This window comes from Nonomuraea sp. JJY05 (genome assembly GCF_043496855.1).
GTDB lineage: Bacteria > Actinomycetota > Actinomycetes > Streptosporangiales > Streptosporangiaceae > Nonomuraea.
The window spans coordinates 56819-169562 of record NZ_JBIEIS010000014.1; the positions used below are offsets into that span (position 1 = coordinate 56819).

107 protein-coding genes and 1 pseudogene (2 of these 108 cut by a window edge) are annotated in these 112744 nt (G+C 71.0%); 60 read left to right on the plus strand and 48 right to left on the minus strand.

Features of this window, described 5'->3' with window-relative positions; translation table 11 throughout:
* The 3 genes from ACFKCF_RS23155 to dop form a co-directional block, all read left to right on the plus strand.
* Positions 1-33: the end of a pyridoxal-phosphate dependent enzyme gene (locus tag ACFKCF_RS23155; RefSeq protein WP_394496550.1), read on the plus strand. 1143 nt of this gene lie to the left of the window's left edge; only the last 33 of its 1176 coding nucleotides appear in the window; the start codon falls outside the window, past its left edge; its stop codon occupies positions 31-33.
* A gap of 67 nt (positions 34-100) precedes the next feature.
* Positions 101-1180, plus strand: coding sequence for an acyltransferase family protein (locus ACFKCF_RS23160; RefSeq protein ID WP_394496552.1), 1080 nt, complete (start codon positions 101-103; stop codon positions 1178-1180).
* Positions 1181-1266: 86 nt separating this feature from the next.
* Positions 1267-2781, plus strand: coding sequence for a depupylase/deamidase Dop (gene dop, locus ACFKCF_RS23165; RefSeq protein ID WP_394496553.1), 1515 nt, complete (start codon positions 1267-1269; stop codon positions 2779-2781).
* A 45-nt stretch (positions 2782-2826) separates the two neighbouring features.
* Here the strand turns inward: dop and ACFKCF_RS23170 are convergent, their stop codons facing one another.
* On the minus strand, positions 2827-3231 hold the full coding sequence (locus tag ACFKCF_RS23170) for a hypothetical protein (protein ID WP_350735389.1): 405 nt from the start codon (positions 3229-3231) through the stop codon (positions 2827-2829).
* A gap of 146 nt (positions 3232-3377) precedes the next feature.
* Here ACFKCF_RS23170 and ACFKCF_RS23175 point away from each other — a divergent pair, with 146 nt between their 5' ends.
* Both ACFKCF_RS23175 and ACFKCF_RS23180 read left to right on the plus strand, forming a co-directional pair.
* Entirely contained in the window at positions 3378-3587 is a 210-nt protein-coding gene (locus ACFKCF_RS23175) for a ubiquitin-like protein Pup (protein WP_185076845.1), read from the plus strand.
* 422 nt (positions 3588-4009) lie between these two features.
* Positions 4010-4618 (plus strand): endonuclease domain-containing protein, encoded by a 609-nt coding sequence (locus ACFKCF_RS23180; protein WP_394496555.1) that lies wholly within the window; start codon positions 4010-4012, stop codon positions 4616-4618.
* Here the strand turns inward: ACFKCF_RS23180 and ACFKCF_RS23185 are convergent.
* From ACFKCF_RS23185 to ACFKCF_RS23195, 3 genes are all read right to left on the minus strand, one after another.
* Entirely contained in the window at positions 4591-5652 is a 1062-nt protein-coding gene (locus tag ACFKCF_RS23185) for a DNA polymerase IV (protein WP_394496557.1), read from the minus strand. The genes ACFKCF_RS23180 and ACFKCF_RS23185 overlap by 28 nt on opposite strands.
* Before the next feature lie 273 nt (positions 5653-5925).
* A complete protein-coding gene (locus ACFKCF_RS23190) occupies positions 5926-6795 on the minus strand; it encodes a carbohydrate ABC transporter permease (protein ID WP_394496558.1) in 870 nt (289 codons plus the stop codon).
* The gene (locus tag ACFKCF_RS23195) at positions 6759-7145 is read right to left on the minus strand and encodes an extracellular solute-binding protein (protein ID WP_394496560.1); all 387 of its coding nucleotides are present in this window, start codon (positions 7143-7145) and stop codon (positions 6759-6761) included. The genes ACFKCF_RS23190 and ACFKCF_RS23195 overlap by 37 nt, the downstream gene beginning before the upstream one ends.
* A gap of 195 nt (positions 7146-7340) precedes the next feature.
* Here ACFKCF_RS23195 and prcB point away from each other — a divergent pair, with 195 nt between their 5' ends.
* The 9 genes from prcB (at position 7341) to ACFKCF_RS23240 (ending at position 14890) form a co-directional block, all read left to right on the plus strand.
* On the plus strand, positions 7341-8189 hold the full coding sequence (prcB, locus tag ACFKCF_RS23200) for a proteasome subunit beta (protein ID WP_394496562.1): 849 nt from the start codon (positions 7341-7343) through the stop codon (positions 8187-8189).
* Positions 8190-8210: 21 nt separating this feature from the next.
* Complete coding sequence (gene prcA, locus ACFKCF_RS23205; protein ID WP_394496564.1) at positions 8211-9005, plus strand: proteasome subunit alpha; 795 nt, start codon at positions 8211-8213, stop codon at positions 9003-9005.
* Between the two features lie 297 nt (positions 9006-9302).
* Positions 9303-9839 (plus strand): hypothetical protein, encoded by a 537-nt coding sequence (locus ACFKCF_RS23210; RefSeq protein ID WP_394496566.1) that lies wholly within the window; start codon positions 9303-9305, stop codon positions 9837-9839.
* A 154-nt stretch (positions 9840-9993) separates the two neighbouring features.
* Positions 9994-11352: a Pup--protein ligase gene (pafA, locus tag ACFKCF_RS23215; protein ID WP_357812676.1), complete on the plus strand. Its 1359-nt coding sequence runs from the start codon at positions 9994-9996 to the stop codon at positions 11350-11352.
* A 74-nt stretch (positions 11353-11426) separates the two neighbouring features.
* On the plus strand, positions 11427-12362 hold the full coding sequence (locus tag ACFKCF_RS23220; protein WP_394496568.1) for an FKBP-type peptidyl-prolyl cis-trans isomerase: 936 nt from the start codon (positions 11427-11429) through the stop codon (positions 12360-12362).
* 89 nt (positions 12363-12451) lie between these two features.
* A complete protein-coding gene (locus ACFKCF_RS23225) occupies positions 12452-13351 on the plus strand; it encodes an FKBP-type peptidyl-prolyl cis-trans isomerase (RefSeq protein WP_394496570.1) in 900 nt (299 codons plus the stop codon).
* A 15-nt stretch (positions 13352-13366) separates the two neighbouring features.
* A complete protein-coding gene (locus tag ACFKCF_RS23230; protein ID WP_394496572.1) occupies positions 13367-13723 on the plus strand; it encodes a hypothetical protein in 357 nt (118 codons plus the stop codon).
* 9 nt (positions 13724-13732) lie between these two features.
* Positions 13733-14377 (plus strand): helix-turn-helix transcriptional regulator, encoded by a 645-nt coding sequence (locus ACFKCF_RS23235; protein ID WP_394496574.1) that lies wholly within the window; start codon positions 13733-13735, stop codon positions 14375-14377.
* Positions 14378-14410: 33 nt separating this feature from the next.
* A complete protein-coding gene (locus ACFKCF_RS23240; RefSeq protein WP_394496576.1) occupies positions 14411-14890 on the plus strand; it encodes a DUF3291 domain-containing protein in 480 nt (159 codons plus the stop codon).
* Here ACFKCF_RS23240 and ACFKCF_RS23245 read toward each other — a convergent pair.
* Complete coding sequence (locus ACFKCF_RS23245) at positions 14836-15903, minus strand: DUF3866 family protein (protein ID WP_394496578.1); 1068 nt, start codon at positions 15901-15903, stop codon at positions 14836-14838. The genes ACFKCF_RS23240 and ACFKCF_RS23245 overlap by 55 nt on opposite strands.
* Positions 15904-15941: 38 nt before the next feature.
* On the opposite strand from ACFKCF_RS23245, the gene ACFKCF_RS23250 reads away from it, so the two are divergent.
* The 7 genes from ACFKCF_RS23250 (at position 15942) to ACFKCF_RS23280 (ending at position 23151) form a co-directional block, all read left to right on the plus strand.
* Positions 15942-16916 (plus strand): helix-turn-helix transcriptional regulator, encoded by a 975-nt coding sequence (locus ACFKCF_RS23250; RefSeq protein WP_394496580.1) that lies wholly within the window; start codon positions 15942-15944, stop codon positions 16914-16916.
* Between the two features lie 13 nt (positions 16917-16929).
* Positions 16930-17907 carry a helix-turn-helix transcriptional regulator gene (locus tag ACFKCF_RS23255; protein WP_394496582.1) on the plus strand — a complete coding sequence of 326 codons (978 nt, stop codon included), beginning with the start codon at positions 16930-16932 and terminating at the stop codon, positions 17905-17907.
* The gene (locus ACFKCF_RS23260; protein WP_394496583.1) at positions 17904-18104 is read left to right on the plus strand and encodes a hypothetical protein; all 201 of its coding nucleotides are present in this window, start codon (positions 17904-17906) and stop codon (positions 18102-18104) included. Before ACFKCF_RS23255 ends, ACFKCF_RS23260 begins: the two co-directional genes overlap by 4 nt.
* 29 nt (positions 18105-18133) lie before the next feature.
* Positions 18134-18463, plus strand: coding sequence for a Sec-independent protein translocase subunit TatA (gene tatA / locus ACFKCF_RS23265; protein WP_394496585.1), 330 nt, complete (start codon positions 18134-18136; stop codon positions 18461-18463).
* Between the two features lie 31 nt (positions 18464-18494).
* A complete protein-coding gene (gene tatC / locus ACFKCF_RS23270) occupies positions 18495-19379 on the plus strand; it encodes a twin-arginine translocase subunit TatC (RefSeq protein ID WP_394496586.1) in 885 nt (294 codons plus the stop codon).
* 16 nt (positions 19380-19395) lie between these two features.
* Positions 19396-20295, plus strand: a complete 900-nt coding sequence (locus ACFKCF_RS23275) for a diacylglycerol/lipid kinase family protein (protein WP_394496588.1) — start codon at positions 19396-19398, stop codon at positions 20293-20295.
* A gap of 132 nt (positions 20296-20427) precedes the next feature.
* On the plus strand, positions 20428-23151 hold the full coding sequence (locus tag ACFKCF_RS23280) for a DEAD/DEAH box helicase (RefSeq protein ID WP_394496589.1): 2724 nt from the start codon (positions 20428-20430) through the stop codon (positions 23149-23151).
* A gap of 43 nt (positions 23152-23194) precedes the next feature.
* On the opposite strand, the gene ACFKCF_RS23285 is transcribed toward ACFKCF_RS23280, so the two are convergent.
* Positions 23195-23380 carry a hypothetical protein gene (locus ACFKCF_RS23285; RefSeq protein ID WP_394496591.1) on the minus strand — a complete coding sequence of 62 codons (186 nt, stop codon included), beginning with the start codon at positions 23378-23380 and terminating at the stop codon, positions 23195-23197.
* A gap of 519 nt (positions 23381-23899) precedes the next feature.
* On the opposite strand from ACFKCF_RS23285, the gene ACFKCF_RS23290 reads away from it, so the two are divergent.
* The 3 genes from ACFKCF_RS23290 to ACFKCF_RS23300 all read left to right on the plus strand — a co-directional run bounded on the left by ACFKCF_RS23290 (position 23900) and on the right by ACFKCF_RS23300 (position 26812).
* The gene (locus ACFKCF_RS23290; protein ID WP_394496592.1) at positions 23900-25603 is read left to right on the plus strand and encodes an ABC transporter ATP-binding protein; all 1704 of its coding nucleotides are present in this window, start codon (positions 23900-23902) and stop codon (positions 25601-25603) included.
* Positions 25604-25885: 282 nt separating this feature from the next.
* A complete protein-coding gene (locus tag ACFKCF_RS23295) occupies positions 25886-26455 on the plus strand; it encodes a TetR/AcrR family transcriptional regulator (RefSeq protein WP_394496594.1) in 570 nt (189 codons plus the stop codon).
* Positions 26456-26641: 186 nt separating this feature from the next.
* Complete coding sequence (locus ACFKCF_RS23300; protein ID WP_192785540.1) at positions 26642-26812, plus strand: hypothetical protein; 171 nt, start codon at positions 26642-26644, stop codon at positions 26810-26812.
* A 140-nt stretch (positions 26813-26952) separates the two neighbouring features.
* Here the strand turns inward: ACFKCF_RS23300 and ACFKCF_RS23305 are convergent, their stop codons facing one another.
* The 3 genes from ACFKCF_RS23305 to ACFKCF_RS23315 all read right to left on the minus strand — a co-directional run bounded on the left by ACFKCF_RS23305 (position 26953) and on the right by ACFKCF_RS23315 (position 29520).
* Positions 26953-28371 carry an RNB domain-containing ribonuclease gene (locus tag ACFKCF_RS23305; protein ID WP_394496595.1) on the minus strand — a complete coding sequence of 473 codons (1419 nt, stop codon included), beginning with the start codon at positions 28369-28371 and terminating at the stop codon, positions 26953-26955.
* A gap of 27 nt (positions 28372-28398) precedes the next feature.
* Positions 28399-28722, minus strand: coding sequence for an STAS domain-containing protein (locus tag ACFKCF_RS23310; protein WP_394496597.1), 324 nt, complete (start codon positions 28720-28722; stop codon positions 28399-28401).
* A gap of 213 nt (positions 28723-28935) precedes the next feature.
* Entirely contained in the window at positions 28936-29520 is a 585-nt protein-coding gene (locus ACFKCF_RS23315) for a TetR family transcriptional regulator (protein WP_394496599.1), read from the minus strand.
* A gap of 140 nt (positions 29521-29660) precedes the next feature.
* Here ACFKCF_RS23315 and ACFKCF_RS23320 point away from each other — a divergent pair, with 140 nt between their 5' ends.
* The 4 genes from ACFKCF_RS23320 to ACFKCF_RS23335 all read left to right on the plus strand — a co-directional run bounded on the left by ACFKCF_RS23320 (position 29661) and on the right by ACFKCF_RS23335 (position 35124).
* Positions 29661-30368: a hypothetical protein gene (locus tag ACFKCF_RS23320; protein ID WP_394496600.1), complete on the plus strand. Its 708-nt coding sequence runs from the start codon at positions 29661-29663 to the stop codon at positions 30366-30368.
* 215 nt (positions 30369-30583) lie between these two features.
* Positions 30584-32014 (plus strand): RICIN domain-containing protein, encoded by a 1431-nt coding sequence (locus tag ACFKCF_RS23325; RefSeq protein WP_394496601.1) that lies wholly within the window; start codon positions 30584-30586, stop codon positions 32012-32014.
* 119 nt (positions 32015-32133) lie between these two features.
* A complete protein-coding gene (locus ACFKCF_RS23330) occupies positions 32134-34206 on the plus strand; it encodes an alpha-galactosidase (RefSeq protein WP_394496603.1) in 2073 nt (690 codons plus the stop codon).
* Between the two features lie 99 nt (positions 34207-34305).
* Entirely contained in the window at positions 34306-35124 is an 819-nt protein-coding gene (locus ACFKCF_RS23335) for an ACT domain-containing protein (RefSeq protein WP_394496604.1), read from the plus strand.
* Positions 35125-35372: 248 nt separating this feature from the next.
* Here the strand turns inward: ACFKCF_RS23335 and ACFKCF_RS23340 are convergent, their stop codons facing one another.
* From ACFKCF_RS23340 to ACFKCF_RS23380, 9 genes are all read right to left on the minus strand, one after another.
* Positions 35373-36698 (minus strand): aminopeptidase P family protein, encoded by a 1326-nt coding sequence (locus tag ACFKCF_RS23340; RefSeq protein WP_394496606.1) that lies wholly within the window; start codon positions 36696-36698, stop codon positions 35373-35375.
* The gene (locus ACFKCF_RS23345; protein WP_394496607.1) at positions 36691-37965 is read right to left on the minus strand and encodes an alpha/beta fold hydrolase; all 1275 of its coding nucleotides are present in this window, start codon (positions 37963-37965) and stop codon (positions 36691-36693) included. Before ACFKCF_RS23345 ends, ACFKCF_RS23340 begins: the two co-directional genes overlap by 8 nt.
* The gene (locus ACFKCF_RS23350) at positions 37962-38774 is read right to left on the minus strand and encodes an ATP-binding cassette domain-containing protein (protein ID WP_394496609.1); all 813 of its coding nucleotides are present in this window, start codon (positions 38772-38774) and stop codon (positions 37962-37964) included. Before ACFKCF_RS23350 ends, ACFKCF_RS23345 begins: the two co-directional genes overlap by 4 nt.
* Positions 38771-39583, minus strand: a complete 813-nt coding sequence (locus ACFKCF_RS23355; RefSeq protein WP_394496610.1) for an ABC transporter ATP-binding protein — start codon at positions 39581-39583, stop codon at positions 38771-38773. The genes ACFKCF_RS23350 and ACFKCF_RS23355 overlap by 4 nt, the downstream gene beginning before the upstream one ends.
* On the minus strand, positions 39580-40575 hold the full coding sequence (locus ACFKCF_RS23360) for an ABC transporter permease (RefSeq protein ID WP_394496612.1): 996 nt from the start codon (positions 40573-40575) through the stop codon (positions 39580-39582). The genes ACFKCF_RS23355 and ACFKCF_RS23360 overlap by 4 nt, the downstream gene beginning before the upstream one ends.
* A complete protein-coding gene (locus tag ACFKCF_RS23365) occupies positions 40575-41489 on the minus strand; it encodes an ABC transporter permease (protein WP_394496614.1) in 915 nt (304 codons plus the stop codon). Before ACFKCF_RS23365 ends, ACFKCF_RS23360 begins: the two co-directional genes overlap by 1 nt.
* Positions 41490-43190, minus strand: a complete 1701-nt coding sequence (locus ACFKCF_RS23370; RefSeq protein ID WP_394496616.1) for an ABC transporter substrate-binding protein — start codon at positions 43188-43190, stop codon at positions 41490-41492.
* A complete protein-coding gene (locus ACFKCF_RS23375) occupies positions 43187-45112 on the minus strand; it encodes a glycoside hydrolase family 127 protein (RefSeq protein WP_394496617.1) in 1926 nt (641 codons plus the stop codon). The genes ACFKCF_RS23370 and ACFKCF_RS23375 overlap by 4 nt, the downstream gene beginning before the upstream one ends.
* 137 nt (positions 45113-45249) lie before the next feature.
* Positions 45250-45627 carry a hypothetical protein gene (locus tag ACFKCF_RS23380; protein WP_394496618.1) on the minus strand — a complete coding sequence of 126 codons (378 nt, stop codon included), beginning with the start codon at positions 45625-45627 and terminating at the stop codon, positions 45250-45252.
* Between the two features lie 188 nt (positions 45628-45815).
* Between ACFKCF_RS23380 and ACFKCF_RS23385 the strand changes: the two genes are divergently transcribed.
* The 4 genes from ACFKCF_RS23385 to ACFKCF_RS23400 all read left to right on the plus strand — a co-directional run bounded on the left by ACFKCF_RS23385 (position 45816) and on the right by ACFKCF_RS23400 (position 48960).
* Complete coding sequence (locus ACFKCF_RS23385) at positions 45816-46553, plus strand: hypothetical protein (RefSeq protein ID WP_394496620.1); 738 nt, start codon at positions 45816-45818, stop codon at positions 46551-46553.
* Positions 46554-46694: 141 nt separating this feature from the next.
* Positions 46695-47222, plus strand: coding sequence for a hypothetical protein (locus ACFKCF_RS23390; RefSeq protein WP_394496622.1), 528 nt, complete (start codon positions 46695-46697; stop codon positions 47220-47222).
* A gap of 31 nt (positions 47223-47253) precedes the next feature.
* Entirely contained in the window at positions 47254-48243 is a 990-nt protein-coding gene (locus ACFKCF_RS23395) for an aldo/keto reductase (protein WP_394496624.1), read from the plus strand.
* Positions 48244-48312: 69 nt separating this feature from the next.
* On the plus strand, positions 48313-48960 hold the full coding sequence (locus ACFKCF_RS23400; RefSeq protein WP_394496626.1) for a DedA family protein: 648 nt from the start codon (positions 48313-48315) through the stop codon (positions 48958-48960).
* Here the strand turns inward: ACFKCF_RS23400 and ACFKCF_RS23405 are convergent.
* On the minus strand, positions 48904-49644 hold the full coding sequence (locus ACFKCF_RS23405) for a GntR family transcriptional regulator (protein WP_394496627.1): 741 nt from the start codon (positions 49642-49644) through the stop codon (positions 48904-48906). The genes ACFKCF_RS23400 and ACFKCF_RS23405 overlap by 57 nt on opposite strands.
* A gap of 105 nt (positions 49645-49749) precedes the next feature.
* Here ACFKCF_RS23405 and ACFKCF_RS23410 point away from each other — a divergent pair, with 105 nt between their 5' ends.
* Entirely contained in the window at positions 49750-50523 is a 774-nt protein-coding gene (locus ACFKCF_RS23410) for an inositol monophosphatase family protein (RefSeq protein ID WP_394496629.1), read from the plus strand.
* 5 nt (positions 50524-50528) lie between these two features.
* Here ACFKCF_RS23410 and ACFKCF_RS23415 read toward each other — a convergent pair whose 3' ends face one another.
* From ACFKCF_RS23415 to ACFKCF_RS23425, 3 genes are all read right to left on the minus strand, one after another.
* A complete protein-coding gene (locus tag ACFKCF_RS23415) occupies positions 50529-51236 on the minus strand; it encodes an HAD family hydrolase (RefSeq protein WP_394496630.1) in 708 nt (235 codons plus the stop codon).
* A gap of 25 nt (positions 51237-51261) precedes the next feature.
* Positions 51262-51882 (minus strand): hypothetical protein, encoded by a 621-nt coding sequence (locus ACFKCF_RS23420; RefSeq protein WP_394496632.1) that lies wholly within the window; start codon positions 51880-51882, stop codon positions 51262-51264.
* Positions 51883-52111: 229 nt separating this feature from the next.
* Positions 52112-52765, minus strand: a complete 654-nt coding sequence (locus ACFKCF_RS23425) for a GntR family transcriptional regulator (RefSeq protein WP_394496634.1) — start codon at positions 52763-52765, stop codon at positions 52112-52114.
* A 55-nt stretch (positions 52766-52820) separates the two neighbouring features.
* Here ACFKCF_RS23425 and ACFKCF_RS23430 point away from each other — a divergent pair, with 55 nt between their 5' ends.
* Both ACFKCF_RS23430 and ACFKCF_RS23435 read left to right on the plus strand, forming a co-directional pair.
* Positions 52821-54041 carry a CaiB/BaiF CoA transferase family protein gene (locus tag ACFKCF_RS23430; protein ID WP_394496636.1) on the plus strand — a complete coding sequence of 407 codons (1221 nt, stop codon included), beginning with the start codon at positions 52821-52823 and terminating at the stop codon, positions 54039-54041.
* On the plus strand, positions 54038-54862 hold the full coding sequence (locus ACFKCF_RS23435; protein ID WP_394496638.1) for an HpcH/HpaI aldolase/citrate lyase family protein: 825 nt from the start codon (positions 54038-54040) through the stop codon (positions 54860-54862). Before ACFKCF_RS23430 ends, ACFKCF_RS23435 begins: the two co-directional genes overlap by 4 nt.
* Here ACFKCF_RS23435 and ACFKCF_RS23440 read toward each other — a convergent pair.
* The gene (locus tag ACFKCF_RS23440; RefSeq protein WP_394496639.1) at positions 54859-55494 is read right to left on the minus strand and encodes a TetR/AcrR family transcriptional regulator; all 636 of its coding nucleotides are present in this window, start codon (positions 55492-55494) and stop codon (positions 54859-54861) included. The genes ACFKCF_RS23435 and ACFKCF_RS23440 overlap by 4 nt on opposite strands.
* A gap of 119 nt (positions 55495-55613) precedes the next feature.
* On the opposite strand from ACFKCF_RS23440, the gene ACFKCF_RS23445 reads away from it, so the two are divergent.
* From ACFKCF_RS23445 to ACFKCF_RS23495, 11 genes are all read left to right on the plus strand, one after another.
* Positions 55614-56594 carry a sugar ABC transporter substrate-binding protein gene (locus tag ACFKCF_RS23445; RefSeq protein ID WP_394496641.1) on the plus strand — a complete coding sequence of 327 codons (981 nt, stop codon included), beginning with the start codon at positions 55614-55616 and terminating at the stop codon, positions 56592-56594.
* On the plus strand, positions 56591-57622 hold the full coding sequence (locus ACFKCF_RS23450) for an ABC transporter permease (RefSeq protein ID WP_394496643.1): 1032 nt from the start codon (positions 56591-56593) through the stop codon (positions 57620-57622). The genes ACFKCF_RS23445 and ACFKCF_RS23450 overlap by 4 nt, the downstream gene beginning before the upstream one ends.
* Positions 57619-58374 carry an ATP-binding cassette domain-containing protein gene (locus ACFKCF_RS23455; protein WP_394496644.1) on the plus strand — a complete coding sequence of 252 codons (756 nt, stop codon included), beginning with the start codon at positions 57619-57621 and terminating at the stop codon, positions 58372-58374. Before ACFKCF_RS23450 ends, ACFKCF_RS23455 begins: the two co-directional genes overlap by 4 nt.
* A 102-nt stretch (positions 58375-58476) precedes the next feature.
* Positions 58477-59433, plus strand: coding sequence for an alpha/beta hydrolase (locus ACFKCF_RS23460; RefSeq protein WP_394496646.1), 957 nt, complete (start codon positions 58477-58479; stop codon positions 59431-59433).
* 168 nt (positions 59434-59601) lie between these two features.
* Positions 59602-60909 (plus strand): MFS transporter, encoded by a 1308-nt coding sequence (locus ACFKCF_RS23465; RefSeq protein ID WP_394496648.1) that lies wholly within the window; start codon positions 59602-59604, stop codon positions 60907-60909.
* Positions 60906-61826 (plus strand): hypothetical protein, encoded by a 921-nt coding sequence (locus ACFKCF_RS23470; RefSeq protein ID WP_394496650.1) that lies wholly within the window; start codon positions 60906-60908, stop codon positions 61824-61826. Before ACFKCF_RS23465 ends, ACFKCF_RS23470 begins: the two co-directional genes overlap by 4 nt.
* Positions 61827-61845: 19 nt before the next feature.
* Positions 61846-62874: a DUF917 domain-containing protein gene (locus tag ACFKCF_RS23475; RefSeq protein ID WP_394496652.1), complete on the plus strand. Its 1029-nt coding sequence runs from the start codon at positions 61846-61848 to the stop codon at positions 62872-62874.
* Positions 62871-64358: a PucR family transcriptional regulator gene (locus tag ACFKCF_RS23480; RefSeq protein WP_394496653.1), complete on the plus strand. Its 1488-nt coding sequence runs from the start codon at positions 62871-62873 to the stop codon at positions 64356-64358. The genes ACFKCF_RS23475 and ACFKCF_RS23480 overlap by 4 nt, the downstream gene beginning before the upstream one ends.
* A 103-nt stretch (positions 64359-64461) precedes the next feature.
* Positions 64462-66486, plus strand: coding sequence for a hydantoinase/oxoprolinase family protein (locus ACFKCF_RS23485; protein ID WP_394496655.1), 2025 nt, complete (start codon positions 64462-64464; stop codon positions 66484-66486).
* A complete protein-coding gene (locus tag ACFKCF_RS23490) occupies positions 66483-68111 on the plus strand; it encodes a hydantoinase B/oxoprolinase family protein (protein ID WP_394496657.1) in 1629 nt (542 codons plus the stop codon). Before ACFKCF_RS23485 ends, ACFKCF_RS23490 begins: the two co-directional genes overlap by 4 nt.
* Positions 68112-68262: 151 nt before the next feature.
* Entirely contained in the window at positions 68263-69489 is a 1227-nt protein-coding gene (locus ACFKCF_RS23495; protein ID WP_394496659.1) for a hypothetical protein, read from the plus strand.
* Between the two features lie 33 nt (positions 69490-69522).
* Here the strand turns inward: ACFKCF_RS23495 and ACFKCF_RS23500 are convergent, their stop codons facing one another.
* Positions 69523-70359: a metallophosphoesterase family protein gene (locus ACFKCF_RS23500; protein WP_394496661.1), complete on the minus strand. Its 837-nt coding sequence runs from the start codon at positions 70357-70359 to the stop codon at positions 69523-69525.
* Positions 70360-70378: 19 nt separating this feature from the next.
* Complete coding sequence (locus ACFKCF_RS23505) at positions 70379-70720, minus strand: hypothetical protein (protein ID WP_394496662.1); 342 nt, start codon at positions 70718-70720, stop codon at positions 70379-70381.
* Between the two features lie 80 nt (positions 70721-70800).
* On the opposite strand from ACFKCF_RS23505, the gene ACFKCF_RS23510 reads away from it, so the two are divergent.
* Positions 70801-71421 carry a YigZ family protein gene (locus tag ACFKCF_RS23510; protein WP_394496663.1) on the plus strand — a complete coding sequence of 207 codons (621 nt, stop codon included), beginning with the start codon at positions 70801-70803 and terminating at the stop codon, positions 71419-71421.
* Positions 71422-71434: 13 nt separating this feature from the next.
* Here ACFKCF_RS23510 and ACFKCF_RS23515 read toward each other — a convergent pair whose 3' ends face one another.
* Positions 71435-72664: an isochorismate synthase MenF gene (locus ACFKCF_RS23515; protein ID WP_394496665.1), complete on the minus strand. Its 1230-nt coding sequence runs from the start codon at positions 72662-72664 to the stop codon at positions 71435-71437.
* A gap of 217 nt (positions 72665-72881) precedes the next feature.
* On the opposite strand from ACFKCF_RS23515, the gene ACFKCF_RS23520 reads away from it, so the two are divergent.
* Positions 72882-73715 carry a GDSL-type esterase/lipase family protein gene (locus ACFKCF_RS23520; RefSeq protein WP_394496667.1) on the plus strand — a complete coding sequence of 278 codons (834 nt, stop codon included), beginning with the start codon at positions 72882-72884 and terminating at the stop codon, positions 73713-73715.
* A gap of 45 nt (positions 73716-73760) precedes the next feature.
* On the opposite strand, the gene ACFKCF_RS23525 is transcribed toward ACFKCF_RS23520, so the two are convergent.
* The gene (locus ACFKCF_RS23525) at positions 73761-74474 is read right to left on the minus strand and encodes an HNH endonuclease family protein (protein ID WP_394496668.1); all 714 of its coding nucleotides are present in this window, start codon (positions 74472-74474) and stop codon (positions 73761-73763) included.
* A 72-nt stretch (positions 74475-74546) separates the two neighbouring features.
* On the opposite strand from ACFKCF_RS23525, the gene crcB (ACFKCF_RS23530) reads away from it, so the two are divergent.
* From crcB (ACFKCF_RS23530) to ACFKCF_RS23555, 6 genes are all read left to right on the plus strand, one after another.
* Positions 74547-75008 (plus strand): fluoride efflux transporter CrcB, encoded by a 462-nt coding sequence (gene crcB / locus ACFKCF_RS23530; RefSeq protein WP_394496670.1) that lies wholly within the window; start codon positions 74547-74549, stop codon positions 75006-75008.
* On the plus strand, positions 75005-75361 hold the full coding sequence (gene crcB, locus ACFKCF_RS23535) for a fluoride efflux transporter CrcB (RefSeq protein ID WP_394496672.1): 357 nt from the start codon (positions 75005-75007) through the stop codon (positions 75359-75361). The genes crcB (ACFKCF_RS23530) and crcB (ACFKCF_RS23535) overlap by 4 nt, the downstream gene beginning before the upstream one ends.
* Positions 75362-75497: 136 nt before the next feature.
* Positions 75498-77348: a GTP-binding protein gene (locus ACFKCF_RS23540; RefSeq protein WP_394496674.1), complete on the plus strand. Its 1851-nt coding sequence runs from the start codon at positions 75498-75500 to the stop codon at positions 77346-77348.
* Positions 77349-77434: 86 nt separating this feature from the next.
* Positions 77435-77560: a hypothetical protein gene (locus tag ACFKCF_RS23545; protein WP_394496676.1), complete on the plus strand. Its 126-nt coding sequence runs from the start codon at positions 77435-77437 to the stop codon at positions 77558-77560.
* Between the two features lie 180 nt (positions 77561-77740).
* On the plus strand, positions 77741-80845 hold the full coding sequence (locus tag ACFKCF_RS23550; RefSeq protein WP_394496677.1) for a PDZ domain-containing protein: 3105 nt from the start codon (positions 77741-77743) through the stop codon (positions 80843-80845).
* Between the two features lie 157 nt (positions 80846-81002).
* Positions 81003-82361 (plus strand): glycosyltransferase family 4 protein, encoded by a 1359-nt coding sequence (locus ACFKCF_RS23555; RefSeq protein ID WP_394496679.1) that lies wholly within the window; start codon positions 81003-81005, stop codon positions 82359-82361.
* Between the two features lie 113 nt (positions 82362-82474).
* On the opposite strand, the gene ACFKCF_RS23560 is transcribed toward ACFKCF_RS23555, so the two are convergent.
* The 3 genes from ACFKCF_RS23560 to wrbA form a co-directional block, all read right to left on the minus strand.
* Positions 82475-83395, minus strand: coding sequence for a S1C family serine protease (locus ACFKCF_RS23560; protein WP_394496680.1), 921 nt, complete (start codon positions 83393-83395; stop codon positions 82475-82477).
* Positions 83396-83564: 169 nt separating this feature from the next.
* Positions 83565-84980 (minus strand): MFS transporter, encoded by a 1416-nt coding sequence (locus tag ACFKCF_RS23565; protein WP_394496682.1) that lies wholly within the window; start codon positions 84978-84980, stop codon positions 83565-83567.
* A 9-nt stretch (positions 84981-84989) separates the two neighbouring features.
* On the minus strand, positions 84990-85655 hold the full coding sequence (wrbA, locus tag ACFKCF_RS23570; RefSeq protein WP_394496684.1) for an NAD(P)H:quinone oxidoreductase: 666 nt from the start codon (positions 85653-85655) through the stop codon (positions 84990-84992).
* 78 nt (positions 85656-85733) lie between these two features.
* Here wrbA and ACFKCF_RS23575 point away from each other — a divergent pair, with 78 nt between their 5' ends.
* On the plus strand, positions 85734-86201 hold the full coding sequence (locus ACFKCF_RS23575) for a MarR family winged helix-turn-helix transcriptional regulator (protein ID WP_394496686.1): 468 nt from the start codon (positions 85734-85736) through the stop codon (positions 86199-86201).
* Positions 86202-86272: 71 nt separating this feature from the next.
* On the opposite strand, the gene ACFKCF_RS23580 is transcribed toward ACFKCF_RS23575, so the two are convergent.
* Positions 86273-89197 carry an AAA family ATPase gene (locus tag ACFKCF_RS23580; RefSeq protein ID WP_394496688.1) on the minus strand — a complete coding sequence of 975 codons (2925 nt, stop codon included), beginning with the start codon at positions 89195-89197 and terminating at the stop codon, positions 86273-86275.
* 176 nt (positions 89198-89373) lie between these two features.
* Here ACFKCF_RS23580 and ACFKCF_RS23585 point away from each other — a divergent pair, with 176 nt between their 5' ends.
* Complete coding sequence (locus tag ACFKCF_RS23585; protein WP_394496690.1) at positions 89374-89820, plus strand: hypothetical protein; 447 nt, start codon at positions 89374-89376, stop codon at positions 89818-89820.
* Between the two features lie 246 nt (positions 89821-90066).
* On the opposite strand, the pseudogene ACFKCF_RS23590 reads toward ACFKCF_RS23585, so the two are convergent.
* The 9 genes and pseudogenes from ACFKCF_RS23590 to ACFKCF_RS23630 all read right to left on the minus strand — a co-directional run.
* Positions 90067-90923, minus strand: a pseudogene (locus ACFKCF_RS23590) (IS3 family transposase); the annotation flags it as partial.
* Positions 90924-91183: 260 nt separating this feature from the next.
* Positions 91184-92116 carry a DUF4190 domain-containing protein gene (locus ACFKCF_RS23595; RefSeq protein WP_394496691.1) on the minus strand — a complete coding sequence of 311 codons (933 nt, stop codon included), beginning with the start codon at positions 92114-92116 and terminating at the stop codon, positions 91184-91186.
* Between the two features lie 3 nt (positions 92117-92119).
* Positions 92120-92554: a hypothetical protein gene (locus ACFKCF_RS23600; RefSeq protein ID WP_394496693.1), complete on the minus strand. Its 435-nt coding sequence runs from the start codon at positions 92552-92554 to the stop codon at positions 92120-92122.
* A gap of 1445 nt (positions 92555-93999) precedes the next feature.
* On the minus strand, positions 94000-94602 hold the full coding sequence (locus ACFKCF_RS23605) for a DUF4240 domain-containing protein (RefSeq protein WP_394496694.1): 603 nt from the start codon (positions 94600-94602) through the stop codon (positions 94000-94002).
* A 22-nt stretch (positions 94603-94624) separates the two neighbouring features.
* A complete protein-coding gene (locus tag ACFKCF_RS23610; RefSeq protein ID WP_394496695.1) occupies positions 94625-95464 on the minus strand; it encodes a methyltransferase domain-containing protein in 840 nt (279 codons plus the stop codon).
* Positions 95465-95622: 158 nt separating this feature from the next.
* Entirely contained in the window at positions 95623-96279 is a 657-nt protein-coding gene (locus tag ACFKCF_RS23615) for a response regulator (protein WP_394496696.1), read from the minus strand.
* Positions 96276-97349, minus strand: a complete 1074-nt coding sequence (locus ACFKCF_RS23620) for a sensor histidine kinase (protein WP_394496698.1) — start codon at positions 97347-97349, stop codon at positions 96276-96278. Before ACFKCF_RS23620 ends, ACFKCF_RS23615 begins: the two co-directional genes overlap by 4 nt.
* Position 97350: 1 nt before the next feature.
* Complete coding sequence (locus tag ACFKCF_RS23625; RefSeq protein ID WP_394496700.1) at positions 97351-98766, minus strand: alpha/beta hydrolase; 1416 nt, start codon at positions 98764-98766, stop codon at positions 97351-97353.
* 700 nt (positions 98767-99466) lie between these two features.
* Entirely contained in the window at positions 99467-100498 is a 1032-nt protein-coding gene (locus ACFKCF_RS23630; protein WP_394496701.1) for an Rv2578c family radical SAM protein, read from the minus strand.
* A 134-nt stretch (positions 100499-100632) separates the two neighbouring features.
* Between ACFKCF_RS23630 and ACFKCF_RS23635 the strand changes: the two genes are divergently transcribed.
* Positions 100633-100917: a DUF3040 domain-containing protein gene (locus ACFKCF_RS23635; protein ID WP_364842184.1), complete on the plus strand. Its 285-nt coding sequence runs from the start codon at positions 100633-100635 to the stop codon at positions 100915-100917.
* An 857-nt stretch (positions 100918-101774) separates the two neighbouring features.
* Here ACFKCF_RS23635 and ACFKCF_RS23640 read toward each other — a convergent pair.
* The 3 genes from ACFKCF_RS23640 to ACFKCF_RS23650 all read right to left on the minus strand — a co-directional run bounded on the left by ACFKCF_RS23640 (position 101775) and on the right by ACFKCF_RS23650 (position 103953).
* Positions 101775-102629 (minus strand): polysaccharide deacetylase family protein, encoded by an 855-nt coding sequence (locus ACFKCF_RS23640; protein WP_394496703.1) that lies wholly within the window; start codon positions 102627-102629, stop codon positions 101775-101777.
* Between the two features lie 194 nt (positions 102630-102823).
* Positions 102824-103312, minus strand: a complete 489-nt coding sequence (locus ACFKCF_RS23645; protein WP_394496705.1) for an OsmC family protein — start codon at positions 103310-103312, stop codon at positions 102824-102826.
* Complete coding sequence (locus tag ACFKCF_RS23650) at positions 103309-103953, minus strand: GntR family transcriptional regulator (protein WP_394496707.1); 645 nt, start codon at positions 103951-103953, stop codon at positions 103309-103311. The genes ACFKCF_RS23645 and ACFKCF_RS23650 overlap by 4 nt, the downstream gene beginning before the upstream one ends.
* 464 nt (positions 103954-104417) lie before the next feature.
* Between ACFKCF_RS23650 and ACFKCF_RS23655 the strand changes: the two genes are divergently transcribed.
* Both ACFKCF_RS23655 and ACFKCF_RS23660 read left to right on the plus strand, forming a co-directional pair.
* Entirely contained in the window at positions 104418-106577 is a 2160-nt protein-coding gene (locus ACFKCF_RS23655) for a tetratricopeptide repeat protein (RefSeq protein WP_394496709.1), read from the plus strand.
* A 244-nt stretch (positions 106578-106821) separates the two neighbouring features.
* On the plus strand, positions 106822-107373 hold the full coding sequence (locus ACFKCF_RS23660; protein WP_394496911.1) for an ATP-binding cassette domain-containing protein: 552 nt from the start codon (positions 106822-106824) through the stop codon (positions 107371-107373).
* Here ACFKCF_RS23660 and ACFKCF_RS23665 read toward each other — a convergent pair.
* From ACFKCF_RS23665 to ACFKCF_RS23685, 5 genes are all read right to left on the minus strand, one after another.
* Complete coding sequence (locus ACFKCF_RS23665; protein WP_394496710.1) at positions 107303-107884, minus strand: TetR/AcrR family transcriptional regulator; 582 nt, start codon at positions 107882-107884, stop codon at positions 107303-107305. The two genes, ACFKCF_RS23660 and ACFKCF_RS23665, sit on opposite strands and share 71 nt — an antisense overlap.
* Positions 107885-108271: a hypothetical protein gene (locus ACFKCF_RS23670; RefSeq protein WP_394496713.1), complete on the minus strand. Its 387-nt coding sequence runs from the start codon at positions 108269-108271 to the stop codon at positions 107885-107887.
* A 32-nt stretch (positions 108272-108303) separates the two neighbouring features.
* On the minus strand, positions 108304-109500 hold the full coding sequence (locus tag ACFKCF_RS23675; protein WP_394496714.1) for a M24 family metallopeptidase: 1197 nt from the start codon (positions 109498-109500) through the stop codon (positions 108304-108306).
* A gap of 79 nt (positions 109501-109579) precedes the next feature.
* Positions 109580-111154 carry a penicillin-binding transpeptidase domain-containing protein gene (locus ACFKCF_RS23680; RefSeq protein ID WP_394496716.1) on the minus strand — a complete coding sequence of 525 codons (1575 nt, stop codon included), beginning with the start codon at positions 111152-111154 and terminating at the stop codon, positions 109580-109582.
* Between the two features lie 57 nt (positions 111155-111211).
* The gene (locus ACFKCF_RS23685; RefSeq protein ID WP_394496913.1) at positions 111212-111823 is read right to left on the minus strand and encodes a lysophospholipid acyltransferase family protein; all 612 of its coding nucleotides are present in this window, start codon (positions 111821-111823) and stop codon (positions 111212-111214) included.
* Between the two features lie 791 nt (positions 111824-112614).
* Between ACFKCF_RS23685 and ACFKCF_RS23690 the strand changes: the two genes are divergently transcribed.
* Positions 112615-112744: the beginning of a TROVE domain-containing protein gene (locus tag ACFKCF_RS23690; RefSeq protein ID WP_394496717.1), read on the plus strand. The gene runs 1562 nt beyond the window's last position; 130 of the gene's 1692 nt are visible here — the first part of the coding sequence; the start codon lies at positions 112615-112617; the stop codon falls past the right edge of the window.

The following is a 112744-nucleotide window of genomic DNA, read 5'->3' on the forward strand; positions in this document are numbered from 1 at the left end:
GTGGGAACGGAGGGACCCGTGGAACCAAAGTGATCCACGTGACGTCAAAAGGGGCGTGCACGCACCTAACCGGCCCAAGCATGCTCGGGGGGACGGCCGGTTGGCCGAGCTCGACCTCCTGCGTTTCATCGCCGCCCTGGCCGTCGTCGCCTTCCACTACCTGGTGGCGTACGCGTCCGTCTGGGGCGCCCGGCCCGCCGCGCTGTTCCCGCCGCTGGCGCCCTTCGCGGGGTTAGGCATCCTCGGTGTCGAGCTGTTCTTCATCATCAGCGGGTTCGTCATCCTCATGACCGTGTGGGGGCGCGGCCTCGGCGGGTTCGCCCACTCCAGGTTGATCCGCCTCTATCCCGCGTACTGGCTCAGCCTCGGCGCCACCGCGGCGCTCTACGGTCTCACCGGCGCCAAGGCGCTCGACCCAAAACTTTCACCAGGCGACTACCTGGTGAACGCCACCATGTTCCAGCGGTTGTTCAAGGTCACCGACGCCAGCCAGGTCTACTGGTCGCTCTGGGCCGAGCTCCGCTTCTACCTGCTGATGGCCATCCTGGTGATCATCGGGGTCACGTACGGGCGCGTCCTGATCTTCTCCGGCGTCTGGCTGGTGGCCGCCTTCGGCGCCGACCGGCTCGGCAACGAGATCGTCAACGAGATCGTCATGCCCGACTACGCGCCCTACTTCATCGCCGGCATGTCCCTCTACCTCATCCACAAACGCGGCAGCGCCTGGCTCCCGTGGCTCTACGTGGCCGGCGGGTACGCCCTGTCGATCGGCTCCGCGCTCGACCGGGTCCACCGGCGCGTCGACAACGTCGGGTTCAAGAACATGCCCGTCACCGACATCAGCGTGATCATCACCATCACGCTGATCTTCGCCGTGATGGCCGTCGCCGCCCTCGGGCTGATCCGCCTCAAACCATCCAGGACGCTCACCGCGCTCGGCGGCATCACATACCCGCTTTACCTGTTCCATGGCGTCGTCGCGGTGGCCCTCATCCCAGCGCTCACCGGCCACATGCCCGCCTGGGCCGTCGCCACCACGACCGTCCTGACGGCCGTGGCGCTGTCGTATCTCGTGTACTCCTTTGCCGAACGGCCCATCCAGCGGCTACTCAAGCCCCGCAGACCCACGCAAACCCCATCAGCTCCGGCCGTACAGGTTGAAAAGGCGTCGGTGCCATAACTCTGTGACCCTGGGGCACTGTGAAGGGCATAGGCTCGGGCATATAAACGGCGGATAGGCAGATCCGGACGAACAGAGGGTGTTGCATGACGGTGCGTCGGGTGATGGGCATCGAGACCGAGTACGGCATCTCCGTACCCGGCCAGCCAGGCGCCAACGCGATGGTGACCTCCTCACAGGTCGTGAACGCCTACCTGGCCGCCTCGGCGGCCCGGGCGCGCAGGGCCCGGTGGGACTTCGAGGAGGAGAACCCACTGCGCGACGCGCGCGGCTTCGACCTGGCCAGAGAGGTGGCCGACCCCAGCCAGCTCACCGACGAGGACCTCGGGCTCGCCAACGTCATCCTCACCAACGGCGCCCGGCTCTACGTCGACCACGCCCACCCCGAATACAGCTCGCCCGAATGCACCAACCCCCGGGCCGCCGTCATCTGGGACAAGGCCGGCGAACGCGTCATGTACGACGCCGCCACCCGGGCCTCCGCCATCCCCTCCAACGCGCCCATCCAGCTCTACAAGAACAACACCGACGCCAAGGGCGCCTCCTACGGCTGCCACGAGAACTACCTCATGCGGCGCGCCACCCCCTTCGCCGACATCGTCCGGCACCTGACGCCCTTCTTCGTCTCCCGCCAGGTCGTCGTCGGCGCCGGCAAGGTCGGCATCGGCCAGGACTCGCGCGGCGAAGGCTTCCAGATCAGCCAGCGTGCCGACTTCTTCGAGGTCGAGGTCGGCCTCGAGACCACGCTCAAGCGGCCCATCATCAACACCCGCGACGAGCCGCACGCCGACCCCGAGAAGTACCGCCGGCTGCACGTGATCATCGGCGACGCCAACATGTCGGAAATTTCGACATATCTGAAGCTGGGCTCCACCGCCCTCGTCCTCGCCATGATCGAAGAGGGCTTCCTCACCCGCGACCTCGCCGTCGAAAACCCCGTCCAAGCCCTCCGGGCCGTCTCCCACGACCCCACCTGCCGCTACGAGATCGCCATGCGCGACGGCCGCAAGCTCACCGCCGTCCAGCTCCAGATGGAATACCTCGAACAAGCGCGCAAGTACGTCGAAGAGCGAGGCACCGCCCAAGAGGAGATGAACAAGGACATCCTCGACCGCTGGGAATCCGTCCTCACCCGGCTCGCCGAAGACCCCATGCAGCTCTCCCGCGAGCTCGACTGGGTCGCCAAACTCGAACTCCTCGAGGGCTACCGCACCCGCGACGGCCTGTCCTGGTCCCACCCCAGGCTCCAACTCGTCGACCTCCAATACTCCGACATCCGCCCCGACCGCGGCCTCTACAACCGCCTCGTCGCCCGCGGACGCATGCAACGCCTCGTCACCGAAGACGAGGTCCAGCGCGCCGTCGAACACCCGCCCAACGACACCCGCGCCTACTTCCGCGGCCGCTGCCTGCGCCAATACAGCGAATCCGTCGCCGCCGCCTCCTGGGACTCCGTCATCTTCGACATCCCCGGCCGCGAATCACTCCAGCGCGTACCCACCCTCGAACCACTGCGCGGCACCAAAGCCCACGTCGGCGAACTCTTCGACCGCTGCCGCACCGCCGCAGACCTCGTCGCCGCCCTCACCGGCGGCGACTGACCTCCTCTTCCGGAGTGGACCGGCCCCCGCGGGCCGCTCCACTCCCTACAGCAGGCCCACACCCAGCGTCAGCGTGCCCACCGCCAAGCACGCCCCGCCCGCCACCGTCAGCCAGATCAACCTGCTCGGCTTCGTGTCACCCGGACGCACCACCGACAGGAAGAAACCCAGCGGCATCAGGATCGGCGCGGCCACGATCAACACCCGCGTCAGGGCCTTCACCCCCTCCGGCAGACTCGCCTGGTCCACATAGAGCATCGCCACCAGCGAGAACAGCACCAGCACGCCCGCATGCGCGTGCCCGGCCCGCCACAGGCCACGCCGGACGGGGTTGTCCAGGTAGCCGGGGACGTTGCGCATCAGGAACTTCAACAGGGTGACGCCGCCGAAGGCCACTCCGGGGACTGTGATGAGGAGCACACCAGCCGTGCTCAGGGATGCGGGGGACATCGGAACCTCCTCGGGTGTAGGTGGATCCATTATTGGATAGTTTGACTATCTAGTCAACCCGGCAAGATCGCTGGGCGATCGGCGCGAAATGTCGCCCGGTTCGGGGAAGATATGCCTAGAGGCAGTCCCCCAACCGGAGGTAGGACATGGCAACCAAGGACACCGGAGGCCAGAAGCAGGCCGGTCGGCGCGAGAGCGAAGTCGAGGAGACCGAGGCCTCGGCGACGCCGGACGTTCAGGAGCGCCAGGAGAAGCTCACGGACGATGTCGACGCAATCCTGGACGAAATCGACGAAGTTCTCGAAGAGAACGCAGAGGAATTCGTGCGCTCTTATGTGCAAAAGGGCGGAGAGTAGGGCAAAACGGACATTCAAAAGGGGTAAATCGTGTGGAAACGCCGGACGGAATGAAGCGATGCCCGGACTGCGGCGAAGTCAAGCTGGTCGCCGAGTTCGGGCTCAATAAGCGCATGGCCGATGGTCGTGCGCTTATTGCAAAGCATGCTTTCGGAGGCGTTCCACTCAGAGCTATCGCAAACGCATGGCCGAGCAAGGCAAGACTGTGCGTGATGCGCGTCAGGTTCCCGACGGGCACAAATACTGCGCTCGGTGTGGGGAAACAAAGCCCAGAAGCGAGTTCGGCAACAACAGGGCCAGCAGGGACGGGCTGACGAGTTACTGCAAACCGTGTCATGCGCGTGTCACGCTCGACAACAGGATCAAGAACCACGGGAGCGATCGGAATTACAAGCTGAAGCTCCGCTATGGCATCACCGAGGATGACTTCGAGCGCATGCTCGCCCGTCAGGGGCGGGCTCTGCGCCATCTGCCGGGTCGTCCCCGGCACCTTCGTCGACCACAGCCACCAGACCGGCCTGGTCCGGGGCATTCTCTGTTTCAACTGCAACAACGGGCTCGGCCACTTCGGCGACAATCTGGTGTTGCTGGAGTTGGCGGCCCTTTATCTGGACGGGGAGATTCTCTGGCCGGAGTTCGTGGTCCTCCCGCGACAGCGCACCTCCGATGAGATGGCGCGGACGCGAAGTTATCACCTGACGCAGCGCTATCGGGTGCGGCATGAGGATGTCGAGCGGATGATCTCGGCTCAGCATGGCCTTTGTGCGGTGTGCTGGGATCGGCCGCCCGAGCATGTGGACCATTGTCATCGCACCGGGGATGTGCGATATGCGCTGTGTCTGCCGTGCAATACGGGGATCGGGCAGTTCAGGGATGATCCCGGTGTGGTGTGGCGGGCGCTTTCTTATGTGGCGGCGACCGTCGGGGAGTTCGACGAGGTCGGGGTTTCCGAGGAGGAGCTTCGGGAGTTGGCCGAGGCTGAGGAGAGGCTCCGGGGCGAGTTCTATTCGACGGTGTCGAGGGCGGGCTGATCGGCGTTGGGGAGGGTGTAGTCAACGGCGACGCCGAGGAGGCGGACCGGGCGGTTGAGGTCGAAGCGGGTGAGGACGGTGAGGGCCGCCTGCTGGATGGTGGCCGGGTCCGCGGTGGGGGCGGGGAGCTTTGACTGGCGGGTTCGGGTGAGGAACGGGGTGAAGCGGACCTTGACCGATACCCGGGTGATGTCGCGGCCGGCTTCGCGGGCGTCGTGGGCGACCTGGCGGGCGAGGGTGGCGACGTGGTGGGCGATGTCGGCTTCGTCGGTGAGGTCGTGCTGGAAGGTGGTTTCGCGGCTGTGGCCGCGGGCGATCCAGGGTGTGGTGACGATTTCGGCTTCGCCTTTGCCGAGGGCGAGGTAGCGGTACCAGGGGCCGTTGGTGGGGCCGAAGTGGCGGGCGAGGTCGGCGGGGTCGGCGGCGGCCAGTTGGGCGACGGTGTGGAGGCCGAGGGCGGCGAGTTTTTTGGAGATCTTGGCGCCGATGCCCCAGAGCGCGTCGGTGGGGCGGTCGTTCATGGTCTCGGCCCAGTTGTCGCTGGTGAGGCGGTGGATTCCGGCGGGTTTGGCGAGGCCGGAGGCGAGTTTGGCCTGGTGTTTGTTGTCGCCGATGCCGATGGAGCAGGACAGTTGGGTGCGCTCGCGTACGGTCTGGCGGATGGTGGCGGCGAGGGTTTCGGGGTCGTCGGTGGTGGCGCCGAGGAAGGCTTCGTCCCAGCCCCAGATTTCGACGCGTACGGGGAATTCGCGGAGTACGGCCATGACGCGGGCGGAGGCGGCTTCGTAGGCGGGTGGGTCGCTGGGCAGGAAGATCGCTTCGGGGCAGCGTCTGAGTGCGGTGCGCAGTGGCATGCCGGAGTGGATGCCGTGTTCGCGGGCTTCGTAGGTGGCGGTGGCGGCCACGGTGCGAGGTTGGGTGGGGTCTCCTGAGCCGCCGACGACGACGGGTCTGCCGCGCAGTTCGGGGTGGCGCAGGATCTCGACGGCGGCGATGAACTGGTCGAGGTCGACGTGGAGGATCCAGTCCCTCATGGTCTCAAGTATGTCGTGAGGTGGTGTGGAGGCGGTGGTCGCGGTGGATGGGGATGCGGCGGGGGACGGCCCGGGGGTCTTCGCCTTCTTGGGCGACGGTTTGGATGAGGGCCCTGGAGGGGCGGGGGAAGGCCTTCGTGAGCCCCTGAAGGGGATCACGGGATGCTGCCGGTCATGCCTTGATCCCTCCGTGGAAGCGGAAGCCGTACCGCTGGGAGACCACCAGGTACGTCGCCACCACCGGCAGCGAGTACAGCAGCGAGAAGGTGGAGATCAGATCGAGTCTGGGCGCGCCGCCCTCGGTGTAGAGGGTGAAGAGGATGACCGAGGCGGGCGCCTTCTCGGGGTCGCGCAGCAGGATGGTCCGCCCCGGCCTGGCCACCATCGCCGTGTGGGCGCTGGCCGGCGTCTGGGGCGGCTTCCTGTTCCAGTTCGGTAGACGTACAGGGGCAGGATCTCCGATCGCCCTTCGGGTCCGCCGCCGGTGAGCACGAACGGTGTGAAGTCGTTGAACGTCCACAGGCTGATGAGCAGCAGGTTCGTCAGGACGTGGCGGCTGATGCGGGGGAGGACGACGTCGCGCAGCTGCTGGAGGACGCTCGCCCCGGCCAGCCGGGCGGTCTCGAGGTGGGAGGGCGGCACGTTCTCCAGCGCGGCGGCGTACAGCATCATGGAGAACGCGGTGCCGCGCCACACGTTGAAGACGATGATCGACGGCAGCGGATAGTCCAGCAGCCAGGCGAACCCTGGCGTGTGCAGCAGCGCGTTCAGGGTGCCGTCGTCGCGGTCGAGCAGCGCGAACCACAGGAATCCGACGACGGCGCCGGGCAGGATCAACGACAGCAGCAGCACGCCCTCGACGGTCCGGCGCAGGGGGCCGCCGCGGGTGCGCAGGATCCAGGCCAGGGTGAAGCCGAGCCCCGCCTGGCCGATGATCGCCGAGTCGCCCACGTACAGGACGGTGAGCCACAGCGAGGTGAGGAAGCGGGGGTCGGACAGCGTGGCGGTGTAGTTGCCGAGCCCGACGACCCGCGGTTCGGCGGCGGCCAGGCCGGTGAGGCGGTAGTCGGTGAGCCCGAGGTAGATGGTCCACAGCGCGGGGAAGATCAGGAAGACGGCGATGAGGACGAGGGCGGGCAGCACGAACGCGACCGCCCGGCCTGGGCGAACTCGCCGACCCAGATGCCGTCGACGTCGATCACGTCGGCGCCGGTCCTGGACTTGAGGTCGAGCGCGATCTTCGTCTTGTACTGCTCGTCGTCGACGCCGCTGGGCCGGAAGAGCACCTTGACGTCGCGGTGCGTCCTCTCGAACTCGGGGATGACCCACCGCTTGATCCAGTCGGCGGACTCGGAGTTCTTGCCGCCGGAGATGGAGTTGGCGGCGATCGTCAGGGAGACGCTGCCCGCGCCGGGGTCCGCGCCGGTGCCGCAGGACGTGAGGGCGAGGGCGGCCAGGGTGGCGATCACCGCAGGTCGGCTGGGGAATCGCACGTCGGCCTCCTGTTCAGGACGTGCAGACATACCGACGGTCGCATGGTCGCAGGGAGCCGTAAAGAAACGATCTGAACACGGAACGGGGCGGCGTGTGATCACGCGGGTTCGCCGTGAGCTGATCGTGGGAAGTGCAGACAACAACGCAACATGAGTAGGGTCGCCCTAGGAACACTGACGTTTGGAGGGAGTCGCGTGGCATCGCACAGGGATCTGCCCGCCGGCTTGGTCAACCAGCTTTTCCGCAACACCGGAAGTTCCTCGTTCACGGAGTTTGTCAGCTCGTATGCGCCTGCTTTGCTGCCGCAGCGGAATGAGGTGCTGGCCACGCCGATCGGCGACCAGGTCCCGCACGCGACGACGATCGTGGCCGCCACCTTCGCCGGTGGCGTGATCATGGCGGGCGACCGGCGGGCGACGTCGGGCAACATCATCTCCCAGCGCGATGTGGAGAAGGTCTTCCGCACCGACGACTACTCGTGCATGGGCATCGCGGGCACGGCCAGCACCGGCATCGAGTTCGCCCGGCTGTTCCGGGTGGAGCTGGAGCACTACGAGAAGCTCGAGGGCCGCACGATGTCGGTGGCGGGCAAGGCCAACCGGCTGGCCACCATGATCAGGGGCAACCTTCCGATGGCGATGCAGGGGCTGGTGGTGGTGCCGCTGTTCTCCGCCTACGACCCCGACAAGGACGAGGGGCGCATCTTCAGCTACGACGTCGCGGGCGGGCCGTACGAGCGGGAGAGGTTCGACGCGATCGGCTCCGGCTCGATCTTCGCGCGCGGGTCGCTGAAGAAGCTCTACCGCGACGGCGCGTCGGCCGACGACATGGCGATGACCCTCATCCAGGCCCTTTACGACGCCGCCGACGACGACTCGGCGACCGGCGGGCCCGACGTCACCAGGAAGATCTGGCCGATCGTCTCGGTGATCGACGCCGACGGCTTCCGCAGGCTGAGCGAGGAGCAGGTCTTCGGCTACGTGGAGCAGATGCTCGAAGCCCGCCTGATCTCGCCCGACGGCCCCATCGCCCCGCTGCGCTAGAAAGGACCACCGCACGTGTCCATGCCTTTTGGATATGCGTCCCCTGAGCAGATCATGCGGGACAAGGCCGACTACGCGCGCAAGGGCATCGCGCGGGGCCGCTCCGTCGTCGTGCTGCAGTACGTCGACGGCATTCTGTTCGTCGCGCCCAACCCGTCGCGGGCACTGCACAAGATCAGCGAGATCTACGACCGCATCGGGTTCGCGGCCGTGGGGCGCTACAACGAGTTCGAGGAGCTGCGGCTCGGCGGCATCCGCTACGCCGACATCAACGGCTACACCTACGACCGCTCCGACGTGACCGGGCGCGGCCTGGCCAACCTGTACGCCTCCAACCTGGGCCGCATCTTCACCGAGTCGATCAAGTCGCTGGAGGTGGAGGTCGTGGTCGCCGAGGTCGGCGAGACCAAGGACGGCGACGCGATCTACCGGCTCACCTTCGACGGGTCGGTCTTCGACGAGCACGGCTTCGCGGCCATGGGCGGCCAGGCGGACGCGGTGTCCACGCGGCTCAAGGAGCGCTACCGCGAGTCGATGTCGCTGGCCGACGCGCTGGAGGTGGCGCTGACGGCGCTCACCGAGCCGGGCGGCGAGCGGCCGCCGGTGGCGCAGCTCGAGGTGGCGGTCCTCGACCGCAACCGGGAGCACCGCAAGTTCCTGCGGCTCACGGGCGCCCGCCTGGAGCGCCTGCTGGCCCAGACCACCGCCCCGCCCCCGTCCACCACCCCGCCGCCCGCGGCCAAGCCCTCCGCCGAGGACACCCCGCCTCCCACGGCGCCTGAGGGCGACGTGGACGACGGCTCGGGGCCGCTGTAGCCGTCCAGCCTTCTCGAACCCGCCAGGGGCCGCTACGGCGGCCGCTGGCGGGTTTCTTCGTCGGGCCGGTACGGGGGAGGCGACGGTTTCCGGCTCGCCACGGCGTCTACGGGGGGTTCGTCCGCCATCCCGCCAACCCACTGCGGGCCCGAAGACGCCTCCCGGACTCCGGGCGCCGCGCCTTCGCGTGCGGTGGGCGGGGTACACGGGGCTACGGGGGAGGGTGTGACCTGTATCACTGGGGTTGGGGTGAACTTCGGGAGGCGATCTCGGATCTCAGAATCCGTGAACACTCCCATGCGTGGTCTCCTGGCGGCCGGTGCCGCCGCGGCTGTGGTGCTGGGCTCCGGCGTGGCCGCCCACGCCGCCCCCGCGGCGGCCGGCGCGTCCTCCGGGTACGCCGCCGCCTTCCCCAAGTTCAAGGCGCCCAAGCCCTTCGGCACGAGCTTCCAGGCCGACCCGAAGCACGACTTCACCAAGGGCGTCCACTCCCGCCACGACGGCATCCTGCGCGGCCGGATCACCGACATCAGCGGTGACGTGGCCGAGTACGAGCCGATCAAGTGGAAGAAGGGCACCGAGACCGAGGGCTACTTCGTGAGCCCGCCCGAGGGCGACGCCATGGCGTACGCCTCGCCCGTCGCCAAGAACGTGGTCTACCTGTCGGCGGTCGGCTGCGGGAAGTCGGAGGGCGCCATGACGGTCAGCCGGAGCACCAGCCTGGGAAACAAGCGCTGCCCCAGGTCGGTGCTGATGAAGCGGGAGGGCAAGCCCGCGCTCATCACCGTCTACAAGGGGAAGATCGTCCAGGTCCAGGAGATCTGGACGCCCTGACGCCGCAGGCCCTGGAAACGCGAAAAAAAGGGACCCGCGCCCCGTGGGGGCGGGCGCGGGACAAAGGGGATGAAAGAGAGATCGCAGAGGGCCGGGTGGGAAAACACCTGGAAGATCTCTCCCGCTCGCGGATCCATGGGCATAGTGTGAGGTGATGGATCGTCGCATCTTCGGGCTGGAGAACGAGTACGGCGTGACCTGCACGTTCAGGGGGCAGCGCAGGCTGTCGCCCGACGAGGTCGCGCGCTACCTGTTCCGGCGGGTCGTGTCCTGGGGCCGATCGAGCAACGTCTTCCTCCGCAACGGCGCGCGTCTCTACCTCGACGTGGGCAGCCATCCTGAATACGCAACACCCGAGTGTGACAACGTCATCGAGCTCGTCACCCACGACAAGGCGGGCGAGCGCATTCTCGAGGGCCTGCTGGTCGACGCCGAGAAACGGCTTCGCGAAGAGGGCATCGCGGGTGACATCTATCTGTTCAAGAACAACACGGACTCGGCCGGCAACTCCTACGGCTGCCACGAGAACTACCTGGTCGGCAGGCACGGGGAGTTCGGGCGGCTGGCGGACGTGCTGATTCCGTTCCTGGTGACGCGGCAGATCGTCTGCGGGGCCGGCAAGGTCCTGCAGACGCCGCGCGGCGCCGTCTATTGCGTCTCGCAGCGGGCCGAGCACATCTGGGAGGGCGTCTCCAGCGCCACGACCCGGTCGCGGCCCATCATCAACACCCGCGACGAGCCGCACGCCGACGCCGAGCGGTTCCGCCGCCTGCACGTCATCGTCGGCGACTCCAACATGAGCGAGACCACGATGCTGCTCAAGGTCGGCGCCACCGACCTGGTGCTGCGCATGATCGAGTCGGGCACGGTGATGCGGGACCTGTCGCTGGAGAACCCGATCAGGGCCATCCGCGAGGTCTCCCACGACATGACCGGCCGCCGCAGGGTGCGCCTGGCCAACGGGCGGGAGGCCTCCAGCCTGGAGATCCAGCAGGAATACCTGTCCAAGGCGAAGGACTTCGTCGACCGCCGCGGCGGCGACGCCATCGCCCACCGGGTGCTGGAGCTGTGGGAGCGCACGCTCAACGCGGTCGACACCGGCAACCTCGACCTGGTCTCGCGGGAGATCGACTGGGTGACGAAATACCAGCTCATCGAGCGTTACCGGAAGAAGTACGACCTGCCGCTGTCCTCGCCCAGGGTGGCCCAGCTCGACCTGGCCTACCACGACGTGCACCGCAAGCGCGGCCTGTTCTACCTGCTGCAGAAGCGCGGCTCGGTGGAGCGGGTGGCGTCCGACCTGAAGATCTTCGAGGCCAAGTCGGTGCCGCCGCAGACGACCAGGGCGCGGCTGCGCGGCGAGTTCATCCGCAAGGCGCAGGAGAAGCGGCGCGACTTCACCGTCGACTGGGTGCATCTCAAGCTGAACGACCAGGCGCAGCGCACGGTGCTGTGCAAGGATCCGTTCCGCAGCGTGGACGAGAGGGTGGACAAGCTCATAGCCGGGATGTAGCGCGCGGTTTACCTCGGGCCTACCTGGATCTCGGGTAGGGTGACGCGAATCTGCCGTCTTCCCGAGGGAAACCCATGCGCCGCGCTCTGGCCGTACTGGCCGCCGTGCCACTGATCCTGTTCGCCGCCGCTTGCGGCTCCGACACCGGTGCGAGCAGCACCGGCGCCGCCGGCGCCGGGTCGGGGGTCAAGGTCACCGGTGACGTGGGCGCCAAGCCCACGGTGACCTTCCCCTCCGGCACGCCCGCCGCCAAGTCGTCGTACGAGGTGATCCAGCCGGGCACCGGTGACGGGATCAAGGCCGGCGACCGCGTGATCGTCAACCTCACCGTCTACAACTGGGACGGCAAGGGCAACGCGGTCCAGGGCTCCTCCTACGACACCAAGAAGCCGGAGACGATCGCGGTCGACCAGCAGATCCCGCAGGTGCTGCAGGAGGGCTTCACCAAGGTCAAGCACGGCGGGCGGCTGCTGGCCGTGCTCGCCAACGACAGCGTTTCCCAGCAGCAGGCCACGCAGCAGCCGGCCGAGCCGACCAAGGTGTTCGTGATCGACATCGTCGGCACCCAGCCGCCGCCGCTGAAGGCCGCCACCGGCAAGGAGACCGGCGAGAGCCTCAAGGGCGTCAAGGTCGTCAGCCCGGGCGGCGACAAGGCGCCCACGCTGACCACGAAGACCGACGAGAAGCCGTCGGACAAGCTCGTCGTCAAGACCCTCATCGAGGGCACCGGCCCGAAGGTGGAGGCGAGCCAGACGCTCACCGTCCACTACACGGGCAAGCTGTGGGGCAGCGACAAGCAGTTCGACTCCAGCTGGGAGCGGGGCCAGCCGGCCGAGTTCCCGCTGTCGGGGGTCATCAAGGGCTGGCAGCAGGGCCTGGCCGGGGTGCCCGTCGGCAGCCGCGTCGTGATGAGCATCCCGCCGGACCTGGCCTACGGGGACCAGGCGCAGCAGGGCATCCCCGCCAAGAGCACCCTGGTGTTCGTGGTGGACATCCTCGGCGCCTCCTGAGCCGACCCGGTCCGGCCCGCCGCGAGGTCCGGACCCAGCGCCGGGCGCGGTAGCATCGCCACGCCCAGCTCCGCCGCGTGGGAGGACCGATGCGCCGCCGCCGTACCGCCGCGTTACTGCCGGTCCTCGTGCTGCTGGCCGGCTGCTCGGGCGCTGTGGCGCGCGACCTCGGCATGACGGTGGACGGCCCGTTCGGGGCCAGGCCGACGATCACCTTCGCGGGCGGCGGCCCGGCGGACGGGCTGCGGGTGGAGGAGCTGGCGACCGGCGACGGCGCCCGGCTCGGCGCGGACGACACGGCGATCGTCCAGTACACCGCGCACGTCTGGGACGGCAGGGACAACCGCCTGGTCGACTCCACCTTCGATCGCGGCACCCCGGCCGCGTTCCCACTGGGTGAGCTGCCGCCGGGGCTGGACGAAGCCCTGCGGGGCCGCAGGGCCGGCAGCAGGGTCCTGGCCGCCGTCCCGCCCGATCGGCGCCGTGGCGCGCGCCTGCCGCCCGGCGTCGGCCCCGACGACGAGCTGGTCTACGTCGTCGACATCCTCGCCGCCCACCCCAAGGGCGCCTCCATCGAGGCGGGCGGCGGCTCGCTGGCGGGCGTGGCCGTCACGGCCGGTTCCCCGCCCGAGCTGCAGGTGCCCGCCACCGCCCCGCCGGCCGCGTTCGAGTCCAAGGTGCTGGCCAGGGGCGAGGGGCGCCCCACGCGGGCGGGGCAGCTCGTGGTCGCCCAGTACGAGGGCGCGATCTGGGGCCGCCGCCGCGTCTTCGAGGCCACCTGGACGAGCGGCCGCCCGAAGGCGCTCAGGATCGGCGACGGCGGCGTGCCCAGGGGGTGGGAGGCGGCGCTGGTCGGGGTGCCCGTCGGCAGCCGGGTGCTCATGGTCGTCCCGCCCTCGTACGGGTACGGCCCCGCCGGCGACCCCGCCCACGACATCGCGGGCACCGACACGCTCGTCTACGTCGTGGACGTCATCGCCGCGTACTGAGGCAGGATGATCCTCATGATCCGCGCATTCCTGGTCCTCGTCTCCGCCTTAGCCGTCCTCGTCGGCGGTGCCACGGCCGCCTCCGCCTCCGCCGGCCCGCCCTTCTGCAAGGGCGTCAAGAAGCCCTGCGTCGTCGGCGGCGACGCAGGCGCGACGTGGGTGAACACCTCCGCCTCCAGCAAGGCCCAGGCGAAGGCCGTGGCCGCCCGCGTGCTGAAGAACGCCGAGGCCGCCTACCGCCGTTACCACGCGCCCGAGTCGGTCGACATCTGGGTGATCAAGAAGGGGGCGTGCTGGCGCAGGTACGGCAACGTCCCGTCAAACGCCAGTCGCGCGTGCACGTACAAGCACGTGGAGCGCAGGCTTTCATAGACTCCCGTTGTGAGTAGCGACGACCTCGACGCGCTGGCCCTGCTGCACGACCCCGTACGCCGCAGCCTGTACGCGGCAGTGGCGGCCCGCGGCGGCGACGTGGGCAGGGGAGAGGCGGCCGAGGCCGCGGGCGTCTCCAGGACCCTCGCCGGCCACCACCTCGACAAGCTCGTCGAGGCCGGGCTGCTGGAGAGCGGATTCCGGCAGCAGGAGAAGAAGGGGCCGGGCAGCGGCCGGCCCGCCAAGGTCTACCGCCGGGCCAGGGGCGAGCGGGCGGTGAGCCTGCCGCCGCGCGACTACGCCGCGCTCGCCTCCGTCCTGGCCGAGGTCGTCGACGCGCTCGGCGCCGAGGAACGCGCCGAGCGGGCGGCGCGCGAGGCCGGCGCCCGGCTGGCCAAGGGGCACGCGGGCGAGCCCGTCGAGCAGGTGCTCAAGGAGCGCGGTTACGAGCCTTACGAGGAGGGCGGTGCGCTGCGGCTGCGCAACTGCCCCTTCCACGTGCTGGCCGAGGAGCAGCCGCTGCTGGTGTGCTCCATGAACCTGGCCCTGTGCCAGGGGCTGCTCGAAGGGCTCGGCGACGAGCCGGGCAGGGCCAGGCTCGACCCGCGGCCGGGGGAGTGCTGCGTCTCCCTCTCTAAAACAAATGAGGATTGACATAGAAGACGGAGGGGTGGTGTGCTGAGCGTCATGCATCTCGCTGAGCTGAACATCGCCCATCTACGCGCGCCCATCGACAGTCAGGAGCTCGCCGAGTTCGTCGCCCTCCTCGAGCCCGTCAACACCCTCGCCGACGAGGCCCCCGGGTTCGTGTGGCGGCTGAAGGAGAGCGAGAGCGACCCCACCGCCACCGTCATCCACGACTACGGCGACCATCTGCTGATCAACTTCTCGGTGTGGGAGTCGCTGGACACCCTGTGGAACTACGTCTACCGCAGCACGCATCTGGACGTGCTGCGCCGGCGCAGGGAGTGGTTCCTGCGCATGGCGGAGCCGTACATGGTGATGTGGTGGATCCCCGAGGGTCACATCCCGTCGCTGGCCGAGGGCATGGCGCGGCTGCAGCGCCTCAGGGCCGAGGGGCCCAGCCCCGAGGCGTTCACGTTCAAGGACTCCTACGACAGCAGCGAGGCCGCCAGCCTGCCCGCCGCCGCCGAGGCCACGAAGTAGGCCAGGTCCTCCTCCAGGCCCCTGCCCATCGTCGACAGGCGCACCGGTGACCCGCGCAGCGCCTCGTGCAGGCCCTCCACCGGCACCGGCACCAGGCGGTGCCGTACGGCCAGCAGCTCGGACTGGTCCCTGACCCGCTCGCCGAACTCCCCGGGCAGCCGCGGCACCGGCACGTCGGCGGGCGTCAGGGCGACCCGGCCGTAGGCGGTCAGCGAGTGGTGCGAGACCCCGTAGTGGCGCTCGCGCCGGTCGCCCTCGCTGACCCGCAGCGCCGCCACCGGACGGCCGCGCAGCACGCCCGCCGCGTTCACCGCCTCGCCCGCCGACACCCCGGAGAAGCCCCACTTGGTGCCCGTGCCCAGGTTGCCGGGGCCCTGCGCGACGATCGCCACCTCGGCCTCCAGCACGTGCCGGGCCGCCAGCAGCCCGGTGTGGACGGTGACCGCCTCCACGTCGCCGCCGAACGACTGCCCGACCGTCACCACGCCCGCCAGCCAGCCGATCTCCCGCAGCCGGGCCGCCGCCATCGAGAACCACACCGGCAGCGCGCCGCCGTCCTGCATCACGTACGCCACCCGCGTGCCGGGCCGGTCGGCGTACAGGCCGCACAGGATCGGCGCCAGCGCCGAGTGCAGGTCGGCCACCACCACCGGCATCCCGTCGAGGGAGTCGGCCTCGCGCAATCTGTCATGATGCGGGGAGTCCTGCTCGTCGGCGCCCAGCACCGTGGCCTGCAGCGGCGTGTAGCGGGCCTTCACCAGGTGGCCCGGACCGGCGGGATCTTGCGGCAAACGGTTCGGGACGGCCACCACCATGGCGTAACCTCCCGTACCGAGACCCATCGCGAGTGCCGTCGTGTTGAGCAGCACCTCGTCGCCGGGTTCCGGGCGGCCGACCAACGGCGGATAGGCCAGCGCCCGGCACTCCCCCTCGGGGACGGCGACGTCCAGCTCCACCGCTCCCGGCCACTCGCGTCGGATCCGTACAACCTCGCCCTTGCGCCATCTGATCACGGGGGCAGGGTAGCGTCGATGGAGGAGGAGTGAGGCAGATGTCGCGCCGGAAGACCGAACGGTTGCTCAATCTGGTGATCTGCCTGCTCGCCACCCGGCGGCCACTGTCGGCCGAGCAGATCCGCCAGGCCGTCCCCGGCTACGACCGCGATGGCGACGAGGCGTTCCAGCGCATGTTCGAGCGCGACAAGAACGAGCTGCGCGAGATCGGCATCCCCATCGACGTGGTGCGCGACCCCTGGGAGGACGAGCCGGGCTACCGGATCGAGCGCGAGTCGTACGAGCTGCCGGAGATCACCCTGGAGCCCGACGAGGCCGCCGTGCTGGGCCTGGCCGCGCAGGTGTGGCAGCGGGCCAGCCTGGCCGAGGCCGCCTCGGGGGCGCTGCTGAAGCTGCGCGCCGGCGGCGTGGCCACCGACCAGCCCGTCGGCGCGTCCATGGGCGGAGTCATGGGCGGGGGCGCGCTGGAGCTGCGCGTGGACACCCGCGACCCGGCCTTCCCCGCGCTGTGGGACGCCGTGCGCGACCGGCGCGTGGTGCGCTTCGACTACCGCGGCGCCGGCAGCGAGAGCGTGCGCGCCCGCACCGTCGAGCCGTGGGGCGTGGTCAGCCGCAACGGCCGCTGGTACGTGGCCGGGTTCGACCGCGACCGGCAGGCGCCGCGCGTCTTCCGGCTCAGCCGCGTCACCGGCCAGGTCACCGTCATGGGCAGGCCCGGCGCGGTCGAGGTGCCCGAAGGGGTCGATCTCCGGGGTATGGTCGGCTTTCCCGACGACTCGACGGACGAGCGGGCGGCCGTCGTGCGCGTACGCCAGGGCACGTGCGAGGGGCTGCGGCAGCTCGCCTCGGCCGTGCGCACGGGGGACGACGGGTGGGACGAGGCCGAGCTGCCCTTCACCGACCCCGAACGCCTGGCCGGCTGGATGGCCAGCCTCGGCGCCGACGTGGAGGTCGTCGAGCCGCCGGACGCCCGCGAGGCCGTCATCCGCCGACTGAAGGGGGCAATGGCATGACAGAGGAGCTGAGATGAGCGGGTCGGCCGACCGGCTGCCCAGGCTGCTGGCGCTGGTGCCGTACCTGATGTCCCACCCGGGGGCGCAGGTCGACGAGGTGGCCGCGGTGTTCGGGCTGAGCGAGAAGCAGCTCATCGACGACCTGCAGCTCGTGTGGATGTGCGGCCTGCCCGGCCACACCCCCGGCGACCTCATCGACGTCTCCTGGGACGGCGGCGAGATCATCATCGACAACGCCGAGACCATCGCCAGGCCGCTGCGGCTGGGCATCGACGAGGCCAGCGCGCTGCTGGTCGCCCTGCGCATGCTGGCCGCGACCCCCGAGCTGGCCCTGCCCGACAACGGGGTGCCGGGCGACGCGCTGACCCGCGTGACGGCCAAGCTGGAGCGGGCCGCCGGCGAGGGCGCCGCCACCCTCAGCAGCCAGCTCGCGGTCGACGTGGACGCCGCCCCCGACGCGCTGCCGCGCGTGCGCGAGGGGCTCACCAGGGGTCGCCGGCTGTCGCTGCGCTACTACGTGCCCGGGCGCGACGAGGTGACGCCGCGCGAGGTCGACCCCACGCGGGTCGTGGTCGTCGACGGCCGCACCTACCTGGAGGGCTGGTGCTACCGGGCCGAGGCGATGCGGCTGTTCAGGCTGGACCGGATGCTCGGCGTGGAAGTGCTCGACGTGCCCGCCGACCCGCCGGCCGAGGCCGAGCCCATCGACGTCACCCGGGGCGTCTTCCGGCCCTCGCCCACCGACGAGCTGGTCGAGCTGGAGCTCAGCGCCGCCGGGCGGTGGGTGGCCGAGTACTACCCGTGCGAGCAGGTCACCGAGCTGGGCGAGGGGCGGCTGCGGGTGTCGCTGCGGGCCCGCGACGAGGACTGGATCCTCAAGCTGGCGCTGCGCCTGGGCGACACCGGCCGGGTCGTCTCACCCCCTGAGATGGCCGAGACCGTCCGCCAGGAGGCCGAGCGGGCCCTGGCCCTGTACGCTCACCAGTCATGACGTGGATCTACGTGGCGGGCGGGCTGTGCGTGGCGGGCTTCGGCGTGGTCGGGTTCGCGGGTGCCCGCGTCGTCGTGGCGGCACGTACCCTGAAGAGGGAAATCGCCGAGGCGACGGCCCAGCTGGAGCCGAGGCGGGCCAGATTGGCGGGCCAGGGGGGTGAGACCACGCCCCAGGCAGCGTACGATCGTGGCTGAAACAGGCACTCGCTAGAAAAGGGCGTTTCATGTCGCAACTCGGAGTCCCCGAACTTCTGATCATCGCGCTGGTGCTCGTCCTGCTGTTCGGTGCGAAGAAGCTGCCCGAGATGGCCCGCGGCGTCGGCAGGTCTCTGCGCATCTTCAAGTCCGAGACGGCCAAGCTCCGTGAGGACGACGACGACACCCACACGGTGCAGGCTCAGGCGCAGGCCCCGGCTCAGCCGCAGCCCCAGCCGGCGCAGCCCCCGCAGATCCAGGCCACCCCGCTGTCGGCGGAGGAGCAGGCCAGGCAGCTCGAGGAGCAGGCCGCCCGGCTGCGCGCCAGCGCCGCCTCCCAGGCGGACAAGCGCGTCTGATCCCATCCCTTCTTCTCACCTGGACTGTTAGATGGCGCTGCTCAAACGGTCGAGTCAGCCCGCAGCCGACCCCGAGGGCCGCATGCCCCTCATGGAGCACCTGCGCGAGTTGCGCAACAGGTTGCTCATCGCGGCCGTCGCCGTCGTCGTGGGCATCATCATCGGCTGGATCTTCTTCGATCCGGTCTGGGCGTTCATCAAGGAGCCCTTCTGCGAGACGCCGCAGGCCCAGCAGCTGCGTGTCGGCGAGTGCACGCTGACCTACGGCGGCATCTTCCAGTCGTTCTTCCTGACGTTGAAGGTCTCGGCGATGGTGGGCGTCGTCGTGTCCTCGCCCGTCTGGCTCTACCAGGTCTGGGCCTTCGTCACCCCCGCCCTCTACCGCAACGAGAAGCGCTACTCGATCGCCTTCCTCGGGCTGGCGATCCCGCTGTTCCTGATCGGCGCCATCCTGGCGTACGTGATCATGGACACCAGCCTGGCCATCCTGCTCGGGTTCGCGCCGAGCGACACCGTGGCCATCATCCAGATCGACGAGTACGTCAGCTACGTGCTGATCATGCTGGTGATCTTCGGCATCTCGTTCGAGCTGCCCCTGCTGCTGGTGTTCCTCAACGTCATCGGTGTGCTGCCGCACGCCACGGTGAAGAAGTACCGCCGCTGGGTGATCTTCTCCATGTTCGTCTTCGGCGCGGTCATCACTCCGGGCGGCGACCCGCTGACCATGATGGCGCTGGCCATGCCGATGATCGTGCTCTACTTCCTGGCCGAGCTCTTCATGTTCATGCGCGAGAAGCGCAGGCCCGCCACCGAGGACTTCTCCCACCTGTCCGACGACGAGGCCTCCCCGCTGCTGGAGGACTCCGCTCCGCTCGACGACGAGCGTCCCGGTGAGGATTCCGGTACGGCGCGATAGGCGATAAGTTCCGGGCGTGTCCCCTCAACTCGCCCTGCTCGTCAACCCCGCCGCCCGCGGCGGCCGTACGCTGCGCCTGCTCGAGCCCGTGGCGCGCCGGCTGCGCGCCGGCGGGGCCGAGCTGTCGGTGATCGTCGGCGACGACGCCGCCGACGCCCTCGCGCGCGCCTGCACCGCCGTGGCCGAGCGCCCCGACGCGCTCGTGGCCTTCGGCGGCGACGGGCTGGTGCACCTGGCCGTGCAGGCCGTGGCCGGCACCGACGTGCCGCTCGGCATCATTCCCGCCGGCACCGGCAACGACATCGCGGCCGCGCTCGGCGTGCCGTGCGGCGACCCCATCGCGGCGGCCCGCGCCGTGCTGCGCATGAAGTCGCGCCTGGTGGACGTCGCCCGGATCCGGGCCGGGCGGGCGGACGAGCTGTTCGCGGGGGTGATGTGCTGCGGGTTCGACTCGCGGGTCAACGAGCGGGCCAACCGGAAGACGTGGCCGCCGGGGATGGCCCGGTACGTGGTGGCGACGGTGGAGGAGCTGCGTTCGTTCCGGCCGATCCCGTTCCGGGTGACCCTCGACGACGCTGAAGTGATCGAACGCGAGGCCATGCTGGTGGCGGTGGCCAACACGCACTCGTACGGGGCGGGCATGCGGGTGTGCCCCGACGCGCGGCCCGACGACGGGCTGCTGGACGTGATGATGCTGGGCGCGGTGTCCAAGGCCGAGTTCCTGCGGGTCTTCCCGAGCGTCTACCGGGGGACGCACGTCGGGCATCCGGCGGTGTCGGTGCGGCGGGTGCGCAGCGTGCGGCTGGAGGCCATGCCGGGCGACACGGACGTCCTCGCCTACGCCGACGGTGAACGCGTGGGCCCGGCGCCGGTCCACTGCGAGGTGCGCCCCGGGGCGTTACGGGTCATCGTTTGAAATCTACAATGTAAAGGCGCCCGCTCGGCCGCTCCAGGGCCGAGCCCCGTCGAGAGGGACGGCGACCCGGGAGAGAACCGGCCGGAGCACTGAGGGACCGACCAGAAAGGCGATTTCGGTAGGCTGGAGGGTATGACAACGCCAGCGGAACGCTATGCGGCCTTCCGTCAGAGACATGGGGACGACGGGGCCGCGGTGAGATCGTTCCGAGGTCTCTACGACTTCGAGCTGGACGACTTCCAGCTAGACGCCTGCCGCGCCCTGGAGGCCGGAGACGGCGTGCTGGTGGCGGCGCCCACGGGGTCGGGCAAGACGGTGGTGGGCGAGTTCGCCGTCCACCTGGCCTTGGAGCAGGGCCAGAAATGCTTCTACACCACCCCCATCAAGGCGCTGTCCAACCAGAAGTACAACGACCTGGTCAAGCGCTACGGCACCCACAAGGTCGGCCTGCTGACCGGTGACAACAGCGTCAACGGCGAGGCCCCCATCGTCGTCATGACCACAGAGGTGCTGCGCAACATGCTCTACGCCGGGTCGGCGACCCTGGCGGGGCTCGGGTTCGTGGTCATGGACGAGGTCCACTACCTCGCCGACCGCTTCCGCGGCGCGGTGTGGGAAGAGGTGATCATCCACCTGCCGGAGTCGGTGCGGCTGGTGGCGCTGTCGGCGACGGTGAGCAACGCCGAGGAGTTCGGCGAGTGGCTGGGCGAGGTGCGCGGCGACACCACGGTGATCGTGGACGAGCACCGTCCGGTGCCGCTGTGGCAGCACATGATGGTCGGCAACCGGCTCTACGACATGTTCGTGAACGACGACCTGACCCTGCGCGTCAACCCCACGCTGATGCGGGTGACGCGTGACGCCGAGCGGCTGACGGCCGGGCGGGGCAGGCGCGGCTACGGCAGGCCGCAGCGTTCGCGCCCGCCGGACCGGGTGCAAGTGATCGAGAAGCTCGACGCCGAGGGGCTGCTGCCGGCGATCACGTTCATCTTCTCCCGCGCCGGGTGCGACGCCGCCGTCCAGCAGTGCCTGTACGCCGGGATCCGGCTCACGACCGACCGCGAGCGGCACGAGATCAGGCAGCTCGTCGACGAGCGCACCGCGCACCTCCCGGACGAGGATCTGGCCGTCCTGGGCTACCTGGAGTGGCGTGACTGCCTGGAGCGCGGGCTGGCCTCGCACCACGCGGGCATGCTGCCGGCCTTCAAGGAGGTCGTGGAGGAGCTGTTCACGCGCGGGCTGGTCAAGGCCGTGTTCGCGACGGAGACGCTGGCCCTGGGCATCAACATGCCGGCCCGCAGCGTGGTGATCGAGAAGCTCGACAAGTGGAACGGGGAGACCCACGCCGACCTCACGCCGGGCGAGTACACCCAGCTGACCGGGCGGGCGGGGCGGCGCGGCATCGACGTCGAGGGCCATGCGGTGGTGCTGTGGCAGCAGGGCATGGATCCGCTGTCGGTGGCGGGGCTGGCCGGCACGCGTACGTATCCGCTGCGGTCGAGCTTCCAGCCGTCGTACAACATGGCGGTCAACCTCGTCGGGCAGTTCGGCCGGGAGCGGGCCAGGACGCTGCTGGAGGAGTCGTTCGCGCAGTTCCAGGCCGACCGGGCGGTGGTCGGGCTGGCCAAGCAGCTGCGCAAGCACGAGGAGGCGCTGGAGGGCTACCAGGAGGCCATGACGTGTCACCTGGGAGACTTCCCCGAATACGCGGCGCTACGCCGCAGGCTCTCCGATCGTGAGGCCGAGCTGGCCAGGCAGCGTGGCGCGGCGCGCCGTGCGGCCGCCGTGCGGTCGCTGGAGGCGTTGCAGCCGGGTGACGTCATCCGGGTGCCGGGCGGGCGCCGGGCGGGGCTGGCGATCGTGCTCGATCCCGGCCGCAACCCGCGCGGTCAGGGGCCGAGCCCGCTGGTGCTGACGATCGGCAAGCAGGTCAAGAAGCTCGACCCGGCGGACTTCCCCGTCCCGGTCGAACCGCTGGAGAAGCTGCGCATCCCGAAGAACTTCAACGGCCGCTCGCCCAAGGAGCGCGCCAACCTCGTCTCCACGCTGCTGGCCAAGCTCGGCGACCGCGACCTGGGCAAGCCGGCCAGGGCGCGCGACCACACGGTGGAGGACGACGAGGTCAACGAGCTGCGCCGGCTCATTCGCCAGCACCCGTGCCACGGCTGCGACGAGCGTGAGGACCACGCCCGCTGGGCCGAGCGCTACTACAAGCTGCTGCGCGAGACCGAGGGGCTGCGCCGCCGGGTCGAGGGGCGCTCGCACGTCATCTCGCGCACGTTCGACCGCATCTGCTCGGTGCTGGAGCAGCTCGGCTACCTCGAGGGCGAGGCCGTCACCGACGAGGGCCGCCGGCTGGGCCGCATCTACACCGAGCTCGACCTGCTGACCGCCGAGTCGCTGCGCAAGGGGCTGTGGGAGGAGCTCGACCCGGCGGAGCTGGCGGCGTGCGTGTCGGCGCTGGTGTTCGAGGCGCGGGCCTCCGATGACGCGCGCCGTCCGAAGGTGCCCGCCGGGCGGACGCAGGAGGCGCTGACGTCGATGATCCGGCTGTGGGGGGAGCTGGAGGGCATCGAGTCCGACCATGGGCTGTCCACGATCAGGGAGCCGGATCTGGCGTTCGCGTGGGCGGCGTTCCGGTGGACGAAGGGGCACAGCCTGGACGCCGTCCTCCGGGACGGGGTCAACGGCAACGAGCTGGCGGCCGGTGACTTCGTACGGTGGGTCAAGCAGCTGATGGACCTGCTCGGTCAGCTGGGCAACGCGGCGCCGCCCGGCAGCAAGATCAAGCAGACGGCCGGCAAGGCGGTCGACGCGATGCGGCGCGGCGTGGTGGCCTACTCCTCGCTCACCTGACCTTCCGGAAAGGTCCGACCCGCCCTCTCCCCGAGGGCGGGTCTCAGGAGTCCTTGCTGATCGCGCCGATCGTCAGGAGCAGCCCCGCGACGCCCACCACGCCGCTCACGACGGTCAGGGCGGTGCCGTCGAGCACCAGGTGCAGCAGGCCGAAGTTCTTGCCGAAGAAGTGGTCGGCGATGAGGCCGCCGAAGCCCTGGATCATGAGGATGACGCCGAGGAATGCCATGCGCCCATGATCCCGGGCGCAGACGTCCGATCCATCGGACCAAAGTATCGGGTGACCTACACCTTGGAACCAGTTCTGAGCAGCATCCTTTGGGATTACCGTTACCCGAATCAGCGGTTCTTTTTATTTACGCTCGATTTAACGGCCGCAGGCAACGGCCTTTGTCGGGCGGTTTCGCTGGTCAAGTTCCTTTTAAATAGGCGATATCTCGTGCTTTGTCGCATTTCGGGTGCTAACGTGCGATTTGTGCAAGTCAGCAAACGGGGGAGGAATCATGGCTGGTCCTCAGCTCACCAGGATGGACTTCCAGCAGGGTTGCTGCCGTCGCCGTAGGCGCTGGCGTTGCGGGTGGCGCGGTTGGCGCTGCCGCTCCCGGCGCTGGTGGTGGGGGTGGTAAACCGCTCCCGTGAGAGCCGGTGGCCTGGCCGCCGGCTCTCATTGACTGTCTCCGGCCGCGAACTCGCTCCGGCGATTTCCATTCGCCGTACTTTTCGCGAGTTCTGGCCGGACACCCGCGGGTTGCGCCGCCTATTCGCGGCCGGCGTCGTGTTCGCCGTCGTGGCCGCGCTCTGCGAGGTCGCCGCGATCCGCCTGTTCGGCCACATCACCGACGAGGTGCTGACCACCCGGCAGTTGGGCGAGTTCTGGGTTCCGGCGCTCACCTGGCTCGGACTCGCCGCGATCGCCGGGCTGACGTCCTTCGCGGCGACGTACGCCACCGCGCTGGGCGCCGAACGGTTCCTGCTGGCCCTGCGCGACCGCGTCTACGCGCACCTGCAGACGCTCGCGCCGGACTTCTCGGAGAACCGGCGCCTCGGCGACCTGATGGCACGGCTGACCGACGACATCGAGGCCATCGAGGAACTCGTGGGGTCCGGGCTGGTCAAGGCGCTCACCACGGCGGCCAGCGTGGTGTTCTTCGCCGGGGCGGCCTTCTTCATCCGCTGGGACCTCGCCCTCGTCACGATGGCGCTGATCCCGCTGTTCCTGTTGGTGTCGAAGGCGTTCGCGGGCAAATTCAGAACGGCCGCGGCCCGGGAGCGCTACAGCAACGGCGCCATGAACAGCGTCCTTGAGGAGGGGCTGGCCAACCAGCCGCTCGTGCAGGCCTACAACCGGCAGGAGGCCGAGTCGGGCCGCCTGCACCGCGAGGGCGGCATGTGGCTGCGCGCCAACATGGCGCAGGCCTGGCTGTCCGGCCTGTACGGGCCCACCGTCCAGGTCATCGAGACCGTCTGCCTGATCGTCGTCCTCGGCTTCGGCGCGTGGGAGATCGCCGCGGGCCGGTTGACCCTGGGCGGCCTGCTGGCCTTCGCCGCGTACCTGGCACTGCTGTATCCGGCGGTCCAGGCGCTGGGAGAGCTGGCCCTGACGGTGTCGGAGGCCGCGGCCGGGTCCGACCGGGTCATCGAGATCCTGAAGGTCAGGCCCGCCGTCACCGACGCTCAGGACGCCGTGCCCGCCGGGAGGAGCCGGGGCCTGGTCGAGTTCGACCGGGTCACCTTCACCTACCCGAGGCGGGGGCGGCAGGTGCTGCGGGACGTGACGTTCACCGCCTCGCCCGGCAAGGTCGTCGTCCTGACCGGGCCCAGCGGGGTGGGCAAGTCCACGCTGGCCAAGCTGATGCTGCGGTTCTACGACCCGGAAGCGGGTCGCATCCTGCTGGACGGGACCGACATCCGGCGCCTGACGCGGCAGTCGCTGCGCGAGAACATCACGATCCTGCACCAGGAGACCCTGCTGTTCTCGGCGTCCGTACGCGACAACATCGCCTACGGCCGCCCGGACGCCTCGCCGGAGGAGATCGTCAAGGCGGCGGAGGCGGCGGGGGTGCACGAGTTCGCCGAACTGCTGCCGCAGGGCTACGACACGCCGGTGGGGCAGCGGGGGCGGCTCCTGTCCGGCGGTCAGCGGCAGCGGATCGCCATCGCCAGGGCCATCCTGCGGGACGCGCCGGTGCTGGTGCTCGACGAGCCCATGACGGGGCTGGACGAGGCCACGGCCGCGCAGGTGATGAAGCCGCTCCTGCGGCTCATGGCCGGGCGGACGACGCTCCTCATCACGCACGACCTGCGGTTCGTGCCGGAGGGGGCGCGCATCGTGGAGCTGTCGCCCGTGCCCAGGCAGGAGCGCATCCGCCTCAAGCGTTTCGCCCACGCAAACCCGCGCCCGCTGAGCCCGGACCGCCCCTCCCTGACCGACCACCGGACCTCACCCCCCTGACCGCCCCGCTCGCGAGCACCCGCCCTTTCGGGGGCGGGTGCTCTGTTGTCCGGTGCTGGAGGCGTCGGCTCTTGGAGCGGGCGGACGGTGGCACACTCCACGGCCGACGGCCAGGGAAGGGGGTCGCTCGCCGGGCGGGTGGCGTTGGGGGCGCCGGCGGGCCGACGCGCCTGGCACTGACGTCGGCGGGCGGGTGGGAGAGTGATCGGGAGGGGTGCGGAGGCAGAGGGGTGGTCGATAGAATCGGAGAGATCCCTCCGGTTGTTGAAGGCAGGTTCGTTCATGGGCGACGACCACAGCTCCGCCCGGCCGCTGCGGGCCGACGCCCGGCGTAATCGGGAGCGGGTGCTGCAGATCGCGCAGGAGGCCCTGGCCAGTGACGGCCTGACGATCTCCTTCGACGAGATCGCGCGGCGGGCCGGGTTCGGGGTGGGCACCGTCTACCGGCACTTCCCGACCAAGGAGGCGCTGTTCGAGGCGGTGCTGCTGGGGCGGATCGAGCGGTTCGTGGCCGACGCCCGCGCGCTGGCCACGGCGGAGGACCCCGGGAAGGCGTTCTTCGCCTGGTTCGCCAAGGTGGTCGAGCAGGCCTCGGGCAACCAGGCGCTGTGCGACATGCTGGACAGCGGAGCCGGGATGAAAGTCTCGCTGCAGGACGATCTCGGCAGGGCCGTCGCCCGATTACTGGTCAGGGCGCAGCGGGCCGGGGCGGCGCGCGGGGATCTGGCGGGGGAGGACGTGCTGGATCTGCTGCGCGGGTGCCTGGTGGCCGAGCGCAGGGCGCGGGCCAGAGGGGCGGCGGTACGGATGGCGGACGTGATCTGCGACGGGATGCGGGTGAAAGGGGCCTGAGTCCCAGAACGGGAGACTGACCGGCCGGTCAAAGCGGTGTCGTCATTCGTTCACGGAACGTCACCTTCGGGGCAGTTTTTCAGCGGATCGTGTTGGAAATCCCCATGTCAGAGACATCCTCGGACGCACTCGCCGAGGCCCGCCCCTCGGTAGTCCGGCCGGCCCCCGTTCGGAGGTAGCCACCACATGTTCGCCCTTGTCGCCGCCCTGCTGTTCGTGCTCGCCCTCGTCTTCGAGATCGCCGGCCTCGCGGTCGGCAGCGTAGTCACGGTCGCCACGCTCGGCACCGCCGGGCTGCTCTGCGTCGCGCTCCACCTCATGGGTGTGGGCGCGGGGTGGAGCGTGCTGAAGAAGTGACGCCCACCGCGGGGCCGCGCGCGGAGCAGGCCGTGCGCGGTCCCGCAGGTCGCCCTGGCACCAGGTCGCCCTGGCACCAGGTCGCCCTGGGTTCAGGTCGCCCTCGCTCCGGGTCGCCCGGGGTTCAGGTCGCCTGAGGGTCACGTCGCCAGGGTGAAGCGGACCTCGCGGGTGGCCGGGTCGGCCTGCGTCAGGCGTACCGTGACCTGCTCGCCGAGGGGGAGCGGGCCGTCGCAGCGGGCGATCACGGCCGGGTCGACGAGCTGCACCTGCCCGCCGCCGCGGCGCTCGTCCACGTCGATCACCACCGCGTCGAACGCCTGCCCGATCCGCTCCCGCAGCAGGAACGCCTCCACCAGGTCCACGCACGCCCGCTCCACCGCCCCGGCGCGCCGCCCGGTGGAGCTCATGACGGCGGGCAGGGCCGCCAGGCCCGCCCGGATGTCGAACGGCACCGGCACGCCCGCCGCGACCGCCAGGCACACCTCGGTCGCGTACCGGTCGACCAGGCGCCGCAGGGGCGCCGTGACGTGCGCGTACGGCGCCGCCACCGCCGCGTGCTCGGCCAGCTTGGGAGGCGCGCCGTCGAAGGCCACGTAGCCCGCGCCGCGCAGCAGCACCTTCGACTCGTGCAGGAACGCCGCCTGCTGCGGGTTCTTGGGGTCCAGGTCGTGCACCACGGCCCCGTAGGCGGCCCCGTCGGGCCAGGGCACCTCCAGCGCCTGGGCCACCCGGCGGACCTTGGCCAGGTCGTCGGCGTGCGGCCGGGGCAGCACGCGCAGGATGCCGATCTCGGCGTCGAGCATCATCGAGGCCGCGGCCATGCCGGTCAGCAGGGAGATCTGCGCGTTCCAGGCCTCGGCGGGCAGCGGCATCCGGAACTCCAGCCGGTAGGCGCCGTCGCCGTCGGCGACCACCTCCTGCTCGGGGGTGGGCAGGGTGACGCCGCCGCGCTCGCGTTCGAGGGCCAGCCGCAGGCGGCCGATCTCGGCCAGCAGCCCCAGGACGCCGTCGGCGGTGCCGGTGTCGACGGCGGCCTGCACGTAGGTGTAGTCGAGGCGCTCGCGGCTGCGGACGAGCGCGCGCTGCACGTCGGCGCCGACCGTGCGGCCGTCGGCGTCGAGGTCGATGCGCCAGACCGCGGCCGGCCGCAGCGCGCCGGGCAGCAGGCTGGCCGCGTCCTCCGACAGGACCTTGGGGTGCAGCGGCACCTTGCCCGCGGGCAGGTAGACGGTCTCGCCCCTGGCGCGGGCCTCGGCGTCGATGAGGCCGCCCGGCCGGACGAACGCGCCGACGTCGGCGATGGCGTACCAGACCCGGTAGCCGGCGCGCAGCCGCTCCAGGTGCACGGCCTGGTCGAGGTCCATCGAGCCGGGCGGGTCGATGGTGACGAACGGCACGTCGGACAGGTCCTCGGCGTCGAGCCGCGGCACCCGCGCCACCCACGCGGCCTCGTCGAGCACGGCGCGGGGGAAGTCGTCCGGCAGGTCGAGCTCCCGCCTGACGCGTTCGAACCCGTCCTCCAGCTTCAGGGGTATCTGATCGGGAACCTGAATCACGCCTGCCAACCTACAGGTGGCGGGTGTTCAGGTGAGGCGCCCCTCCAGGCCGGTGAGGCGCAGCAGCCGCCGCAGGGCGGGCGGGACGCCCGTGAGGCGCAGCGGCGTCCGCTGGGCCCGCGCCTGGTTGTGGGCGCAGACGAGGACGCCGAGCCCGGCGGCGTCGATGAAGGCCAGCCGGCTCACCTCGACGACCAGCGCGACCTGTTTGTGCGGGGCGCGCCCCGCCTCCTGCAGCAGGTCGAGCAGGTGGGCGCGCAGGAGCTCCGTGGTGGCGATGTCGAGCTCGCCGGACACGCTGACGGTCAGGGTTCCGTTGCGGCGGGTGGTGGTCAGGTGGAGTGGCTCCATGAATCGGCTCCGCGCTCTGTCAGGGCCGGGAACCTCCTGCCGGTTGCGCGGGCCAGCCCTTGCGTTGGGCACCTGATGCCATGATGGCGTCACTGAGCGACAGTGTTCGCCACCGAGTGTACATGTCTGTTCAGAGCTGAACGGTGATGCAGGGGACAGTACTAATCCGCCAGGATAACAATTCCGGTTACCAGATGTAAAAACATCACACCATTAGCGGACTTCCAGCCCGAGAAGGATGAGATCGCACAAAGCGGTGAAGTCATCCTCGATGCCCGGCCGGCTCCATTCGGCGGCGTGCGCCGGGTTGTGGAAGCGTACCGCGGCGTGGAAGACGGCTCGGGCCGTGGCGGCGGGGTCGGGGGCGGCGAACTCGCCCCGCGCGACCCCGGCGTCCACGATCCGCCTGACCTGGCCGACCAGATCGGCGACGTGCCGCTCGACGACCTGGCTGGACTCGTTCACCAGCGCCACGTACGTGGCGAACAGCTCGGGGTCGTCGAGCGCCCGCCTGCGCTTGGAGCGGAACAGCGCGCCCAGCCATTCGCGCAGCCGCACGCCTGCCGGGGCGTCGGAGGCCGGCACGGTGGCCAGCTCGGCGTGCGCCTCGTCGAGCCAGCGCTGGGTGACGGCCTCGCGCAGGGCCGTCTTGCTGGGGAAGTGCCGGTAGACGCTGCCGTGGCTGACGCCGAGCGCCCGGGCGACGTCGACGACCGTGGCCTTGGCCGGACCGTATCGGCGCAGGACGTCCTGGGCCGCGGCGAGGATCTGGTCCGGTGTCAGGATGCCATCTGTCACCTTTCCAATTCTGTCAGCCACCGGGGTATACACGATCCCGCGGGTGCGGCTGACATATTTGCAGAAATTTGTGCATTCGTGCGGTCAGATCACACTACGCTGCTACCGCTGTCAGGTACGAGGGGAAAGCAAAGAACATCGTGTGGATCGCAGTCGCAGTGCTGGCCGCCATTGTCGTGGGGGCGATGGTCTGGTGGTTCCGCCGTGACCCGGTCGGCCGCGTCGCCGGCGACACCGGCAACACGTTCGAGGCGGACATGGACCTCGGGATCCCGGCGGAGGCCGAGCCCGCGTTCATGGAGGGCCTGCGGGCCTACCCGCTGCGGGTGGGCGGCAGGCGGGGGGTGCTGACGACGTACGAGCCGCCCCGGCTGATCTCGTTGCACCTGCTCGCCGACGCCTTCGCGGCCAGGAGGGACGCCGCGCTGCACGATCCGCAGGGCACGGTCGTGGCCCTGATCGCGCACCTCGGGGCGGTGGAGCGGCCGGGGGTGCTGCACCTGCGCGAGGACTGGCTGGAGGGCGAGGTGGACGGCATGGACCGGGCCGCCTTCGCCGAGGCGGCGCGCGAGGCCGTGTCCGGCGAGTGCCCCTGGTCGGCCGACCCCGCCATTGGAGCGTTGCAGGTCACCGTGCGTGAGACCAACACGATGATGCTGGACCTGGCCAGGGTGCTCGAGCTGTACCGGGAGGCCCGGGAGGAGCGGCCCGAGGCCACCGCCGGGGAGTTGCTGCGCGAGGTCATGCCACGTCTGATCGCCACCGGTGGGCCGGGGCTCACCTGGACGAAGCCGCCCACGCAGGAGGACCTGCGTATCGTGCTCGGCGGCACGCCCGAGCCAGCCTGACGACCGGTTGCGCCGGGCACGCCCGGCTCGGCGCATATTCGCAGGTCAGCACCCATTAGGTGAAAGTTTCAGCGCCGATTGACAGCGGGAAAGCGCTTACCTATGTTGTGGCGTGTTCGGTCACACGTATGGCAGCCACATATGTGAACGGATTCTCGCTGGGGGGACACGTTGCAGGCCGCGAGCGGCCTGCCGGGCCGGCAAGGAGCTGAATCGTGCGACAGAGAACCAACGGCAGAACAGCGGCGGTCATCGCGGGCGTCATCGCCCTGACGGGCACGGCAGTGGTCGCGGTGGCCTCCGCGGCCGCCGCCGCCCCCGCGCCGGGGGCGTACACGGTGGTGAACAACGGCAGCGGCCTGTGCCTCACCGTGCCGGGATCCAGCACGTCCGACGGGGTCCAGCTCACTCAGAGCGGCTGCGGCGGCGCCGCTCAGACCTGGAACCTGGCCGCAAGCGGCAGCGGCTACACCCTCAAGGCCGCCCACAGCGGCAAGTGCGCGGGCGTGCAGGACGCCAGCACCTCCGCGGGCAAGGCCGTGCAGCAGGAGAGCTGCTCCGGCGCCTCGTCGCAGACGTGGTCGCTGCCCGAGTCGGGAGCCACCGTCAGGATCGTCAACGCCAACGGCGGCAAGTGCCTCAACACCAAGGACAACTCCACCGCCTCCGGCGCCCTGGTGCAGCAGAACTCCTGCGACTCCGTGGCCACCAAGCAGTGGCGGCTCGTCCCCGCCGGCAGCAACCCGACCAGCCCGCCCACCGACCCGCCGCCGACCACGCCCCCGGGCAACGCCAACGGGCTGGTCGGCTGGGCCACGCAGGGCGGCGGCACGACGGGCGGCGGCAACGCCTCGCCGGTCACCGTCAACAGCGCCTCCTCCCTGACCAGCGCGCTGTCGGCGAGCGGCGCCTCGGTGATCCGGGTGTCGGGCACGATCTCCTGCTCGGGCATGCTGAAGGTGGCCTCCAACAAGACCGTGCTCGGCAACTCGGGCGCGACGATCGTGGGCTGCGGGTTCAACATCTCCCAGGCCTCGAACGTGATCGTCCGCAACCTCACCTTCCGCGACTGGGGCGACGACGCCATCAACGTCCAGTACTCGACCCGGGTGTGGCTCGACCACAACTCGTTGAGCCACGGCAACGACGGCGCCATCGACATCAAGCGGGCCAGCGACTACGTCACCGTCTCGTGGAACAAGTTCTCCAACCACGACAAGACCATGCTGCTGGGCCACAGCGACGACAACGGCGGCGAGGACCGCGGTCACCTGCGCGTGACGTACCACCACAACTGGTTCGACGGCACCAACCAGCGCCACCCGCGCGTGCGCTTCGGCAACCCGGTGCACGTCTACAACAACTACTACGGCAGCGTCGGCAGCTACGGCGTGGCCTCGACCGAGGGCGCGGGCGTGCTGGTCGAGGGCAACTACTTCGAGAACACCGAGGACCCGTTCCACCTGGGCGAGGGTGACTCCGGCCCCGGCACGCTGGTCGCGCGCAACAACCACTTCGTCAACTCCGGCAGCGGCCAGAGCGGCGGCAGCGTCGGCTCGATCCCCTACCCCTACTCGCTCGACACCGCCTCCAACGTCAAGTCCGTCGTCACCGCGGGCGCCGGCGCCGGACGGATCTCCGTCTGACGCCCGCCTCCCACGCGGCCCCTCCGGCTCCCGCCCCGGAGGGGCCGCCCCATGATCGAGCCAAGTGTCCTGTTCGTGTAGGTTCGCGTCGTAACGCTGAGCTGAACGAGGAGCCTGACTTGTCACCCCTCATCCTCTCCGCCGCGGGGGCCGCCCTGGTCCTGGACGCCGCGGGACCCGGGCTGCCCCGCGTGCGCCACTTCGGCGCCGACCTCGGGTCCGCGACCGGCGCCGACCTGACGCCCGCATTTGCCTCCCTCACCGCCGCGCCGCCGCTGCTGCCCGCACATGGAGACAGCTGGTACGGCAGGCCGGGCCTGTCGGGCGGCCGGGACGGCGAACACTGGCCGGTGCGCTGGACGCTGGACCGTTTCGACGCGGACGCGACGCCCGGCCGGGGCGGCACGGTCACCGTCGCGGCCTCCGACGCCCGCGCCGGCCTTGAGCTGGTCAGCGAGCTGGCCATGGACGCCGGCGGCCTGGTGACGATGCGGCACACGCTCACGAACACCGCCGCGGCCCCGTACCGGCTGGAGGGGCTGGTCTGCGCGCTGCCGGTGCCGGCGCGCGCCGGCGAGTTGCTGGACTTCACCGGGCGCTGGGCGCTGGAGAAGGTGCCGCAGCGCAGGGAGTTCGGGTACGGCGTGTGGTCGCGGGAGAACCGGCGCGGCCGGACCGGGCACGACGGCACGGGCCTGCTGGTGGCCGGGACCGCGGGGTTCGGGTTCCGGGGCGGCGAGGTGTGGGGGGTGCACGCGGGCTGGAGCGGCAACCACGTCCACTACGCCGAGCGGCTGGCGGAGGGCCCGGCGCTGGTGGCGGCGGGCGAGCTGCTGGAGCCCGGCGAGATCGTGCTGGCCGAGGGGGAGAGCTACCGCACCCCGCTGGTGTACTTCACCTGGTCGGGCGGCGGGCTGGACGAGGCGAGCGCCCGGCTGCACGACCACCTGCGCGCCGCCGGCCCCCTGGGGGTCCGCCCGGTCACGCTGAACAACTGGGAGGCCACCTACTTCGACCACGGCCTCGACCGGCTGCTGGAGCTGGCCGACAAGGCCGCGGCGGCGGGGATCGAGCGGTTCGTGCTCGACGACGGCTGGTTCCGCCACCGCCGCGACGACCGGGCCGGGCTCGGCGACTGGTACGTCGACGAGGGCGTGTGGCCGAACGGCCTCAACCCCCTCGCCGAGCACGTGCGCAAGCTCGGCCTGCAGTTCGGGCTGTGGTTCGAGCCGGAGATGGTCAACCCGGACTCCGACCTGCTGCGCGCGCACCCCGACTGGGTCCTCGGCCAGGCCGACCGCATGCCGCCGGCGTATCGCAACCAGCAGGTGCTCGACCTGGCCAGGCCCGAGGCGTACGACTATCTGCTGGAGCGCCTGGACAGCCTGGTGAGCGAGTACGAGCTCGACTACATCAAGTGGGACCACAACCGCGACATCGCCGAGCCGGTGCACGACGGGGTGCCCGGGGTGCACGCCCAGACGCTGGCCGCCTACCGGCTGCTGGACGAGCTGCGGGCCCGCCACCCCAAGCTGGAGATCGAGTCGTGCTCGTCGGGCGGCGCCCGCATCGACTACGGCGTCCTGGCGCGCACCGACCGGGTGTGGACCTCCGACAGCAACGACGCGCTCGACCGGCAGGCGATCCAGCGCTGGACCGGGCTGCTCGTGCCGCCGGAGCGGATGGGCAGCCACGTCGGCGCCCCGCAGGACCACATCACGGGGCGCTCGCTGCCGCTGGCCTTCCGCGCCGCGACGGCGCTGTTCGGGCACATGGGCGTGGAGTGGGACCTGACCTCGGCGAGCCAGGCGGAGCTGGAGGAGCTGGCCGAGTGGATCGCCCTGCACAAGCGGCTGCGGCCGACGCTGCACGCTGGGCGGGTGGTGCGGGCCGACCACCCGGACCCGTCGGCGCTGCTGCACGGGGTGGTGCTGCCGGAGCGCGGGGTGTTCGCGTTCGTCCAGCTCACTTCCAGGGTCGCGATCGGGCCCGCGCCGCTGCGGCTGCCCGGGCTCGACCCTGCGGCGACGTACGAGGTGCGGGTCGCGGGCCCCAAGCCCCGCGCGGCCGGGCTGCCGGAGTGGACCTCGGGCCCGGTACGGCTGAGCGGCGCGGTCCTGGGCGAGCTGGGGCTGCCCGCTCCCGCGCTGCGGGCCGAGTCGGCGCTGGTCTTGGAGGTCGAGCGGGTGTAAGCCACCTGTCATGAACGGGCCATGCGGTTAGGGCGGTTTAATGCCGCCGCAACCGCGCCGTTCGTGATCACGAAACACGCCCCGCACACACTGAGGTGCATGAGCGATGCACCCAAGGTGATGAACGGCAATCGACGCTCCTGGCGGCGAGAGATCGTCGAGCTGGCCGCGCTGTTCCTCGCGGTCGGCCTGGCGCACCTGCTCGCGACCCTGCTCGGCCACCGCGAACCGGGTCCGGTGGTGATGGTCGGGCTGGGGGCGGCGTTGATCGTGGGGGCGGCGGTCCACAAGCGGATGGGCCGCCGCCCCGTACGCAAGGTCCCCGCGCTGCCCGTGGAGGAGGGCGCGGGGGCGGCCATGGTGCTGTGGCGCATCCGCATGCGGGTGGTGGAGCGGCCGGGGCGGCTCGCCGCGGTGGCGGGGGCGTTCGGGCGGCTGGGCTGCAACATCCTGGCGCTGCACATCGCGCCGACCGGGAGCAGCGCGATCACGCCCGCGGGGTGTGACGCGCTGGACGAGTTCGTCATCGAGGCGCCGCCGGGGCTGGCGCTGGAGGCGCTGGCCGGGGCGCTGAGCGAGGCGGGCGGGCATGACGTCGTGATCGTGCGCGCGCAGGTCAAGGACCTCACCGATCCCGGCGTTCAGGCGCTGGTGCTGGCTCAGCGGGTGAGCGCGGACCCGGACCGGCTGCCCGAGGCGATGGCGGAGCTGCTGCGGGTGCCGGAGGTGGAGTGGCGGCGGCCGGGTGACACGGTGGACGAGGGGGCCGAGCTCAACACGACGATGGTGATCTCGGTGAATCCGGACCGGGCGCTGCTGGTCCGGCGTCCGGAGCTGCCGTTCACGCCTACGGAGGCGGCCAGGGCGGCGGCCCTCACGGCCGCCGCCCGCCAGGCCCGCTACAGCGGCTCATCCTGACCCCGCACCGCGCCTGGACGCCGGGCGGATCGGCTCCTCGGGCGCGCGTTGCGCCGGGCAGCGCCGCACCACGTCTCGCCGACCCGGCGCCTGGAGGGGCGGCTCGCGGGGTCTGGAGGGCGCTCAACGGACGGCGCCGGTGGCCGGGTGGTGAGTGGTTGGGTGGCCCGCCCCGGGCAGCGAGAGGGTGGGCCGGTGGCGGGTTCTTCCGGCATCGTGTGGGGTGGTGCCGGAAGAACCCGCGTGGGTCAGGCGATGCGCTCCTTGGCCCAGCGTTCCAGGCCGGGGGCGTCGATGGGGAGGGCGTCCGAGAGGACCTCGGCGCCGGTCGGCGTGACCAGCAGGTCGTCCTCGATCCGCACCCCCACCCCGCGCAGCTCCGGCGGGACCGTGCGGTCGTGGGCGTGGAAGTACAGGCCGGGCTCGACGGTGAGCACCATGCCCGGCGCCATGGCGGCCCCGTGGTAGGCCTCCGGGCGGGACTGGGCGCAGTCGTGCACGTCCAGGCCAAGGTGGTGGCCGATGCCGCAGATCAGGTAGCGGCGGTGGTGCTGGCCGGCGTCCGACAGGGCCTCGTCCACCGAGACCGGCAGCAGGCCCCAGTCGTCCAGCCCGCGCGCGATGACCTCCATCGCCGCGTGGTGGAAGTCGGTGAAGCGCCGGCCGGGGCCGACCGCCGCCAGGCCCGCCCGGTGCGCCTTCTCCACCAGGTCGTGCACTTGCCGCTGGGCGGGGGAGAAGGAGCCGGAGGCGGGGAAGGTGCGGGTGACGTCGGCGGTGTAGTGGCTGCGGACCTCCACGCCCATGTCGAGCAGCAGCAGCTGGTCCGGCAGGACGGGCCCGTCGCAGCGCACCCAGTGCAGGGTCGGGGCGTGGGGGCCGCTGCCGACGATGGTGGCGTAGCCGGGGCCGTTGCCGTACGCCCTGGCGTAGCGGTCGAACGTGCCCTGCAGCCACCGCTCGCCCGCCCCCTCGATCGCCGTCGGCACCTCGGCCAGCACGGCCGCGAAGCCCTCGACCGTCCGGTCCACGGATTCGCGCAGCTGGCCGATCTCCCACTCGTCCTTGATCATGCGCAGTTCGGCCAGCACCCGGGGGAGCTCCTCCACCGGTTCGGACGTGTCCGTGAACTCCGACAGCGGCCGCACCGCGACCCCGAGCGCCGCCGACCACTCGGCGAGGGACGGGGACGGGCCCACCCACAGCTCCCCGTACGCCGCGTCGGCGAAGAAGCCGGGCTCGCCGGGGCGGGCGGGCGGCGGCAGGTAGACGGTGGCGGCGCCGTCCGCGATCACGGCCACGGCGTTCTCCACGGCGCAGCCGGTGAGCCAGTAGAAGTCGCTGTCCACGCGGAAGTCGTAGGCGGTGTCGTTGCTGCGTACCGGCGCCCGGCCCGCCTTCACCACCACGGTCCTGCCGGGCAGCGCGGAGGCCAGGCGCTCGCGGTGCGTGGCCGCCGCCTCGGCCGCCCCGGGCACGAGGTCGGGGGTGCGGGCGGGGGCGTCCCAGCCCTGGGCGATGAACTCGAGGAACGCGGGGACCTCTGTCAGCCTGGGGGGTTTGCCGTCACTCACTGGTGATTCCTCCTCCTATGTCGCGCACCAGTCCGGTCAGGCGGGCGAAGACGCGTTCCTCGCCGATGCCGTCGTGCTCGTACTCGTTGGTGACCCAGGCCTGCGTGTTGCCCACCCTGGAGGCGGTGTCCAGCTGCAGCCCCGAGTCGACGTACATGTCGTCGAAGTAGACGGCCGCCGCCACCGGCACCTCGTTGGCCGCCAGCCGGTCCAGGTCGTACAGCGCCGGCCACTCGGCGCGCTCGGCGAGCAGGTCGACGGCGGCGTGGAAGGGGCGCAGCGCGCGGATCTCCGCGAACATCCAGGGATAGATCATCTCGCCGGTGAACAGCAGCGGCCGGGCGTCCTCGGCGAAGGCGGGGTGGTTGGCGCGCTCGCGCTGCGCCGCCCAGGCGGTCGCGCCGGGACCGGAGCCGTAGATGCTCTCCTGCAGCGCGGCGAACAGCGGGTTGTCGGCGTAGGAGGAGCGGGCCAGCACCTGGTGCAGGAATGTCTCGGGCAGTTCCGGGGATTCGTCGAGCAGCCAGTGCATGCGTTCGTAGCCCGGCTTCATGCCGAAGTCGATCCCCAGCGACTGCAGCCGCCGCACGGTGAGGAGGTCGCCGTCGGGCAGCCGCACGTCGCCGTAGGCCAGCCGGTCGGCCAGCCGGGACACCGTCTCGGCGTGGTGCGGGTAGCGGCGGTAGAACTCGGCGTTCTTGGCCGCGACCCGGGGATAGGTGCGCCGGTAGACCTCCGACGCGTCGGGGTCCAGGGAGGGCAGCCCGCCTGCCACGTAGCAGGCGCTCAGGCCCTCGGGTGCCTGCGACAGGTACGTCATCGTCAGGAAGCCGCCGTAGCTCTGCCCGAGCGTCGACCAGCGCCGCCCGCCGAAGACGGTCTTACGCAGGTGCTCGGCGTCGGCCACGATCGAGTCCGCGCGGAAGCGGGCCAGGTAGTCGGCGCCCTCCTGCGCGTCGAGCGCGCTCATCACCCGACCGTCGATCCGCGAGCTGCGGCCGGTGCCCCGCTGGTCGAGCAGGATCACCCGGTACGTCTCCAGCGCCCTGCCGAGCCAGCCCGCCGTGCCGACGGGACGCGGCCCCTTGCCGCCGGGCCCGCCCTGCAGGTAGAGCAGGCACGGCAGGTCGTCGCCGTCCCGCGTGGGATCCACGAGCTCCCTGGCGAAGACCCTGATCGTGGCCTCGGGGTCCGACCAGTCGAGCGGCACCTCCACGACGTGGTCGCGTACCCGCATCCCGGGGATCGTGTAGGTCGCGGTGATCACAGCTTCTCCCTCCTGCGGCGGTCCCACTCCGGGTTGATGCGCGGGATGGCCGCCAGCAGCGTACGCGTGTAATCGTGCCGGGGCTCGCCGAAGACCTGCTCGGCGTCCCCCAGTTCGACGATCTTCCCCTTGCTCATCACCGCGACCCGCTGCGCGATCTGCCGGACGACGGCCAGGTCGTGGGCGATGAACACGTAGCTGAAGCCGCTCTCGCGCTGCAGCCGCCGCAGCAGCTCGATCACCTGCGCCTGCACCGACACGTCCAGCGCCGAGACGGCCTCGTCGCAGATCACCAGCTTGGGGTTGACGGCCAGCGCGCGGGCGATGCCGATGCGCTGCGCCTGCCCGCCGGAGAACTGCGCGGGGTAGCGCAGCGAGTGGTCGGGGTTCAGCCCGACCCGCTCCATCAGCTCCTTGGCGTGCGCCCGCCGGCCGCCGTCGGGCGCGATGCCCTGGTAGTCCAGCGGCGCCATCAGGATCCGCTCCACCGTGTGGCGGGGGTTGAGGGAGGAGAACGGGTCCTGGAAGACGACCTGGACGTTGGCGCGGAAGCGGGCCAGCGCCGCCCCCTTGGCATGGGTGACGTCCTCGCCGTCGAACTCCAGCGTGCCCTCGCTCGGGTCCATCAGCTTGGCGATCATGCGGGCGGTCGTCGACTTGCCGCTGCCGGACTCGCCGACCACGGCCAGCGTCTCGCCGAGCCGCACCTCGAAGCTGACCTGGTCGACCGCCGTGAACTCGGCCTTGGCGCCCAGCGGGCCGCGCGAGACGAACCGCTTGGTCAGGTCCGTGGCCCGCAGCAGCGTCATGCCTTCACCTCACCGTCTACTGGATCGTCGATGCGCGGGATGCTCTCCAGCAGCATCCGGGTGTAGTCGTGGCGCGGCTCGGCGAAGACCTGCTCGGCCGTGCCGTACTCGACCTGCTCGCCCTGGCGCATCACCAGCACGCGGGTCGCGATCGAGCTGATCACGGCCAGGTCGTGCGTGATGAACACCATGCCCATGCCGCGCTCCTGCCGCAGTCCGGCCAGCAGCTTCAGGATCTGCGCCTGCACGGTCACGTCCAGGGCCGTGGTCGGCTCGTCGGCGATCAGCAGCGCCGGCGAGCACACCAGCGCCATCGCGATCATGATGCGCTGCCGCTGCCCGCCGGAGAACTGGTGCGGGTAGTAGTCCACCCGCCGCTCCGGTTCCGGCAGGCCCACCTGGTCGAGCGCCTCGATCGCGACCTTCCGCGCCGCCGCGCGCGAGCCGCCGCGGTGGGCGCGGTACATCTCCTCGATCTGCAGGCCGACCGTGTAGTACGGGTTCAGGGACGACAGCGGGTCCTGGAAGATCATCGACATCTGGTCGCCGCGCAGCCGCCGCAGCTCCCGGTCGGGGCGGCCGAGCAGCTCCGTGCCGTCCAGCCGGATGCTCCCGCTGGTCCTGGCGCCCTTGGGCAGCAGCCCCATGACCGCCAGGCTCGTCATCGACTTGCCGGAGCCCGATTCGCCGACGATCCCGACCGTCTCGTCCTGTCCGACCGTGAAGGACACGCCCTTGACCACGTCCACCGGGCCGCGCGTGGTGGGGAAGGTGACGGTGAGGTCCTCCACGACAAGCAGTTCGCTCATTTCGCCGTGATCCTCACTCTCGGGTCCAGCCTCGTGTAGACGAGGTCGATCACCACGTTCCCGACCACCACGAAGAACGCCGCCAGCAGCGTCACCGCCATGATCACCGGCTGGTCGTTCTTGTAGATCGAGTCGGCGGCCATCTTGCCGACCCCGTTCAGCCCGAACACCGTCTCGGTGATCAGCGCGCCGCCCAGCAGCGCGGCGAAGTCCATGCCGAAGATCGTGGCGATCGGCGTCAGCGCCGGCCGCAGGGCGTGCCTGCGCAGGGTCAGCGCCGGGCTCAGCCCCTTGGACCTGGCCGTGCGCATGAAGTTCTCGGCGAGGGTGTCGATCACGTTCGCCCTGGTCAGCCGTGCGTAAAGGCAGGCGTAGACGGTGGCCAGCACGACCCACGGCATCAGGTACGACTGGAACCAGAGCACCGGATCGTCGCCGAACGCCACCGCCTGCGGGAACGGCAGCACCTGCAGCTGCACCACCAGCACGTACTGCAAAGCCAGAGCCAGCACGTAGTTGGGGACGCTGGAGCCGCCCAGCGCCAGGCCCATGGCCGCGCGGTCCCACCAGGTGCCCTCCTTGACGGCGCTGACCAGGCCCGCGGCGACCCCGATGAGCAGCCACAGCACCGCGGCCCCGATCGCGACCGTGGCGCTGACCGGCAGCCGGTCGACCACCATGTCCCACACGGACTGGCCGGTCTGGAAGCTGTAGCCCAGGCACGGGGCGCCGCAGTGCACCAGGTTCGCGCCCTCGCCGTAGTCTCGCCCGGCGAAGATCCCGAAGAGGAAGCCGAAGAACTGCGTCAGGAGCGGCTTGTCCAGCCCCAGCACGGCGTGGATCTGGTCGATGCGCTCCTGCGTGCACGTCTTCCCGCAGATCATCACGGCGGGGTCGGGCTGGAGCGTGAAGAAGATGATGAACGTGAACAGGCACACCAGGAAGAGGATCAGCACCACCCAGGCGAGCCGTCCGGCCAAGTAACGCGCCATCAGGAGGCCTCCCCGGCGTCGAGCGTGGCCCGCAGCCGGTCGCCGAGGACCGTCAGCGACAGCACGGTGAGGAACAGGAACCCGCCGGGGATCGCGAAGTACATCGGATCGACGGCGTACCAGCCGACCGAGCTGAAGATCATCTGACCCCACGACGGCGTCGGCGGCGTCACACCGACGCCCAGGAACGACAGCCCCGCCTCGGTGCCGACGTAGCCGGGCACGGCGAGGGTGGTCATGACGATCAGCGAGCTGCGCAGGTTGGGCAGGATCTCCTTGAACACCAGTGCGCTCGTGGAGGCGCCCGAGGCGCGGGCGGCCTCCACGAACTCCCTGTTCACCAGCGTCAGCGTCTGCCCGCGCACCACCCGCGCCAGGTACGGCCAGCCGAAGAAGCTGATCACCAGGACCAGCAGCACCGGCCGGTTGCCCTGCGGGAGCGAGGACAGGATCGCGATCATGAAGATGAGCGCAGGGAAGGCCATGAGGAAGTCCATGACCCGGCAGATCACCTGGTCCACCCAGCCCTGGTAGAACCCGGCCAGCATGCCCAGCACCACGCCCAGCAGGGTCGTCAGCGCCGTGGCGGAGACCGCGATCAGCAGCGAGACGCGCGCGCCGTAGGCGATGCGCGCGAGGATGTCGCGCCCGTTCTGCGGTTCGACGCCCAGCAGATGGTCGGCGCTGATGCCGCCGAGCGACCCGCGCGGCACGCCGCCCAGGTCGGTGTCGACGGCGGCGGTGTCGAAGTCGTTCGGCCCGTGACCGGTGATCGCGCTGATCAGCGGCGCGCAGATCGCCATCAGCACGATCAGCGTGAGGAACGCGATGCTCAGCACCGCGCCCCGATCACGCAGCAGCGCGCCCGCGACCCGTGCCCTCGACGTGCTCGGGGAGTAAGCGACGACGGCCATCTACTTCGTCGGCTTCGCCAGTCCGACGGAGATCAGGTCGATGCCGCCGGAGAAGGAGTTGGACTGGTAGGCGCCCGCGATGTTCGAGCCGGCGATGAGGATGAGCTTCTCGTACGCGAGCGGCACCACCGGCGCCAGCTTCATGATCTCCTTGTCCAGCTCGCCGTAGGCCGCGTTGGCCTGGTTGACGTCCGTCATCGCGGCGATCTCGTCGATCCGCTCGTTGATCCCCTTGTCGTTGATCTGAGCGAGGTTCGAGTTGCCCTTGGGCGTGATGTTGCGGCCGTCGAACAGCGGCGGCAGGAACGTCGCGCCGGAGGCCCAGTCGGGGCACCAGCCGGTGACGGCGGCGTCGTGCTGCTGCGCCGGCGTGCCGATGACCTCGTAGTACGTCGAGGTGTCGATGTTGTTGATCTTGACGTCGATCTTCACCTGCTTGAGCGCGTCCTGGATCGCCACCGCCACCGCGGCCATCTTCGGGTCCGGGCGGGTGTCCAGCGTCAAGGAGAACCCGTCCGCGAGGCCGGCCTCGGCCAGCAGCTTCCTGGCCTCCTCGGGGTTGTGCGGGTACAGGTCGTAGTCGACCCGGCCTGCGATCGTGGGCGGCTGGATCGAGGTGCCCTTGGCGGCCAGCGCGCCGCCGCCCATCCCCGCGACCACGGTGTCCTTGTTGATCGCGTAGTTGATCGCCTGGCGCACGCGCACGTCGTTCAGGGGCTTCTTGGTGGTGTTCAGGCCCATGTACGTGGTGCAGCCGTTGAGCCCGGAGAGCGTGCGCTGCTTGATCTGCGGCTGCTGCACCCGCGCCACGGTCGCCGCCTGGATCGACGGGCCGAGGGCGTCGGCGTCGGTGCCCTGCCCGGCCAGCATGCGCTCGTCGATCGTGGCCGGGTCCAGGCCGAACGTCCACTCGAACGCGTCCGGCTTGGCCGCCCGCACGCTGTCGGTCTCACGCTTCCACTGCGGGTTGCGTTCCAGCTTCAGCGACACGCCGCGCTGGTAGCTCGCCACCTTGTACGGCCCGCTCGCGATCGGCTTGGTGTCGAACGCCGCGCCCGCCCCCGTGCCCTTGGGGAAAGGCGTGAAGTTGGCCATCGCCAGCGCGCTCGGGAAGTCGGCGAAGGGCTTCTTCAGGTGGAAGACGACCGTCTTGTCGTCGGGCGTCTCGATGGTCTTCAGGTCGCCGTCCAGGTACGGGCCCTTGTAATCCTTCGGCGCGTCCAGCAGCAGCTTCCCGTACGGCGAGCCGATCCCGGCCTCCGGGTCGAACGTGCGGGAGAAGCCGAACTTCACGGCCTCGCTGTTGATCGGGGTGCCGTCCTCGAAGAACAGGTTGTCCTTGAGTTTGAACGTCCAGGTCTTGCCGCCGTCGGACGGGGTGCCCGTGTCGGTGGCCAGGTCGGGCACGACCTTCGTGCCCTCGGCGCCCGGACCCGCGCCGAACATCGTCAACCCCCGGTAGATGAGCCGGTAGAAATTGTTGACGCCGCCGTCCCAGCCGCGTACCGGGTCCAGGTGGGAGAAGTCCGCCTTGGCCAGGCTGTGCACGGTGCCGCCCATCGCGGCGGGCGCGCCTGGCCCGCCCGACGCGCCCGTGCCCGTGCCGGGGGCCGCCGCGCCGCCGCCCCCGCCACACGCGGTGAGCGCCAGCACGGTGGTCATGGTGACGCTCGCGAGCGCCGCCGATCTCCTCATCATCATGCCTTCTTTCCGTTGGTCCAGGGGGTCCTGACCCAGACCCGCATGGCTTGGGGGCCGCGGTTGCCCCACAGGAAGTAGGGGACGAAGGTCGCCGAAACCCTCGTCTTTGGGAGCGCCTCGTGCAGAGGGAGCTCGGGGTAGAGCTCGGCGGCGGGCGGGGGAGCCGCGTCCGCCTCCAGACGCAGCACGACGGCCGCGTCGCGGCGCTCGGTGCGCGCGTTGACCACGTCGTGGGCTCCGACGAGCAGGTCGTCGACGGCGGCCTGCGGGCTGTCGTGCTGCTCGACGCAGTACACGAGCGGCCCCCGGGCCAGGCTGAGCGCGCCCCTGGTGGCGTCCAGGTACGGGTGCGAGCCGTGCGCCCGGACCGGCATGGGCAGGGTGAGGCGCACCTCGTCGCCCGGCGACCACGGGCGGTGCAGGGTGAGCCAGCCGCCGGACTCCCGCGCGTCACAGGGCTCGCCGTTGACGGTGACCGTCACGTCCCGGGCCCAGCCGGGGACGCGCAGCACCAGCCCGTACGGCCCGTCCGGCGCCCGCTCGACGGCGATGCGCACGTCACCGTCCCACGGGTAGGCCGTCTCCATCGACAGCTCCAGCTCAGCGGTCCGGACCGTGGCCTGCGTGTAGGTGGTGATCAGCACGGCGCCGTCCCGCTCGGCCGCCACGTAGTCGGCGAGCTGGGCCATCCACCGCACGATGTTGGGCGGGCAGCACGGGCAGGTGAACCAGGCGCGGCGCAGCGGCTCGCCGCCCGCCTCCGAGCCGCTGCGCTGCTCGTGGTCGGGGCGGCGCTGCAGCGGGTTGTCGTAGAAGAACGCCGTGCCGTCGGCCGACAGGCCCACGGCGTAGGCGTTGTAGAGCACGCGCTCGAACACGTCGAGGTATTTCGCGTCGCCGCCGGCCAGGAACATCCGCCACGCCCACTGCATGACGCCGATGGCCGCGCAGGTCTCGCTGTAGGCGCGCTCGGACGGCAGCTCGTACCGGTCGCCGATCGCCTCGTCGGAGTGGCGGCTGCCCAGGCCGCCGGTGACGTACAGCTTGGCCGCCACCATGTCGTCCCAGAGCCGCTCCAGCGCCTCGAACAGCGACCGGTCGCCGGTCTCCAGGAAGACGTCGGCCGCGCCCGCCGCCAGGTACGCCATGCGCACCGCGTGGCCGGTCACCGACGGGAGCTCGCGCAAGGGCACGTGGTCCTGGAAGTACTCGCCGGGGAAGATTCGGTGCTCCATCTGCCCGGTGCCCCTGCGGTCGACGAACGCCGTCGCCAGCGTCAGATAGCGGCGCTCGCCCGTCTCCCTGTAGAGCTCGACCAGCGCCATCTCCACCTCGGGGTGGCCGCAGATCCCCGTCTCCCCGAACCGTTCCACCGCCAGGTCGGCGAAGCGCGTGGCCACGCGCAGCAGCCGGTCGTCGCCCATCCGCCGGTTCGCGGCGACGGCCGCCTGGATGAGGTGGCCCAGGTTGTACAGCTCGTGCCCCCAGGCCAGGTCCTCCCACGGCTTCTTGTCCGTCGTGGGGTCCGTGGACGCGGGGTTCTGGAAGAAGGAGTTGAGGTAGCCGTCGGCGGCCTGGACCCGCTCCAGCAGGCCGACCACCTCGTCGAAGAACTCCCCGGCCGAGGTGTCTCCGTCGCCGAGCTCGTACGCCAGACCTTCGAGGGTCTTGTACAGGTCGGTGTCGAGGAACGGGTACCGGCCCCGGTAGGGGGCGGGGTCGTCCTCCAGGAGGCGGCTCAGGTTGGCGACGTTGCCCGCCGCGCGGAGCTGTTCGACGGTGTGGGGAATTGTGGCCCTGCGGTTGCGGCGCTGCCAGTCATGCAGCAGCCCGCCGGTGATGCGCACTCCGGACAGCGGCCGAACCGCCCCTGCGGTGGTGCGTACGGCGCCGGCCAGGGGCCTGACCTGCTTGGACGTCATGAACCTTCCCAGTAATGTGTGGCATTGCACTGAACCTTAGGTGTCTGGGAGGTAAGTTGCCAAGGGTTAGGACCGGATGGAAAAAAGAACGTAACCCGTCCGGAAACCACCGGACGGGTCGCTTTGGTGCTCGGCGCCTACGCGCCGTAGGGGGCGGGGCGCCAGGACGCCCAGTCGATGCGGACCCGGTCGCGCCGCTGCGGGTCCACCTTGACCGGCACCACCGCGCCGGGCACGATCATGCCCATGGGCAGGCGCGGCAGCGACTGCCGGTGCGTGACCTGGTGCACCTGCCCGTCCTGCGTCCGCACCCCCAGGACGAAGCTGACGAGCGGCTGCCCGTTGATCGTCACGCCGGTGTCGGTCATCGACTCGATCACCGCCTGCGCGGCGACGCCGGTGGCCAGGAGCTGCCGGCCGTTCCAGGAGGCGATCAGGAACGGCAGCCCGACGCACGCCAGGATCAGCATCGTCGCCCCCGTGATCGCCATCGACATCCACAGTCCCGTGCCCATTGTCTTCCCTGCCCTCTTCTCGCCCGCCGCAGGCGTGTCTCCCGATCTGCCGGATGCCGTTGTACGCCAAGCGGATTGCACGCCACTTGAGCGCCGATTACACGCGGGCAATTGAGTAGCGCGTACTCAGGCGTTCATCGCGCCGCCGGGGCTGTACTGGGTGCCTCAGCGCAGAACCGGAGGCGACGATGCACGCGCACCACGACCAGGGCCCTGAGCAGGGCCAGCCCGAGACGTTCGACGTCCACGGGATGCTGCTCTTCGGCGACGACCCGCTGTATTTCTCGCACCTGCCGATGTTCCACATCCCGGCGCACCGCTTCCAGGTGCTCATGGAGGTCGGCTTCCGCGACGACGTGCGCGAGGCGATGCGCAAGGTCGACGACCTGCGCACGTTCGTGCCGGACCCGTTCGACATCCTGGAGCTCGACCCCCAGGGCGGGCCGGTGCGGACCTCGGTGCGGGGCACCGTCTTCCGGGGGCACTTCGAGCGCGGCGGCACCCCGATCGCCGAGGACGTCACGGCGCGGATCAAGCGGATCTTCTTCTTCCGGCGGCTCGACCCGGCGGCGCGGCACGACGACCGGGCGCCGCTGAGCTACCTGTGCTTCGGCCGGGCGGGCGGGCTGTATCTCGCGCACGAGATCACCGCCCGCCCCGACTTCGACCAGGTCCTCGCCGTCCGCCTGGGCCCGGGGACCGTGCGCCACGAGCCCGGCGTCACGGGGGAGCCGCCCGCGGACTTCGAGCGGCCGGTGCCGGTGACGTTCGACCGGGTGGACACGCCCCGGCGGCGGCTCGTGGCGGGCGACACGGCGGAGGGGGCCTTCGACCTGGGCGTCTCCCGTACCGGGGAGCACGGTTTCCACGCTCAGGTGGAGGTGGTCGACGAGATCTACATGGAGACGGGGGATCTCAGCATGTGACGAGCCCGCGGCGCCCCTGCCGTTGGGGCGGCGCCCGGGGCGCCAGGGCGCGGCGGCGGCCTGAGCGGTGAGGGTGGCGGCTGAGGCCGGTCCGGCGGCGAACCCTGCCTCGAATATCGGTTTGGCCGTAGATTGTGGCGGATGAGACGTGTGTCCGTGGTGGGGAACTCCGGGTCGGGGAAGTCGACGCTGGCGGCCGCGCTGGCCGGGCGGCTGGGGGTGCCGTGGCTGGAGCTCGACTCCGTCTTCCACATGGCCGGGTGGACGCCGCGCCCGCCGGAGGAGTTCAGGGCCGAGGTCGAGGCGTTCACGGCGGGCGAGGGGTGGGTGGTCGACGGCAACTACTCCGCCGTGCGCGACCTGGTGTGGTCACGGGCCGACACCGTGGTCTGGATCGACCTGCCCAGGCCGGTGGTCATGCGCCAGCTCCTGGCCAGGACCCTGCGCCGGATGGCCACCGGCGCCGAGCTGTGGAACGGCAACAGGGAATCCTTCCGCTTCCTCCTCGACAAGGACGAATCGATCATCCGCTTCGCCTGGAACCAGCACGCCGTCTACCGGCAGCGCTACGGGCGGGCCGCCGCCGATCCCGCCAACGCGCACCTCGACTTCGTCCGCGTGGCCTCGCGGGGCGACGCCGACCGGCTCCTGCGTGCTGACAAAAATTGAAATCTGTCAGTCCAATAGGCATACTGGCCGTATGAGAACTCTGGGAACCGGCGGACCCGTCGTGTCCGACCTCGGGCTGGGCTGCATGGGCATGTCCGACTTCTACGGGCCGGCCGACACGTCCGAGTCCATCGCCACCATCCACGCCGCCCTCGACGCCGGCATCACGCTGCTCGACACCGGCGACTTCTACGGCATGGGCCACAACGAGCTGCTCATCCGCCAGGCGCTCGACGGCCGCTCGCGCGATGACGTGCGGATCAGCGTGAAGTTCGGGGCGCAGCGCGACTACGACGGCAACTGGCTCGGCTACGACGGCCGCCCCGCGGGCGTCAAGACCTCGCTCGCCTACACCCTGCGCCGCCTCGGCACCGACCACGTGGACGTCTACCGGATCGCGCGGGTCGACCCGGCCGTGCCGATCGAGGAGACCGTCGGCGCCATCGCCGAAGAGGTCGCGAAGGGACGCGTGCGGCACGTCGGGCTGTCCGAGGCCGGCGCCGAGACCATCCGGCGGGCCCACGCCGTCCACCCGATCGCCGACGTGCAGCTCGAATACTCGCTGCTGTCCAGGGGGATCGAGCGGGACATCCTGCCCGCCTGCCGCGAGCTGGGCATCGGCGTGACCGCGTACGGCGTGCTGTCCAGGGGGCTGCTCAGCGGGCACTGGTCCGAGGACCGCGAGCTGGGCGCCGGTGACTTCCGCGCCGTCAGCCCGCGCTTCTCCGGCGACAACCTGGCCCACAACCTCACGCTGGTGGCGGCGCTGCGCGGGCTCGCCGAGGCCAAGGGGGTCACGGTCGCGCAGCTGGCCATCGCCTGGGTGCTGGCCCGGGGCGAGGAGATCGTCCCGCTCGTCGGGGCCCGCCGGCGCGAGCGGCTGGCCGAGGCGCTGGGCGCCCTGGACGTGAAACTGACCGCCGAGGACCTGGCGGCCATCGAGGCGGCCGTCCCCGAGGGCGCCGCCGCCGGCTCGCGCTACGCCGACGCGCAGATGTCCATGCTCGACAGCGAACGCTGACCGTCCGGTGCGGAAGGAAGGTCTCGATCGCGGGTCTTGTGGTGATGTGACGGCGCTAGGGTTGCGCGCGTGCATATCGACGAATGGTTGCAGGCGATCCCGGCCGGCTGGCTCTACGCCATGGTCGCGCTGGTGATCGGGTTCGAGAGCCTCGGCATCCCGCTGCCCGGCGAGATCGTCCTGGTCAGCGCCTCGATCCTGGCCTCCAAGGGCGTGGTGCACCCCTTCTGGGTCGGTGCGTGCGCGAGCGCCGGGGCGATCCTGGGGGACTCCGCCGGGTACGCGATCGGGCGCAGGGGCGGCGCGCCCCTGTTCGACCGGCTCGGGCGGCGCTTCCCGAAGCATTTCGGGCCGCGGCACGTCGCCAGGGCCGAAGGGTATTTCCAGCGGTTCGGCGTGTGGGCGGTCTTCGTCGGGCGGTTCATCGCGCTGCTGCGCATCCTGGCCGGGCCGCTGGCGGGGGCGCTGCGCATGCCGTACTGGAAGTTCGCCGTCGCCAACGTGCTCGGCGGGATCGTGTGGGCGGGCGGCACCACCACGGTGATCTTCTATCTCGGGCTCGTCGCCGAGAAGTGGCTGAAGGGCTTCTCGTGGGTGGGGCTCGTGGTGGCCGTGGTGTTCGGGATCTGCACCACGCTCTACCTGAAGCGGCGGGCAGCCTCAGCGCTCGATGAGGGTGACCTCGAGGGAGTAGTGCGAGGCCCGGTAGACGTGTGAGCCGTGCTCGACGGCCCGACCCTGGTCGTCGTAGGTGGTGCGGATCATGGTCAGCAGCGGCGCGCCGCGGCGCTCCTCCAGGAGCCTGGCCTCGGCCTGGGTGGCGGCCCGCGCGCCGATCCGCTGGTTGGCGACCCGCATCCGCACGCCCGCGGCGCGCAGCAGCTCGTACAGGCCGCGGCCCTCCAGGTCGGCGGCGGTGAGCTGGGCCAGACCGAGCGGCAGCCAGTTGTGCAGCACCGCCAGCGGCTCCCCGGCGGCGAACCGAAGGCGCTCGAGATAGAGGATCTCCGTGCCCTCCGCCACGCCCAGGATGCCGGCGACCTCCTCCTCGACCGGGCGCGGCTCCAGCGCCAGCACCTGCGTGGCCGGCTCCTGGCCCGCCCTGCGCAGGTCGTCGTAGAGGCTCGTCAGCTCCACCGAGCGCTTGACCTGACCGTGGACGACCTGGGTGCCGACGCCGCGCTTGCGCACGAGCAGGCCCTTGTCCACGAGATACTGGATGGCCTGGCGGATCGTGGGCCGCGACAGGCCCAGCTTGTCGGCCAGCAGGATCTCGTTGTCCAGCCGGGAGCCGGGCGCCAGGTCCCCTCGCCGGATGGCCTCGGCGATCTGCTCGGCCACCTGGAAGTAGAGCGGCACGGGACTGGATCGGTCCAGGTCGATGGCGAGATTCGCGGTCATGCTGATCAGCTTAACGCAGGTCAGAATGTCCTGACAAACAACTGAGAGCGGGTGAAGTGGGCATAGAGGGTCATGATGCCCTTTTCCCCTGCTTCTGGAGTGAAGATGGATGTGACGCACCTGCTGGACATCGCCACCGAGGCGGCCCGAGCCGTCGGGCCCCGGCTGCGCAAGGCCTTCAGGTCCCGGCCCGAGGTGTCCACCAAACGCGACTTCCACGACCCGGTGACCGAGCACGACCGCGCCGCCGAGGAGACCATCCGCGCGGTCATCACCGCTCGCGTGCCCGAAAGCGTGATCGTCGGTGAGGAGGGCGGCACCACGGGCTCCGGCGACCTCGCCTGGTACATCGATCCCATCGACGGCACCGCCAACTTCGCCGCCGGACTGCCGTTCTTCTGCGTCTCCATCGCCGTCGCCGCGCGCGGCGAACTGGTCGCCGGCGTGGTCTACGACCCCGTGCGCGAGGACGAGTTCAGCGCCTCCACCGAGGGCGCCTGGTGCAACGGCACGCCGCTGAAGAGCGCGGGAGCCACCAGAGACCGGGAGGCGATGCTGCTGTCGAGCTATCCGACGCCCGCGGACCTGGAGGCGGACGGCGAGGAGGCGCTGCGCCGCTACGGCCGGTTCCTGGAGTCCTTCTCGGCCGTGCGCAAGCCGGGCAGCGCCGCGCTCAAGCTCGCGCACGTCGCCGCCGGCTGGTCGGACGCCGCCTACGGCACCCGCGCCCACCCCTGGGACGTGGCGGCGGGGGCGCTGCTGGTGCGACAGGCGGGCGGCGTCTACCTCGGCGACCCGCTGGCACAGGGGTCCTACCTGGCGCATGTGGGCGGCTTCGACCTGGAGGGCTCGGTGCTGGCCGAGCTGGCGCCCCGGTAGTGGCGCTAGCGGAGCAGCAGTCGCGGGAGCTCGGTCAGTGAGGTGATGCGCGGGAAGCCGGCGGGTGGCGGCTCGACCCCGAGCCGGTCGAGCCAGACCGAGCGCATCCCGGTCGCCGCCGGCCCCGTCACGTCCTTTTCGACGTCGTCGCCCACCAGCAGCACCTGCTCCGGAGCCAGCCCGAGCGCCCCGGCGGCGCCGGTGTAGGAGGCGGGTGACGGCTTGAAGTGGCCGCCCAGCACCTCGCCCGTCAGCACCGGTCCGACCAGGTCGGCCAGCCCGATCGCGCGGACCTTCGCCTCCTGCATCAGCTGCCCGCCGTTCGTCAGCACCCCGAGCGCGAACCCGCCCAGCTCCGCCACCGCCCCCGCCGCGTCCGGGTAGGCGGTCCAGCCCTGCCGGTAGCGTTCGGCGAAGTCGGCGTAGGCCGAGTCGAGGTCGCCGGGCGCCGGCACGGCCAGCTCCAGGCAGAGCGCGCTCAGGCGGCGGCGCCGCTGCTCCTGCACGGTGCACTCGCCCGCCTGCCACATCGCCAGGTGCGGCCCCTCCAGGGCGGCCCAGAGCGCGGGCACCTCGTCCAGGCGCGGGTGGCCGGGGGAGTACGCCGTCATCCAGGCCGTGATCGCGGCGTCGGCGGCGCCGCGGTGGTCGAGCAGGGTGCCGTCCAGGTCGAACAGGACACCTTTGACGCCCGGCACGGGTCTCGCGGTCACAGCGTGGCTCCGGTGGTGAGTGCGGTCACGACAGGGCCGCGGCGGCGATGCGGGCGGCGGTCTCCCGTGGAGGGTATCCGAGGGTGAGGCCGCGGACCGACAGCGGCGCCTGGGCGAAGCGGCCCTCGCCGTTCTCGCTGAGGATGTAGCGCAGCGCGGGGGAGTGGCCGCGGTGCGCCTCCAGCGCCGCCACCTCGCGCTCGGCCAGCTCGGGCGGCAGCGCGCCGCGGTAGTCGGAGATCAGCGCGTCCAGGTCGAACAGCTGCGCGTAGCGCTCCGCCGTGCCCGCCACGACCCTGATCAGCCCGCCGGCCGGCTCCGCGTGGTAGACCAGGCCGGTGCCGCCGCTCTTGGCGAACCAGCGCAGCGCCTCGGCCGCGGGCAGCGTGAACGCCCCGTACGGCTTGCGCCCGTACAGCAGGGCGTCGGCGATCCACCGGTCGCACCACAGCTCGTCGTGGTACGGCGACGGGCAGTCCGGGTCCACCGCCAGCCCCTGGGCCAGCACCGGGTTCCAGGCCGAAACCAGCGGGCTGCTGAACCGCGGCATGCGCGGCCCGCTCCAGTGGCTGAGCGCGTAGCCGTACCAGATGGTGACGACCTCGACCTGCCGGTCGGGGAGGGGCCGCTCGTAGGTGCCGTTCATGATCTGGCCGCCGTCGGGATGTCGCCAGGGACCCGGGACGATGCCTGCGCCAGTCGGGACGGGAGGGGTCCGGTAGTCGGGATGCAGTATCCACGCGTCCGCCACAGTCCCTGCCCCCTCAGGCGCCAGACCACTTGAGTGGCCATCGTGCAACAGCTGTAATCGAGTTGCAATAGAGCAGGGCCGAACGCTGATTTTTGTCATCGGCGACCGTGACGTACGTATTTGGTCAGTGCTGTTGCCGGTAATCCCCGGCCTGGCGCACGTGGTCGATCATGATGCGTTCCGCGGTCTCGGCGTCGCCGGACGCCAGCGCGGCCAGGATGCCCTCGTGCGCCTCGAGCTGGGTCCGCACCTGGGCCGCGTCCAGCCACAGCGACGCCTCGGCGGGCACCGGGAAGCTGTTGCGCACCGACCTGGCGTGCGCGCCCAGGAAGGCCGGTCCGCCGATGTCCACGATGCGCAGGTGGAATCGCCGGCTCTGCTCCCCGAGCCGGTCGTGCCTGCCGTGCGCGGCGTCCTCGGTCATCGACGCGTGCAGCTCGCGCAGGCCGGCCAGCTCCTCCGGGGTGATCCTGCCCGCCGCCAGGCGCGCGCCCAGGCCCTCGACCACCGCGCGCAGGCCGTAGTACTCGACCAGGGCCTCGTCGCCCAGGTCCACGACGGTCGCGCCGTGATGCGCCTCGTAGCTGATCAGCCGGTCCTTCTCCAGCCGGCGCAGCGCCTCGCGCACAGGGGTGACCGACACGCCCAGGCGGCGGGCCACCTCTCCTGCCCGCAGCGCCGTGCCGCCCGGGATCCGCGCGGTGCGGATCTCGTCGAGCAGCACGCTGTAGACGTACTCGGCCTTGCTCATCGGCGGCCGCGGCTCCGTAGGCGACATGTCACCATTTTTCTGTAGATTGACCTATGACATATTTCTTATAAGTTACATACCTATGACGAGCCTCGCCGACCTGCGGGTCATCGACGCGGCGACCCTGTTCGCCGGTCCCTCCGCCGCGATGATGCTGGGCGACTTCGGCGCCGACGTGATCAAGATCGAGCACCCCCGGCGCGGCGACCCCTCGCGCGGGCACGGCGCGTCCGTGCCCCGGAAACAGGCCGGCGCCGATGGGCAGGCGGACGGCGTGGGGCTGTGGTGGAAGACGCTCGCGCGCAACAAGCGCACCGCGGCCGTGGACCTGTCGCGGGCCGAGGGCCAGGAGATCCTGCGCCGCCTGGCCGAGCGCTCCGACGTGCTGATCGAGAACTTCCGCCCCGGCACCCTCGAACGCTGGAACCTCGCCCCCGAAGACCTGCTCGAGCTCAACCCGCGGCTGATCGTGGCGCGGATGACCGGGTTCGGGCAGTTCGGGCCGATGGCCAAGCAGCCGGGGTTCGGGACGCTGGCCGAGGCCATGAGCGGGTTCGCGGCCATGACCGGGCAGCCCGACGGGCCGCCCACGCTGCCGCCGCTGGCCCTCGCCGACGGCATCGCGGGCCTGGCCATGTCGTACGCGATCATGGTGGCCCTCCGTGCCAGGGAGCAGAGCGGGCGAGGGCAGGTCATCGACCTGGCGATCATCGAGCCGATCCTGGGCATCCTGGGGCCGCAGATGACGGCGTACAAGGCGCTGGGCGTCGTGCCGCGCCGCACCGGCAACCGCTCCAGCAGCAACGCGCCGCGCAACACCTACCGCACCCGTGACGGGCGATGGCTGGCCATCTCCACCAGCGCCCAGCCGGTCGCCGAGCGGGTGGTCACCCTGGTGGGACGGCCCGACCTGGTGGAGCAGCCGTGGTTCGCCAGCGGGAGCGGGCGCGTGCAGCACGTGGACGAGCTGGACGAGGCCGTCGCGTCCTGGATCGCCGAGCGGGACGCCGACGAGGTCATCGCCCGCTTCGAGGAGGCGCAGGCCGCGGTCGCGCCCATCTACGACGTCTCCGACATCGCCGAGGACCCGCAGTACGCGGCGCTGAAGACGTTCGTGGAGGTGCCGGACGAGGAGCTCGGCTCGGTCACCCTGCAGAACGTCCTGTTCCGCCTGTCGGACACGCCCGGCGAGATCCGCTGGCCGGGACGGCGGCTCGGGCGCGACACCGACGAGGTGCTCGCGGAGCTCGACTACTCCGGCGAGGCGATCGCCGCCCTGCGCGAAGAGGGCGTGATCGCGTGAACGTCACCTGGCTGTACGTGCCCGGCGACCGGCCCGAGCGCTTCGACAAGGCCGTCGCCTCCGGGGCGGACGTCGTCATCATCGACCTCGAGGACGCGGTCGTGCCCGCCCGCAAGGACGAGGCCCGCGCCAACGCCGTCGCCTACCTGCGCGCCCGCCGGGACGCCGAGGGGGAGACGCGGGTGCACGTGCGGGTCAACGACCTGGCCACCGGGCGCGGGCTGGCCGACCTCGAAGCCGTCGGGGAGCTGGCCGACGCCGTGCGGCTGCCCAAGGTCGAGTCCGTGGCCGTGCTCGACGCGATCGCCGGCGCGCCGGCGTACGCGCTGCTGGAGTCGGCGGCCGGGATCGTCGCGGCGCGCGAGATCGCGGCGCACCCGAAGGTCGCCGGCGTCGCGCTCGGCGAGCAGGACCTGGCCGCCGAGCTGGCCATCACCGACGAGCGGGCCATGGACCACCTGCGGCTGCAGGTGGTGCCCGCCGCGGCGGCGGCCGGCCTGCCCCCGGTGCCCATGGCCGTTTACCCCCACGTCAAGGACGAGGCCGGCCTCCTGGCCTCCTGCCTGGCGGGCCGCGGGCTCGGCATGTTCGGCAGGACCGCCATCCACCCCCGCCAGATCCCCGTGATCAGGCGGGCGTTCCGCCCCTCGGAGGAGGAGGCGGCCAGGGCCGCGGAGATCGTCGAAGCGGCCGAGCAGGCCGAGCGAGCGGGCCTCGGCGCGGTCGCGCTGCCCGACGGCCGCTTCGTGGACGCCCCCGTCGTCGCCCGGGCCCGCCGCACCGTGGCGCTGGCCCAGCGCCTGGCCGGCCCGGAGGACTAGGACGGGTACCAGCGCACCGACAGCTCCTCGTCCACGGGGGCGGGGCCCGGCAGCTCCCGGCGCGCCGGCGGCATCCGCAGCGAGTCCATCACGAGCGCCAGGTAGCGGTGGCGCAGCTGCGCGGTGCGCTCCTCGTCGCCGAGCTTGATCGAGGCCAGCTGCTCGAACAGCAGGGCGATGTCCGCCGTGGTCACGTCCGGGCGCAGCACGCCGGCCTCCACCGCGCGGCGGTGCGCCTCGGTGGCCAGGGACGAGGCCCGGACCGCGTCGCGGCCCAGCTCCTCGGTCGGCGTGAACGTGCCCGCCAGCTTGATCGTCAGGGAGTTGGTGTCGGCGTCCACGATGCCGCGCATGTAGGCGGCGAAGGCCTCCCACGGGTCGCCTCCCTGGGCCAGCGACCGCTCGGTTATCTCGATGTAGAGCTTGAGGCCGTCGCCGCACAGCTTCTGCAGCAGTGCCTCCTTGCTGGGGTAGCGGCGGTAAAGCGCGCTGATCCCGACGCCCGCCTTCTCGGCCACGGCCGCGATGGGGGCGCCGGGGTCGGCGGTGAAGACCGACCGGGCCGCCAGCAGGATCAGCTCGTCGTTGCGGGCGGCCTGCGCTTTGCGGCCACTCATGGGTGCGCTCGTCATACCCTCCAGTATATCGGAACGTAAGGTTCCGTTCTACTGTGGAAAAAGTCCGCATGTCTATACATAGAAATGATATTGAGGTACAACCAGGGCGAGCCCGTTGGTCTTGGAGGTGTCCTATGAGACGTACCCCGATCGTGCTGGCCCTGCTGGGCGCGCTCGCCGTGACCGGATGCTCCTCCGGAGGGCAGAGCGCGCAGAGCGCTCCTGCCGCGAGCTCCGCCGCCGCCCCGGCCGCCGCGAGCGCCAGCTTCGCCGTCATCACCCACGCAGGCGCCGGCGACTCCTTCTGGGACGTGGTCAAGAACGGCGCCGAGGCCGCGGGCAAGCAGTACGGCGTGAAGGTCACCTACCAGGGCGACGGTGACCCCGCCAAGCAGTCGCAGCTCATCGACCAGGCCGTCTCGGAGAAGGTGGACGGCATCGTGGTCTCCATGGCCAACCCCGACGCTCTCAAGGAGGCCATCGGCAAGGCCGTCGCGGCGAAGATCCCGGTGGTCACCATCAACTCGGGCGCCGACTCCTCCAAGGCGTTCGGCGCCATCACCCACGTCGGGCAGTCGGAGGACGTGGCCGGGCGCGGCGCGGGCGAGCAGCTCAAGGCCGCCGGCGTCACCAAGCTGCTGTGCGTCATCCACGAGGCCGGCAACGTGGGCCTCGACCAGCGCTGCAAGGGCGCCGAGCAGACGCTGGGCGGCACGGTCGAGCGGCTGCAGGTCGACGTGAGCAACCTGGCCGACGTCACCTCCAAGGTCACCGCCAAGCTGCAGTCGGACAAGCAGGTCAACGGCGTGCTCGCGCTCAACCCGGCCGTCGCGATCGCCGCCAGGGACGCCATCAAGGACTCGGGCTCGCCGGCCAAGCTGGCCACGTTCGACCTGTCGGGCGACGTGGTGAGCGCGATCAAGGACGGGGAGATCCTGTTCGCCGTGGACCAGCAGCAGTACCTGCAGGGCTACCTGCCGATCACGTTCCTCAACCTGTACAAGAGCAACCTCAACACCGTCGGCGGCGGCCTGCCCGTCAACACCGGGCCGGGCTTCGTGACCAAGGACAACGCCGAGCAGGTGGCCAAGCTGGCCGAGGCGGGCACTCGATGACCCTGGCGGCCGACGAGCGGGTCGCCGACGTCGGGCTGGCCCGCCGGCTGCTGATCCGGCCCGAGCTGGGCGCGGTGGTCGGGCTGGTCGTGGTGTTCGTGTTCTTCGCCTCCCAGTCGCCGGTGTTCCGGTCCCTGGACGGCATCGCGAACTGGCTCGACCCGGCCGCCACGCTCGGCATCATGGCCGTCGCGGTCGCGCTGCTCATGATCGGCGGCGAGTTCGACCTGTCGGCCGGCGTGCTGACCGGCACGAGCGGGCTGATCCTCGTCACGCTGGCCACCCGCTACGGGTTCAGCGTGTGGGCGGCGATGCTCGTCGGGCTGGTCGTGGCGCTGGCCATCGGGTTCGCCAACGGCCTGGTCGTCACCAGGACCAAGCTGCCCAGCTTCATCGTCACGCTGGGCACGTTCCTCATGCTGCAGGGCCTCAACCTCGGCGTCACCAAGGCCATCACCGGGACGGTGCAGGTCAGCGGCCTGCGCCGGGCCTCCGGCTTCGAGGCCGCGAACGCGATCCTCGCCGGGACGATCCAGATCGGCGGAACCTCGTTCCGGGTGGCGATCCTGTGGTGGATCCTGGTGACCGCCGTGGCCACCTGGGTCCTCATGCGCTCCAGGGCCGGAAACTGGATCTTCGCGGTGGGCGGCAACGAGCAGGCCGCCCGCGCGGTCGGCGTGGCCGCCGCCCGGACGAAGATCGCGCTGTTCATGACGACGGCGTTCGCCGCGTGGCTGGTCGGCTCGATCCTCGCGCTGCGCTACACCTCCGTGCAGGCCAACATCGGCATCGGCCAGGAGTTCATCTACATCATCGCCGCCGTCATCGGCGGCTGCCTGCTCACCGGCGGGTACGGCTCCGCGATCGGGGCCGCGATCGGCGCGGTCATCTTCGGCATGGCCGACAAGGGGATCGTGTTCCTGGGCTGGAACGCCGACTGGTTCAAGTTCTTCCTGGGCGCGATGCTGCTGCTGGCGACGCTGGCCAACCGCCTGGTCAGGCGGTACGCCGAGGAGGTGAAGCATTGATTCTGGAGACCAGGGGCATCGGCAAGACGTTCGGGTCGGTGCTGGCGCTGCGCGAGGTGTCGATGGGCGTGCGGGCCGGCCAGGTGACCTGCGTGCTCGGCGACAACGGCGCCGGCAAGTCCACGCTCATCAAGATCCTCGCCGGGGTGCACCAGCACGACGTCGGCACGCTGCTGGTGGACGGGCAGGAGGTGCGCTTCGCCAGCCCCCGCGACGCGCTCGACCGCGGCATCGCGACCGTCTACCAGGACCTGGCGATGATCCCGCTCATGTCGGTCTGGCGGAACTTCTTCCTCGGCTCGGAGCCGAAGAAGGGCCTGGCCTTCGACGTGGCCAAGGCCAGGAAGGTCGCCCGCGAGGAGCTGCGGGCCATGGGCATCGACATCCGCGACGTGGACCAGCCCGTCGGCACGCTGTCCGGCGGCGAGCGGCAGTCGGTGGCCATCGCCCGGGCCGTCTACTTCGGCGCCCGCGTCCTCATCCTCGACGAGCCCACCTCCGCGCTGGGGGTCAAGCAGGCAGGAGTGGTGCTGCGTTACATCGCCAGGGCCCGCGACCGGGGGCTCGGCGTGGTCTTCATCACCCACAACCCCCACCACGCCTACCCGGTGGGCGACCGGTTCCTGCTGCTCAACCGGGGCGCCAGCCTGGGCGAGTACGGCAAGGCCGACATCACCACGCAGGAGCTGACCGCGCTCATGGCGGGTGGCGCGGAGCTGGAGGAGCTGGCGCACGAGCTCCAGCGGGAGTGACCCGTTTTGGGGGGAATTTGACGATTTTGGGCGGTGGGCTGGAGGTGCGAATAGGCACAAATCTCTCGGCGTGACATTCACCGGGGGGTCATCGTGACCACAATGATCAAGCGGGTCGTCCTGGAGCCGGCGGCGCAGGAGTTCGCCGACGCCACCGCCCGGCGCCCGTTCATCTACGAGCTGCCGCCGGAGGAGGGTCGCGAGGCGCTGGAGCGGCTCCAATCCGGCCCGGACGTGCCCAGGCCGGAGATCGACGAGGAGTGGATCCAGGTCCAGGGCGGTCCCACGGGCCTGGTGCCGGTCCGGATCGTCAAGCCCAAGGGCGCCACGGGGACCATGCCCGTCATCTTCTACATCCACGGCGCCGGCTGGGTGTTCGGCTCCGCCCACACCCACGACCGGCTGGTGCGGGAGCTGTCCGTGCGCTGTGGCGCCGCCGTCGTCTTCCCGGAGTACGACCGCGCTCCCGAGGCGAAGTACCCCACGCAGATCCAGCAGAACTACGTCGCGGCCCGCTGGGTGTCGGAGCACGGCAAGGAGAAGGACCTGGACCCGACGCGGATGGCGGTGTGCGGGGACTCGGTCGGCGGCAACATGGCGACCGTGCTGACCATGATGGCCCGCAAGCTCAATTTCGTGCGGCTGCGCGGGCAGTGCCTGTTCTACCCGGTCACGGACGCGAGCTTCGACACCGAGTCGTACCGGCAGTTCGCCTCGGGCTACTACCTCAACCGCGACGGCATGAAGTGGTTCTGGGACCAGTACACCCCCGAGCCCTCCCAGCGGGCCGAGAGTCACGCCTCGCCGCTGCGGGCCCGCTCGGAGGAGTTGCGCGGCATGCCGCCCGCGCTGATCATCACGGGCGAGGCGGACGTGCTGCGCGACGAGGGCGAGCTGTACGGGGCCCGGCTGCGCGAGCTGGGCAACGACGTGACGGTGGTGCGGATGGCCGGCATCGTGCACGACTTCGTCATGCTCGACAAGCTGCGCGACACCAACGCCTGCAAGACGGCCATGACACTGGCCACGAACATGCTGCGGCGGTGGATCGAGTCTTGATCTACGCGCCCGCGGCGGTTCCCCCGGGGCCCTTATTACGCCGCCCGCCCCTGACGCAGGGCGGGCCGCACAGATCGTGCGGCCCGCCAGTGCGGCGTGCACAGGGCCGCCGGACGAGGGCGGCTTTATGGTGCGGCCATATTCAGCGCCCCCCTCCGAGGAGCTTCCATGACCGCCGTCGACTCCCGAACGATCCCCATCGGCGCGGCATTCGATCGGATGCCGTTCACCCGCAGGCACGTGCTCATCGCGCTCGCGCTGTTCATCGCGTTCGTCATCGAGTCGTGGGAGCAGCTCGCCCTCGTCTACGTCTCCGGCGACCTCGGCACCGCCTTCGGGATCGACGAGGCGGGGGTCGGGGTCGTGCTGTCGGCGGTCGCCTTCGGCATGATCCCCGGCGTGCTGGTGTGGGGGCCGGTGGCCGACCGCGTCGGGCGCAAGCCGGTCGCGTTCTGGTCGCTGCTGGCGTACGGCGTGATCGCGCTCGCCTCGGCGTTCGCGCCGAACATGGCGGTGCTGGTGACGCTGCGGGTGGCCTCCGGGCTGGCGCTGGCCGGGGTCTACACCATCACCTTCCCCTACTTCCTGGAGCTGCTGCCGACCCGCTCGCGCGGGCGGGCGGCGGTCTACCTGTCGATCGGGTGGCCGATCGGCATGCTGGCCGCGATCGGGGCGTCGATGACGCTGGGCGGCCTCGGCTGGCACGTCGTGGTGATCGCCAGCGCGGCGGCGGGACTGTGGGCGTTCGCGATCCGGGCGTGGGTGCCGGAGTCGCCGTACTGGCTGGCCGCCCGGGGCCGCCAGGAGGAGGCGCGCGCGGTGCTGCGCACGCTGAGCAGCCCCGACGCCGAAGCCAGGTTCACGGTGGCTAGCGAGCGGGTGGGACGGCCGCTCGACCTGTTCCGCGGCGGGCTCGCCCGGATCACCGTGGTCATGCTGCTGCTGAACTTCGTCTTCAACTGGGGCTACTGGGGCCTGCAGACGTGGCTGCCGACGCTGCTGCAGCAGAAGGGGCTGACGCTGTCGGCCTCGCTCGGCTTCGCGGCGCTGAGCGCGCTGATGATGATCCCCGGGTACGTGAGCGCCTCGCTGCTGACCGGCCGGTTCGGCCGCAAGAAGGTCTTCCTCGTCTACGTCGTGGCGGCGGTGCTCGGCGGGCTCTGGTTCGCCACCGCCTCCTCGACCACCGGCCTGTACCTCGGCAACTTCGTGCTGTCGTTCTTCAGCCTCGGCGCCTGGGGCGTCTGGAACACCTGGAACGGCGAGTTCTACCCGACCGCCCTGCGCGGCACCGGCTACTCGTGGGCCACGGCCGCGCAGCTCGTGGCCACCACGGTGGCGCCGTCGGCGGTGGGGGCGCTGCTGGCCCACGCCACCGGGTTCACCGCTACCATGCTGATCATCAACGCGTTCATGGTGGCCACGGCGCTGCTGGCCGTGCCGCTGCCGGAGACCGAAGGACGCGAGCTGGAGTGATCCTCGGCGTCGCCCTCGTACGGCCGTCGCCGGTGCTGGTGGCCGTCAGGGACGGCGCGCCCGAGTGGCCGGTGAGCCGCGCCGCCGCCCGCGCGGCGGCGCGGGCCTGCGTGGCCGTGGACCTGGGCGACGTGCCCACCGCCGCCGTGGCGGCGATCCGGGTGGGCGGGCCGTGCCCCGAGGCGCTGCGCCCGCGCGTCGGCTCCGGGACGGCCACGATCGTGCGCGGCGGCCACAGCCTCACCGGGCGCGTGCTGGCGCCGCTGGACACCGAGGCGGCCCGGCGCTTCGCCGCCACGTGCGGGCTGACCGATTTCGCGGTGACCGCGACAGGCTCGCCCATGCTGGCCGACCACGAGCTGGCCGTGGCGGCGATCATCGCGGCCGAGGTGCCGCAGGCGCGGATCACGCTGTCGTACGAGTTCGGGCATCCTGGGCTGCGCGAGCGCGAGGAGGCCACGATCCGCAACGCGGCGCTCGGCCCCGAGGCCGGGCGGATCGCCGACGAGGCGGCCCGGGAGCTGCCGGGGGTGCCGGTGTTCTTCGCCAGGTCGGGCGGCGGGCTGGTGTCGGCCCACTACTTCCGGCGCTACCCGCTGGCCTGCGACCTGGGCGGGACGGCGAGCCTGGCACGCGGGCGGGTGGTGCTCCCCGGCGTGCCCGAGGAGGTGGCGGCGGCGTACGGGGCCGCGATCGGGCGGCCGGAGGCGCAGGTGGAGCGGATCGTGCAGGCGCGGGGGCGGGCGGAGCTGGACCGGGTGCTCCAGGACGCCAGGGACGAGGCGCTCACCCGCGTGGTCAGCGCGGGCGCCCTGCCCGGCTCGGCCAGGATCGCCGAGACGACCGTGAACCCGCTGTCGTACCTGCCGGACGGGCTCTACCGGGTGCGGGTGAAGGCCGAGGGGACGATGCCATGAGCCGGGGGGAGGCGGGGCCGTGGTGATCGACGAGGGCGGGCTCGAGCGGCTGTCGGCCGGGGCGAGGATGTTCGCGACCGGGGCGGCGGAGTCGGCGCACACCCTCACCCTCGACTGGGCGGGCTCGCTGATCGGGCCGGGCGTCGAGCTGGTGACGGCCGAGGAGCTGGCGCCGGACACGTTGTGCGTCGCGGTCAGCCTGGTCGGATCCACGACCGCGCTGGGGGAGCAGCTGCCGAGGGGCGACGAGCCCGCCCGTGCCGTGCGGGCGCTGGAGCGCAGGCTGGGGGAGCGGGCCGGGGCCGTGGTCGCGCTCAACCTGGCCGCCGAGAACGCCCTCGTCCCGCTCATCGCGGCGGCCCAGCTGGGGGTGCCGCTGGTGGACGGCGACGGCACGGGGCGGGTGTTCCCGCTGCTGGAGCAGACGACGTACGCGCTGGGCGGGATGAGCCCGGCGCCCGTGGCGCTGGCGGGCGGATCGGGCGAGCTGGTGCTGCTGGAGACGGCCGGCGACCGGGTGGAGGAGCTGATGCGCCCCGTGGTGCTGTCGGTCGGCGGGTGGGCGGTGGCGGCCTGCTACCCGATGTCGGCCGGCGACCTGGCGCGGGTGCTCGTGCCCGGGACGGTGAGCCTGCTGCTGCGGGCGGGCGAGCCCGGGGCGCCCCGCTCGGCCGCGGCGCCGTTCGGCGTGCGGACCCTGTGCACGGGGCGGATCCTGGCGGTGGAGGGCAGCACCGGGCACGGCGCCGACGTGTCGCTCCCGTCGCTGCCGTCGAGCATCGTGGTGCAGGAGACGGAGGGGCTGCGCCGGCTGGTACGGCTGGAGGCCCACAACGAGATCGTGCTCGCGCTGGCCGACGGGGCCGCGGTGGCGATGACGCCGGACCAGATCTGCATGATCTCCACGGCCGACGGGATGGTCGTGGACGTCGACAAGGCGGTGCCCGGCCTGGAGGTGGACGTCATGGTCGTGAAGGCCGCACCGGTGTGGCACACGGATCGCGGGCAGAGGCTGGGCGGGCTGCACGCGTTCGGGATCCCGCTGTGACGGGGCCGCGCGCGGGGTGGGAGGCGCCGGTCACGGTGGCCGAGCTGGTCAACGCCGGGCCCCTGGCCGGGGCCAGGATGTACGGCTCGGGCGAGAACCCCGTGCACCAGGTGCGGATCGTGGACGAGCTGTCGGTGTTCGCGGCGGTGGCGCCGCACACGGCGGTGGTCCTGATCGGGACGGCGGCCAGCGGCGGGTGGGCGGTCGAGATGGCCACCCGCCGGGCGTGGGAACAGGCGGCGGCGTGCGTGATCGCCCCGGCGGGCGGGCTGAGCGAGGGCTCCGGCGAGGTGCTGGCGGAACGGCTCGGCGTCACGCTGATCTTCGTGGACGAGGATCCGCTGATCGTCGCGGTCCGGGTCGCCTCGGCGGCCGCCCGGCCGGAGGCGGCCCGTACCCAGCTCGTGGCCCGCTGCGCCACGCGCCTGGCCGAAGCGGGGCCCTCCGCCCGGCGCGTGCTGGGCGTCCTGAACGCCGAGCTGCCCGGCACCTCGGTCACCCTCATCGACCGGTACGGCCGTCACCTGGCCGGCGCCCGCGCCGTTCGCCCGGGCACGGAGGCCCAGGGAGCCGACGGCGGGGGGCCGGGGGCGCGGTGGTCGGCCGAGGTGGAGGTGCCCGATCTGGACGGCGGCGTGCTGGGCACGCTCGTGGCCGGCGGGTCGTCCCGGTCGCCCGGCTGGCCGGCGGCCGTGCGTACAGTGCTGAGGCTGGCGGTGGCCCCGCTGACCGCCTGGGCCGCGCAGGAGCGGCTGCGCGCCTCCCGCGACTTCGCCCTCCGGCGCGCCCTCGCCGAACGCCTGCTCGCCGACGCCCAGCGGGAGCCCCGGGAGCCGGAGGAGGGCGGGGCGAGGACGGAGGCGATCGCGCTGGGCTGGCCCGTCGAGGGTGCGCTGACCGCCTACCAGGTCCGGCCGACGGCGGAGGCGGGCGACGCCGCGCTGGCCGCGACGCTCATCGCCGCGGCCGTGGGCCAGGTGCCCGTGCTGCCGCGCGGCGAGGGCTGGGCGGGATGGTCGGCGCTGGACCCCGGCGAGCTGGCCGAACGCCTCCATCGCTGCCTGCTGACGATGCCCTGGCCGTGCGCCGCCGGGGTGGGCGCGCCCGTGGAGGGCCTGCGGTCGGTGGGGGAGTCGCTGCTGGGAGCCGAGGCGGCGGCGTTCGTGGCGGGACCGGGCACGGCCGCGCGAGCGGATCGGATGGGCCCCGCCGAGCTGCTGGGCGCGCTGCCCACCGGCGTCCTGCGCACCCCGGCCACCGTCGTCCTGCGGCCGCTGCTGGCGATCGACAAGGACGGCACGCTGCTGGAGACGCTGGCCGCGGTCCTGGACGCGGGCGGCGCGCTGAAGGCGGCCGAACGGCTGGGCGTGCACCGCAACACGATCACGACCCGCCTGGAGCGCATCAAGTCCGCGGGCTTCGACCTGGACGACGCCGCCACCCGCCTGGCCCTGCAACTCGCCTGCCACGTCCTGCTCCGCTGAGCGGAGCGCCTTCCCGTCGCCCGGGCGGGATGCACTGGCAGGGGCCTGCTCCTGTGCGGGCCGCACATGCGGGCGGCGCCCCCGTCGGCGTACGGTGCAGCGCATGAGCTATCGCGTCGCCATGGACATCGGCGGCACCTTCACCGACGTCGTCTGCTACGACGAACGCAGCGGTACGGTCACCGCCTCGAAGGCGCCCACCACTCCGGGAGACCTGGCCGAGGGGGTGTTCGCCGCGCTGGGCCGGGTCGTCGACGATCCGGCCGAGATCTCGTTCTTCGTGCACGGCACCACGCAGGGGCTCAACGCGCTGCTGGAGCGCAAGGGCGCCCGGGTGCTGCTGCTGGCCGGTCAGGGCGGCAGGGACGTCTACCAGATCGCCAGGGGCAACCGCGACCGCATGTTCGACCTGCGCTACCGCAAACCCGCGCCGCTGGTCCCGCGCCAGGACGTCATGGAGGCCGGCGGCCGGCTCGACTATCTGGGACGCGAACTCGTGCCGCTCGACGAGGAGTCGGTGCGGGCGGCGGGGCGGCGCGCGCGGGAGGAGGGGTTCGACGCGGTGGCCGTGTGCCTGCTGTTCTCCTACGCGAACCCGGCGCACGAGCTGCGGGCCGGCGAGATCCTGCGCGAGGAGCTGGGCGACGACGTGCTCGTCGTGCTCTCCCATGAGGTGGCGCGGGAGTGGCGCGAGTACGAGCGGACCTCGTCGGCGGTGCTGGAGGCGTACACCGGGCCCGTGGTGCGCCGCTACCTGGCCAGGATCGAGCGGCGCTTCGCCGAGCGGGGCCTGGCGGTGCCGGTGCACGTGATGCAGTCGTCGGGAGGGCTGGTGAACGCCTCGTACGCGATGCGCAGGCCGTTGCAGACGCTGCTGTCCGGGCCGGTGGGCGGCACGATGGGCGGGGTGGCCGCGGCCCGGTTCATGGACAGGGCGAACGCGATCTGCATCGACATGGGCGGGACGTCGTTCGACGTGTCGCTCGTGGTGAACGGGCGGCCCGACGTCAGCGCCGAGGCCCGCATCGAGGGCTACCCGGTGCTCATGCCCATCGTGAACCTGCACACGATCGGCGCGGGCGGCGGCTCGATCGCCTACGCCGAGGCGGGCGCGCTGCGGGTCGGGCCCGAGTCGGCCGGGGCCGTGCCCGGGCCGGCCTGCTACGGCAGGGGCGGCACGCGGGCCACGGTGACCGACGCGAACGTGGCGCTCGGCCGGGTGGACCCGTCCTGGTTCGCGGGCGGCCTGATGACGCTGGACGTGGAGGCGGCCGGCACGGCGGTCGCCACGCTGGCCGACGAGTTGGACATGGACCCGCTGCTGCTGGCCGAGGGCATCTGCGACGTGGCCAACGCCAAGATGGCGCAGGCGATCCGCACGCTGACCGTGGAGCACGGGATCGAGCCGCGGGAGTTCGCGCTGGTGGCGTTCGGGGGCGCGGGGGCGATGCACGCCGTGTTCATCGCGCGTGAGCTGGGGATCTCCGAGGTGGTGGTGCCGCGCTTCCCGGGAGCGTTCTCGGCGTGGGGGATGCTGGAGGCCGACGTACGCCGGGATCTGACGCATCCGTACTTCCGGTCGCAGGACACGCTCGACGGCCCCGACATGTCCCAAAATTTCGTGACCTTGGAGGAAGAGGCCCTGGCGGCGCTCTCCGCCCAGGGCGTTCCCGGCGAGCGGCGCCGGGTCGAGCACGCCGTGGACATGCGCTACGAGGGCCAGGACTACACGCTGACCATCCCGCTGCGCGACGCGGCCGAGCCCGCCGAGCCCGGATTCCTCGAGACGATCGCGGCCCGCTACGCCGAGGCGCACACCGGCCGCTACGGGCACGCCACCCCGGAGGCGCCGGTGGAGTTCGTCATGCTGCGCAGCACCGGGCTCGGCTCGTTCCCGCGCACCGCCGCCGCCGGGCAGGAGGCCCCCGAGGAGCGGGCGGCGTACGTACGGGATGTGATCTTCGACGGGGCCGTGCACAGCACCCCGGTGCTGCGGCGCTCCAGCCTCGACGGCGAGCTGGCCGGGCCCGCGATCGTGGTCGAGGAGACCGCGACGACGGTCATCCCGCCCGGCTGCGTGGCCACTGTGGACCCCAACGGCTTTCTCATCGTGAAGGTGAACCTTTGATCGACCCCGTCACCACGGAGATCATCCGCTGCGCGCTGCTGCAGGCGGCCGAGGACATGAACACCACCCTCATCCGCAGCTCCTACACCCCCGTCATCTACGAGGCCAAGGACTGCGCGGTCGCGCTGCTCGACCGCGACCACAACGTGCTGGGCCAGTCGTCCGGGCTGCCGATCTTCCTGGGCAACCTGGAGGTGTGCACCCGCGAGACCGAGCGCCTGTACGGGCGGGAGGTCTGGCAGGAGGGCGACGTGTGGGTGCTCAACGACTCCTACATCGGCGGCACCCACCTCAACGACGTCACGGTCTACGGGCCGATCTTCGTGGACGGGGAGCTGGCCGGATTCGCGGCGTCGCGGGCGCACTGGCTGGACGTCGGCTCCAAGGACCCGGGCGGCTCCATGGACTCCACGTCGATCTTCCAGGAGGGCCTGCGGATGGGCCCGGTCAAGGTGTACGCGGGCGGGGCGCCCTGCCGCGACCTGCACGAGGTGATCGCCCGCAACGTACGCTTCCCGCACGCCACGCTCGGCGACCTGCGCGCCCAGGTGAGCTGCGCCATGACGGGGCAGCGGCGGCTGAAGGAGATCGTGTCCCGGTGGGGCCTGGACACGGTGCTGGCCGCCCGCGACGAGATCTTCGCCCAGACCGAGCGCATGGAACGCGCGGCCATCGCGGCCATCCCCGACGGCGTCTACGAGGCCGCCGGCTTCCTGGACAACGACGGCATCGACCTCGGCACCCCGCTGCCGGTCAGCGTCACGGTCGCGGTGTCGGGCGAGTCGATGCACGTCGACCTGACCGACTGCGCCGACCAGGCGCTCGGCCCGGTCAACTGCGGCGCGGCCCAGGCCGTGGCCGCCGTCCGCGTCGGCTACAAGCTGCTGGTCTCGGGCGACGTGCCGCTGAACGGCGGCTCGTTCCGCCCGCTGTCGGTCGAGACCCGGCCCGGCTCCATGCTGGCCGCCGAGTCGCCCGCCGCCTGCCAGTACTACTACTCGCACCTGGGGCTGCTCATCGACCTGGTGGTCAGGGCGCTGGCGCCGGTGCTGCCGGACAAGGCGGCCGCGGCCTCGTACGGGGACTCGATGATCGTGCAGTTCACCGGCACGGACCCGCGTACCGGCAAGCTGTACGTCTCCCAGGAGGCCACGGTCGGCGGCTGGGGCGCCTGGGACGGCGGCGACGGCGAGACCTGCCTGATCAACAACGTCAACGGCGCGCTGCGGGACATGCCCATCGAGGTGCTGGAGACGCTGTTCCCGGTCCGGGTGCGCCGCTACGAGATCCGCCCCGGCACCGGCGGGGCCGGTCAGTGGCGGGGCGGGAACGGGGTGGTGCGCGAGTACGAGTTCTGCGGGGAGACCTCGCTGTCGCTCTGGTTCGAGCGCTCGGTCACCCCGGCCTGGGGCCTGGCGGGCGGCGAGCCGGGCGCGCCGCCGCGCGTCACCCTCAACCCGGGCACCCCGGACGCCCGCGAGATGCTCAAGGTGAACGCGTTGCCGGTCACGGCGGGGGACGTGCTGCGCTGCGAGTCGGGTGGTGGCGGCGGCTACGGCCCCGCCGACCGCCGCTCCCACGCGGCCACGGCCACCGACCTGGCCCAGGGCCTGATCACCCGCTGAGCCGGTCACCCGTCGTACCGGCGCTTAGTGTTTGCGGTTTTCGGTTTGCGAAAACGACAGCCAGCGGACGCCGGTTCGGTGACAATGATCGTCACGGGACAAACGGGGCTGCAGTGGCTCAAGCGCCACTGTTCTGACAAGGGGAACTACATTGCGTCATTTACCTATTCGCCTGCTCGCCGGCGGTGCCGCGCTCGCCGCGGCCGCAGCCGGGGCCGCCGTGCTCATGCCGGTGACGCCCGCCGAGGCCGCCAGGGTCGAGGCGACCTGTGCCAACACCGCCGACGACGCCAAGACGCTGCAGGCCGCGATCGACTCCTCCAGTGAGGGCGACGAGATCGTCATCAAGGGGCCGTGCCTGATCAACGCCACGATCAGCCTGCCCGACCGGCGCACGTACCGCGGCGACGCCAAGGCCGGGGCGGTGCTCAAGCAGGCGGACGGCGCCAACCTGCCCGCGGTGCTCGCCTCCGAGGGCTGGGTGAAGAACACCGACACGAGCGGCGAGACGGTCCGCGTCGAGCGGCTCACGATCGACGGCAACCGCGACAACAACAAGGGCACCGTGGGGCTGCTGCTGCGCTCCTGGAACACCCGCGTGTACGACGTCGACATCTACGGCACGCCGTCCGACGGCATCCGCATCAGCAACCCGTCGCAGAACGGCACGCTGCTCAAGAACACGATGGTCAACAGCGTCATCAGCGACGTCTACATCGAGGGCGCCGCCGAGGCCGGGCTGCGCGTCGTCGACCCGGGCAACTCCGTCACCGACTGGACGCTGCAGCGCTCCTGGATCGGCTTCAGCGGCACGAACGCCATCGAGAGCGACAACGCCGCCGGATGGACGTTCAGCGACCTGCACCTGTACGCGACGCCGAAGAACGCCATCGACGCCCACCGCTGCTTCGGCACCTCGATCGACAACAACTACATCGAGGACTTCGGCGCCGAGAGCACCGCGAAGCAGACGTACTACGGCATCCGCTGCGACCTGCAGGGCGACGCCAACACGACGATCACCGACAACCGGATCCACAAGTTCCTGCCGCCGCCGAACGCGCTGGCCGAGCTGCGCGAGGCCCGCCGGAAGGGCTCGCCGCCGCCGGAGCGCAAGTACGCCGCCACCGGCCCGCTGCCGGCCGACGTGACCTTCGTCTATCTCGCGCTGGACGCGGTCAACTACGGCGCCGGCCACGCGGCGATCACCGGCAACACCATCCTGGGCCACGGCACCAAGCAGGAGACCGGGATGCTGCTGAACAGGGGCGACGGTGACGGGAAGTCGATGTCCGTCGTCACCGCCGGCAACCTGATCGACGCCATCGGGGTGCCGCGCAAGGTCGGTTCCGGGGTGCGGCTGACCCGCGGCTGGTGAACCGGGGGCGCCTGCCCGCGCGGGCAGGCGCCTTCAGGTGACGATCACGTCGCGCAGCAGCCTGCGGCCGCCCGGCCTGCGCCGCCACTCCCTGGGGTAGCCGAGCGACACCTCCTCGAAGCGCACGCCGTCGTACCAGGTGACGCGGGGGATGTGGAGGTGACCGTAGATCATGGCGGCGGTCGGGTAGCGGGTGTGCCAGTCCCTGGTGGCCGTCGTGCCGCACCACTGGGCGAACTCCGGGTAGCGCAGGATGTCGGTCGGCTCGCGTACCAGGGGATAGTGGTTCACGAAGACCAGCGGCACGTCGTCCAGCCCGGCCAGCCGCCGCCGGGTCAGCTCCACCCGGGCCCGGCACCACGCCTCGCGGCTCGGGTACGGGTCGGGGTGCAGGAGATATTCGTCGGTGCAGACCACGCCGGTGCTGTGCGCGTACGCGAGCGCGCTCGCCTTGGTGCGGTGGCCCGCCGGCAGGAACGTGTAGTCGTAGAGCAGGAACAGGGGCACGATCCGGACCGGCCCGCCGGCCCCCTCCCACACCGGATAGTCGTCCTCCGGCGTCAGCACGCCCAGGTCGCGGCACATGGCGACGAGATGGTCGTAGCGGGCCGCACCGCGCAGCTCCGGCGGGTCTCCCGGCGGGGTCCACAGCTCGTGGTTGCCCGGCACCCAGACGACCCGCTCGAACCGCGCGGCCAGCAGGCCCAGCGCCCAGGCGATGTCCTCCAGCCGTTCGCCGACGTCGCCCGCGACCAGCAGCCAGTCGCCCTGGCCGGCCGGTTTCAGCTCCTCGACGATGGCCCGGTTGTCCTCGTAGCCGACGTGCAGATCGCTGACGGCCAGCAGCCTGCTCCCGCCTTCGCTGGGCAAGGGACGTCCCTCCTTCACGCTAGAGGACGGGGGCGTTGTCCCCGGTGACGATCATGCCACCCGTCATCCTGGGTAACATGGCCGCGACCTCGCGCGCCAGGTGCGGATCGGCACGGAACGCCTCCATGATGGCCGTTCTCAACGCCGCGCGGCTCGGCTCGTCGTCCGGCTTGGCGCTCGCCACCGTCTCGATCACCTGTCTGGACGCGGCGTCACCGCGGCCGAAGACGCGCTGCAGGATACGTGCGCCCCGGGCCACGGCCGTGTCGGCGGCCAGCTCGCGGGTCTTGGCCAGCACGCTCACGCCGTAGGCGTCGATCGCCGAGGAGACGAAGGGCATGAGGTCTTTCACAGTGTCCATGAGACCCTCCCGTCGGTCCTTGTGGAATGACGAGATGCTAACTTCCGGAGTGCGCCCGGCAAGGGCATAACCTGTCGAATGTGCCTGCGCCGTACCTGACCCTCACCTCCGTCGTCGAGCACGAGACGGAGGCGAAGCGCTCCCGGTTCATCTGCGCGCTGGCGCCCGCGCGCAGCGTCGCGGAGGCGGCCGCGTTCATCGGCGAGCGGCGGCAGAAGCATCCCGGCGCCACCCACAACTGCACCGCCTACGTCATCGGGCAGCGCGTCCAGAAGGGCGACGACGACGGGGAGCCGGGCGGCACGGCGGGCACGCCGATGGTGCAGGCCCTGGTGGGCAGGGGGTTCAGCGACGTGGTGGCGGTGGTGACCCGCTATTTCGGCGGCACCCTGCTGGGGGCGGGCGGGCTGGTGCGCGCCTACGGCTCCGCCGTGACCGAGACCCTCGACCGGGCCGAGCCGGTGCGGATGGTGCCGGCCAGGGTCGTGCGCGTCGCGGTGGCCCACGACCAGGCCGGGCGGGTGGAGAACGACCTGCGGGCCTCGCGCCACCCGGTGCGCGAGGTGACGTACGCGGGCGAGGTCACCTTCGCCGTCTCCGTGGGCGAGGACGAGGTGGCGCCGTTCGCGGACTGGGTGGCGACGCTGACGGCCGGGCGGGCGCGCGTGGACGTGGGCGAGGAGATCCACGTCCCTGCCTGATCACACTGGCTGATCATCCCTCCAGCGCGTACTGCATGACCCTGAACTTGGCCTGGGCCTCGGCCAGCTCCGCCGCCGGGTCGGAGTCGCCCATGATGCCGCCGCCCGCGAACAGGCGGGCCCGGCGGCCCTGCACGAGCCCCGAGCGCAGCGCGATGCCCCACTCGCCGTCGCCGTGGGCGTCGATCCACCCGACGGGTCCGGCGTAGCCGGCCCGGTCCATGCCCTCCAGCTCGCGGATGACCTTGATCGCGGTGGGGGTGGGGGTGCCGCCGACGGCGGCCGTCGGGTGCATGGCGGCGACCACGTCGAGGACGGAGGCCCCGTCGGCCAGCCGCCCGGTCACGTGGCTGGCCAGGTGCTGGACGTTGGGCAGCATCAGCAGCTCGGGCTCGTCCGGCGTCTCCAGCGAGGCGCAGAGCGGGGCCAGCGTCTGGCGGACCGAGGCGATGGCGCACTCGTGCTCGTGCCGGTCCTTCGGCGAGGCGAGCAGCGCGGCCCCGCGCGCGAGGTCGTCGGCCGCGCCGGTGCCGCGCGGGGTGGTGCCGGCCAGCACGAGCGACTCGATCTCCTGGCCCGTACGCCTGATCAGCAGCTCCGGCGTGGCCCCCACCAGCCCCGCGACGGAGAACGTGTAGCACTCGGGATAGCGCCGGGCCAGCCGGGTGAGCAGCAGGCGCACGTCGATGGGCCGCTCGGCGGTGGCGACCAGGTCGCGCGCCAGCACGACCTTCTCCAGCTCGCCCTCGCGGATGCGCTTGGCGGCGCTGGCCACGACGTGCTCCCACTCGGGGGCGCTCAGGCTGCCGTCGCCGTAGCTGATGCGGCCGGGGTCGCGGATGGGGGAGAACGTCTCCAGCGGAGCGTCGCCGATCGTGGTGAGCCAGGCGTGGCCGTCGCGGCGGGCCAGCACGGCGCGCGGGACGACGAGGACGGAGCCGTGGGCGTCCTCGTCGAAGGTGAAGCTGCCGAACGCGACCGGGCCGGAGCCGGGGGTGCGCACGGCGTCCTCGACGTGAGCGTCGCCGAACACCGTGGCCAGCCACTGGCGGGCCCAGGCGAATCGGCCCGGACCCGGGGGCACGGCCACCCGTGCGGCCTGTCCCCAGCCGACGAGGCCCTCGCCGTTCCTGACCCAGGCGTAGGGCGCGGTCCTGGGCAGGGATGCCAGCAGGTCGCCCGGGTCGCCGACAGGGGTGGTGCGAACCGGTAGCGGGCGGGTTGTTCCGAGCGCGACACTCACCCAAGACACTCTATGCGGGAACTGAACACGTTCGACTCAGACCCCCGTGAATGCGAGGTTACGGTCAACGAACCCGGATAAAACCAGACGTTGAGCTGCATTTACCCCATCCCGATCGGGTCCGGGCTGTCAAGCGGCGATATGAAGTCGGTCCTGAAATCACAGACGTGGCCCGAACGTCATGGTCGGCCGGTGATCCGCTTCCTACCTTGGGTCCATGATCGGTCGCCTGGGCTCAGTCCTCGCCGCAATGCTCCTCGTCTCCGCCACAGGTCCGGCGCAGGCCGCCGCGGCCCAGCCCGTCCCCGAGATCATGGCCGCGCTCGGTGACTCCATCTCCACCGGCTTCAACGCCTGCGGCTTCTACGTCTCCTGCACCCCGCGCTCGTGGTCCTCCGGCGACAACCGCCAGGTCAACAGCCACTACCTGCGCCTGGCGGCCATGGGTGGAACGCTCCAGAAGCACAATCTCACCTTCGCCGTCCCCGGGGCCACCAGCGCCGACCTGCTCGGCCAGGTGCGCAAGGCCGTCGAGGCCAAGGCCGACTACGTCACGATCCTGATCGGCGCCCAGGACGCGTGCGTGCGCACCGAGCAGGACATGACGCCCGTCGAGACGTACCGGCGGCGGATGGACGCGGCGCTGGCCGAGCTGCGGGCCGGCATGCCGGCGGCCCGGGTGTTCATCGCCGGCATCCCCGACCTGCTGCGGCTGTGGGAGGTGGGTAAGACCATCCCGCTCGCCCGCACGTTCTGGGCGGCCGGCCACATCTGCCAGAGCATGCTGGCCAAGCCCACCTCGACCAAACGTGCCGACGTCGAACGCCGCCAGCGGGTGCGGGCGCGGGTCATGGCCTACAACCGCGCGGCGGCCCAGGCGTGCGCCAGGTTCGGGCCCGGGTGCCACACCGACGGGGGCGCGGTGTTCTCCTACCCGTTCACGCTCGACCACGTCAGCAAGTGGGACTACTTCCACCCGAACATCGACGGGCAGCGGATCCTGGCCGAGCAGACGTTCGAGCACGGCTTCACCTGGGCCGACCCGCGCTAGCCCGCACTGCGAGCGGCCCGGTCAGCGGCCCGGTCAGCGGCCCGGTCAGCGGCACTGGGCCAGCATCGCCTTCTTGTCCGCCGGGGTGACGGGCACGTTGTACTTGAGCGCGACCTGCGCGAAGCGGGTGACGTACGCGCAGCGGACGCGCCGCTGCGGCGGTAACCAGCTCGCCGGGCCGGAGGCGTCCTTCTGCTCGTTGGCGTAGCCGGCCACGGGCAGCAGGTTCAGCGGGTCGTTGGCGAAGTCGAGCCGCTTGGACATCCGCCAGCGCGGCGCGCCCATGCGCCAGGCGTAGTTCAGCGGCACCACGTGGTCGACCTGCACTTCGTCCGGGTTGTCCTTGCGCCAGTGGATGGTCCTGCCGGTGTAGGGGTCGCTCAGCTCCATGGAGACGACCTCGCAGCTGGAGCCCGCCCGGTACTTCACGTTCCTGCCGTCGCGGGCCAGCAGGTCGTCGCGGGTGCGGCAGCCGTTGCGGGCGAACGGCACCCCGCTCGCGGTGTCGGCCCAGTTGTCGCCGTACCGGGTGCGCTCGTAGCCGGTGTTGGGGCCGAGCCCTTTGACGCGCACGCCTTTGATGAGGTCGCGTGCTCTGGCCTTGTCGGCGTTCGAGATGATGGGTGCCAGGCCGGGCCTGGTCCCGCGGGTGTTGCCCAGGGGGCTGGTGGCGGTGGCCGGAGAGGTCTTGGCGCCGCCGACGAAGGAAACGACGATGATGGCTCCCGCTAGAAGGGCGATGGCGTCCTTCGTGCTCAAGCAGGCCTCCGAACATCAAAGGTTGTCTAGAGAAATTCCCGGCATCCGATGTTTTGACACGGGGAGGGTTATGTGACTGATCGTCCGATCGACCCGGACGTCGATCTCCACATCCCGGCGCAGCGCGCTGAGCTGCACTGGCCGGTGCTCGCCGCGATCGCGGCCGGGGGTGCTCTCGGTGCGCTCGCGCGTTTCGGCCTGCAGTCGGCGCTGCCGTCCGGGCCGGCGGACTTCCCCTGGGCGACGTTCCTCGTCAACGTGTCCGGATGCCTGCTGATCGGCGTGCTCATGGTGGTGATCACGGAGGTGCGGCCGGCGCACCGCCTCGTGCGGCCGTTCCTGGGGGTGGGGGTGCTGGGCGGGTACACGACGTTCTCCACGTACGCGGTGGACATCCAGCGGGCGGTCGCGGCGGGGGCGCCGCTGACGGGGCTGGTCTACCTGGCGGTCACGCTGGTGGCGGCGCTGGCGGCCGTGGTGGCGGGCATGTGGCTGGCCAGGCGGATCGCCAGGATGCTGGCGGGCGTGCGATGACGGTGCTGCTCATCGTCCTCGGGGCGGCGCTCGGCGCGCCGCTGCGTTATCTCGCGGACCGGGCCGTGCAGGCGCGGCACGACACGGTGTTCCCTTGGGGGACGCTGACGGTGAACGTGTCCGGCTCGGCGCTGCTGGGCTTCCTGGCCGCGCTGCCCGCCGGCGGCGGGGTATGGGCGCTGGCGGGCATCGGGTTCTGCGGGGCGCTGACCACGTACTCCACGTTCGGGTACGAGACGGTGCGGCTGATGGAGGAGGGCGCGCGCTTCCACGCGGTGGCCAACGCGGCGGCCAGCGTGGTGGCCGGGCTGGGCGCGGCCTACTGCGGGGCGGCCCTGGCACAGGCCCTGTAAATGGTTCGCCGGTGTCCCTGCCGCGATGGCAGGATGGCCCGGCAACCGTCCGCCGACGATCAGGAGCATGAGATGCGGTGCCTCGGAATCTCCCAGCGCCCCATTGGCACGAGAGTTCCCGAGGACTTCCAGCACCGTGCACATCCTGAACATCGGCATCCTCGCGCACGTAGACGCGGGCAAGACCAGCCTCACTGAGCGGCTGCTGTTCGAGACCGGCGTCATCGACCGGCTCGGCAGCGTGGACGAGGGCAGCACGCAGACCGACTCCGGCGAGATCGAGCGCCGTCGCGGCATCACCATCCGCACGGCCGTCGCCTCCTTCACCCTGGGTGACCTGCGGGTCAACCTGGTCGACACCCCGGGGCACGCAGACTTCGTGGCCGAGGTGGAGCGCGCGCTCGGCGTGCTCGACGGCGCCGTGCTGGTGCTGTCGGCCGTCGAGGGCGTGCAGCCGCACACGCGGGTCCTGATGAAGACCCTGCGCAGGCTGCGCCTGCCCACGCTGATCTTCGTCAACAAGATCGACCGGGCCGGGGCCAGGGAGCGGGAGCTGCTGGCCGACATCCGGCGGCGGCTCTCGCCGTACTGCGTCGCCCTGAACACCGTGCGGCACCTCGGCTCCAAGGCGGCCGTCACCGCCGGCGTCGCCTCGCCCGAGGCGGCGGCCGAGGTGCTGGCCGAGCGGGACGACGGGCTGCTGGAGCTGCTCGTCGAGGGCAAGACGCCCGACTTCGGCCAGGTACGCTCGGCGCTGGCGCGGCAGTGCGCCGCCGGGCAGGCACATCCGGTGCTGTTCGGCTCGGCGCTGACCGGGCAGGGCGTCGGCGAGCTGCTCGACGCCGTCCACCTGCTGCCCGCCGTGACCCAGCCGGGCGGGGACCCGGAGGAGGCGGCACGGGCGACGGTGTTCGCGATCGAGCGCGCTCCCTCCGGGGAGAAGGCCGCCTACCTGCGGGTGCGCGCGGGCGCCCTGCGGGCGCGCGAGCACCTCACCTTCCACCGGGGGCGGCACGCCTACGACGGCAGGCTGACCGCGCTGGCCGTCGCGGGCTCGCCCGAGCGGCGGCACGCGGTGGCCGGGGACATCGTCAAGGTCTGGGGCGTGCCCGAGATCCGCGTCGGCGACCACCTGGGGCAGCCCGGGCCCGCGAACCAGGCCCACTTCACCCCGCCCAGCCTGGAGACCGTGGTACGGCCCCGCGTCCCCGGCCAGGAGCCGCGCCTGCACGCCGCGCTGCTCGTGCTGGCCGAGCAGGATCCGCTGATCGCCACCCGCACCCTGGCCGGCGGCGAGACCTCGGTCCTGCTGTACGGGGAGGTGCAGAAGGAGGTCATCGGCGAGACCCTGGCCAGGGACTTCGGCGTCGAGGCGCTCTTCGAGCCGAGCCGGCCCGTCTACTTCGAGCGCCCGTCGGGCACGGCGGAGGTCGTGGAGGAGATCCAGCGCGGCCGCAACGAGTTCATGGCCACCGTGGGCCTGCGCGTCGAGCCCGGTCCGAAGGGCTCCGGCGTCGGCTACCGGCTGGAGGTCGATCTCGGCTCGCTGCCGCTCGCCTTCCACCGGGCCATCGAGGAGAGCGTGCGCCAGGCCCTGGGCGACGGCCCGCACGGCTGGCCGGTCACCGACGTGCTCGTCACGGTGACCAGGACCGGCTACGCCTCGCCCGTCACGGTCGCGGCCGACTTCCGCGGCCGCGCCCCGATCGTGCTCATGCGGGCGCTGCGGCTGGCGGGCACCACCGTGTACGAGCCGTGCCACCGGTTCGAGCTGGAGGTGCCGCTGGAGACGTTCAGCGCGGTCACCTCCAGGCTCGCCGCGCTGGGCGGTGAGCTCCACGACACCGGCAGGCGTGACGACACCTGGGTGCTGGAGGGGGAGATCCCGGCGGCCGCGGTGCACGAGTTCGAGCGGCGGCTGCCGGGGCTGTCGCACGGAGAAGGCGTCTGGTGGTCGGCACCGGCCGGTGATCGGCCCGCTCGATAGGCGGAATGTCGGATTTCTGCGTTAGGTGGGTATTAAGTGGCACAGTGCACCATTCCGGTGCGCATGTCCGTACAGGGGGGAATCCCATGGCAGACACGAAGAAGAAACCCGCCGCCAAGTCCGGCAAGTCGAAGAAGCAGTCCATCAAGACCAGCAGGCAGGCCAAGGAGACGAAGCGGGAGACCCGCAAGTCGACCTCTGACGAGGAGTGATCCGGACAGGGCAGCGGTGGTCCGGCTGCCCCGGGCGATGGCCAGGCGGTCGCGGGGGGAGATTTCTGGCCGCCGGTCGGCACGGCCCGGCAGCTGTGGCGAATTGTCTGACCCGGGTGATGTGATCTGACAGCCGGGGGCGCGCGCCCCCGGCTGTCAGATCGACCAGGAGTGGCTCTCATGTCCGGCTACCTGCGCTTTCCCGCCGTCTTCCAGGACGTGGTCGTCTTCGCGGCCGAGGACGACCTGTGGATGGTCTCCGCCCGGGGCGGGCGGGCCTTCCGGCTGACCGCGGGGCTCGCCGAGGCGGGCTATCCGCGCATCTCGCCGCGCGGCGACCAGCTCGCCTTCGTCGGCAGCGAGGAGGGCCCGGAAGAGGTGTACGTCATGCCGTCCGACGGCGGCGCCGCCCGCCGGGTCACCTTCCACGGCGCGCGCTGCACGGTCACCGGCTGGGACCCCGAAGGCCGCATCCTGTACGCCAGCGACGCGGCCCAGCCGTTCGAGCACCGCAGCTGGCTGCACCGCGTCGCGCCCGGCGAGGTCCCGGAGCGGCTCCCGTACGGCCCGGCCAACTCCATCGCGTACGGGCCGGAAGGCATGATCGTGCTCGGCCGCAACACCGCCGACCCGGCGCGGTGGAAGCGCTACCGCGGCGGCACCGTCGGCGACCTGTGGATCGACCCGCGCGGCGACGGCGAGTTCCGGCGGCTGATCAGGCTGCCGGGAAACCTGGCCTCGCCCTGCTGGAGCGGCGGCCGGGTGTGCTTCATCTCCGACCACGAGGGCGTCGGCAACGTCTACTCGTGCACCCCCGACGGCCAGGACCTGCGCAAGCTCACCCACCACGACGACTACTACGCGCGCAACCTGTCGGGCGACGGCCACCGGCTGGTCTACCACGCGGGCGCCGACCTCTACCTGCTCGACCCCGGCGAGCCGGCGCGCAAGCTGGACGTGGTGCTGGCCAGCTCCAGGACGCAGCGCAACCGCAGGTTCGTCGACCCCGCCGACTACCTCGACGGCGCCACGCTCAGCCCCGACGGCAGCGCGCTGGCCGTCACCGCGCGCGGCAAGGCGTACGCGATGGCCGACTGGGAGGGGCCGGTGACCCAGCACGGCTCGCCCGACGGCGTCCGCTACCGGTTCCTGACCTGGCTCAACGACGGCACCCGGCTGATCGCGGCGGCCAGCGACGACCGCGACGAGGAGCGGCTGGTCGTCCTCGAAGGCCACGAGGGCGGCGGCGGCACGGAGGTGGCCAGGCTGGGGCGGATCACCGCGCTCGTCCCCGACCCGGTCCACGACCGGGTGGCCGTCGTCAACCACCGCCACGAGCTGCACCTGCTCGACCTGGCCACCGGGCGGCCGGTGCTGGTGGAGGCCAACCCGCACGGCTCGCCCGAAGATCCGGCCTGGTCGCACGACGGGCGGTGGCTGGCATACTCGAGCCCGCTCAACGCGCAGTCCAGCGCGATCAAGCTGCACCACCCCGAGACCGGGCGGACGCTGCAGGCCACGGAGCCGGTGCTGGAGGACTCGATGCCGGCGTTCGACCCGCAGGGCCGCTACCTCTACTTCATCGGCCAGCGCACCTTCTCGCCGGTCTACGACCAGCTCCAGCACGACCTGGGCTTCCCGCTGGGCACGCGCCCGTACGCGGTGGCGCTGCAGGCCGACGCGCCCGACCCGTTCGTCGCCGTGCGACGGCCCCTGGGGGAGGACGAGGAGGACGGCGACGAGCCGGAGCCGCTGCGGGTGGACGTCGACGGGCTGATCCGGCGGGTCACCCAGTTCCCGCTGCCCGAGGGCCGCTACGAGAAGGTGGCCGGGCTCAAGGGCAAGGCCCTGATCCTGACCAGCCCGCTCGAGGGCGAGAGCTCGCTGCACCTGTTCGACTTCGCGAAGGGCAAGAAGGTGCACTTCGCCGACGGCGTCACCGACTTCGAGCTGGGCCGCGACCACAAGACGCTGCTCTACCGCGCGGACTCCAGGCTGCGGGTGGTCAAGGCGAACGAGCCGCCCGAGGACGAGGAGGAGCCGGGGCGCGAGAGCGGGTGGATCGACCTGTCGCGGATCAAGGTGTCGGTCTGCCCGGAGGCGGAGTGGCGGCAGATGTTCCGGGAGGCGTGGCGGCTGCAGCTGGAGAACTTCTGGAGCGAGGACATGGCGGGCATCGACTGGCCGGCCGTCTACGACCGCTACCGGCCGCTGGTGGAGCGGGTCACGACCCGGGGCGAGTTCTCCGACCTGCTGTGGGAGCTGCACGGCGAGCTCGCCACGAGCCACGCCTTCGAGAGCGGCGGCGAATACCGTCCCGGGCCCGACTACACCCAGGGCAAGCTGGGCGTCGACTGGGACTACCGCGACGGCGTCTACCACATCCACTCCATCGTGACCGGTGACCCGTGGGATCCGGAGGCGACCTCGCCGCTGAACCGGCTCGGTGTCGACGTACGCACGGGCGACGCGGTCCTGGCCATCAACGGCGCGCCCATAGGCGCGGCCGCGACCCCGAACGAGCGCCTGGTCAACCAGGCCGGCGAGGAGGTCGAGCTGACGCTGCGGCGCGAGGATCAGGTGTGCACCGTCACCGTGCGCGCCATCTCCGACGAGCGGCCGGCCCGCTACCGCGACTGGGTCAACCTCAACCGCGCCGAGTGCCACCAGCGCTCCGGCGGCCGGGTGGGTTACCTGCACGTGCCCGACATGGGCCCTGACGGGTTCGGGGAGTTCCACCGCGGGCTCCTGGCCGAGTACGACCGGCAGGCGCTCATCGTGGACGTGCGCTTCAACGGCGGCGGTCACGTGTCGGCGCTGCTGCTGGAGAAGCTGGCCAGGCGGCGGCTCGGCTACGACTACCCGCGGTGGGGCGACCCGGAGCCCTACCCGCCGGAGTCGCCGCGCGGGCCGCTGGTGGCGATCACCAACGAGTGGGCGGGCTCCGACGGCGACATCTTCAGCCACACCTTCAAGGTGCTGAAGCTGGGGCCGCTGGTCGGCAAGCGCACCTGGGGCGGCGTCATCGGCATCTGGCCGCGCCACCAGCTCGCCGACGGCACGGTGACGACGCAGCCCGAATTCTCCTTCGCCTTCGACGACGTCGGCTGGCAGGTCGAGAACTACGGCACCGATCCCGACATCGAGGTCGACATCACTCCGCAGGACTATGCCAGAGGCGTGGACACGCAGCTCGAGCGGGCCATCGACGTCGCGCTGGAGCTGCTGGCCGAGCGTCCGCCGCACACTCCCGATCCCCGGCATCGGCCGCGCATGCAACCTTAGTGACGTTACAGGCGTCTAAGGATCATAGGTGGGGAAAGCGCATAGGGGATGAACACGTGCACTCCACTGAAGCGGGACAATAGGCCGGTGGCGAGATTCCTCGTCACCGGCCATGTGTGTTGAGACTTCTTCCGGGTGACAAAGGGGGATCTGTCAGGTGCGCGCATTGGCACGCAAGGGCAAGTCGGCGGTGCGCCGGCTGTATCGGGGGTACAACCGGCGCAAAATGCTTAACGCGCCACCGCCTTCGACGCGGCAGATCCGCATTCTGCTGCTGCACGCGTACGGGATGGGGGGCACGATCCGGACCGTGTTCAACCTGGCCAGCTACCTGGCCAAGGAGCACGACGTGGAGATCGTGAGCATCCTGAAGGAGGCCGAGGAGCCGTTCTTCCCCATCGACCCGCGGGTGAAGTTCCGTTTCCTCGACGACCGGATCAACCCCAGCGCCGACCCGCTGCGGGCGATGCTGTCGAAGATGCCGAGCCGGATCATCCCCAAGGAGGAGTCGGCCTACCACCGCTTCAACCTGTGGACCGACCTCAAGCTGGCCCGCTACATCCGCTCGCTCGACACCGGCGTGCTGATGGCCACCCGCCCCGGGCTCAACCTGGCGGTGGCCCAGTTAGCGCTGCCCAACGTCATCACGATCGGGCAGGAACACGTGGCGCTCCGCACCCAGGCCGAGCCGATGCAGGAGCTCATCAAGTGGCGCTACCGCCGCCTCGACGCCCTGGTCACGCTCACCAAGGCCGACCTGCGCGACTACCGTGAGACGCTACCGAAGAAGCCGAAGAAGCTGGCGCGCATCCCCAACGCCGTGCCGCCGATGACGGGCGGCATCTCCAAGCTGGACGCCAAGGTCGCCATCGCGGTCGGCCGGATGACCCGCATCAAGGGCTTCCACCGGCTCATCACCGCCTGGGAGACGGTCGCCGCCGCCCATCCCGACTGGACGCTGCGCATCTTCGGCGCGGGGCCGCAGGAGGAGAACCTCGCCCAGCAGATCGTGGAGGCGGGGCTGCAGGGCAAGGTCGAGCTGCCCGGGCCCACGTCCGACGTGGGGGCCGAGCTGGAGAAGGCGTCCGTCTTCGTGCTCAGCTCCCGTCATGAGGGCTTCCCCATGACGATCCTGGAGGCGATGGGCAAGGGGCTGGCGATCGTCAGCTTCAACAGCCCGCACGGGCCCAAGGAGATGATCACCGACGAGGTCGACGGGCTGCTGGTGAAGCCGCGGACCAACGCCAACCTGGCCGCCTCGATCATCCGGGTGATCGAGGACGAGCAGCTGAGGCGGGACCTGGCGGCGGGGGCGCTGGAGACGGCGCTCACGTACGACGTGGACGCGGTGGGGGAGAAGTGGGACGCCCTCCTCGCCGAACTCCTGGCCCGCCGCAACGGCACCTACGTCCGGCCCCAACGCCCACCCACCGAGCAGGCCGCCCCGGCGGCGGACGGATCATCGGCTGCCTCAGCCGACCTCCCCACGCCCCCGACCGGCCCGGCTCCCAGCTAGCCCGCTCCGGCCGGCCTCGACTCAGCGAGGCCGGCCGTCCGAGCCGGTGCCCGTCATCGGCTCGGACGCCGCGTCCGCGCGGTCGGTGCCTCCGGCCTCTTACGGTGGCGGGGTCAGACGCCGGAACCCGTGAGCTCCACCGGCTCCGCGATGACATCGACCAACGCGCCGTTGCGATGGACGGTGATCGGTAACGGCTGCCCGATGGCGTCGGCGAACATCAGCCGCTGCAGGCTCTGCGCGTCCCCCACCGGGTTGCGCCCCGCGCTCAACACCAGGTCGCCGGCGCGCAACCCGGCGCGCTGGGCGGGCGAGCCCGGCACCACCTCGACCACGCGCAGCGCCCCCGTCTGCCCGGTCCGCTGCCGCAGCGACTCGGGCAGCGGCGCCGGCGAGGTCACCAGCCCCAGGAACGCCCGCCGTACCCGCCCATCCCTGATCAGGGCGGCGATGATGGATCGGGTCGTGGCGTTCATGGGCACGGCGAGCCCGACTCCCACGCCGGCCACCGCCGTGTTGATCCCGACCACCCGCGCCTGCGAGTCGGCCAGCGCGCCGCCGGAGTTGCCCGGATTGAGCGCGGCGTCGGTCTGGATCACGTCCTCGATGAGCCGTACGGCCGAGCCGCTGCGCGCGGGCAACGACCGCCCGAGCCCCGACACCACCCCGGCCGTGACCGATCCGGCCAGTCCCAGCGGATTGCCCACGGCCACGACGAGCTGCCCGACGACCAGTTCGTCGCTGTCACCGAGCGTCGCCGGCGGTGGCGTGGCCGTCTGCGCCCTGATCACCGCCAGATCCGACAGCGGGTCCCGGCCCACCACGGTGAAGTCCCCCGAGCTCCCGTCGGCGAAGGCCACGCTGCCGGCCCGGGAGTTGCCGATCACGTGCGCGTTGGTCAGCAGGAACCCGTCGGCGGTGAACACCACCGCGGACCCGCTGCCCTGGCCGGCCCGCACGCTGGCCACCTTCGGCAGCAACTCGGCCGCCACGGACGAGACGACGCGCGAGTAAGCGTCGAGTGGATCCGCCATCGTGCACTCCTTTGCTTACAGGATTACACGTTAACTCCGCATCCGCCTACGCGCATTCCACCGCGTTCACGCCCCTGCCATGGCGCGCCCGTGACGCGCTGCCGGGTGGACGATGGGGGCCGGGGTGACCTGCCGACCAGGGCAGCCAGGCCCGCGGCGTCGCCGGCGGTCAGTCGTGCTCGTGCCGTGGCAGCAGCAAGCTGACTGCGGCGATGGCCAGGCCGAGCCCGGCCGCCATGAGGAAGACCAGGTCGTAGCCGGCGGCGAGGGCGTCGACCGGGGAACTCCCGGCCGCCTGCGACGCGGCGGCCGTCGCGAGCACCGCCAGCCCGATCGACCCTCCTACCTGGCTGGCGGTGTTGGCCAGGCCGCCCACGATGCCCGCCTCGCCTTCGGGAACGTCGGCGGTCGCCACGGCCATGAGGGTGGGGAAGGTCAGCCCGATGCCGACCGCGATGAGCAGTGTGGGACCGAGCACGCCCGTGAGATAGGCGCTGCCGGCGTGGCCCAGGGAGAGCCAGGCGAAACCGGCCACGAAGCCGGCGCTGCCGGCCAGCACCAGGGGCCGCGCACCCGTTCGGGGCAGCAGCGCCGCGGCCCATCGCGCGATCACCATGAACGTCACCGCCGCCGGTGTCTGCCCGAGCCCGGCTTGAAGCGCGCTGAAGCCGAGGACGTTCTGCAGGAACAGCGACGAGAAGTACCACATCGCGATGGCGATCCCCCCGAACAGCAGCAGCATGCCGTTACCGACGGCGACCCCCCTGATCTTGAACAGCCGCAGAGGCATCATCGGCCGGCCGGCGAAACGCGCCTCCACCACGGTGAAGGCGACGAGCAGGAGCAGACCCGCCACCACCGGCGCGACGACCGGCGCGGACGTCCAGTCATGATCGGCGCTCTGCATGACCCCGTAGATCAGCGCGGCCAGCCCCGCCGTCCCGGTGACCGCGCCGGTGAGGTCGAGCGGTCCCCGCCGGCCGGTTCGCGTTCCGGCCAGCGACATCATGGCCACGACGATCAGCACCGCGCCGATCGGCACGTTGATGAGGAAGACCCACCGCCACGAAAGGCCGGTCGTGATGGCGCCGCCCGCGACCGCGCCGACCATCCCGCCCACACCGCCCGAGGCGGACCACGCGCCGAACGCCCTGGCGCGCGCGTTCGGCTCGGTGAAGGAGGTGTTGATCACGGCCAGCGTCGCCGGGGCCATCATGGCTGCGCCGACGCCCTGCGCGACGCGGGCCGCCACCAGGACCTCCGGCGCGGTCGCCAGGCCGCCGGCCAGGCTCGAGACGGAGAACAGCAACAGCCCGGCGACCAGCATCCGGCGCGGCCCGAACAGGTCGGCGGCTCGGCCCCCCAGCAGCATGAACCCGGCGAAGGTGAGCAGATATCCGTTCACCACCCACGCCAGTCCGGTCGTGGTGAAACCGAGCTCCTCGCGGACCGAGGGCAGGGCGACGTTCACGATGGACGCATCCAGGATGACCATGAACTGGCAGGCGCACGCCAGCGCCAGGACCAGCCAGGGGAGGCCGGCGTACGGCCTGGCCCGCTGGGACTCACTTTTGGTACTTGTCATGACTTCTGCTCACATCGTTCGGGAGATCGTCGCGGCCACGCTTTCGCGTGCGGTGGCAGCGCCGGCGTGGCCGTCCCCCAGCAGCCGGATCGTGATCCGGGCCAGCCGCCGCCCCTGGTACCTGGCCGCTTCCAGCACCGCGGCGTCCGGGCCGTCCCCGGTCGGGCCGGTCACCAGCGACGTGCCGTAGGGGTTGCCGCCGGCGCCGTACACGACCGGGTCGGTGAACCCGGGCGGCACGATCAGCGCCCCCCAGTGGTAGAAGACGTTGCTCAGCGACAGGATCGTGGCCTCGTTGCCGCCGTGCCGGTTGAACGCCGAGGTGAAGGCCGTCACCGGCTTGTCGGCCAGCGCGCCCTCGCGCCACAGCCCGCCGGCCTGGTCGATGAACTGCTTGAGCTGCGCGGCCGGCGCCCCGAACCGGGTCGGTGTCCCGAACGCGAACGCATCGGCCCACGCCAGGTCCTCGACCGAGGCCTGGGCGATCGACGTGGCGGCGTCGGCGTGCCGGCGCCACCGCGGGTCCTGGTCGATCGCGCTGTCGGGTGCCGACTCGGCCACCCGCCGCAGCCGTACCTCCGCCCCGGTCGAGGCGGCGCCCTCGGTTACGGCCTGCGCGAGCGCGTGCACACTGCCTGTCGCGCTGTAGTAGATGACGGCGACCTTCACGGTCATGCCCGGCTCCTCGCTGTCATGTAGGATTAGTTATGCGGATAACTATTACGCGCATAACTAATCTGTCAAGGAGCACCCATGGACTTCGAGCAAGCCGACGCCCTCAACCAGGCCATCCGCCTGCTGAGCCTGCGCCACCGGGCCAGGGCCGCGGCGCTGCTCGCCCCGCTCGGCCTGCACCCGGGCCAGGAGGCGCTGCTGCTCGAGCTGGCCCGCACCGGCCCGCGAATCCAGGCGGAGCTCAGCGAGGCGCTCGGCTGCGAACCGCCCAGCGTCACCCTCATGACCCGCAAGCTCGAAGCGTCCGGCCACATCCGCCGCAAGCCCGCGCCTTCCGACAGGCGCGCCACCGTCGTCGAACTCACCGACAGCGGCCAAGCCCTGGCCGAGCAGATCAAGCGGCTATGGTGCGCCCTGGCGGAGGAGACCGTGACCGGCCTGCCCGCCGAGACGGTGGCCGAACTCCCCGGCATCCTCAACACCTTGACCGGCAACGTGGACACCAGAGCCCCCCGCCACGCATCCGGCCGCCGTCCCGGACGGTGACCGGCTCAGCACTGGCCGCGGGTTCGCCACCGCGGGCAGCGGACGCCGCATCGGCCGGAGTACCGGCTTACTCACCCATGCGGCACGAGCTGGGCCAGCTCCAGGCGGCGGGTCACCCCCAGCTTCGGGTACGCCTTGTTCAGGTGGTGACCGACTGTACGGGGGCTGAGGAACAGCCGGGCGGCGATCTCCCGGTTGCTCATGCCCGCCGCCGCCAGCCGTACCACTTGGAGCTCCTGGGGTGTGAGCCGGGCGAGCGGGTCGAGGGCCCGGGGGTGGGTGGAGGGCCGCTCGCCCAGGGCGGACAACTCCGCTCGGGCCCGGCTCGCCCACGTCCGGGCGCCGAGCCGCTCGAAGGCTGCCAGCGCGTCGGTCAGCTGGCCCTTCGCCTCGGCGTGGCGGCTATGCCGGCGCAGCCATTCCCCGTACGCCAGCCGCGTCCTGGCCTCGTCGTACCGGCGGGAGTCGCGCTCGTGCAGCTCCAGCGCGGCCCTGAAGTGCCCGGCGGCGGCGTCCTCGTCGGCCAGCAGCGCTTCGCAGCGGCGGGCCAGCGCGATCGCGTGCGGCCGGCCGGTCTGCCCGGCCCAGTCGGACAGGGCGGGCAGATGGCGGGCGGCCTGCTCGGGGAGCTCGGCACGTACGGCCGCCTCGACGTGGTCGGGTACGGCCCTGATGAGGAAGTCGTGCCGGGCCGGACCGCCGCACACCTCCTCCAGCCGGGCGGCGGCCTCGTCGAACCGGCCGCCGGCCAGGTGGAGCAGGCCGAGCGCCCACGAGGCCAGCGCGGCGTCGGCGGGGTGCTCGGTACGGTGCTCCAGCACGCCGGCGGCCAGCGACCGGCACGCGATCTCGTCGCCGCTCACTGCGGCCAGCCACGCGGCGATCGCGTTCAGCGCGACCACCTGCAGGTCCTGGCCGAGGTCGGTGGCCAGGGAGACGGCCTCCGTCACGCCGGCGTCGGCGTCCGTGAACCGGCCGCGCAGCAGCCGGGCGATCGCCAGGGGTCCGAGCACGTACGCCAGCCGGCCCACCGCGCCCTGCTCCCGCACGTCGGCGACCAGCGACTCCAGCACCTCCGTGGCGATCTCGTCCTCGGCCACCAGCATCCCGGCGAACCCGGCGATGAGCCGCTCCACGAACCCGCCGGCCTTGCCCTGCCTGGCGGACTCGGCCAGCTCGCGCATGGGCGGCAGGCCCACGGCGGGCCGGCCGTCGTACAGGTGCCGGAACCCGATGAGCCCCGCCACGACCGGCGCGCGGGGTTCGACGGTCTCCAGGAGGGTGGCGCACTGGTGTACCAGGTCGTGGTCGCCGGCGTGGCGGGCGCACCAGACGGCTTCGGTGAGGATCGACACGGCCCGCTCGAGGTCGGTGGCGGCGATGAGGGTGGCGCCGTCCAGCGCCAGGGCGGCGGCGACGGCGGGCGAGGCGCGCTCGTACTCGACCTGAGCCCGGATCCACGCCACCTCGGCCCTCACCGACGGGTCACGAAGCGGACGCACGGGCCGCTCCCCGGACCCAATGCTGCACTCGGGCGGCCCCAGGGCCGGGTCGGCCGGTCCAGCGGGTCGATCGGGCACCCCTGCCGCCCGGTCGGCCAGTTCGGCGGCGCGGTCGGTCAGGCCGGCGTCGCAGGCGGCGCGGGCGGCGGCGATCAGCCGCCACGCCCGGCGCGTCTCGTCGGTGCTGAGCTGGGCGGCGCGTTCGAGCGCGCTCATCATCGCGGTCACTCCGCCCCGCCGGCCGGCCCGGTGGGCGGCCCGCTCCAACTCGGCGGCGACCTCCTCGTCCGGGCCCGCGGTGGCGGCGGCCAGGTGCCAGGCGCGACGGTCGGCGTCGTGCTGCTCGCCGTCGAGCGCCCGCGCGAACGCCTCGTGGACCTCGACCCGCCTGGCGTGCGGGGCGGCCTGGTAGGCGGCGGCCCTGATCAGCGGATGCCGGAAGGTCACGCTGCCACCCGGCACCGGCTCGTCGGACAGCACGACCAGCCGAGCCTGCTCGGCGGGCTCCAGGTCGGCCACGGAGACGCCGAGCAGTGCGGCGACGTTCAGGATCACCTGCAGATCGGCCATGCCGCCGGCCGCGGCGATCAGCAACAGCAGCCGCGTCGCCGCGGGCAGGCCGGCGATCTGCGCCCGGAAGGCGTCCTGTACGTGGCCCGCACCGGGCAGCGGCCAGTTGGGTAGCGGCGGCGCGAGACGACCGTGGCCCTGCAAGGCATCGAGCGTGGGACGACCGTTGTCGTGCAGGGCGTTGAGCGTGGGACGACCGTGGCCGTGCAAGGCATTAAGCGTAGGACGGCCGTGGCCCTGCAGGGCGTTGAGCGTGGTGGCCAGCTCGATCACGGCGAGTGGGTTGCCGCACGACTCGGCGAGCACGCGCTCGCGCAGCGGCCCCGCCAGGCCACGGGCGTGCGCGTCCAGCAGCGACGTGGCGCTCTCCGCGTCGAGGGCGGCGAGCCGGAGTACGTCCAGGCCCGGCATGGGCGTGGCGTCCTCGTCCCCGCTGCCGGCCGCGAAGATCATCGCGATGGGGTCGGCGTGCAGCCGCCGGGTGGCGAACAGCAGCGCCTCCAAGGACGCCCGGTCGAACCACTGGGTGTCGTCGATCAGGCATACGAGGGGGCCGTCGCCGCTCAGCTCCGACAGCAGCGACAGGGTCGCCGCGCCGATCAGGAACCGATCGCCGACCGTCGCCTCGTCCAGCCCGAACGCCGTCCGCAGCGCCGCCGCCTGCGGGCCGGGCAGTGCGGCGAGCCGGTCGAGGTACGGGTGCAGCAGCAGGTGCAGCCCGGCAAAGGGCAGTTCGGCCTCCGACTCCATGCCGACGCCACGCAGCACCCGCAGGTCGGCCGCCGCGGCGGCGGCATAGTCGAGCAGCACGGTCTTGCCGATCCCGGCCTCGCCCGTGATCAACAGCGCTCCGCGGCTTCCCGCACGGGCGTTCGCGAGCAGGTCGTCGATCCGGGCCCGCTCGGCGATCCGCCCCAGAATCATGCCGAAACAGTAACCCATGCCACTCTCGGAACGATCTCTCCGCACGGACGTGTCCCGAGGGCGAGTTGAACCGTTCGCACAACGGGGTACGGCGCATTTCAGACTCTCCATCGGATTATCGTCCCGACGGTCCGAGAGTGATGAAGCATCATAAAACTAGGACATAAGGTGTCGCCGTGAATGTGATCGAGTTCCGCGTTGAAGGGCCGGTCGCCCCCAGCGCTTATCCGCACATGGACATCCTGATCGACGGCATCAATCTCATCGAACTTGCGCGCGTCGTCGAACTACCGCTGGCCTCCGACCCCAGCATCGCGGGGGCCTATGCGGGACTTCTGGAGCGGGACCTGATCTGCTGGCCAAGCAGCCATTTCCTCGGAGCACCCCATCTCCAGTGGTTTTCCGAAGGAGAGACGGTGCTGCTGGGCTGCGAATGCGGGGATTGGGGATGCTGGCCGTTGACCGCGCAGGTGGAGGTAACCGAGCAGACCGTCACTTGGTCCGGGTTCCGCAACGGCCACCGTCCCAACTGGGATCTAGGGGCGCTCGGTCCTTTTGTCTTCGACAGACAGCAGTACGAGGCGGCTCTCCGCAGAACCGCCGCCTCCCCGAAGCTGTCCTGACCGTCAGCTCGCTGTGTAGCTCCCATAAGTCGGAGCGCCCCCGCCAGGGATGGCCAGCGATTCATGGCGCACACGCGCAGGCCCCTTACCCGATGTCGGGTAGCCGGAGCGCATTGCTGCACCCCGGCCCTCTCAGAACCGGACGTGCCCGTCGCCGAGCATCCGGCTCGAGCAAGCCGCGAGGGCGGACAGGGGATCTACCCCGAAGTGTGGACATCGGTACGCAGCGAGGAGCACCTTATCGATGGAGCGCTGCTCGAATTCGGTCGGGCTGAGATAGCCGAGGGTGGAGTGTCTCCTTCAGGGAGTCGTAGCGGGTGATCCCTCGGAAGACGGCCAGGCGGGCGGCGTGGGCAGTGGGCCAGTGCCGGGCACCCTGGAGGGTCTCACGTTTGAGGGTGGCGTTGAAGGCCTCGGCCGCGGCGTTGTCGGCGCTGGAGCCCACGGCGCCCATCGATTGCCGCACTCCCAGCTGTCGGCATAGGGCGGCGAACTCGGCGGAGGTGGATTGCGCGCCGTGATCTGCATGGAAGATCGCTCCGGTCAGGCGGCTGCGCGTCGCAGAGGTGGCGCGTAGTGCGTCGCCGACCAGCTCGGTGCGCATGTGATCGGCGATCGACCAGCCCGCCAAGCGGCGCGCCAAGGTTCAGCACGGTCGCCAGATACAGGAAGCCGCCGTCGGCCAGCGGCAGGCGATGTCGCCCACATAGCGCTGGGCCGGAGCGGGCGCGGTGAAGTCCCGCTGGAGCAGGTCAGGCACCTTCTGATGCGACGGCTCGGCCACGGTGGTGCGCACCTTCCTGCGTAAACGCAGCCCGGCGATGCCGAAGACGCGCATCACCCGCGCCACTCCTTGTGGTTGACCCGGCGCCCGTTGGCGTGCAGTTCCGCGGTGATGCGAGGGCTGCCGTGGGTGCAGTCGAACTCGCCGTGAATCCGCTTGACCTCCTCCGCGAGCGCGGCATCGGCCGCGGCCCGCTCTGCCCGGGCCGGCGCCGCCTTGATCCACCGGTAGAAGCTCGATCGAGATACCGCCAGCACCCCACACGGCCGCTTCACCCCGAAGGCGTCCCGGTGTCCGCGACAAACTGGAAACGGCTCAGGGAAAGCGGCCGGGAGTTTCGGCTCATGATCCCCTGGCCTGCTCCGGCATCTGGTCGGATGCCTTACGGCCCTGCTCGCGATTCCCCCTTGATCGCCGCCTCATCGGACACGCGCCTTCACTTGCCAGGCAGCGCTCCGCTCGGGGGAGCCGCGGTGGACATTCTGCCAGGACGCGCCGAATACCGGCGGGAGCCCAGACAGGGTGCAGTCGGCGCTGGCGTAATGGAGTTAATGTGGGTCACCACGTTGCCCAGGAAAATCAGAAGATACTGCCACTTTTCCACACGAGGAAACCGCACATGAATAGTAGGAATATTGCGGTGAAGGCCATGGACGCCCACGCCAGGCCGGCGCCGCGTTCACCCGTCTGCCGTATCTGGCGCAGAGCTACAACAGCCAGGGCCAATCCGACCGGCCAGCAGGCGACAACGGTAACGGGCAAGGAAGCAACTGCCAGCCCGTTCCAGTATGCGCTCCGACGAGGAAGCTCGGCCGCCACATGCCAATCCGAAGCCGCTCGGGTGTGTTCGCGCCGGCTGAACTCGTACAGGAACTCACATAGGGCCAGCAGGCATACGGTGGCCAATCCTGACACATTGATCAGCACGTCTATGTCGTGAGGGAGGTCAGACGAGTCGGTGATCGCCTCCACAGTAAACGCGAACACAGCAGTGATCGCGCTGACAGCAGGCCCGAGCAGGTTGTTCACGTCGCTGACGCCGAATACCCAACGCAGCGAATACCACATCATCGCGAACGTGAAAATGACGGTCCACCAGCCGAGAATCCAACCGAAGGGAAACGGAATCGCCGCCCAGACGCCAGTTCGGACCGTTGCCGCCAGCGCCAACGTGCTTACCAAAGCAGCGGCGCCCCGCTTGAGCGATGCCCGCATGTAATACCCCGTCGCCGGCGACACCGGGTGCGCGCTTCCGAGCCAAACGATCAGAACCGCCGTCAGGGCGACCACGGCACCGGTAAAGATGGCGAGCGAGGATTTATCGGTGAAGCTCCAAAGAATGTCTTGCCAGTCGACAGTGGGAATGCTCAGATAGATGATGAACAATGTACCTATCCGTGCTCGCCAGTCAGAGAGTCGCTGGAACGGCTTTTCTGTGTCAGCCGTATCCGGTCGGAAGGCATTCCGGGCAAATATCCATGGATTCGCGTACTCGGTCCAGTGGTAGCGCATCCATCATCTCCAGCCAGGAGGGCGGCCGCTACCTCCACAAGACGGGCACTTCTGTATGAGCTTCTCCGCTATCACCCAAGAGCCCCGACCTCCACAGATCTGGCATCGTCCCGCATTTCTTCGAGCCTGCTTCTCTTGTTTCTTCCGCTCTTCGGCAGCTGCCCTCTCGTTGACCCACATGTTGATCCGCTGCCATAGTGTGGGATTGTGCAAGCGGTAGAGTGCGAACTCCATGTGGGGCCTGGCTTCTTCGAGTTGCCGAATAATTTCCTCATATTCGCGAACCTCATGGAATTCCCGACGGCTTGCCGCCTCTGCGGCGAGGCGGCGGGTGTTGGCGAGCACTTGGTCGATGTATCGTAAGTAATCCTCGCACCATGCGATCTTTTCGGCCAGCGACATGGTCTTGAATAGGGCGGCCAGTTCCCGCTGATCCATTCCGCTGCCTCCGTCCGACTGTCGGCTAGAGGTGGCGGCATAAACCGGCGACCGCTACTCCTGCCACACAGGCGATTGAGCCAACCTGTATATCGCAGGTCATCGCCTGCTCGTTACGGGTTATGCACTCGCGGCATGAAGAGCAGCCGATTGCATTGCGCGGTCGTATGGGCACTACAGAGATTAAAAGGCTGAGGCGGCACAGGGTGGTACCGTAGAGGCTCCGGGTCTCACGTAAGGCCGATCAGCGCGGCCAAGATGCGCGACAGCTTGGCAAGCTCCGCAGTGACGAAGGCTATGACGTCCCCCCACCTGCGAGCCTTCCCGGGTGGACGGGCATCATCTCGCCCATTGCTCGCCAGGGCCTCGCCAGCGCATCGAATCCGGCCAGGACCTGGGCACTCCGATAGGTGGTTGAGCGGACCGTCTCCCGGTTGGCGGGCTGCCGCCGTCTGCACCGCCGCTGTGAGTGTCTGACCGACTACTAGGGCGCCTTTGTCGCGATTGCCGCGCCCCTCATTGCTACCGCCGAATGAGACGACGCCTAACGAGACTTCACAAGCCGTGTCTCTGCGAAGGCTTGGAATTCCTGAACCGCTGGATCGTTCCCGATGGGGCGCGAGGTAGTCGAGACCATGGCGGAAGCCAGGCCGTGCTCAAGATCACCGCGAGCGACGTGCGACCTGCGACGTGGCCAGGATGGTCCGCAAGGAGAGGCTACGGACGTAGAGAGTGCCTCGGAGAGTTCGACGCTTTCAGCGCCTTGTCAGCCGCGCGCTGATGGGGCCCGAGGTCGCGCTTGCAGCGGGCGAACTCGGTAGCCAGTCGGCTTCATCGAAGTACTGGAGCCAGACCGGATCATCTTCGGGATCGCGCCGCTCGAACCACCGCTCAGCATGTCCGAGCGCTCGCGAGCACCCGCCTCGTCACCCTGCGAGGCTAGTGCTCGCGCCTCCAGCGCGTGGAACAGCGCCATGGCCGTCGGCGTGGCCATACCGCCGGTCCCCATGCGCGGGCCGAGCCAGCTCTCCATCCGGACCTTGTGGTGCGCCTACGGAAGCATCTGGAGGACTTCGGCACCCACCCCCCCGAGGACGCCCCTTCAACGGTCCACGCGGTGGCATCGTGACCGACAGGACGTACCTCGCCAGGGCAAGCCTCTTCGGCTCCGATATGGACGACCCCGGATTGCTCCGGGTCACCGCCACGATCAACATTTACGAATCACCAGACGATCCCGGTCCCGAGGAGGGAGAAGCCTGGCGTGGTCGGCGACCGTCCTGCCGATCATCTCCGCCGCGGTCGACCCGCCCGAAGAGGAAGCAGGCCGGGGCCATGGCGGGATGACCAGGCTTCCGCCTCAGTCATCTATGGCGTTGATACCCGGCGCGGCGATCATCCCGGAGCCGGAGCCTCCGCCGGAGGACTTGATTCGTCCTGCGGATTCACTCGGCGGGAGGACCGGGCATTCCTCCCCAGTAGCTCAGGATGCGCGGGAATCTGCACGCGAACTCCTCCTCGGTGATGGGGCTCGGCTGCTCGTCGCGCATCTTGTTCCAGTCTTCGCCCAGGCCGGTGCGTGCGAATGCCTGTTCGTGCAGTGTCGCCAGTTCAAGGCCGGTGCGCTTGGTGTAGGCCTTGTAGGCGAGGTATCCGAGCGATTCGAATTCGGGGTCCTCCTCGTCGGTCCACAAGCGGGTCCTGCGTCGTCGGGCGAGTTTCCAGAGGTGGAGGACTTCGGGGACCTCGATCAAAGTGTCAGGGTCGGTGATGACGTGTTCGAAGGTTTCGCGTCCGAGGCTGATGAGCCACCTGCGAAAGTACAGGAAGCCGTCGTCCGACCCCAGAGGGACGGAGGCGTGGTAGGCGACCCACAGGTTCCAGGTGTTGGATCGGTACTCGCAGATGTCGAGCCACTTTTGGAAGTCGATGACCTCGTCGAGGGGGAGTGCGCTGAGTCGCTCCTCCAGCCACCGCAGGCGGGCCTTTCGGGTGCTGGTCTCCCGGCTGGACTGCTCGATGAGCGTCCAGAAGGCATCCTCGTCCATGGGCGGATCATGGCGTGAGCGGTCAGTTCTGCCCAGAGAGCTGGTGGGGCGGTGCGCCGCCGTCCTGTTCGCCTGCGTGTACTACGCGGCCATGTGCCCCGTCGAGCTCCAGGATGAGCAGATCGCAGTCTTCCTCGACCGGATCGGTGCCGGGATGCGCGGCAAGGTCCGCGTCCATGGCGGCGAATCCCTCGGCGATTTCCCGCTCGGTCATCTGCTCGAAGACCGAGTTGGCGCGCAGCCGCAGCCGTGCGGCGTAGTCGGCGGGACCGGCTGCCAGCCGGTGCCGGATCGAGGTGAGGGCGGCAGGGCGCAAGCCGACCCTGGCGAAGGCGTCCACCACTTCGGCCACCGTGGGGAAGAGCTCCTCCTCGATCATCCGGGCGCGTGGGAACCAGCGGTGCCACAGCGGGTCGGGCATCCGATCGGCGAAGGTGTTGCGGATGAGCAGCCGACCGCCTGGGGCCAGCACGCGGGCGATCTCCGGGGCCGCCGCCGGCAGGTCCTGGATGTGGTGGATCACCAGGTAGAGCAGGATCAGGTCGCAGCGGTCGTCCGGCAGCGGGATCTTCTCGGCGGCACCCTGGAGATAGCTGACCGACGGGTGAGCGGCGCTGGTCGTGGCCACCTGACGCATCCGGGCGGAGGGTTCGACGCCGTACACCGGGCCGCCGAAGGTGCCGGCAAGGGCCGGGGAGAACCGGCCGGTGCCGCTGCCCAGGTCCAGGACCGTCAGCGGCCGCCGGGACGGCGAGTGCCGGGCGAACTCCGCCATCCAGGCGGCGACGACGTCGGGGGGCAGCGCTCGGCCGCGCGCGTACACGAGGTGCTGGCGGTCGTCGTAGTTGATGCGCTTCAGCACACTGCCGAATCTACCCCGGTCGGCCGGGACCCGGCTGTTCAGCGCGGAACCTGCCGGCGCTTCGGACGCCACGGGCCGCGGACCGCGAAAAGGGCGCCCGGCCGCCGCACGGAGGTGGCGTTGGGGCGTACGTCTCGCGCGACAGGCCCGGCGGATGGTCAAGGACCGTCGCGGGTGACGAGGCCGTGTTCGTAGGCGTAGATCGCCGCGTGCACGCGGCTCCGCAACCCGAGTTTCGTGAGAATCCGGTTGACGTGTGTCTTGACCGTGCCTTCCTCGATGGTGCACGCGGCGGCGATCTCGCCGTTGCTCAGCCCTCGGGCCAGGTGGCGTAGCACGTCGTGTTCGCGCGGGGTCAGCAGGCCGAGTTCGGGTGTGGCCGGGCGCGGGGACAGCGCGGCGAAGCGGCTGATCAGGCGGCCGGTGACCTGCGGGTCGATCAGCCCCCTGCCCTGGTGCAGCTCGCGGACCGCCGCGACGAGCACGTCGGGGTCGCTGTCCTTCAGCAGGAAGCCCGCCGCCCCTGCGCGCAGCGCGCCGAACAGGTACTCGTCGAGGTCGAACGTGGTCAGCGCGAGCACGCGGGGAGCCGGTTCGGCGGCGGCGAGGCGGCCGATGGCGGCTATGCCGTCCATGCCCGGCATCCGCAGGTCCATCACCACCACGTCCGGCCGCCGCCACAGCGCCTGGTGCACCGCCTCGGCGCCGTCGGCGGCCGTCGCGATCACGTCGACGTCGGGTTCGCCGTCGAGGATGAGTCGCAGCGCCTCCCGCGCCGCCTCCTGGTCATCGGCGACCAGCACCCGGATCGTCACCACGCGTTCCTTTCGCTGGGAAGGTCGGCGAGCACCCGCCAGCCGCCCGTTTCCGCCGGTCCCGCCGACAGGGCACCGTTGAGCAGGTGCACGCGTTCCCGCATGCCGCGGAGGCCTTGGCCCTCGGCCTGGGGCGCCGGGATCGGGGCGCCGTTGTCGAGGACCTCGACGCGCAGGCCGCGGTTGTCCTGCCGTAGGTGGACGGTGACCTCGGTCGCGTCCGAATGGCGTACGACGTTCGTCAGGGCCTCCTGGACCACCCGGTAGGCGGTGTGGTCGACGGCCGGCGGCAGGGCGCCCCCTGTCCCCGAACGGCGCATGGTGATCCTGCGGCCGGCGGAGGAGAGCCGAGCGGCCAGCCGTTCCAGGTCGGCGGTGCCGGGCTGAAGGGCGGCCGGGTGCTCGTTGAGCGTTCGCAGCAGGTCGCGTACCTCGGTGAGCGCCGACAGCGAGAGACCCGAGATCGTTTCCAGGGCCCGCCACGCTGAGGCGTCGGTGTGCGCTCGCCGGGCCGCCGCTGCCTGCAGCCGGATCGCGGTCAGGTGGTGGCCCACGCTGTCGTGGACGTTCCTGGCCAGCCAGGTGCGCTCCTCCGCCAGCACGCGCTCCGCCTCGGCCCGCCGCAGCCTGAGCGTCTGGTCGGCCCGGTCCCGATGCAGCCGCAGCGCGTAGCCGGTGGCCACGGGGGCGACACTCATGATCACCATGGTGGTGAGGGCAGGGAAGGGTTCGGCCATCGCCACGGTGACGCCCGCCACCCAGCACGTGTTGACCGCCAGCACCAGGAGGGGCCGCCGCGGCCGGTGGTAGACGGCCGTGCAGAACAGGGCCATCGTGACCAGCATCCCCTCCCAGCGGTGCAGTTGTATCATCCCGGCCAGCGCGATCGCGGCGGACGCCGTGGCGGCGGTCAACGGCAGCGCCCGCCGTACCAGCAGAGGGAGGCTGACGCCGGCACTGAAGACGGCCAGGAGCGGCATGTCGATCAGGTTCTTGCCCGCCAGCGCTGTCAGCAGCGCCGCGACGGCCGCGGCGCCGGCGACGAGCAGGGCCTCCCTCAGCCAGTGCATGTCACGATGATGCCGGACCGCAGGTCGTGCCCGCGGGCGGGAGCTGCCCGGTGGTCAGGTAGCGGTGCACGTGGTCGCGGACGCAGGGGTTGCCGCTCCAGTAGAGAGCGTGACCGCCCTTGGCCGCCAGGTAACGCGCGCCGTCGATCTGCGCGGCGATCCGGCGGGCGTGCGCGGGCGGCGTCGTGTCGTCGTACTCACCGCCGGCGATCAGAATCGGCGGCAGGCCGCGCGGGCGAACCGGGTGGGGCGGGAAGGGCGTCTTGTCCGGCAGCCCGGTGCAGAAGTTGGCCGGCGGCCAGGCCGCGGTCCAGCCGATGCGCGGCGCGACCTTCCTCAGCCGCGTTTCCACGGCCTTGACCTCTCGGTATGCGGTCGGGTACGGGAAGTCGCCGCACATCGTGATCCTGCTCAGGTCCGGATCAGCCGGCCCGGTGAACGGCTTGGCGAACCGGGTGGCGTCGCCCGCGTGCGCCTCGGCCAGCGACCGGGCCAGCTCCGGCCAGGTCGCCTCGAACGTGGGAGCCGCGCGGGAGGCGATCAGGGCGGCGCTCGCCGTGGCGCCGGAGCCGGCGCCAGGCGCGGGGATCGGCCGTTCGGCGGCACGGGCCATGACCTCGTCCCACACCTTGAGCGCGTCGCGGCCGTGGAGCGCGCAGCTCTGGTCGGTGGCGCACCAGCCGGCGAAGCGGTGCAGGTTGCGTTCCTTGGTCGTCGCCTTGGGCAGCAGCCACTCGGCTAACGACCGGTTGGTATGGTCCACGACGCTGTCCAGGTACATGCGACTGATACGGGACGGAAAGTACTCGGCGTAGGCCACGCCCAGGACGGTGCCGTAGGAGTTGCCGAAGTAGTTCAGCTTCTGCTCGCCCAGCGCCACCCGGACCGCCTCCAGGTCGCGGGCTCCCTGCCAGGAGTTCAGCTTGCCGGCGAGCGGGCCGGCGGCGTCCGCGCAGCCGAGGCCGAAGCGGCGGTTGCGCTCGGTGTACCTGGCGTAGGCAGCGGGGCCGGAGAACACCCACACCCCGTTCGCGGCCAACGGCGCCGGGTCGGGGCAGCGTACCTCGGTGCTCGCCTCGAACCCGCGCGGGTCGAAGACCACCACGTCGAACCATCGGGTCAGGTCGGCGAAGTAGTTCTTCGCCTGCCGCAGGACCGAGATCTGCTGGGCGGGACCACCCATGTTGAGCACCAGCGTGCCCTGCCTGGTGGCTGGGTCTTGAGCGGGCAGCTTGGCGAGCCCCAGCGTGATCTGCTCGCCCTTGGGAACGGCCCAGTCGGCGGGCACGGTGATCCGGCCGCACTGCAGGCCGTCCCCGCAGTCCTGCCAGGACAGCCTGGTATCCGCCGCCGCGGGCGCCCCCGCCGCCAGGGGGAGCAGCAGTGCGCCGAGCACGGCGATGATCGTCTTCCTCATGGCCCTCAGCCTTGTCGACAAGCACCTCGCCGGTCGTCCACCTTTCGATAGATCCTCATGCGCGGCGCACCGGCCCGGCCGGCGCGCGGCTGAGAACCGCGTCGCCCGCCGACACGTCTACCGGGTATGCGCATGCTTCCGGCCGCGGTGCTCCTCATGCTCGCGGCGGCCTGCGGTCCCGATCGAGCACCGGTCACTGCCGAAGGGTTCACCGACCGGGCTCGGGAGGTCGCCGAACGCTGGCAGAGCTCGGCGGAGCGCGAACCCTGGATCGAGGGATTCGTCCCGCTTCGGAACCTGACTGTGGAGCCCGATCGGGGGCGCGTGACAAGGGCCGTCGATGGACGTCCGGCCCCCGCGTCCAACCGGCCGTCGGTCACGGGTCCTCGCCGAGGCGACCGCGCAACCCGGCCTTCTCGGTCGGAAGCTCGTCATGCCCGCCGTACGGAACCAATGGCGGAGGGTCGCTGGCATGGCAGGTAGCCCGCCCGTTGACGCCCTGTCCCAGCCGCTCGGAACACTGACGGCGGCGCGGTGCCGCTGGACTGGACGATCTTCGTCGAGTCCCGTTGGTCAGCATCTTCCAGGACTGCGAGGTGTCAACTCAGCGAACCTTCCGGAAGAACGTCCGGACGCCGCCGAACGGACGCCGCCGAACGGGGGGCGTCGCACGGGGGGCCGAACGGACGTCGCGTGGAGCTCAGAGCAGGCGTAGTTGCTCCGGCTCGTCGGGGATCAGCGCGGGCCGGGGCGGGAGGCGGCGGGCCATGGCGGCGGTGGCGCGGCCCACGCCGTGGCGTTCGGCCAGCTCCTTGACCAGGCGCGTCACCCGTTCCTGGTACGGCTTGGGCGCGTACGCCCCGCGCCCGTACAGCTCCAGATAGCGCGGCACCAGGCGCGGATGCTCGCGTGACAGCCACCCCAGCCACCACTCCCGCGCCCCCGGCCGAAGATGGAGCACGATGGGGGCGATGTGGGTGGCGCCGGAGGCGGCGATCTCCTTGACGGTGGTCTCCAGCTGGGCGGGGGAGTCGGTGAGGAACGGGAGGATCGGGGCCATCAGGACACCGCACGCGATGCCGTTGTCGTTGAGTGTCGCGCACACCTCGAGGCGCCTGCGCGGGTTGGGGGTGCCGGGCTCCACCGCGCGCCACGCCTCCGGGTCGACGAAGCCGACCGACACGTTGGCGCTCACGTCGGTGACGTCCGCGGCCTCTGTCAGCAGGTCGAGGTCGCGCAGGATCAGCGTGCCCTTGGTGAGGATCGAGAACGGGTTACGCGCGTCGCGCAACGCGGCCAGGATGCCGCGCATCAGCTTGTAGCGGCCCTCCGCGCGCTGGTAGCAGTCGACGTTGGTGCCCATGGCCACGTGGTGGCCGCCCCAGCGCGGCGAGGCCAGCTCCTTGCGGGCCAGCTCGGCGGCGTTGACCTTGACGACGATCTTCGAGTCGAAGTCCGCCCCGGCATCAAAATCCAGATATTCATGCGTTTTTCGGGCAAAACAGTAAATACAGCGATGCGTGCATCCGCGATAGGGGTTGATCGTGTACTCGAACGGGACTCGACTGGCTCCCGGAACCCGGTTGATGATGGATCGGGCCCGGATCTCGTAGAAGGTCATCCCCCTGAACTCGGGCGTGTCGAACGTGCGGGTGACCGCGCCGCGAGCGAACAGCGGCACGGCCGGATCGTCCTGACCGGGCCCGGCCAGGCGCAGGTTGTCCCAGCGCATGCCATGATTAGAACAGCAGTTCGAGCATGATCGCAAACCGAAAAGAGGTTGCAATTACCTGGTCAGCCGGGGGCTAATGATCTTCAGGGTTGGGCAGAAAGACGTCGCAGAGCTTGCGTTCGGGAGGTGCGCCTATGGCCTGGTCGCAGGACGAGGAGCGGATGCTGGCCCAGATTGAGCAGCACCTCGTCGCCGACGATCCGCGACTCGTCGCACGACTGGAGTCGTTCAACGAGCGGGTGCGTCGCAGCGAGGCGAAGGCCAAGGGGCAACCGGGCCGCAGGCGTCGGCCACGCCGCTCGACAGTCATCATTCTGATCAGCTGGCTGCTCATCGCCACGCTGGTAGCCACGCTCCTGATCATGGTGCTCCGCCACGAGGCCGCCGCCGCGCTCGCCCTGGCCGCCGCCACCTTCTAGCCGCCCTTAACGGATCGGCGCCTTCAAGGCGCCGGATGCACTGCCTCCCACACGCTGCGTTACGGGCCGTTCTCGATCCGTTCATCCTCCGTTCCGGAGTCGTCGTCGATCCGTTCCGGGGGCCGTTGGCCAGCACGCCTGTGCCCCGTCTGCCACGCCTGCGCTGGGCGCGCGTCGTATCGTGGTCGTGCCGGGCATACGTCCTGCGGTGCTCGTGCCGCCTATACGTCCTGCGGTGGTGGCGCCCCACGTCTGTCCTGCGGTGCTGCTGCCGGACTTGGGCATGCGGTGGTCGTGCCGGGCATGCGTCATGCGGTGTAGTGATGGCATGCGTGCGGTGGTCGTGCTGGGCATGAGTCCTGTAGTGGTGGCGCCGCACGTGTGTCATGTGGTGGTGGTGCCGTACGTGGGTCGTGCGGTGCTGGTGCCGTACGTGGGTCGTGCGGTGGCCGTGCCCGGCGGGCGTTGTGCGGTCCTCAACGTCCGGGACCTGCAAGTCCTCGCAGTCCAGGCCTGCGCCAGCCCCAACGCCATGCGCCTTGCAGAGCCTGAACGCGGTCCTTGGTGTATGCGCCGGCGGTCTGGAGGACTGCGAATCACCGGCCCCATGGCATCGGCGTCAACGGTTGTGGGCCGGTGGCAGCGTAGGAACGGGTGGTCACGCGTGATCGGCGTTTACGGTTGCTGATCGGTGGCTCGCGTGATCGGCGTCTACGGCTGTGGGCTGGTGGCGGCGTAGGGCTGGGTGGCCATGCGTGACCAGCGTCAAGGGTTGCGGATCGGCGGCTCGCGTGATCGGCGTCTACGGCTGTGAGCTGGTGGCGGTGTAGGACCGGGTGGCCACGCGTCGCGCGATGTCAACGGGCTTCGAGGCGTCGTCGTTTCGCCCAGAGCTCCTGCAGGACCCGGTAGTCGAGCACGATGATCCCCTCGCTCCGCAGGATCTCGCGAGCCTCGGGGGAGATGAGGAACTCGTAGTCGGTCCGCCGCACGCGCCACCCGTCGGGCTCGATCGCCTGCGCGTCCTCGTCCCCCAGCCCCGGATGGACGGCCCATTCGCTCAGCCCGACCGGCACCTCGCGCAGCAGTCTGGCGTACGTGGCCGCCTTGCCGTCGAGTTCGAGCCGGAAACTGTCCAGGAAGTCGTGATCGACCACCGGCAGCCCGCGCGCCCGTACCTTTTGGCGGGCCGGGTCGAGCCAGGCCCGCACCGCCAGGCCGTACTCCTGGGCCAGCGCCACCGTCAGGTCGAAAACGTCGGCGCGCCCGCCGTCGGCCAGGCAGTGCCAGTCGAGGTGGGTCGGCGCCAGCCCGGCGTCCGTCACGGCGGTGATCTGCGCGCGGAACTCGCGCTCCACCTCGTCCAGGCGAGCCTGGGCGAGCAGCTCTGGTGCGCGGTCGGGGGTGAACAGCTCACCCGCCTCATCGAGCAGCGACGGCACCTCCTCCTTGGCCGCCAACGGCCCCCACCTGCGGCGAGGCGTGTCGCACACCAGCGTCAGATGGATCCCGAACGGGATCTCCGGTCGGTCGCGCAGCAGTCGCATGGCGTGCTCCGCCCCCGGGCAGGGCGCCATCAGGCTGCACGAGCCCGAGATCCCCTCCTCGATCGAGCGCACGACCGCGTCGTTGATCGCCCGGTGCATTCCGAAGTCGTCGCTGTTCACGATCAGTAGGCGCGCGTCGGGCTCGAACCCTGGGAGATCGTTCATGATCCAAGCCTGCCTGGCGCGAAGGGCGGCATCCAACCGGTTTCCGGCCCGATACGTACCCGCGTGTCGTACGGGGGAACGCGCCCAGGCCGCTGCCTGCCAATGACGGCGCCCGGACGAACCTACGGCTCTACGGCGCGGTGCCGGGACGAACCTACGGCTCTACGGCGCGGTGCCGGGACGGACCTACGACTCTACGGCGTGGCGACGTCGGAGCCCGTGACGCGGATTGTCGGCTCGGCCCGCACCGGGAAGTTCACGGAGCTGGCGATGAAGCATGCCTTGTGCGCGTCTTTGTGCAGCTCGGCGGCGGCGTCGACCATCTCGGGCGATGTCACGGTGACCGTAGGGCGCAGCACTACCTCGGTGAAGTGGCCGCCGTCCGCGGTCTCGGCCATCGTCCCGACCGCGTCGTCGACGTACTCGGTGACGATGACGCCCGCCGTGACACACTTGTGCAGGTACGACAGCATGTGGCACTGGGACAGCGAGCCGACCAGGAGCTGCTCGGGGTTCCAGCGCGACGGGTCGCCGCGGAAGGCCGGGTCGGAGCTGCCCGCGATGGCCGGCAGGCCCTCGGCGGTCAGCTCGTGCTCCCGGCCGTAGTCGCGGTAGCCGCTGGTGCCGGTGCCCTTGTTGCCGGTCCAGGTCACCATGACCGGGTACGTGTGCTCGCGGGTCATGCTTCGTCCTCCTTGCTATGGGTGATGCTACGGGTGTCGAGTACGTGTGCGCGGGCGACCCTGGCGGCCTCCTCCGGACGGCCCAGGACGATCGCGGCCACGAGCTCCTCATGCTGGCCCGACACGTGCGCGGGCCGAGACGGCGGCGCCAGCGAGCGCAACGTGGACACCTGGATCTGATCCCAGATGCGCTCCAGCGCGTGCAGCGCCATCGAGTTGCCCGCCAGCTCGGCGATCACCCGGTGGAAGCGGAGGTTGAGCCGCACGGCCTCGGCCAACCGTCCCTCGGCGGTGGCCGTGGCGGTGTCGATCGCGATCTCGCGGAGCGCGGCGAGGTCGGCGGGGGCGATGCGGCCCTCGCGCTGGCGGGTGGCGGCCAGCTCGGCGGTGAGCGCCTCCAGTGCCGCCCGCACCTGGTAGGCCTCGTCCAGGTCGCCCCGCTCCAACTCCACGACCACCACGCCGCGCCCGGAGGGGCGCACGAGGCCGTCGGCGGTCAGCGCGCGAAGCGCCTCGCGTACGGGGGTGCGGCTCATGTCCAGGGCGGCGGCGACCTCCATCTCGGTCAACCGCGCCCCGGGCGGGTACGCGCCGTCGAGGATCATCTCCCTCAGCCGCCTCCGCGCCACATCGGTCTGCATACAGGAGAGGTTAGCGGATCGCATGCATTGCATGCAATGGACGCAATGTATGCAAGCCGAGTTCCTTGGTAAATGAGCGGCCCCACCGGGGACAGGCGAAAGTAACCGCGGCGCTCGACTCCGAGCGGCACGGTGGCGACCGCGACGGGCCCTCGCGTGATCGGCCTTCCTGCGGTCGGTCCTCGTGTGGTGGGCCTTCGCGTGATCGGCCTTCGCGTGACCGGCGCCCGTGTGACCGGTGCTCGCGTGGTGGGCCTTCGTGCGGTCGGTCCTCGTGTGGTGGGCCTTCGCGTGATCGGCCTTCGCGTGACCGGCGCCCGTGTGACCGGTGCTCGCGTGATCGGTCCTCGTGTGATCGGTGCTCGCGTGATTGGCCCGCGACAAGGGGATGGCGGCGTGTGACACTCGTCGAGTACGGCCATGCGATTCATCACAGAAACCGTTCCCGCGCAGAGAGGGCTGAGATGCCGCGCTGGCTCAAGGTCGTGATCGCGGCGACGCTGCCGTCGACGGCCGGGGTCCTGGCCTGGTGGATCTGTGTGGCGCGCGGGCTCGGGCTGGACAGCACGAGCATCGTCGTGGGTCTGGTCGTCCTGCTCCCCGGAACGCCGCTCGCCATCTGGGCAGGGCAGACGGAGCCGGGCACCGGCTCGCCGCCCGCTTCGAAGCGGGACCTGCGCACGGTCGGTGATGTGCCTCGCGAGCCGAAGGCCTTCCAGACGCGTGCGGATCTGAGCGAACGCGTCGACAAGCTGTTCTCCACGCGCCGCACGGCGGCGGTGTGTGCGCTGGTCGGCGGACGCGGGGTGGGCAAGACCCACTTGGCGGCGGCCTATGCCCGGCGCTGCATCGAGCGTGGCATCCCGGTGGCGTGGCTGCACGCCGAGACCGTCGACCAGCTTCACGGTTCGGTGGACCAACTGGCCACCGAAGCCGGGTTGCGCAGCGACGCGGACGACCCGGCGACCGTGGCCCGCAAGGTCAGAGCCTGGCTTCAGGAGCGGCGCGAGCCGTATCTGGTCGTGTTCGACAACGCGACGGACCCCGATCTGCTCGCGCCGCTGCTCCCCTCGCACGGCCGGGCGCGCGTGCTGATCACCACCAATGATCATTCGTTCGAACGGCTCGCCACGATGGTCGCGGTGGAACAGTTCACGGAGGCCGAGGCGGTGAGGTACCTCCGCACGCGGGTGGGCGCGGACGACGGCGGCTTCCGGTCGCTTGCCGAGGAACTGGATCGCTTGCCGCTCGCCCTGGGTATCGCCGCCGCGGCCCTGGTCGGCCCGCCGCGCCTGTCCTGCGAGTCCTATCTGGGGCGGCTGCACGCCACCCCCATCGAGGTGCTCCTCGCGCGGCCGCGCGGCGAGCCGTACCCCACCGGAGTCGCGCAGGCGATCATGCTGTCGGTCGGGCAGACCGGCCCAGAGGCCGCGCATCTGCTCGGCGAGTTGTCCGTGCTGTCGACGTCCGGCGTCGGGTTCGAGCTGCTCGGCCCGCAGGCGGAACCGGCGCTGGCCGAGCTGGGCGCCCGATCGCTGGTCACTTTCAGCCGGAGCGACACGACCGCGTTCGTCCACCGCCTCGTCCGGCGTGCGGTACGCGATCAGGCCGGGCGCGACGGCACCCTGGCCGAGCTGATCGAGACAGCCGGGCAACGGCTGTGCGTAGCGGTCGAGGACGTCTCCGACCAGGACACCTGGCGGAAGTTCCCCACGATCATGGCGGTGGCCGAGCACGCGGCGGCCTTGTGGGAGGCCGTGGAGCAGGCGCCCGACGACGATTTCGCGCACATGCGCGCGGCGGCCGAGCTCGTGCTGCGGGTTCGCCACGTCGTGGTCTCGCACCTGGTGTATCTCAACGACGGGCTTCGTGCCCTCCCGGTCGCCGAAGCCGTCGTCAGGGGACGCGAGAGACTTCTGGGAGCCGAGCATCCGGACACCCTCAAGGCCCTGCACTCGCTGGCGCACGCCTTCGAGTACGCCGGCCAGGCGATGAAGGCCGCCGCCCTCTACCAGCGCGTCGCGGCCGACCGCTCCCGCGTCCTGGGTGACGATCATCCGGACACGTTGTGGTCACGCGCGTCGGTGGCCTTCTCGTACACGATGGGAGGCAGGGCGCCCGAGGCGGTGCCGATGATCGATCAGGTGGTGGCCGACCAGGAGAAGGCGCTCGAACCTGACCATCCCACCCTCCTCGCGGCGCGTTATTTCCAGGCCTACACCAACGTCGAGGGTGGCCGGCCCGAGCGCGGCATCGAGCTGTTCCGGCGACTGATAGCCGATCACGAGCGGATCTTCGATCACGACTATCCCGATACCTGGGTCACCAAAGGACAGCTCGCGCGCGCCTACAACGTGGCGGGCAGGGTCGATGAAGCCGTTCAGCTGTACGAGCACGTCGCCGGCCAACAGGCGCGGCTGCTGGGCGCCGACCATCCCGACACGCTGATCACCCGGCACGGCCTGGCCATGGCGTACGAGGCAGCGGGACGGACCGCCGACGCGCTCGCCGAGTACGAATGGGTCGTGAACCGGTTCGAGGCCGTCATGGGGCCCGAGCAGACGCTGACCAAGACAGCCAGGGACGATCTGGAGCGCGCCCGCCGGAGTCTCCGGCAGAGGTGATCGGTGGGAGTGGGCCTCGTGGAGCGGGGATCCGGCGAAGCCGGGCAGCGGAAGATGCCGTCCGGGTGCCCGCAGGCCAAGGCGTGGGCGATGGCGGTGCGCGCGGCCTGGCCGAGCCGGCTCGGCCACGCCACCCGAGGGCGAATCAACGGCATTGACGATTCCGGAATCATGGCGGCCCCGGCCGGCAAGCACAACGAGGACACCAGCCACCGCGACACCTGGCTCACCGCGTTTGGACGACGTGCTCGACGCCGCCGTCGCGGTGAACTGGCGCATCGAGACGGCCGGCCGGCACGCGGGCGTACACGAGCTGATCGCCGCCCTGCCCCGCGGCTACGACACGCTGCTGACCCGGATGGTCCGCCAGGGCCCGGAGCGGGACGACTCCGGGAGCGGGGTGCCGCTCTCCGGCGGGCAATGGCAGCGACTGGCCCTGGCCCGGGCATTCCTGCGACGGAAACGCGACCTGATGATCCTCGACGAGCCGAGCGCCGGACTGGACGCGGAGGCGGAGCACGAGATCCATACGCGCCTGCGCGAGATCCGGGCGGGCAGGACGGGGATCCTGATCTCCCACCGCCTCGGCGCGGTGCGCGACGCCGGCCTCATCGCGGTCCTCGAGGACGGGGTGATCGCCGAGCAGGGCGGTCACGAGGAGCTGCTCGGCGCGGACAGCACCTACGCCCAGCGAGCACGCCCGCGCTCCTCGGTGATCGGTGAGGTCAGGCGCGTGTCGCGCGGTCGAAGATCTCGACCAGCTCGTCCGCGCACCGGTCCGGATCGAGGCCCCTGACGAGGCGGTCGGCCACCCCGTCGATGGCCGCGCGCAGGGCGGCGCCCATCAACACCCCGTCGAACTTCCGGAACGCCCCCGCCCGCTGCCCGTCCGCGAACAGCGCCGCCAGCCGGGCGACCGCGGCGTCCTGCTCGTCACCGCCCACGGGCACCTGGTTGAAGGCGATCTGCTGCACCGCCCGCACGTGCTCGGGATGGGCGGCGATGAACGCGATGTTCGCCCTGATGAACGCCTCCAGCTGGGCACGCGCCCCGGAGGCGGCGTCGAGCGCCGGGCGCATGAAGGCGGCCGCGTCCTCGACGACCTGGCGGACGACGGCCTCGAACAGCTGGTCCTTGCTGGAGAAGTGGTAGGAGATCAGCCGCTTGCTGCTGAGCCCGGCCTGCTCGCAGATGGCCTCGAACGTGGTCTCCGCATAGCCTCGCCGCGCGAGCACGGCGATCGTGGCGGAGGCGATCTGTGCTTTGCGGGCCTCGGTGGCCGCCCGGCGGGTCGCGGAGCTCTGCATTCAGCCCAGCTTGCCACGCTTCGGGAACGCCTGTCGTACGGCACGTCGGTTGACGAGGAGGGCCACGGCGGCGACCAGCACGCCGACCACGGCCTGCTCCGCCTTCATCCACACGGGATAACCGCTGTCCGGGGCGAGGAGGATGAGCACGATCCCGAGCGGGGCGGCGATGGTGACGAAGCGGATGCGTACGTAGGCCGACCTCTTTCCCCGGGCGGCCTGTCCCGCCAGGGCGACGAGCCAGACGGCGGCCAGGGCAACGGCGGCGCCGCGGAGCCAGACCACCCAGTTGCCGCCGATCAGGGCGGCCACGCCGAGGGTCGCGACGGAGATGACGAGCACGGCCACGAAGAGGGCTCGCACGAGAGCCCACACGTTGTTATCCATGCGAGTAAATTTACACGGCCGGATAACTTCGCTCAAGTGTCCCGGGTGATGACTTCGGGGCCGGAGTCGGTGACGATGACGTCCTCCTCGTGGCTGGCGCCCCCGACGGAGTGCATCGCGATCCTGCGCTCCAGCGCCAGGCACATCCCCGCCTCGATCAGGCCGTCCGCGTCCGGCCCGCCCTCCGTGATCCACGGCGGCTCCAGCGACAGGCCGAGCCCGTGGCCCCAGAGGCCGTCCGTCTCCGACCAGGGCAGTCCGTGATGGACGGCGAACGACGACCGTTCGAACACCTCCTGGCACCGCCGCGCCACCTGGCCGAAGCGCCGGCCGGGCCGCAGCAGCTCGATCCCCGCCAGGACGCTCTCCCGCACCGCCTCCAGCAGCCGCCGCTGCTCCGTGGTCGGCTCGCCGCCGACGACCCAGGTGCGGGCCAGGTCGAACAGGTAGCCGCGCACGGAGCCGTACAGGTCGATCCTGATCAGGTCGCCCTCGGCCAGCCGCCGGTCGGCGGAGTAGGGCGTCGGGCCCGAGGCGGCGAAGGTGTAGGACTCGGCGCCGGAGGAGATGCCCATGCCGGAGTAGGCGCCGCCCGCCCGGACGATCTCGGCGATCGCGGCCGTCGCCACGTCGGCCTCGGTGACGCCCGGCACGGCGGCGTCCCGGGCGGCGGACACCGCGCGCACCCCGAGCGCCCCCGCGGCGCGCAGCAGGTCGAGCTCGGCGGGGCTCTTGATCCGGCGCGCCTCCCAGGCCAGGTCGTCGGCGCACACCAGCTCGTGCCCCGGCAGCACCGAACGCAGCCGGCACCACCACGGCGCGGCCATCGCCTCGTAGCCGATCAGGGCGACCCGGCCCGGCCGGATCGTATCCCTGATCTCCTCGGCCAGGGCGTCCACGAGATCGGGCGTCACATGGACCCGCGCCGCGGGCCGGGGCTCCTGGAGGTCCCGCGAGTTGGTCAGCAGGACGGCGGTGGGCTCGCCGAGTGGCGGGTCGTCCACGGGCAGGACCGCGGCCGCGTGGCCCCGCGCCCGCCAGTGGCCGGGGAAGTCGGGGATGAACGGCTGGTGCTGGTAGAAGCCCGTCAGGTAGTAGACGTCGGCGTAATGGTCCTGCGCCGAACCGCCTCTCGACCAGGCCACCACCCCGCGGAACCCCGCCCGCGCGGCCAGCCGCCGCATGGACGCCTGCCGCTGCGCGTACTCCTTGCCACCGATCCCCAGCACAACCGGCTTCTGCCCAGGTCAGCGACCGGTTCACCTCACCGCGGCCGTTCCAAGCCCTCCGGGTCAGAGCCCCTTGGGGTCAGAGTCCCTTGAGGAACGCCGCCGCCACCGGCGCCGCGACCTTGCCGCCCGCGCCGCCGCCCTCCACGACCACCGCGAACGCCACGTCCCCCTTGAAGCCCATGAACCAGGCGTGGGTGTCGAGGTCGTCGCCGGTGCCGAACTCGGCCGTGCCGGTCTTGCCGTGAGTGCCGGCGGGCAGGCCGGCCGACTTGGCCGTGCCCTTGGACACCACGGCCGCCATCATCGAGTGCAGCTGCTCCTTGACCCCGTCGGGCAGCGGGTGCTCGGTGGCCTTCTGCTTCAACGAGGGCACCAGCGTCGGTGGCCGCCACGTGCCGTCCGCGATGGCGGCGGCCACCGAGGCCATCGTCAGCGGGCTGGCCGTGATCCTGGCCTGCCCGAACGACTCCGCGGCCAGCTCGGCGTCGGACTGGGCCCGGGGAAAGCTGGCCTTGGCGGCCGGGACCCCGATGTTGAGGGGCTGGTTGAAGCCCACGTCCTCGGCCGTCTTCAGCAGCTTGTCGGCGCCCAGCTTCTGCTCGGCCAGCGGCGCGAACGTCGTGTTGCACGAGTGGGCGAACGAGTCGAGGAACGACAGCGACCCGAACGCCTCCTTGTCGGAGTTGCGGACCTTCAGCCCGCCGATGGTCGCGTACATCGGGCAGGTCACCGTGTCCGACGGCGACATCCCGGCCGCCAGCAGGCCGATCGCGGTGACCGCCTTGAACGTCGAGCCGGGCGGGTAGCGGCCGTCCAGCGCCCGGTTGAAGCCGCCCTGGTTGTTGACCACGGCCAGGATCTCGCCCGTGGACGGCTTGATCGCCACCATCGACGTGGGCTTCTTCATGTCCTTGACCGCGCCCACCGCCGCGGCCTGCGCGCGCTGGTCGAGCGTGGTCTGGACGGGCTCGCCGTCGCTGCCCTCGATGGTCTCCAGCGTCTTGCCGCCGAGCTGGATCTCGGTGGCGGGCGTGCCGGCCAGCCGCTTCTGGAACGTCTCCTGCAGCCCGCCGCGCCCGATCGCCTGGCCGAGCTTGTAGGAGGAGCCCAGCTTGGCCACGTCCTTCTTGCCGGCCTTGTCGAGGTAGCCGACGAGCTGCTGCACCGACCCGCCGACCGTGCCCGTGTCGATCCGGTCTCCCTGGGCGTCGGTGATCTCGGCGCGGTCGGGCCAGCGCGTCTTGAGCTTGAACTCCGCCCCGGCGGTCATCGACGGGTACAGGGCGGTGGGCTTCCAGTCGACCTTCCAGGTGCGGTCGGCCACCATGAGGTCGATCTGGCCCTGGTAGGACCACTTGCCGATGTTCTTGAGGGTCAGGGTGGCGGTGTAGGGGGCGCGGGCCCGGTCGCCGGTCTCGGTGATCTTGCCGAGCTTGATGTCCGTCGACTCGACGGCGAGTGCGTTGCGTTGCTGGTCGTACGCGTTGAGCTGCTGTGGTTTGGCCAGCTCCGCCCCCATGGCGGTCCAGTTGCCGGCCTGCCATGCGGCGGTGAAGCGCTGCGCCGTCTCGGCGGGCGTTCCCCTGGTGTGCAGCAGGTAGTACGCGCCGCCGGCCGCGGCCCCCACCGCGAGCACGGTGGCGCCGGACACGATCGCGATGGTACGACCACGCGCCACGCTAAATCCCCCTGATCCTCGACGACATTGTCACGACACGCCGTTGGCCGCCTTGTAGCTGGCGGCGTAGGTCGGCACGTATTCCTGCCCGGACAGCTTCTGGATGGCCGCCATGATCTCGTCGGTCACCCGCCGCCGGTCGCGGGCCTTGGTGTGGTCGCCCTCGAACCGCATGGGCTCGCCGATGGCGATGCCGATCCGCGCGGGCCTGGGCACCTTGGAGCCGACCGGCAGCACCTTCTCGGTGCCGCTCAGCGCCACCGGCAGGACCGGGGCGCCCGTCTTGAGCGTCAGCCAGGCCACGCCGACCTTGCCGCGGTAGAGGCGGCCGTCGGGGGAGCGGGTGCCCTCCGGGTGGATGCCGAACAGCTCGCCGCGCTCCAGCAGCTCCGCGGCGGAGTCGAGCATGCTCTGGGCGGCGTGCGCGCTCTCCCTGTCGATCGGCAGGCTGCCGCCGAGCCGCATGAAGAAGCCGGAGACCGGGTTGCCGTCGAAGTACTCGTTCTTGGCGGTGAAGGTCACGTGCCGCGGCAGCAGTGCGGGCAGCAGGAACGAGTCGAGGATCGACAGGTGGTTGGCGGCCAGGATCGCGGGCCCGCTCCTGGGCACGTTCGCCGCGCCCGAGATGTGCGGCCGGCACATCGCGTGCGTCAGCGGCGCGGCGGCGAACTTGACCACTTCGTACAGCAACGAGCTCTCCTGATCATCGGGCCGGTCGGCCACCCCACCATAAAGCAGGCGCCCCGCCGGTGGGCGGGACGCCTGGAAAAGTCGTTGAGGCCGATGTGGCGGTCGCCTCCTCGGCGAGATGCACAACACGGCTCCAGCCGAACGGTATTCCGTGAAGGCGGTAATTTGCGGCCCGGGGGACACAGACCACATCGGCAACTTGAGTTAAGCACACGGTCCGGCCATGGGGGTAATCGTGCCCCCCTCATGGGCGACACGTGACCTGCGCCAGGCGATCTTCGACGTCCCCGGGAGGGGGCCCCGATCACTCACGGTGACGAGGGCCCCGCCGACGTGATCGAGAAAATGATTTGAGCTCCCATTGGCATTCCGTGTTGAATTCAGAATGTCAGTGAGGCTCGGTGAGGGCACGGGTCGAAGTTCGTCGGTTACCACTTTTAATGGGGAGTCGCAGGTTCGAGTCCTGCCCGGGGCCAACGCTCCGGTAGCTCAGTCGGCAGAGCGCCAACGCCGGTGGACGCCCCCATATCCGTGCCCTCTCCCAGCCTCGGGGGCGGGTCGAAGCAGGCCGGTTATCGCTTCGGGTGCCGGAAGCGCGGGGTTCGATTCCCTGCCGCGCGGGTGCGCCCGCGCGTCGCGTAGTGGCAGCGCGCCGTAAAAAGCCGGTCGGCATTTCCACATCCGCCCCCATTTTTTTCTGTATATCCGCCGTTCGGGCGGGTCGAGACATACGAGGTGAAACCATGCCGGGAAACCGTGACCCCCTCGCCGGCGTTTCCGCGTTCGCCACGCCGCAGACCCGGCCGCTGCCCGGCCGCGCCGACCAGGTGCGCAACGCGGCGGGCGGCTTCGTCTTCGACAAGGACCTGTGGC

Excerpts from the sequence above, each read along its gene's own strand:
- ACFKCF_RS23250 (WP_394496580.1), top strand. The coding sequence starts at position 15,942 with ATGTCGCGCCGGAAGACCGAACGGTTGCTCAATCTGGTGATCTGCCTG.
- ACFKCF_RS23405 (WP_394496627.1), bottom strand. The coding sequence starts at position 49,644 with ATGACCGCGAATCTCGCCATCGACCTGGACCGATCCAGTCCCGTGCCG.
- ACFKCF_RS23375 (WP_394496617.1), bottom strand. The coding sequence starts at position 45,112 with ATGACGTCCAAGCAGGTCAGGCCCCTGGCCGGCGCCGTACGCACCACC.
- ACFKCF_RS23640 (WP_394496703.1), bottom strand. The coding sequence starts at position 102,629 with ATGAACGATCTCCCAGGGTTCGAGCCCGACGCGCGCCTACTGATCGTG.
- ACFKCF_RS23565 (WP_394496682.1), bottom strand. The coding sequence starts at position 84,980 with ATGACAAGTACCAAAAGTGAGTCCCAGCGGGCCAGGCCGTACGCCGGC.
- ACFKCF_RS23445 (WP_394496641.1), top strand. The coding sequence starts at position 55,614 with ATGAGACGTACCCCGATCGTGCTGGCCCTGCTGGGCGCGCTCGCCGTG.
- ACFKCF_RS23350 (WP_394496609.1), bottom strand. The coding sequence starts at position 38,774 with ATGACGCTGCTGCGGGCCACGGACCTGACCAAGCGGTTCGTCTCGCGC.
- ACFKCF_RS23410 (WP_394496629.1), top strand. The coding sequence starts at position 49,750 with ATGGATGTGACGCACCTGCTGGACATCGCCACCGAGGCGGCCCGAGCC.
- ACFKCF_RS23600 (WP_394496693.1), bottom strand. The coding sequence starts at position 92,554 with ATGGATCAGCGGGAACTGGCCGCCCTATTCAAGACCATGTCGCTGGCC.
- ACFKCF_RS23230 (WP_394496572.1), top strand. The coding sequence starts at position 13,367 with ATGATCCGCGCATTCCTGGTCCTCGTCTCCGCCTTAGCCGTCCTCGTC.
- ACFKCF_RS23260 (WP_394496583.1), top strand. The coding sequence starts at position 17,904 with ATGACGTGGATCTACGTGGCGGGCGGGCTGTGCGTGGCGGGCTTCGGC.
- ACFKCF_RS23670 (WP_394496713.1), bottom strand. The coding sequence starts at position 108,271 with ATGGATAACAACGTGTGGGCTCTCGTGCGAGCCCTCTTCGTGGCCGTG.
- pafA (WP_357812676.1), top strand. The coding sequence starts at position 9,994 with ATGGATCGTCGCATCTTCGGGCTGGAGAACGAGTACGGCGTGACCTGC.
- ACFKCF_RS23630 (WP_394496701.1), bottom strand. The coding sequence starts at position 100,498 with ATGCGCTGGGACAACCTGCGCCTGGCCGGGCCCGGTCAGGACGATCCG.
- ACFKCF_RS23300 (WP_192785540.1), top strand. The coding sequence starts at position 26,642 with ATGTTCGCCCTTGTCGCCGCCCTGCTGTTCGTGCTCGCCCTCGTCTTC.
- ACFKCF_RS23175 (WP_185076845.1), top strand. The coding sequence starts at position 3,378 with ATGGCAACCAAGGACACCGGAGGCCAGAAGCAGGCCGGTCGGCGCGAG.
- ACFKCF_RS23520 (WP_394496667.1), top strand. The coding sequence starts at position 72,882 with ATGATCGGTCGCCTGGGCTCAGTCCTCGCCGCAATGCTCCTCGTCTCC.
- ACFKCF_RS23220 (WP_394496568.1), top strand. The coding sequence starts at position 11,427 with ATGCGCCGCGCTCTGGCCGTACTGGCCGCCGTGCCACTGATCCTGTTC.
- ACFKCF_RS23360 (WP_394496612.1), bottom strand. The coding sequence starts at position 40,575 with ATGGCGCGTTACTTGGCCGGACGGCTCGCCTGGGTGGTGCTGATCCTC.
- ACFKCF_RS23560 (WP_394496680.1), bottom strand. The coding sequence starts at position 83,395 with ATGGCGGATCCACTCGACGCTTACTCGCGCGTCGTCTCGTCCGTGGCG.
- ACFKCF_RS23430 (WP_394496636.1), top strand. The coding sequence starts at position 52,821 with ATGACGAGCCTCGCCGACCTGCGGGTCATCGACGCGGCGACCCTGTTC.
- ACFKCF_RS23650 (WP_394496707.1), bottom strand. The coding sequence starts at position 103,953 with ATGCAGACCGATGTGGCGCGGAGGCGGCTGAGGGAGATGATCCTCGAC.
- ACFKCF_RS23225 (WP_394496570.1), top strand. The coding sequence starts at position 12,452 with ATGCGCCGCCGCCGTACCGCCGCGTTACTGCCGGTCCTCGTGCTGCTG.
- prcA (WP_394496564.1), top strand. The coding sequence starts at position 8,211 with ATGCCTTTTGGATATGCGTCCCCTGAGCAGATCATGCGGGACAAGGCC.
- ACFKCF_RS23365 (WP_394496614.1), bottom strand. The coding sequence starts at position 41,489 with ATGGCCGTCGTCGCTTACTCCCCGAGCACGTCGAGGGCACGGGTCGCG.
- ACFKCF_RS23450 (WP_394496643.1), top strand. The coding sequence starts at position 56,591 with ATGACCCTGGCGGCCGACGAGCGGGTCGCCGACGTCGGGCTGGCCCGC.
- wrbA (WP_394496684.1), bottom strand. The coding sequence starts at position 85,655 with ATGACCGTGAAGGTCGCCGTCATCTACTACAGCGCGACAGGCAGTGTG.
- ACFKCF_RS23620 (WP_394496698.1), bottom strand. The coding sequence starts at position 97,349 with ATGCACTGGCTGAGGGAGGCCCTGCTCGTCGCCGGCGCCGCGGCCGTC.
- ACFKCF_RS23575 (WP_394496686.1), top strand. The coding sequence starts at position 85,734 with ATGGACTTCGAGCAAGCCGACGCCCTCAACCAGGCCATCCGCCTGCTG.
- crcB (WP_394496672.1), top strand. The coding sequence starts at position 75,005 with ATGACGGTGCTGCTCATCGTCCTCGGGGCGGCGCTCGGCGCGCCGCTG.
- ACFKCF_RS23380 (WP_394496618.1), bottom strand. The coding sequence starts at position 45,627 with ATGGGCACGGGACTGTGGATGTCGATGGCGATCACGGGGGCGACGATG.
- ACFKCF_RS23550 (WP_394496677.1), top strand. The coding sequence starts at position 77,741 with ATGTCCGGCTACCTGCGCTTTCCCGCCGTCTTCCAGGACGTGGTCGTC.
- ACFKCF_RS23240 (WP_394496576.1), top strand. The coding sequence starts at position 14,411 with ATGCATCTCGCTGAGCTGAACATCGCCCATCTACGCGCGCCCATCGAC.
- ACFKCF_RS23355 (WP_394496610.1), bottom strand. The coding sequence starts at position 39,583 with ATGAGCGAACTGCTTGTCGTGGAGGACCTCACCGTCACCTTCCCCACC.
- ACFKCF_RS23210 (WP_394496566.1), top strand. The coding sequence starts at position 9,303 with ATGCGTGGTCTCCTGGCGGCCGGTGCCGCCGCGGCTGTGGTGCTGGGC.
- ACFKCF_RS23580 (WP_394496688.1), bottom strand. The coding sequence starts at position 89,197 with ATGATTCTGGGGCGGATCGCCGAGCGGGCCCGGATCGACGACCTGCTC.
- ACFKCF_RS23385 (WP_394496620.1), top strand. The coding sequence starts at position 45,816 with ATGCACGCGCACCACGACCAGGGCCCTGAGCAGGGCCAGCCCGAGACG.
- ACFKCF_RS23420 (WP_394496632.1), bottom strand. The coding sequence starts at position 51,882 with ATGAACGGCACCTACGAGCGGCCCCTCCCCGACCGGCAGGTCGAGGTC.
- ACFKCF_RS23395 (WP_394496624.1), top strand. The coding sequence starts at position 47,254 with ATGAGAACTCTGGGAACCGGCGGACCCGTCGTGTCCGACCTCGGGCTG.
- ACFKCF_RS23605 (WP_394496694.1), bottom strand. The coding sequence starts at position 94,602 with ATGGACGAGGATGCCTTCTGGACGCTCATCGAGCAGTCCAGCCGGGAG.
- ACFKCF_RS23425 (WP_394496634.1), bottom strand. The coding sequence starts at position 52,765 with ATGTCGCCTACGGAGCCGCGGCCGCCGATGAGCAAGGCCGAGTACGTC.
- ACFKCF_RS23460 (WP_394496646.1), top strand. The coding sequence starts at position 58,477 with ATGATCAAGCGGGTCGTCCTGGAGCCGGCGGCGCAGGAGTTCGCCGAC.
- tatC (WP_394496586.1), top strand. The coding sequence starts at position 18,495 with ATGGCGCTGCTCAAACGGTCGAGTCAGCCCGCAGCCGACCCCGAGGGC.
- ACFKCF_RS23645 (WP_394496705.1), bottom strand. The coding sequence starts at position 103,312 with ATGACCCGCGAGCACACGTACCCGGTCATGGTGACCTGGACCGGCAAC.
- dop (WP_394496553.1), top strand. The coding sequence starts at position 1,267 with ATGACGGTGCGTCGGGTGATGGGCATCGAGACCGAGTACGGCATCTCC.
- ACFKCF_RS23170 (WP_350735389.1), bottom strand. The coding sequence starts at position 3,231 with ATGTCCCCCGCATCCCTGAGCACGGCTGGTGTGCTCCTCATCACAGTC.
- ACFKCF_RS23625 (WP_394496700.1), bottom strand. The coding sequence starts at position 98,766 with ATGAGGAAGACGATCATCGCCGTGCTCGGCGCACTGCTGCTCCCCCTG.
- tatA (WP_394496585.1), top strand. The coding sequence starts at position 18,134 with ATGTCGCAACTCGGAGTCCCCGAACTTCTGATCATCGCGCTGGTGCTC.
- ACFKCF_RS23390 (WP_394496622.1), top strand. The coding sequence starts at position 46,695 with ATGAGACGTGTGTCCGTGGTGGGGAACTCCGGGTCGGGGAAGTCGACG.
- ACFKCF_RS23545 (WP_394496676.1), top strand. The coding sequence starts at position 77,435 with ATGGCAGACACGAAGAAGAAACCCGCCGCCAAGTCCGGCAAGTCGAAG.
- ACFKCF_RS23185 (WP_394496557.1), bottom strand. The coding sequence starts at position 5,652 with ATGAGGGACTGGATCCTCCACGTCGACCTCGACCAGTTCATCGCCGCC.
- ACFKCF_RS23295 (WP_394496594.1), top strand. The coding sequence starts at position 25,886 with ATGGGCGACGACCACAGCTCCGCCCGGCCGCTGCGGGCCGACGCCCGG.
- ACFKCF_RS23255 (WP_394496582.1), top strand. The coding sequence starts at position 16,930 with ATGAGCGGGTCGGCCGACCGGCTGCCCAGGCTGCTGGCGCTGGTGCCG.
- ACFKCF_RS23180 (WP_394496555.1), top strand. The coding sequence starts at position 4,010 with ATGACTTCGAGCGCATGCTCGCCCGTCAGGGGCGGGCTCTGCGCCATC.
- ACFKCF_RS23310 (WP_394496597.1), bottom strand. The coding sequence starts at position 28,722 with ATGGAGCCACTCCACCTGACCACCACCCGCCGCAACGGAACCCTGACC.
- ACFKCF_RS23485 (WP_394496655.1), top strand. The coding sequence starts at position 64,462 with ATGAGCTATCGCGTCGCCATGGACATCGGCGGCACCTTCACCGACGTC.
- ACFKCF_RS23665 (WP_394496710.1), bottom strand. The coding sequence starts at position 107,884 with ATGCAGAGCTCCGCGACCCGCCGGGCGGCCACCGAGGCCCGCAAAGCA.
- ACFKCF_RS23465 (WP_394496648.1), top strand. The coding sequence starts at position 59,602 with ATGACCGCCGTCGACTCCCGAACGATCCCCATCGGCGCGGCATTCGAT.
- ACFKCF_RS23335 (WP_394496604.1), top strand. The coding sequence starts at position 34,306 with ATGAGCGATGCACCCAAGGTGATGAACGGCAATCGACGCTCCTGGCGG.
- ACFKCF_RS23280 (WP_394496589.1), top strand. The coding sequence starts at position 20,428 with ATGACAACGCCAGCGGAACGCTATGCGGCCTTCCGTCAGAGACATGGG.
- ACFKCF_RS23635 (WP_364842184.1), top strand. The coding sequence starts at position 100,633 with ATGGCCTGGTCGCAGGACGAGGAGCGGATGCTGGCCCAGATTGAGCAG.
- ACFKCF_RS23370 (WP_394496616.1), bottom strand. The coding sequence starts at position 43,190 with ATGATGATGAGGAGATCGGCGGCGCTCGCGAGCGTCACCATGACCACC.
- ACFKCF_RS23685 (WP_394496913.1), bottom strand. The coding sequence starts at position 111,823 with ATGTGCCGGCCGCACATCTCGGGCGCGGCGAACGTGCCCAGGAGCGGG.
- ACFKCF_RS23505 (WP_394496662.1), bottom strand. The coding sequence starts at position 70,720 with ATGGACACTGTGAAAGACCTCATGCCCTTCGTCTCCTCGGCGATCGAC.
- ACFKCF_RS23440 (WP_394496639.1), bottom strand. The coding sequence starts at position 55,494 with ATGACGAGCGCACCCATGAGTGGCCGCAAAGCGCAGGCCGCCCGCAAC.
- ACFKCF_RS23655 (WP_394496709.1), top strand. The coding sequence starts at position 104,418 with ATGCCGCGCTGGCTCAAGGTCGTGATCGCGGCGACGCTGCCGTCGACG.
- ACFKCF_RS23285 (WP_394496591.1), bottom strand. The coding sequence starts at position 23,380 with ATGGCATTCCTCGGCGTCATCCTCATGATCCAGGGCTTCGGCGGCCTC.
- ACFKCF_RS23595 (WP_394496691.1), bottom strand. The coding sequence starts at position 92,116 with ATGCGCTACCACTGGACCGAGTACGCGAATCCATGGATATTTGCCCGG.